Annotated in this window: 110 protein-coding genes, 5 tRNA genes, 3 pseudogenes and 1 other annotated feature (2 of these 119 cut by a window edge); of the genes and pseudogenes, 46 read left to right on the top strand and 72 right to left on the bottom strand. The window is 54.9% G+C overall.

Features of this window, described 5'->3' with window-relative positions:
- The 3 genes in view from pgsA to uvrY are tightly spaced (at most 58 nt apart) and all read right to left on the bottom strand, a layout consistent with a single transcriptional unit that may run on beyond the window.
- A protein-coding gene (gene pgsA, locus FEM41_RS20965) for a CDP-diacylglycerol--glycerol-3-phosphate 3-phosphatidyltransferase (protein WP_138098097.1) crosses the window boundary here: on the bottom strand, positions 1-106 show its 5' end (the start). The gene continues 443 nt to the left of window position 1, outside the view; only the first 106 of its 549 coding nucleotides appear in the window; its start codon is at positions 104-106; the stop codon falls past the left edge of the window.
- A 58-nt stretch (positions 107-164) separates the two neighbouring features.
- Positions 165-1,997 (bottom strand): excinuclease ABC subunit UvrC, encoded by a 1,833-nt coding sequence (gene uvrC / locus FEM41_RS20970; RefSeq protein ID WP_138098098.1) that lies wholly within the window; start codon positions 1,995-1,997, stop codon positions 165-167.
- 1 nt (position 1,998) lies between these two features.
- Positions 1,999-2,652: a UvrY/SirA/GacA family response regulator transcription factor gene (uvrY, locus tag FEM41_RS20975; protein ID WP_138098099.1), complete on the bottom strand. Its 654-nt coding sequence runs from the start codon at positions 2,650-2,652 to the stop codon at positions 1,999-2,001.
- A gap of 453 nt (positions 2,653-3,105) precedes the next feature.
- Here uvrY and FEM41_RS20980 point away from each other — a divergent pair, with 453 nt between their 5' ends.
- Positions 3,106-3,330 carry a DUF2594 family protein gene (locus FEM41_RS20980; protein WP_138098100.1) on the top strand — a complete coding sequence of 75 codons (225 nt, stop codon included), beginning with the start codon at positions 3,106-3,108 and terminating at the stop codon, positions 3,328-3,330.
- Between the two features lie 167 nt (positions 3,331-3,497).
- On the opposite strand, the gene tcyN is transcribed toward FEM41_RS20980, so the two are convergent.
- The 5 genes and pseudogenes from tcyN to yedD form a co-directional block, all read right to left on the bottom strand.
- Complete coding sequence (gene tcyN, locus FEM41_RS20985) at positions 3,498-4,250, bottom strand: L-cystine ABC transporter ATP-binding protein TcyN (protein WP_138098101.1); 753 nt, start codon at positions 4,248-4,250, stop codon at positions 3,498-3,500.
- Positions 4,247-4,915 (bottom strand): cystine ABC transporter permease, encoded by a 669-nt coding sequence (gene tcyL / locus FEM41_RS20990; RefSeq protein WP_138098102.1) that lies wholly within the window; start codon positions 4,913-4,915, stop codon positions 4,247-4,249. The genes tcyN and tcyL overlap by 4 nt, the downstream gene beginning before the upstream one ends.
- A 21-nt stretch (positions 4,916-4,936) precedes the next feature.
- Complete coding sequence (dcyD, locus tag FEM41_RS20995) at positions 4,937-5,923, bottom strand: D-cysteine desulfhydrase (RefSeq protein ID WP_138098103.1); 987 nt, start codon at positions 5,921-5,923, stop codon at positions 4,937-4,939.
- A 184-nt stretch (positions 5,924-6,107) separates the two neighbouring features.
- On the bottom strand, positions 6,108-6,908 hold the full coding sequence (gene tcyJ / locus FEM41_RS21000) for a cystine ABC transporter substrate-binding protein (RefSeq protein ID WP_138098104.1): 801 nt from the start codon (positions 6,906-6,908) through the stop codon (positions 6,108-6,110).
- A 257-nt stretch (positions 6,909-7,165) separates the two neighbouring features.
- Positions 7,166-7,573 (bottom strand): annotated as a pseudogene (yedD, locus tag FEM41_RS21005) (lipoprotein YedD); the annotation flags it as partial.
- A 184-nt stretch (positions 7,574-7,757) separates the two neighbouring features.
- On the opposite strand from yedD, the gene yedE reads away from it, so the two are divergent.
- Positions 7,758-8,969, top strand: coding sequence for a selenium metabolism membrane protein YedE/FdhT (gene yedE / locus FEM41_RS21010; protein ID WP_138098106.1), 1,212 nt, complete (start codon positions 7,758-7,760; stop codon positions 8,967-8,969).
- A gap of 32 nt (positions 8,970-9,001) precedes the next feature.
- Entirely contained in the window at positions 9,002-9,202 is a 201-nt protein-coding gene (yedF, locus tag FEM41_RS21015; protein ID WP_154776040.1) for a sulfurtransferase-like selenium metabolism protein YedF, read from the top strand.
- On the opposite strand, the gene FEM41_RS21020 is transcribed toward yedF, so the two are convergent.
- The 4 genes from FEM41_RS21020 to FEM41_RS21035 all read right to left on the bottom strand — a co-directional run bounded on the left by FEM41_RS21020 (position 9,199) and on the right by FEM41_RS21035 (position 13,159).
- Positions 9,199-10,239 carry a C45 family autoproteolytic acyltransferase/hydrolase gene (locus FEM41_RS21020; protein ID WP_138098112.1) on the bottom strand — a complete coding sequence of 347 codons (1,041 nt, stop codon included), beginning with the start codon at positions 10,237-10,239 and terminating at the stop codon, positions 9,199-9,201. The two genes, yedF and FEM41_RS21020, sit on opposite strands and share 4 nt — an antisense overlap.
- Positions 10,236-10,808 carry a carboxymuconolactone decarboxylase family protein gene (locus FEM41_RS21025; RefSeq protein ID WP_241666540.1) on the bottom strand — a complete coding sequence of 191 codons (573 nt, stop codon included), beginning with the start codon at positions 10,806-10,808 and terminating at the stop codon, positions 10,236-10,238. The genes FEM41_RS21020 and FEM41_RS21025 overlap by 4 nt, the downstream gene beginning before the upstream one ends.
- Entirely contained in the window at positions 10,805-12,145 is a 1,341-nt protein-coding gene (locus FEM41_RS21030; RefSeq protein WP_138098114.1) for an aspartate aminotransferase family protein, read from the bottom strand. Before FEM41_RS21030 ends, FEM41_RS21025 begins: the two co-directional genes overlap by 4 nt.
- A gap of 144 nt (positions 12,146-12,289) precedes the next feature.
- The gene (locus FEM41_RS21035; RefSeq protein WP_138099286.1) at positions 12,290-13,159 is read right to left on the bottom strand and encodes a MurR/RpiR family transcriptional regulator; all 870 of its coding nucleotides are present in this window, start codon (positions 13,157-13,159) and stop codon (positions 12,290-12,292) included.
- Between the two features lie 609 nt (positions 13,160-13,768).
- Here FEM41_RS21035 and rcsA point away from each other — a divergent pair.
- The gene (gene rcsA / locus FEM41_RS21040) at positions 13,769-14,392 is read left to right on the top strand and encodes a transcriptional regulator RcsA (RefSeq protein WP_138098116.1); all 624 of its coding nucleotides are present in this window, start codon (positions 13,769-13,771) and stop codon (positions 14,390-14,392) included.
- Between the two features lie 176 nt (positions 14,393-14,568).
- Here the strand turns inward: rcsA and dsrB are convergent, their stop codons facing one another.
- Positions 14,569-14,757, bottom strand: a complete 189-nt coding sequence (dsrB, locus tag FEM41_RS21045) for a protein DsrB (protein WP_175342250.1) — start codon at positions 14,755-14,757, stop codon at positions 14,569-14,571.
- 186 nt (positions 14,758-14,943) lie between these two features.
- Here dsrB and FEM41_RS21050 point away from each other — a divergent pair, with 186 nt between their 5' ends.
- Positions 14,944-15,156 (top strand): DUF2525 domain-containing protein, encoded by a 213-nt coding sequence (locus FEM41_RS21050; protein WP_138098120.1) that lies wholly within the window; start codon positions 14,944-14,946, stop codon positions 15,154-15,156.
- Between the two features lie 407 nt (positions 15,157-15,563).
- Here the strand turns inward: FEM41_RS21050 and dgcQ are convergent, their stop codons facing one another.
- The 11 genes from dgcQ to FEM41_RS21105 all read right to left on the bottom strand — a co-directional run bounded on the left by dgcQ (position 15,564) and on the right by FEM41_RS21105 (position 24,291).
- On the bottom strand, positions 15,564-17,228 hold the full coding sequence (gene dgcQ / locus FEM41_RS21055) for a cellulose biosynthesis regulator diguanylate cyclase DgcQ (RefSeq protein WP_138098122.1): 1,665 nt from the start codon (positions 17,226-17,228) through the stop codon (positions 15,564-15,566).
- A 233-nt stretch (positions 17,229-17,461) separates the two neighbouring features.
- The gene (locus FEM41_RS21060; protein WP_138098124.1) at positions 17,462-17,647 is read right to left on the bottom strand and encodes a YodC family protein; all 186 of its coding nucleotides are present in this window, start codon (positions 17,645-17,647) and stop codon (positions 17,462-17,464) included.
- A gap of 89 nt (positions 17,648-17,736) precedes the next feature.
- Positions 17,737-18,651 carry a DUF808 family protein gene (locus FEM41_RS21065; protein WP_138098126.1) on the bottom strand — a complete coding sequence of 305 codons (915 nt, stop codon included), beginning with the start codon at positions 18,649-18,651 and terminating at the stop codon, positions 17,737-17,739.
- A 95-nt stretch (positions 18,652-18,746) separates the two neighbouring features.
- A complete protein-coding gene (locus tag FEM41_RS21070) occupies positions 18,747-19,229 on the bottom strand; it encodes a very short patch repair endonuclease (RefSeq protein WP_138098128.1) in 483 nt (160 codons plus the stop codon).
- Positions 19,207-20,646: a DNA cytosine methyltransferase gene (locus FEM41_RS21075; protein ID WP_138099287.1), complete on the bottom strand. Its 1,440-nt coding sequence runs from the start codon at positions 20,644-20,646 to the stop codon at positions 19,207-19,209. The genes FEM41_RS21070 and FEM41_RS21075 overlap by 23 nt, the downstream gene beginning before the upstream one ends.
- A gap of 104 nt (positions 20,647-20,750) precedes the next feature.
- Positions 20,751-21,014: a cell division protein DrpB gene (gene drpB, locus FEM41_RS21080; RefSeq protein WP_138098130.1), complete on the bottom strand. Its 264-nt coding sequence runs from the start codon at positions 21,012-21,014 to the stop codon at positions 20,751-20,753.
- A gap of 143 nt (positions 21,015-21,157) precedes the next feature.
- On the bottom strand, positions 21,158-21,331 hold the full coding sequence (locus FEM41_RS21085) for a GhoT/OrtT family toxin (RefSeq protein ID WP_138098132.1): 174 nt from the start codon (positions 21,329-21,331) through the stop codon (positions 21,158-21,160).
- A 300-nt stretch (positions 21,332-21,631) separates the two neighbouring features.
- On the bottom strand, positions 21,632-21,820 hold the full coding sequence (locus FEM41_RS21090; RefSeq protein WP_138098134.1) for a YdiH family protein: 189 nt from the start codon (positions 21,818-21,820) through the stop codon (positions 21,632-21,634).
- A 526-nt stretch (positions 21,821-22,346) separates the two neighbouring features.
- The gene (locus FEM41_RS21095; RefSeq protein ID WP_138098136.1) at positions 22,347-23,186 is read right to left on the bottom strand and encodes a DUF817 domain-containing protein; all 840 of its coding nucleotides are present in this window, start codon (positions 23,184-23,186) and stop codon (positions 22,347-22,349) included.
- 62 nt (positions 23,187-23,248) lie between these two features.
- Entirely contained in the window at positions 23,249-23,698 is a 450-nt protein-coding gene (gene yiaA / locus FEM41_RS21100) for an inner membrane protein YiaA (RefSeq protein WP_138098138.1), read from the bottom strand.
- 503 nt (positions 23,699-24,201) lie between these two features.
- Positions 24,202-24,291: transfer RNA gene (locus FEM41_RS21105), tRNA-Ser, on the bottom strand.
- 91 nt (positions 24,292-24,382) lie between these two features.
- On the opposite strand from FEM41_RS21105, the gene mtfA reads away from it, so the two are divergent.
- Together mtfA and FEM41_RS21115 are read left to right on the top strand one after the other, a co-directional pair.
- Positions 24,383-25,168 (top strand): DgsA anti-repressor MtfA, encoded by a 786-nt coding sequence (gene mtfA, locus FEM41_RS21110; protein ID WP_138098140.1) that lies wholly within the window; start codon positions 24,383-24,385, stop codon positions 25,166-25,168.
- A 100-nt stretch (positions 25,169-25,268) separates the two neighbouring features.
- Positions 25,269-25,344: transfer RNA gene (locus tag FEM41_RS21115), tRNA-Asn, on the top strand.
- A gap of 54 nt (positions 25,345-25,398) precedes the next feature.
- Here FEM41_RS21115 and FEM41_RS21120 read toward each other — a convergent pair.
- Together FEM41_RS21120 and FEM41_RS21125 are read right to left on the bottom strand one after the other, a co-directional pair.
- Positions 25,399-25,731, bottom strand: coding sequence for a type II toxin-antitoxin system PemK/MazF family toxin (locus tag FEM41_RS21120; protein WP_138098142.1), 333 nt, complete (start codon positions 25,729-25,731; stop codon positions 25,399-25,401).
- The gene (locus FEM41_RS21125) at positions 25,732-25,989 is read right to left on the bottom strand and encodes an AbrB/MazE/SpoVT family DNA-binding domain-containing protein (RefSeq protein WP_138098144.1); all 258 of its coding nucleotides are present in this window, start codon (positions 25,987-25,989) and stop codon (positions 25,732-25,734) included. It abuts the gene before it with no gap.
- A 96-nt stretch (positions 25,990-26,085) separates the two neighbouring features.
- On the opposite strand from FEM41_RS21125, the gene FEM41_RS21130 reads away from it, so the two are divergent.
- Positions 26,086-26,277, top strand: coding sequence for a hypothetical protein (locus FEM41_RS21130; RefSeq protein WP_138098146.1), 192 nt, complete (start codon positions 26,086-26,088; stop codon positions 26,275-26,277).
- A gap of 58 nt (positions 26,278-26,335) precedes the next feature.
- Here FEM41_RS21130 and FEM41_RS21135 read toward each other — a convergent pair whose 3' ends face one another.
- From FEM41_RS21135 to FEM41_RS21145, 3 genes are all read right to left on the bottom strand, one after another.
- Positions 26,336-26,542 carry a helix-turn-helix domain-containing protein gene (locus FEM41_RS21135; RefSeq protein ID WP_138098148.1) on the bottom strand — a complete coding sequence of 69 codons (207 nt, stop codon included), beginning with the start codon at positions 26,540-26,542 and terminating at the stop codon, positions 26,336-26,338.
- Positions 26,543-26,616: 74 nt separating this feature from the next.
- Positions 26,617-28,047 (bottom strand): heavy metal sensor histidine kinase, encoded by a 1,431-nt coding sequence (locus FEM41_RS21140; protein ID WP_138098150.1) that lies wholly within the window; start codon positions 28,045-28,047, stop codon positions 26,617-26,619.
- Entirely contained in the window at positions 28,044-28,715 is a 672-nt protein-coding gene (locus FEM41_RS21145; RefSeq protein ID WP_138098152.1) for a heavy metal response regulator transcription factor, read from the bottom strand. The genes FEM41_RS21140 and FEM41_RS21145 overlap by 4 nt, the downstream gene beginning before the upstream one ends.
- A 138-nt stretch (positions 28,716-28,853) precedes the next feature.
- Here FEM41_RS21145 and FEM41_RS21150 point away from each other — a divergent pair, with 138 nt between their 5' ends.
- The 12 genes from FEM41_RS21150 to FEM41_RS21205 all read left to right on the top strand — a co-directional run bounded on the left by FEM41_RS21150 (position 28,854) and on the right by FEM41_RS21205 (position 40,974).
- Positions 28,854-29,480, top strand: a complete 627-nt coding sequence (locus tag FEM41_RS21150) for a hypothetical protein (protein WP_138098154.1) — start codon at positions 28,854-28,856, stop codon at positions 29,478-29,480.
- A 14-nt stretch (positions 29,481-29,494) separates the two neighbouring features.
- Positions 29,495-30,103, top strand: coding sequence for a cytochrome b/b6 domain-containing protein (locus tag FEM41_RS21155; protein WP_138098156.1), 609 nt, complete (start codon positions 29,495-29,497; stop codon positions 30,101-30,103).
- Positions 30,093-30,860 (top strand): molybdopterin-dependent oxidoreductase, encoded by a 768-nt coding sequence (locus FEM41_RS21160; RefSeq protein ID WP_138098158.1) that lies wholly within the window; start codon positions 30,093-30,095, stop codon positions 30,858-30,860. The genes FEM41_RS21155 and FEM41_RS21160 overlap by 11 nt, the downstream gene beginning before the upstream one ends.
- Before the next feature lie 279 nt (positions 30,861-31,139).
- Positions 31,140-32,714: an arylsulfatase gene (locus FEM41_RS21165; protein WP_138098160.1), complete on the top strand. Its 1,575-nt coding sequence runs from the start codon at positions 31,140-31,142 to the stop codon at positions 32,712-32,714.
- Between the two features lie 55 nt (positions 32,715-32,769).
- Positions 32,770-34,065, top strand: coding sequence for an anaerobic sulfatase maturase (locus FEM41_RS21170; protein ID WP_138098162.1), 1,296 nt, complete (start codon positions 32,770-32,772; stop codon positions 34,063-34,065).
- Positions 34,062-35,045, top strand: coding sequence for an AAA family ATPase (locus FEM41_RS21175; RefSeq protein ID WP_138098164.1), 984 nt, complete (start codon positions 34,062-34,064; stop codon positions 35,043-35,045). The genes FEM41_RS21170 and FEM41_RS21175 overlap by 4 nt, the downstream gene beginning before the upstream one ends.
- The gene (locus FEM41_RS21180; protein ID WP_138098166.1) at positions 35,045-35,959 is read left to right on the top strand and encodes a DUF58 domain-containing protein; all 915 of its coding nucleotides are present in this window, start codon (positions 35,045-35,047) and stop codon (positions 35,957-35,959) included. The genes FEM41_RS21175 and FEM41_RS21180 overlap by 1 nt, the downstream gene beginning before the upstream one ends.
- Positions 35,952-36,392, top strand: a complete 441-nt coding sequence (locus FEM41_RS21185; RefSeq protein ID WP_138098168.1) for a DUF4381 family protein — start codon at positions 35,952-35,954, stop codon at positions 36,390-36,392. Before FEM41_RS21180 ends, FEM41_RS21185 begins: the two co-directional genes overlap by 8 nt.
- Positions 36,385-37,380 (top strand): VWA domain-containing protein, encoded by a 996-nt coding sequence (locus tag FEM41_RS21190; RefSeq protein ID WP_138098170.1) that lies wholly within the window; start codon positions 36,385-36,387, stop codon positions 37,378-37,380. The genes FEM41_RS21185 and FEM41_RS21190 overlap by 8 nt, the downstream gene beginning before the upstream one ends.
- Positions 37,377-38,900, top strand: a complete 1,524-nt coding sequence (locus tag FEM41_RS21195) for a VWA domain-containing protein (RefSeq protein WP_138098172.1) — start codon at positions 37,377-37,379, stop codon at positions 38,898-38,900. Before FEM41_RS21190 ends, FEM41_RS21195 begins: the two co-directional genes overlap by 4 nt.
- Positions 38,897-39,976 (top strand): BatD family protein, encoded by a 1,080-nt coding sequence (locus tag FEM41_RS21200; RefSeq protein WP_138098174.1) that lies wholly within the window; start codon positions 38,897-38,899, stop codon positions 39,974-39,976. Before FEM41_RS21195 ends, FEM41_RS21200 begins: the two co-directional genes overlap by 4 nt.
- 59 nt (positions 39,977-40,035) lie before the next feature.
- Positions 40,036-40,974, top strand: a complete 939-nt coding sequence (locus tag FEM41_RS21205; protein WP_138098176.1) for a LysR family transcriptional regulator — start codon at positions 40,036-40,038, stop codon at positions 40,972-40,974.
- A 48-nt stretch (positions 40,975-41,022) separates the two neighbouring features.
- On the opposite strand, the gene FEM41_RS21210 is transcribed toward FEM41_RS21205, so the two are convergent.
- Positions 41,023-41,379, bottom strand: coding sequence for a hypothetical protein (locus FEM41_RS21210; RefSeq protein WP_138098178.1), 357 nt, complete (start codon positions 41,377-41,379; stop codon positions 41,023-41,025).
- 134 nt (positions 41,380-41,513) lie between these two features.
- Positions 41,514-42,464, bottom strand: a complete 951-nt coding sequence (gene cbl / locus FEM41_RS21215; RefSeq protein WP_138098179.1) for an HTH-type transcriptional regulator Cbl — start codon at positions 42,462-42,464, stop codon at positions 41,514-41,516.
- A gap of 252 nt (positions 42,465-42,716) precedes the next feature.
- On the opposite strand from cbl, the gene inaA reads away from it, so the two are divergent.
- Positions 42,717-43,367: a lipopolysaccharide kinase InaA gene (gene inaA / locus FEM41_RS21220; RefSeq protein ID WP_138098180.1), complete on the top strand. Its 651-nt coding sequence runs from the start codon at positions 42,717-42,719 to the stop codon at positions 43,365-43,367.
- 47 nt (positions 43,368-43,414) lie between these two features.
- Here the strand turns inward: inaA and nac are convergent, their stop codons facing one another.
- A complete protein-coding gene (gene nac, locus FEM41_RS21225) occupies positions 43,415-44,332 on the bottom strand; it encodes a nitrogen assimilation transcriptional regulator NAC (RefSeq protein ID WP_138098182.1) in 918 nt (305 codons plus the stop codon).
- A gap of 302 nt (positions 44,333-44,634) precedes the next feature.
- Here nac and FEM41_RS21230 point away from each other — a divergent pair.
- Positions 44,635-44,710 (top strand) — tRNA-Asn (locus FEM41_RS21230).
- Positions 44,711-44,777: 67 nt separating this feature from the next.
- Here FEM41_RS21230 and FEM41_RS21235 read toward each other — a convergent pair.
- Both FEM41_RS21235 and FEM41_RS21240 read right to left on the bottom strand, forming a co-directional pair.
- Positions 44,778-45,080 (bottom strand): helix-turn-helix domain-containing protein, encoded by a 303-nt coding sequence (locus FEM41_RS21235; protein WP_138098183.1) that lies wholly within the window; start codon positions 45,078-45,080, stop codon positions 44,778-44,780.
- An 11-nt stretch (positions 45,081-45,091) separates the two neighbouring features.
- Positions 45,092-45,439 (bottom strand): annotated as a pseudogene (locus FEM41_RS21240) (type II toxin-antitoxin system RelE/ParE family toxin); the annotation flags it as partial.
- Positions 45,440-45,923: 484 nt separating this feature from the next.
- On the opposite strand from FEM41_RS21240, the gene FEM41_RS21245 reads away from it, so the two are divergent.
- Positions 45,924-48,104, top strand: coding sequence for a TonB-dependent siderophore receptor (locus tag FEM41_RS21245; RefSeq protein ID WP_138098184.1), 2,181 nt, complete (start codon positions 45,924-45,926; stop codon positions 48,102-48,104).
- 35 nt (positions 48,105-48,139) lie between these two features.
- Here the strand turns inward: FEM41_RS21245 and FEM41_RS21250 are convergent, their stop codons facing one another.
- From FEM41_RS21250 to FEM41_RS21265, 4 genes are all read right to left on the bottom strand, one after another.
- Complete coding sequence (locus FEM41_RS21250) at positions 48,140-49,381, bottom strand: esterase family protein (RefSeq protein ID WP_138098185.1); 1,242 nt, start codon at positions 49,379-49,381, stop codon at positions 48,140-48,142.
- Positions 49,382-49,452: 71 nt separating this feature from the next.
- Positions 49,453-53,118, bottom strand: a complete 3,666-nt coding sequence (iroC, locus tag FEM41_RS21255) for a salmochelin/enterobactin export ABC transporter IroC (RefSeq protein ID WP_138098187.1) — start codon at positions 53,116-53,118, stop codon at positions 49,453-49,455.
- A gap of 32 nt (positions 53,119-53,150) precedes the next feature.
- Positions 53,151-54,266 (bottom strand): glycosyltransferase, encoded by a 1,116-nt coding sequence (locus tag FEM41_RS21260; RefSeq protein ID WP_138098189.1) that lies wholly within the window; start codon positions 54,264-54,266, stop codon positions 53,151-53,153.
- 826 nt (positions 54,267-55,092) lie between these two features.
- Positions 55,093-56,061, bottom strand: a complete 969-nt coding sequence (locus FEM41_RS21265) for a hypothetical protein (protein WP_138098191.1) — start codon at positions 56,059-56,061, stop codon at positions 55,093-55,095.
- A 360-nt stretch (positions 56,062-56,421) separates the two neighbouring features.
- On the opposite strand from FEM41_RS21265, the gene shiA reads away from it, so the two are divergent.
- The 4 genes from shiA (at position 56,422) to FEM41_RS21285 (ending at position 60,626) form a co-directional block, all read left to right on the top strand.
- Complete coding sequence (gene shiA, locus FEM41_RS21270; protein ID WP_138098193.1) at positions 56,422-57,741, top strand: shikimate transporter; 1,320 nt, start codon at positions 56,422-56,424, stop codon at positions 57,739-57,741.
- Positions 57,742-57,881: 140 nt separating this feature from the next.
- Positions 57,882-59,339, top strand: coding sequence for an AMP nucleosidase (locus tag FEM41_RS21275; RefSeq protein WP_138098195.1), 1,458 nt, complete (start codon positions 57,882-57,884; stop codon positions 59,337-59,339).
- A 125-nt stretch (positions 59,340-59,464) separates the two neighbouring features.
- Positions 59,465-59,540 (top strand) — tRNA-Asn (locus FEM41_RS21280).
- 150 nt (positions 59,541-59,690) lie between these two features.
- Positions 59,691-60,626 carry a sulfonate ABC transporter substrate-binding protein gene (locus FEM41_RS21285; protein ID WP_138098197.1) on the top strand — a complete coding sequence of 312 codons (936 nt, stop codon included), beginning with the start codon at positions 59,691-59,693 and terminating at the stop codon, positions 60,624-60,626.
- 4 nt (positions 60,627-60,630) lie between these two features.
- Here FEM41_RS21285 and FEM41_RS21290 read toward each other — a convergent pair whose 3' ends face one another.
- Positions 60,631-62,079: an EmmdR/YeeO family multidrug/toxin efflux MATE transporter gene (locus FEM41_RS21290; protein WP_138098199.1), complete on the bottom strand. Its 1,449-nt coding sequence runs from the start codon at positions 62,077-62,079 to the stop codon at positions 60,631-60,633.
- Positions 62,080-62,270: 191 nt separating this feature from the next.
- On the opposite strand from FEM41_RS21290, the gene FEM41_RS21295 reads away from it, so the two are divergent.
- A tRNA-Asn gene (locus FEM41_RS21295) sits at positions 62,271-62,346 on the top strand.
- Positions 62,347-62,413: 67 nt separating this feature from the next.
- Here FEM41_RS21295 and FEM41_RS21300 read toward each other — a convergent pair.
- A pseudogene (locus tag FEM41_RS21300) lies at positions 62,414-62,715 on the bottom strand (transcriptional regulator).
- Positions 62,716-62,845: 130 nt separating this feature from the next.
- Between FEM41_RS21300 and FEM41_RS21305 the strand changes: the two are divergent.
- Both FEM41_RS21305 and FEM41_RS21310 read left to right on the top strand, forming a co-directional pair.
- Entirely contained in the window at positions 62,846-63,304 is a 459-nt protein-coding gene (locus FEM41_RS21305; RefSeq protein WP_138098201.1) for a carboxypeptidase-like regulatory domain-containing protein, read from the top strand.
- Between the two features lie 54 nt (positions 63,305-63,358).
- Complete coding sequence (locus FEM41_RS21310) at positions 63,359-64,078, top strand: 4'-phosphopantetheinyl transferase family protein (protein ID WP_138098203.1); 720 nt, start codon at positions 63,359-63,361, stop codon at positions 64,076-64,078.
- A 41-nt stretch (positions 64,079-64,119) separates the two neighbouring features.
- Here FEM41_RS21310 and FEM41_RS21315 read toward each other — a convergent pair whose 3' ends face one another.
- Positions 64,120-64,455, bottom strand: a complete 336-nt coding sequence (locus FEM41_RS21315) for a DUF496 family protein (RefSeq protein ID WP_138098205.1) — start codon at positions 64,453-64,455, stop codon at positions 64,120-64,122.
- Positions 64,456-64,643: 188 nt separating this feature from the next.
- The gene (locus FEM41_RS21320; protein ID WP_138098207.1) at positions 64,644-65,702 is read right to left on the bottom strand and encodes an FUSC family protein; all 1,059 of its coding nucleotides are present in this window, start codon (positions 65,700-65,702) and stop codon (positions 64,644-64,646) included.
- A gap of 268 nt (positions 65,703-65,970) precedes the next feature.
- Here FEM41_RS21320 and FEM41_RS21325 point away from each other — a divergent pair, with 268 nt between their 5' ends.
- Genes FEM41_RS21325 through FEM41_RS21335 form a run of 3 tightly spaced genes read left to right on the top strand, consistent with a single transcriptional unit; the run spans position 65,971 to position 69,707 of the window.
- Positions 65,971-66,723, top strand: coding sequence for a gluconate 2-dehydrogenase subunit 3 family protein (locus FEM41_RS21325; RefSeq protein ID WP_138098209.1), 753 nt, complete (start codon positions 65,971-65,973; stop codon positions 66,721-66,723).
- 6 nt (positions 66,724-66,729) lie between these two features.
- Entirely contained in the window at positions 66,730-68,490 is a 1,761-nt protein-coding gene (locus tag FEM41_RS21330) for a GMC family oxidoreductase (RefSeq protein ID WP_138098211.1), read from the top strand.
- The gene (locus FEM41_RS21335) at positions 68,487-69,707 is read left to right on the top strand and encodes a cytochrome c (protein ID WP_138098213.1); all 1,221 of its coding nucleotides are present in this window, start codon (positions 68,487-68,489) and stop codon (positions 69,705-69,707) included. The genes FEM41_RS21330 and FEM41_RS21335 overlap by 4 nt, the downstream gene beginning before the upstream one ends.
- A 31-nt stretch (positions 69,708-69,738) precedes the next feature.
- Here FEM41_RS21335 and sbmC read toward each other — a convergent pair whose 3' ends face one another.
- On the bottom strand, positions 69,739-70,212 hold the full coding sequence (gene sbmC / locus FEM41_RS21340) for a DNA gyrase inhibitor SbmC (protein WP_138098215.1): 474 nt from the start codon (positions 70,210-70,212) through the stop codon (positions 69,739-69,741).
- Positions 70,213-70,396: 184 nt separating this feature from the next.
- Positions 70,397-71,569: a serine-type D-Ala-D-Ala carboxypeptidase DacD gene (gene dacD, locus FEM41_RS21345; protein WP_196240470.1), complete on the bottom strand. Its 1,173-nt coding sequence runs from the start codon at positions 71,567-71,569 to the stop codon at positions 70,397-70,399.
- A 377-nt stretch (positions 71,570-71,946) separates the two neighbouring features.
- Between dacD and FEM41_RS21350 the strand changes: the two genes are divergently transcribed.
- Entirely contained in the window at positions 71,947-72,222 is a 276-nt protein-coding gene (locus FEM41_RS21350; protein WP_138098217.1) for a hypothetical protein, read from the top strand.
- 2 nt (positions 72,223-72,224) lie between these two features.
- Here the strand turns inward: FEM41_RS21350 and FEM41_RS21355 are convergent, their stop codons facing one another.
- Positions 72,225-73,229 carry an acyltransferase family protein gene (locus FEM41_RS21355; RefSeq protein ID WP_241666660.1) on the bottom strand — a complete coding sequence of 335 codons (1,005 nt, stop codon included), beginning with the start codon at positions 73,227-73,229 and terminating at the stop codon, positions 72,225-72,227.
- A gap of 214 nt (positions 73,230-73,443) precedes the next feature.
- Between FEM41_RS21355 and sbcB the strand changes: the two genes are divergently transcribed.
- Together sbcB and FEM41_RS21365 are read left to right on the top strand one after the other, a co-directional pair.
- Positions 73,444-74,871, top strand: coding sequence for an exodeoxyribonuclease I (sbcB, locus tag FEM41_RS21360; RefSeq protein ID WP_138098221.1), 1,428 nt, complete (start codon positions 73,444-73,446; stop codon positions 74,869-74,871).
- Positions 74,872-74,925: 54 nt separating this feature from the next.
- Positions 74,926-75,219, top strand: coding sequence for a putative quinol monooxygenase (locus FEM41_RS21365; RefSeq protein WP_138098223.1), 294 nt, complete (start codon positions 74,926-74,928; stop codon positions 75,217-75,219).
- A gap of 43 nt (positions 75,220-75,262) precedes the next feature.
- On the opposite strand, the gene FEM41_RS21370 is transcribed toward FEM41_RS21365, so the two are convergent.
- The 4 genes from FEM41_RS21370 to FEM41_RS21385 all read right to left on the bottom strand — a co-directional run bounded on the left by FEM41_RS21370 (position 75,263) and on the right by FEM41_RS21385 (position 79,026).
- Positions 75,263-76,627: an APC family permease gene (locus FEM41_RS21370; RefSeq protein WP_138098225.1), complete on the bottom strand. Its 1,365-nt coding sequence runs from the start codon at positions 76,625-76,627 to the stop codon at positions 75,263-75,265.
- A 467-nt stretch (positions 76,628-77,094) separates the two neighbouring features.
- Positions 77,095-77,919 (bottom strand): SDR family oxidoreductase, encoded by an 825-nt coding sequence (locus tag FEM41_RS21375; protein WP_138098227.1) that lies wholly within the window; start codon positions 77,917-77,919, stop codon positions 77,095-77,097.
- 121 nt (positions 77,920-78,040) lie between these two features.
- The gene (locus FEM41_RS21380) at positions 78,041-78,364 is read right to left on the bottom strand and encodes an AzlD domain-containing protein (protein WP_138098229.1); all 324 of its coding nucleotides are present in this window, start codon (positions 78,362-78,364) and stop codon (positions 78,041-78,043) included.
- A complete protein-coding gene (locus tag FEM41_RS21385; protein ID WP_138098231.1) occupies positions 78,364-79,026 on the bottom strand; it encodes an AzlC family ABC transporter permease in 663 nt (220 codons plus the stop codon). The genes FEM41_RS21380 and FEM41_RS21385 overlap by 1 nt, the downstream gene beginning before the upstream one ends.
- A 127-nt stretch (positions 79,027-79,153) precedes the next feature.
- Here FEM41_RS21385 and FEM41_RS21390 point away from each other — a divergent pair, with 127 nt between their 5' ends.
- From FEM41_RS21390 to hisIE, 10 genes are all read left to right on the top strand, one after another.
- On the top strand, positions 79,154-79,702 hold the full coding sequence (locus FEM41_RS21390; protein WP_138098233.1) for a helix-turn-helix domain-containing protein: 549 nt from the start codon (positions 79,154-79,156) through the stop codon (positions 79,700-79,702).
- A 100-nt stretch (positions 79,703-79,802) separates the two neighbouring features.
- On the top strand, positions 79,803-79,853 hold the full coding sequence (gene hisL / locus FEM41_RS21395; RefSeq protein ID WP_138099289.1) for a his operon leader peptide: 51 nt from the start codon (positions 79,803-79,805) through the stop codon (positions 79,851-79,853).
- Positions 79,829-79,953, top strand: a sequence feature (His leader region). Its footprint overlaps the gene before it by 25 nt.
- 45 nt (positions 79,954-79,998) lie before the next feature.
- A complete protein-coding gene (gene hisG / locus FEM41_RS21400) occupies positions 79,999-80,898 on the top strand; it encodes an ATP phosphoribosyltransferase (RefSeq protein WP_138098235.1) in 900 nt (299 codons plus the stop codon).
- 5 nt (positions 80,899-80,903) lie between these two features.
- Entirely contained in the window at positions 80,904-82,208 is a 1,305-nt protein-coding gene (gene hisD / locus FEM41_RS21405; protein ID WP_138098237.1) for a histidinol dehydrogenase, read from the top strand.
- Positions 82,205-83,290 (top strand): histidinol-phosphate transaminase, encoded by a 1,086-nt coding sequence (gene hisC, locus FEM41_RS21410; protein WP_138098239.1) that lies wholly within the window; start codon positions 82,205-82,207, stop codon positions 83,288-83,290. The genes hisD and hisC overlap by 4 nt, the downstream gene beginning before the upstream one ends.
- Positions 83,287-84,354 (top strand): bifunctional histidinol-phosphatase/imidazoleglycerol-phosphate dehydratase HisB, encoded by a 1,068-nt coding sequence (gene hisB, locus FEM41_RS21415; RefSeq protein WP_138098241.1) that lies wholly within the window; start codon positions 83,287-83,289, stop codon positions 84,352-84,354. Before hisC ends, hisB begins: the two co-directional genes overlap by 4 nt.
- Complete coding sequence (gene hisH / locus FEM41_RS21420) at positions 84,354-84,944, top strand: imidazole glycerol phosphate synthase subunit HisH (protein ID WP_138098243.1); 591 nt, start codon at positions 84,354-84,356, stop codon at positions 84,942-84,944. Before hisB ends, hisH begins: the two co-directional genes overlap by 1 nt.
- Entirely contained in the window at positions 84,945-85,682 is a 738-nt protein-coding gene (gene hisA / locus FEM41_RS21425) for a 1-(5-phosphoribosyl)-5-[(5-phosphoribosylamino)methylideneamino]imidazole-4-carboxamide isomerase (RefSeq protein WP_138098245.1), read from the top strand.
- Positions 85,664-86,440, top strand: a complete 777-nt coding sequence (gene hisF, locus FEM41_RS21430; protein WP_138098247.1) for an imidazole glycerol phosphate synthase subunit HisF — start codon at positions 85,664-85,666, stop codon at positions 86,438-86,440. Before hisA ends, hisF begins: the two co-directional genes overlap by 19 nt.
- Positions 86,434-87,048 (top strand): bifunctional phosphoribosyl-AMP cyclohydrolase/phosphoribosyl-ATP diphosphatase HisIE, encoded by a 615-nt coding sequence (hisIE, locus tag FEM41_RS21435; RefSeq protein ID WP_138098249.1) that lies wholly within the window; start codon positions 86,434-86,436, stop codon positions 87,046-87,048. Before hisF ends, hisIE begins: the two co-directional genes overlap by 7 nt.
- 69 nt (positions 87,049-87,117) lie before the next feature.
- On the opposite strand, the gene wzzB is transcribed toward hisIE, so the two are convergent.
- From wzzB to wcaI, 23 genes are all read right to left on the bottom strand, one after another.
- The gene (wzzB, locus tag FEM41_RS21440) at positions 87,118-88,107 is read right to left on the bottom strand and encodes an LPS O-antigen chain length determinant protein WzzB (RefSeq protein WP_138098251.1); all 990 of its coding nucleotides are present in this window, start codon (positions 88,105-88,107) and stop codon (positions 87,118-87,120) included.
- Positions 88,108-88,437: 330 nt separating this feature from the next.
- Entirely contained in the window at positions 88,438-89,850 is a 1,413-nt protein-coding gene (gene gndA, locus FEM41_RS21445; RefSeq protein ID WP_138098253.1) for an NADP-dependent phosphogluconate dehydrogenase, read from the bottom strand.
- Positions 89,851-90,006: 156 nt separating this feature from the next.
- The gene (locus tag FEM41_RS21450) at positions 90,007-90,828 is read right to left on the bottom strand and encodes a glycosyltransferase (RefSeq protein ID WP_138098255.1); all 822 of its coding nucleotides are present in this window, start codon (positions 90,826-90,828) and stop codon (positions 90,007-90,009) included.
- A gap of 25 nt (positions 90,829-90,853) precedes the next feature.
- A complete protein-coding gene (locus FEM41_RS21455) occupies positions 90,854-92,026 on the bottom strand; it encodes a CDP-glycerol glycerophosphotransferase family protein (RefSeq protein ID WP_138098257.1) in 1,173 nt (390 codons plus the stop codon).
- Positions 92,023-92,895: a glycosyltransferase gene (locus tag FEM41_RS21460; RefSeq protein WP_138098259.1), complete on the bottom strand. Its 873-nt coding sequence runs from the start codon at positions 92,893-92,895 to the stop codon at positions 92,023-92,025. The genes FEM41_RS21455 and FEM41_RS21460 overlap by 4 nt, the downstream gene beginning before the upstream one ends.
- 12 nt (positions 92,896-92,907) lie before the next feature.
- A complete protein-coding gene (locus FEM41_RS21465) occupies positions 92,908-93,306 on the bottom strand; it encodes an FAD synthase family protein (protein WP_138098261.1) in 399 nt (132 codons plus the stop codon).
- A 13-nt stretch (positions 93,307-93,319) separates the two neighbouring features.
- The gene (locus FEM41_RS21470; protein ID WP_138098263.1) at positions 93,320-94,222 is read right to left on the bottom strand and encodes a glycosyltransferase family 2 protein; all 903 of its coding nucleotides are present in this window, start codon (positions 94,220-94,222) and stop codon (positions 93,320-93,322) included.
- A gap of 21 nt (positions 94,223-94,243) precedes the next feature.
- The gene (locus FEM41_RS21475) at positions 94,244-95,239 is read right to left on the bottom strand and encodes an EpsG family protein (protein WP_138098265.1); all 996 of its coding nucleotides are present in this window, start codon (positions 95,237-95,239) and stop codon (positions 94,244-94,246) included.
- Positions 95,240-95,282: 43 nt separating this feature from the next.
- Complete coding sequence (locus tag FEM41_RS21480) at positions 95,283-96,545, bottom strand: flippase (protein ID WP_138098267.1); 1,263 nt, start codon at positions 96,543-96,545, stop codon at positions 95,283-95,285.
- The gene (rfbC, locus tag FEM41_RS21485; protein ID WP_138098269.1) at positions 96,542-97,099 is read right to left on the bottom strand and encodes a dTDP-4-dehydrorhamnose 3,5-epimerase; all 558 of its coding nucleotides are present in this window, start codon (positions 97,097-97,099) and stop codon (positions 96,542-96,544) included. Before rfbC ends, FEM41_RS21480 begins: the two co-directional genes overlap by 4 nt.
- Positions 97,100-97,101: 2 nt before the next feature.
- Positions 97,102-97,980, bottom strand: a complete 879-nt coding sequence (gene rfbA, locus FEM41_RS21490; RefSeq protein ID WP_138098271.1) for a glucose-1-phosphate thymidylyltransferase RfbA — start codon at positions 97,978-97,980, stop codon at positions 97,102-97,104.
- A 21-nt stretch (positions 97,981-98,001) separates the two neighbouring features.
- Positions 98,002-98,904, bottom strand: coding sequence for a dTDP-4-dehydrorhamnose reductase (gene rfbD / locus FEM41_RS21495; protein WP_138098273.1), 903 nt, complete (start codon positions 98,902-98,904; stop codon positions 98,002-98,004).
- Entirely contained in the window at positions 98,904-99,986 is a 1,083-nt protein-coding gene (gene rfbB, locus FEM41_RS21500; RefSeq protein WP_138098275.1) for a dTDP-glucose 4,6-dehydratase, read from the bottom strand. Before rfbB ends, rfbD begins: the two co-directional genes overlap by 1 nt.
- Positions 99,987-100,415: 429 nt before the next feature.
- The gene (gene galF / locus FEM41_RS21505) at positions 100,416-101,312 is read right to left on the bottom strand and encodes a UTP--glucose-1-phosphate uridylyltransferase GalF (RefSeq protein WP_138098277.1); all 897 of its coding nucleotides are present in this window, start codon (positions 101,310-101,312) and stop codon (positions 100,416-100,418) included.
- A gap of 236 nt (positions 101,313-101,548) precedes the next feature.
- On the bottom strand, positions 101,549-102,544 hold the full coding sequence (locus FEM41_RS21510) for an NAD-dependent epimerase/dehydratase family protein (protein WP_138098279.1): 996 nt from the start codon (positions 102,542-102,544) through the stop codon (positions 101,549-101,551).
- A 205-nt stretch (positions 102,545-102,749) separates the two neighbouring features.
- The gene (gene wcaM / locus FEM41_RS21515) at positions 102,750-104,192 is read right to left on the bottom strand and encodes a colanic acid biosynthesis protein WcaM (RefSeq protein ID WP_138098281.1); all 1,443 of its coding nucleotides are present in this window, start codon (positions 104,190-104,192) and stop codon (positions 102,750-102,752) included.
- Between the two features lie 25 nt (positions 104,193-104,217).
- Complete coding sequence (gene wcaL / locus FEM41_RS21520) at positions 104,218-105,438, bottom strand: colanic acid biosynthesis glycosyltransferase WcaL (RefSeq protein WP_138098283.1); 1,221 nt, start codon at positions 105,436-105,438, stop codon at positions 104,218-104,220.
- Positions 105,435-106,715 carry a colanic acid biosynthesis pyruvyl transferase WcaK gene (gene wcaK, locus FEM41_RS21525; RefSeq protein ID WP_138098285.1) on the bottom strand — a complete coding sequence of 427 codons (1,281 nt, stop codon included), beginning with the start codon at positions 106,713-106,715 and terminating at the stop codon, positions 105,435-105,437. Before wcaK ends, wcaL begins: the two co-directional genes overlap by 4 nt.
- A gap of 103 nt (positions 106,716-106,818) precedes the next feature.
- On the bottom strand, positions 106,819-108,312 hold the full coding sequence (locus FEM41_RS21530; protein WP_138098287.1) for an MOP flippase family protein: 1,494 nt from the start codon (positions 108,310-108,312) through the stop codon (positions 106,819-106,821).
- A gap of 9 nt (positions 108,313-108,321) precedes the next feature.
- Complete coding sequence (wcaJ, locus tag FEM41_RS21535) at positions 108,322-109,716, bottom strand: undecaprenyl-phosphate glucose phosphotransferase (RefSeq protein ID WP_138098289.1); 1,395 nt, start codon at positions 109,714-109,716, stop codon at positions 108,322-108,324.
- Positions 109,717-109,792: 76 nt separating this feature from the next.
- Complete coding sequence (cpsG, locus tag FEM41_RS21540; protein ID WP_138098291.1) at positions 109,793-111,175, bottom strand: colanic acid biosynthesis phosphomannomutase CpsG; 1,383 nt, start codon at positions 111,173-111,175, stop codon at positions 109,793-109,795.
- A 93-nt stretch (positions 111,176-111,268) separates the two neighbouring features.
- On the bottom strand, positions 111,269-112,705 hold the full coding sequence (gene cpsB / locus FEM41_RS21545) for a mannose-1-phosphate guanyltransferase (protein WP_138098293.1): 1,437 nt from the start codon (positions 112,703-112,705) through the stop codon (positions 111,269-111,271).
- Positions 112,706-112,707: 2 nt separating this feature from the next.
- Positions 112,708-113,444: the 3' portion of a colanic acid biosynthesis fucosyltransferase WcaI gene (wcaI, locus tag FEM41_RS21550; protein ID WP_138098295.1), read on the bottom strand. Its footprint extends 487 nt past the window's final position; only the last 737 of its 1,224 coding nucleotides appear in the window; its start codon lies off the right edge, out of view — the gene reads right to left on this strand; the stop codon is at positions 112,708-112,710.

The raw sequence follows: 113,444 nt of genomic DNA on the forward strand, positions 1-113,444 counted from the left end.
CACACAGGAACGGCGCCCAGTGGAATGGCAGATAAAATGCCAGCACAAAGAACGGAATAAGGACAACACGAAACAGCGTAAGCAGGGTTGGTATATTAAATTGCATAATGCCGGGTAACTATCTGTCGTCAGGGAGAAATTGACTCTATGTTGCTACATAGCCCTTAATGTTTCAACGAGTAGTAGATCTTTTCTGCCAGCCCCTGCGAGATCCCCGGCACTTTTGCGATTTCTTCTATGCTGGCGTTCTTAAGGGGTTGCAATCCGCCCATATACTTAAGCAACATCTGACGCCGCTTCGGACCGATTCCTTCGATGGACTCCAGCGAGCTGGTATTCTTTACCTTAGCCCGTTTTTTACGGTGCCCGGAGATAGCGTGATTATGGGATTCGTCGCGAATATGCTGGATGACATGCAGCGCCGGCGAGTCGGGCGGCAACGCGAATCCCTCCCCTTCCGGCTCCAGAAACAGCGTCTCCAACCCCGCTTTACGATCGCTCCCCTTGGCAACGCCCAGCAGCAACGGTCGCTCTTTATCCCACTCGACATCCAGGCTGGCAAAGACCTCTTTGGCCTGCGCCAGTTGCCCTTTACCGCCGTCAATCAAAATCACATCCGGAATTTTGCTCTGCTCGATAGCCTTGCCATAGCGGCGACGAAGCACCTGATTCATGGCAGCGTAGTCATCCCCCGGCGTAATACCGGCAATGTTATAGCGTCGATATTCGGAACGCAGCGGGCCGTTAGGGTCAAACACCACGCAGGAAGCCACGGTCTGCTCGCCCATGGTGTGGCTAATATCGAAGCACTCCATACGGGTGATTTTCGGTAGTTTTAGTACCTGCGCCAGCGCCGTCAGACGCTGGGTAATAGTGGAATGCTGGGCCAGGCGGCTAACCAGCGCAGTGGCGGCATTGGTGCGCGCCAGCTTCAGGTAACGAGCCCGGGCGCCGCGCGGCCGGGTTTGCAGATGGATATGGCGCCCCGCCAGCTCGCTCAGGGAGCTTTCCAGCAGGCTCTTATCCTGGAGCGCGAAGTCAAGCAGGATCTCGCCCGGTAGCGTTCGCATCTGGCTACCCTGCAGGTAGAACTGGCCGACGAAGGTTTCGACCACTTCAGACAGATCGGTACCGCCCGGCACTTTCGGGAAATAGCTACGGCTGCCCAATACCTTGCCCTGGCGAATAAACAGCACGTGCACGCAGGCCATACCGGCATCGAAAGCCACGCCGATCACATCCAGATCGTCGCCGCTGTTAGAGACGAACTGTTTCTCCGTGACCCGGCGTACCGCCTGGATTTGGTCGCGTAGTCGCGCCGCCTCTTCAAATTCCAGCCTCTGACTGGCCTGCTCCATCCGCTCCACCAACCGGTTCAATACCTGGTCGTCTTTACCGGACAGGAACAGTCGCACATATTCCACCTGGCGAGCGTACTCCTCTTCGCTCACCAGCCCTTCGACGCAGGGGCCAAGGCAGCGGCCGATCTGGTACTGAAGGCAGGGGCGGGAGCGATTGCGGTAGACGCTGTTCTCACACTGACGAATCGGGAAGATTTTCTGCAGCAACGCCAGGGTTTCGCGAACCGCATAACCGTTAGGGAAAGGCCCAAAGTACTCCCCTTTGGCATGCTTCGCGCCACGGTGGGTCGCCAGTCGTGGGTGAGTGTCCCCGCTCAGGAAGATAAAAGGATAAGATTTATCGTCACGCAATAGCACGTTATAGCGCGGCTGATAGAGCTTAATATAATTATGCTCCAGCAGTAGCGCTTCGGTTTCGGTATGAGTCACCGTAACGTCTATCTGACGGATCTGCGCCACCAGAGCTTCGGTTTTGCGGCTGGCGAGGTTCGAACGAAAATAGCTCGCCAGCCGTTTCTTCAGATCCTTAGCCTTACCGACATAGATGACCGTGCCCTGGTCATCATACATACGATACACACCAGGCTTACTGGTGACGGTCTTCAGAAAGGCTTTTGCGTCAAATACATCATTCACGTTAACTGGTCAAAGGCTCCGCGCTGCACAACCCGTGGCGTATCGCCAGATGGGTTAATTCGACATCACCGCTAATATTGAGTTTGCTAAACATACGATAGCGATAGCTGTTTACCGTTTTCGGACTCAGGTTCAACTGTTCAGAAATTTCATTGACCTTCTGTCCGCGGGTAATCATCAGCATAATCTGCAACTCGCGCTCAGACAAACTGGCAAACGGGGAACCCGTATTAGCCGGCTCGATCTGGCTGAGTGCCATTTGCTGTGCAATGTCAGACGCAATATAGCGCTGCCCGGCATTTACCGAACGGATAGCGCTCACCACTTCCTGTGGCGCGGCACCTTTACTCAGGTAACCCGCAGCCCCCGCCTGCATCACCTTCGCCGGTAGCGGGTTTTCGGTGTGCACGGTCAACATAATGACCCGGGTATCGCTACAGGCGCGGGCAATCTTACGTGTGGCCTCAAGGCCTCCCATTCCCGGCATGTTCATATCCATCAGAACCACATCCACGGGAGTACTGCGGCACAGTTTCACGGCATCTTCGCCACAACAGGCTTCGCCGATCACTTTAATGCCCTTGATATCTTCCAGAATGCGGCGTATCCCTGCACGCACCAGTTCATGGTCATCAACAAGAAGGACGTTGATCAAAGAATAATTCTCCAGAAAAGGGATAACGCTGCTGATAGTTTATTCACCACATATATTAACGGTTTTTAAGTCACTTTTAAAACGTAAAAATGCTGAGCGCCACACAGTATCGGCTATCCATAAAATAAAAGTAACGCAAACGTTCCCGGGGTAGATCTATCCGATATCAAAAGAAAATAGTTATGCAATAAATACATTACATCAGTCAGAAAAAGACATTTTTACTCACTGAAGACTCTTCCCCTTACCTTTAATTAACCATATAAAAACCAAATTGAAACAATTATTTCTGCCATGAGCAAGGCGTAAAGTGCGGTCGCTGTCTCCCATGGCCGATTCGGCTCGCCACGTACGGCGCGGCTACGCATGGTTTCTTATGAGTTTGTGATATACTCGGATGCTTGCGTCGGCGCCGTTTGAGCGCAGTATCAATCGAAAGAAAGAGGAATAAAGATGAGCACGCCGGATTTTTCTACTGCGGATAACGCCCAGCAACTGGCCCTTGAAGTAAGTTGCCTGAAAGCGCTGTTTACCCAGATGCTGAAAGCCATGGGTCAGGCAGACGCCGGAAAAGTCATTATCAAAATGGAAAAAGAGATTGCGCAGATGGAAGATAAAGCGCACGCCGAAGTGTTCACCAATACGGTTAACCAGATAAAGCAGGCATACCGTCAGTAACCCTGGCGCTGCGCTGAAGGCGGTTTCGCCTTCAGCCTTTTACGGTTAGTTACAAATAAAGAACAATTTATTTCCTAATAAAGTAAAATAAAAAGCCGTTATTTTTTTCGCCAACTTTGTTTCGCCTCCGTGCAAGCGGAGCCACCGGAAGGTGGCTCTATCGTTATTTATTGCATCAGAAATTTTTCCAGGAACTGCTGAGTACGCGGCTGCTGTGGATTGGAAAACAGCTGCTTCGCGGGTCCCTGTTCGATAATACGTCCCTGATCCATGAAAATAGCGCGATCCGCCACATCTCTGGCAAAGCTCATCTCATGCGTCACGATAACCATCGTACGCTTCTCTTCGGCCAGTTGACGCATGGTGCTCAGCACCTCCCCCACCAGCTCGGGATCGAGCGCCGATGTCGGTTCATCAAACAGAATCACCTCCGGGCGCATAGCCAACGCGCGGGCAATGGCGACGCGCTGCTGCTGGCCGCCGGACAGCCGTCGAGGATAACTCTCTTCTTTTCCGCCCAGGCCAACCTTCGCCAGCAGTTCGCGGGCCCGGGTACTGGCCTCCTGCTTTGATTCCCCCTTAACGATGACCGGTCCTTCAATAATGTTCTCCAGCACGGTACGGTGTGGAAATAAATTGAAGTTCTGGAACACGAAACCGACATGCTGTCGCAGCAGGCGTACCTGCTCGCGCTGCTTGCCGAGGGAACGACCAGCATCGATGGCGATATCCCCCACCCGGATGCTGCCACTGTCCGGCTGTTCCAGCAGATTGATGCTGCGCAGCAGCGTAGTTTTACCCGAGCCGCTGGGGCCGATAATCGCCACCACTTCGCCGCTTTCTACCTCCAGATCGATGCCGTGCAGCACCCGCTGGCCGTGGAAGGATTTAACCAGCGCTTTCACCTCTATCGCACTCATTTCGGTTCACGCTCCTGACGGTTAAGCTGATTTTCAAAGTAGTTCTGCAGCGCGGAAAGCGCCGTCGCCATGACCCAGTAGATAAGCGAGGCCGCCAGATACATGGTGAACACCTCCAGAGTACGCGAGGTAATCAGTTGCGCCTGACGGAACAGCTCCGGCACCTGAATGGTGGCCGCCAGCGACGTATCCTTCACCAGACCGATAAAGCTGTTGCTGAGCGGCGGCAGCGCCACCCGCCCGGCCTGTGGCAGAATCGCCCGGCGCATGGTCTGCCAGCGGGTCATCCCCAGACTGGCCGCCGCTTCCCACTGCCCTTTTTCAATAGAGGCGATGGCGGCGCGCAGCGTTTCCGAGGTATAAGCCGCGGTATTCAGCGACAGGCCAATCATCGCCGCCGGCATCGGATCCAGCTCAATGCCGAACTGCGGTAAGCCGTAGTAGATCATAAACAGCTGCGCGATCAGCGGCGTACCGCGGAAGATCGAGACATAGAAGCGTGAAAGCCACGACAGCGGCCAGAAGCTGGACAGCCGCATCAGCGCCAGCAAGAACCCCAGAAGTAGCCCAAAGAACATGCCGCCAAGGCTCAGTTGCAGCGTAAAGACGGCACCCCTGAGCAGGAACGGCAGCGATTCAATGACCAGATGAAAACTTTCTTGCATTGTGATGTGACTTCCTGAGTTTTAAATATGGGGGTGATAGGCGAACAGCGCGGGCGCCCCACCGGTATGAATGAACAGGATCGGCCCGTCATTCGGAAAGCGGCCCTCGGTGATACCATCAATCAGGCCCGCCATCGCCTTGGCGGTATAGACCGGATCCAGCACGATCCCCTCCAGGGCGGCCAGCAGTTTGATCGCCTCCTGACCGGCATCGTTCGGGAATCCGTAACCCGGGGCGAAATAGTCATCCCACAGGTGAATCGGCGCACGCGGTACCAGATCAAGGCTGGCGCCGATATCGTGCTGGAGCCGCACCACTTTTGGCAGTTGTTGTTCAACGCTGCGCGAAACGGTAACGCCAATTAGCCGGGTTTCCGGCATCAGTTGCTCCAGCCCCACCGCCAGCCCCGCCTGAGTTCCGGCGCTTCCCGATGCCACCACCACTGACGAAAGCGCCACCGCCCCTTCGCACTGGTCGGCAATCTCCTGGGCGCAGGCCACATAGCCCAAAGAGCCCAACGCACTGGAGCCCCCCACCGGCACCACGCAAGGGCGGAATCCCTGGGCCTCGATGCGGGTGGCCAGCGCCTCCAGTTGAGCCGCCGGGTCATCCAACGCGTCGCACATCTCCACCTGCACCTGAAACAGCTCCAGCAGCAGGCGGTTACCGTTGGTCAGGTAGTTCTCCTGCCGGGTGGCGATGGGATTTTCCAGCAGCGCCACGCAGTGCAGCCCCAGTTTTGCCGCCACCGCCGCCGTCTGGCGCACGTGGTTGGACTGAATCGCCCCGGCGGTCACCAGAGTATCAGCCCCTTCGCGCAGCGCCTGGGCTGCCAGAAATTCCAGCTTGCGCAGCTTATTGCCACCCATCGCCATCGGGGTGACATCATCACGTTTAATATAGATCTCCCGACCCAGATGGTCGGAAAGACGCGGCAGAAATTCCAGCGGCGTTGGCGCGCCAACCAGTTCCAGACGCGGGAAACGGGCGAGTTGATCGAGGGACATATTTCCTCCGCAGGCAGGCGGCGATAAACGGCTGGCTGCCGGGTTCGTTGGCCTGTATAACTTGCGAAATAAGGTAAAAAACGCGCGCTACTGTAACCCAGTCTCAGCCAGATGAAAAATTAGCGTGCGTCACATGCGACCACAAAAAAGGCGCTGTAGCAGCGCCTTTTGTTCTGAGCGGCGATTATTTGGTAACGTCGGCGCCAAACCACTTCTCGGAGATTTTCGCCAGGCTACCGTCCTGTTTCATCTCTTCGATGGCCTTATTGATGGCGGCCAGCAGTTCCGGATTGCCCTTACGCAGCGCCACACCAGATTCCAGATGCGAGAACGGCTGCCCGGCAACCGCCAGGGTGTTGTTGGTTTTCTTCACCAGATCCAACGCCGCCAGGCGGTCCACCAGAATCACGTTAATACGCCCCACGCGCAGATCCTGATACTTGGTGGGATCGTCATCGTAGGTACGTACATCCACGCCCGGTACATTTTCACGCAGCCAGGCTTCATAGTTGGTACCCAGACCCACACCGACCTTTTTGCCCTTCAGATCTTCGGGTTTGGTGATGCTGCCTTCATTGCCCTTCTTCACCAACGCCTGGATACCGGAAACGGTATAAGGGGTGGAGAAATCATACTTTTTCTGGCGTTCCGGCGAGATCGTCACCTGGTTAATCGCCACGTCGATACGCTTCGAGTCCAGCGAGGCCAGCATGCCGTCCCATTTGGTGGGCTTCAGCGATGCTTTAACGCCCAGGTGTTTCGCCAGATCCTCGGCAAACTCCACTTCGAAACCGGTCAGTTTGCCGTCATTACCCTGGAAGCTGAAAGGAGGATAGGTACCTTCCAGCCCCACGGTCAGGCTACCGCGCTCTTTCACTTTATTAAGTAGATTTTCAGCCGCGAAAGTCTGGGTATTAATACCGGCGACCAGGGCCACCGCCATCACGCTCATCAGCGCCTGGCGGCCAAAGTGTGCAAATTTCATATTCACCCCTGAAAAAGTAGAATGCGTTACATTGTCGAAGGTAACGCGCGGAAATCAAAATCACCGCGGGTTATATCTTATTCCATTACAGACTAAGAGACTCAAGGACCGACGGTTGCCGCATTACTCTCTTCTTCTCCTTCTGACTGGCTGAGTGTAGTGGCGCTATTGCTGCCTCCGCCCAGGCCCAGAGTGCCGCCGGACTGAGTCGCGGCCGGTTTAGTGGCCTCGATAGCCGCTTTGGCATCCTGCTCGTCAATCGGCTGTCCCAGCGGATGTTTTTCCAGGTAGTCAGCGCACTCGTCGGTCAGACGATCGACCCGACGTAGCGTCATACCGGCATATTCCAGGGTATCCCCCTGGCGCTCAACGTCGTAAACCTCGCGTTTAATGGTCACATTATAGAGCGAGTCTGAACGCTGCATCAGCTTGCCTGGTAGCGCAATCAGACGCTGCCACTGGCGGCACTCCAGAGTATCCCCTTCCGGCGTGACTACCAGACTGGCAATCGCTTCGGGGCTCACCATTTCGCTCTGCGGGCCTTGAGACTGCCAGTAACCCGCCAGCCCTGCCGGCGCAGGGTGTTTGATCACCTCGCTATAGTTGTCCACCTGCACACAGCCACTCAGCGCCACCAGCGCCAGCGGTAGAAGTAACTTTTTCATGATTCATCCCGAATGCGGCAAAATTTTATTTTGGCATTAAAGCGTTAGCCCCGCCAGCCCCAACCGCGCCGCAGGAAAAATTGATCGTACGCGTCTTTTTTACATTTTTTGCTATTTCCACCGCGCCACCGGCGTATGATTCCTTGTTTTTACAACATCCTTCTGAGTTCAGAGGTTATTGCCTATGTCATGGAATGAATTCCGACAACATTATCTGATCAAATTCTGGTCCCCCCTCCCCGCCGTGATTGCCGCCGGCGTTCTCTCTACCTGGTATTTCGGTATTACCGGCACCTTCTGGGCCGTCACTGGCGAATTTACCCGCTGGGGCGGTGAACTGCTACAGCTGTTCGGCGTCCATACCGAAAACTGGGGTTACTTTCAGTTAATTGGCCTGGAAGGCTCTCCCCTGACCCGCATTGACGGCGTGATGATTATCGGTATGTTCGGCGGCTGTTTCGCCGCCGCGCTGTGGGCCAATAATATTAAACTGCGCCTGCCCCAGCACCGGGTTCGAATTCTCCAGGCGCTGCTGGGCGGTATTATCGCCGGTTTCGGCGCCCGGCTGGCCATGGGCTGTAACCTGGCGGCCTTCTTTACCGGTATTCCGCAGTTTTCGCTTCACGCCTGGTTTTTTGCGGTGGCGACCGCCATTGGCTCCTGGGCCGGAGCGCGCTTTACGCTGCTGCCGATGTTCCGCGTGCCGGTAAAGCTGAAAAAAGTCAGCGCAGCTTCTCCCCTGACCCAACGGCCGGATCAGGCGCGACGCCGTTTCCGTATTGGAATGCTGGTATTTATCGGTATGCTGGGCTGGGCCGCTCTCACCGCCATGAATCAACCGAAGCTCGGGCTGGCGATGCTGTTTGGCGTCGGGTTCGGCCTGCTGATTGAACGGGCGCAGATCTGCTTTACTTCCGCTTTTCGCGATCTGTGGATCACCGGCCGCACCCAGATGGCAAAGGCTATTATCCTGGGGATGGCCGTCAGCGCCATTGGCATCTACAGCTATGTGCAGCTCGGCGTAGCGCCGAAAATCATGTGGGCCGGCCCTAATGCCGTACTGGGCGGTTTGCTGTTTGGCTTTGGCATCGTACTGGCGGGAGGCTGCGAAACCGGCTGGATGTACCGGGCCGTGGAAGGCCAGGTGCACTTCTGGTGGGTCGGTATCGGCAACGTGCTGGGCTCCACCCTACTGGCGCTGGTCTGGGACGAGATCTCCCCCGCGCTTGCCACTTCGTGGGACAAAGTTAACCTGCTGACCGTTTTCGGTCCCCAGGGCGGCCTGATGATGACCTGGCTGCTGCTGTTTGCCGCCCTGATGTTAATTATCGGCTGGGAAAAACGCTTTTTCCGCCGTCACAACGCCGGTGCCCGTCCGGTTAAGGAGAGCCTGTGAGTCAGTCAATCGTTCCCGACTACCGTCTGGATATGGTGGGCGAACCCTGCCCTTATCCTGCTGTCGCCACCCTTGAGGCAATGCCGCAGTTGAAAAAAGGCGAGGTTCTTGAAGTCATCAGCGACTGTCCGCAATCGATCAATAACATCCCGCAGGATGCCCGGAATCACGGCTACACCGTGCTGGACATCCAGCAGGATGGTCCGACAATCCGCTATCTGATTCAGCGCTAGTTGTGTTCAACAAGCGCCATCCTGCCGCTTAGCGACGGGATGGCGCGATCGCTTTCCCAGATATTCCAGCTCACCCCTTCCTCACTCAGACAGAAAATGGCCGTCGCCAGGGTATTTTCCTCATCGGGATCGTCAGGCGCCTGACGCCAGACAGGCAAGGTCGGATTCGAAGTATCGCTTAACAGCGCCAGCGCCAACTGCTCGCTGAGCGTCTTTTCCGGGCTCTCGGCCAGCCAGTCATTCACCCTACGCTGACGCGCGGCGGAGCTGTCGGTAATACGCTGCGCCACCCGCCCCTGGGCGCCATGCACCAGATGATTGGCATGACCGCCCACATTCACCACCTCTTCCACCGAGCAGCTATCGCCGCAGGCTTCCACGCTGTAGAGCAACGGCGAACCGGCCTGGGCCAGCGTGTGATGGAAAGCGCCAGCTCGCGCTTCGCCGGTCAGGATCACCAGCGCGCCGTTCAGATCCCGGGCATTCAGCGATGCCCGCCCCAGGATCTGACGCGGCAACCCCCTGGGGCGATGGCTGGCGCGAATGTTATTGACGGTATTCACCAGGCCTGCATCATTCACGGCAAAAGTGTGACCGCATAGCGATCCCGGATAAGCAAAGCTGGTAAAGCCTGGCCCTTCGGTCGGTTCCACCCTGACCAGCGCGCAGCCATCGCGCAGCGGCGGCAGACCATCTTCGTTATGCGCGATAATAATCCGCCCTTGTGCATCGCGTCCGAACAGCGTGGTGCAACCGTCGGAAGTCGAAGGCAACAAATCACCGCGGCAGTTCCAGGCAAAAACTGCCAGCGGGTCAGCCTGTAGCCCTTCTGCCATACCTTCCAGCTCCGCCATCACCTCCGGGAAACGAGCACGGGTGGCCGCCGCCAGTTCCATGGCCTGGGGCGAGCCGATAAGGGGAACGATTCGCTGCCACAACCCGGTGACAATGATCTTCTGATGCCAGGCGTCGCGCCCGAATTCGCCAAGCTGGCGTCCGATCTGCCATGCCGTCCCCTGTATCCGTAGCTGCTTCATTCAGCCTCCCTGACCATTAGCGGCTCTGCCGTACTGGCGGGAGCGGGCGTACGGGCGGCGTTCATCACCATCGACAAAAACGCATAGTAGCCACACAGACCCACTAAATCCATCACCCCTTTTTCATCAAACTGCGCCACCGCCTGCTGCCAGGTTTCATCGCTAACCCGCCGCTCGCCGTGCAGCTCCTGACAAAAGCGCCACACCAGCCGTTCGTCCGCTTTCAGCGTCTGTGGTTCATCTCCGGCATTAATCGCCCTGATGTCCCGAAGGTCGATACCCTGCGCTTCGGCAATCGGGGCGTGAATCGCCCATTCCACCGGCTGGGACCAGTGACGGGCGGTGACCAGGATCGCCAGCTCCGACAGGCGCTGACCGATAGCGCTACGGTAGCGCAGATACTCCCCCATCCGCTGAGCGTGAGCCATCAGCTCCGGGCTGCGCAGCAGCGGTTCAAACGGCGGTAGCAGCGCGCCGCGCGGGCCGTTAATCATCTCCTGCGCCAGCGCGCGCTGTTCGTCGCTCCACGCGTCCTCCGCCAGCGGCGGCATGCGGTTGGTCGTCATCATTGCACTCCTGCTGCTTTCTCTGTCTCTTCACGGATCGCCGCCGTCAGGTGCGTAACCACCTGTTCCGTCTGCTGCGGCGAAATAATAAAGGGCGGCGCCAGCAGTACGTGGTCACCCTGTCTGCCATCCAGAGTACCGCCCATCGGATAGACCATCAGCCCGCGGGCCAGACAGTGGCGCTTTATGGCGACATGCAGCTTCAGTGCTGGGTCGAAAGGCGTTTTAGTTTCGCGATCGCGCACCAGTTCCACGCCCATAAAGAGTCCGCGGCCGCGAATATCGCCGACAAAGGGGTTGTCGCCCAGTGCTTCACGCAGCAGTGCAGCCAGTTGAGCGCCGCGCTCCTGCACCTGAACCAGCAGATTATCGCGCTGAATCACCTGCTGAACGGCCAGGGCCGCCGCTGCCGCCGTGGGGTGGCAGATATAAGTATGGCCATGCTGGAACAGGCCGCTGCCGGTACGTAACGGTGCCAGTACTTTGTCGCTGGCGATCACCGCGCCTATAGGCTGATAGCCGCCTCCCAGCCCTTTAGCCATCGCCACGATATCCGGCACCACGCCATCCTGTTCAAAGGCGTATAGCGTGCCGGTACGTCCCATGCCGCACATCACCTCATCGGCGATATAGAGAATGCCGTATTTATCGCACAGCCGACGAACGCCAGCCAGATAGCCCGGCGTTGGCGGTATCGCGCCGCTGGTGGCCCCCACGACCGTTTCGGCCACAAAGCCAATAATGGTCTGCGGCCCGGCATCGAGAATCGCCTGCTCCAGTTCATTCAGCAGACGCGCAGTATATTGCTCCTGGCTTTCGTCCGCAGCCCGGTCCCGATACTCATTACAGGCGGAAACCCGTACCACGTCCATCAGCAGCGGGGCAAACTGGCGGCGACGCCACTCATTGCCGCCCACCGCCAGCGCGCCCAGAGTATTGCCGTGATAGCTCTGTCGCCGGGCGATAAAGGTGGTACGTTCAGGCTCGCCGAGCTCCACAAAATACTGACGCGCCAGCTTAAGCGCCGTTTCAATGGCCTCTGAACCGCCGGAAACAAAATAGCAGTGCGTCAGGTCGCCCGGCGCATGGGCCGCCAGGTGTTTCGCCAGCCCTTCTGCGGCATCGCTGGTAAAAAAGCCGGTATGGGCGTACGCCAGCTTGTCTATCTGCGCGTGCAACGCCGCCAGTACATCGGGATGCCCGTGGCCCAGGCAGGAGACGGCGGCACCGCCGCAAGCGTCCAGATAGCGTTTACCGTTAGCGTCGGTGATCCAGATACCCTGAGCGGCCGCCGCTACCGGAGGTGTACCCGCAAGACTGCGATGGATGATGTGAGACATAGTGATATCCGTTGAGACAGATGATGGGTTCACTTTCTATCCTGGAAGATCCATATGACTCTCGTCAATTTATTTTTGATCCATATGAATCAAATCGATAAACAAAAAAAGCCGCTATCTGACGACAGCGGCCTCTCCCCCGAATCACCCCCGCTCATCAGTTTTTTTCCCCGCCGTGACGTAGGCGCCCGACTCAAATAGCCAGCGCTCGGTCTCTTCGATGCGCTCTACCGCCTCACTGCCATGGCGCGCTACCAGCATCGCCAGCAGGCATTCGGCAATACTGATGCCGGAGACCACCGATGGAAAAAAAGACGGGCTCTCGGTTGAGAAGTAGAGCCGGGAATCTGCCTGCTGCGCCAGCGGAGACAGAGGCGAGTCGCTCAGAGCCACCACTTTCGCGCCAGCACGCTTTGCCGCATCCAGCACCTGCAGCGTTTCTCGCGAATAGGGGGCAAAACCGATAATCACCAGGGTATCTTCAGGGCCAAAATCCCGGGTGAACATCTCATCATTATTGGCGAAGCCATCAATCAATGAGACCCGGCGATGAAACAGGCGCCAGACATAATACAGTGACCAGGCAATAGGAAAGCTGGCGCGAAAGCCACAAACATAGACCTGTTGGGCCGATTCCATCAGTGATACCGCCTGCTCCATGGCGTCACGATTCTGTTCGCGCCCCAGCGCCAGGTTTTGCGCCTGAGCACCGAACATCTGTTCACGCAGGCTGTGGGTACCGTCGCGCACCAGTTTCTGGGCCCTGGCGCCGTAGGTTTCTCCCCCCAGCCCCAGATCGGCGATAAAGCTGTGCTTCAACTCCACCCAGCCGTCAAATCCCAGACGCTGGGCCAGCCGCAGCAGCGTGGCCGGCCTCACCCCCGCCTGGGCGGCAAAGGCGCGCATCGAAAGCACCACCAGCTCATTGACGTGCTCCAGAGTAAAAGCAGCAGCGCGCTGCAGTTCGGGCGTCAGTTGCGGATAGTTTTCGATAATGGTCTGCCGGGGATCCATGCGCGCTCTCAGTGACTGTCGCCGGGAACCCACTTCCCGACTCATCTCCCCAATCTAACGGATTTCACGCCGGGAATTAAGCCTAAATTCCCGCTATGCTGATGATTCTGCCGCGAAATGCGGCTGAATGTCGGCCAACAAAGAGAATCCTCCGACAATGGCTGGCTGTAATAAAAAGAAGAGTCATCAGCTTAGCTTATTTTTCAGATATCGATAGCAATTAAATCACAACACTAACCCACCGGTTTTGTATGGTCTTAATCATCTAAAGTAAGGAAAATCCTAAAGTTGATTTTTAATAATACTCCCCAGGATATATCTGACGGGGATTAAATGATTTAAGACTCTTCACATAACGCAACATTTACTTTACTTTGAGAACTTTCCTGGCAAATTATACGTAACTTTACGGGATAGTGTTGGCGCCTGAAATGCTTCAGCACCGTGCGCTACGGCTCTCTGTGCTGGTGTTTGGATCCATATTTAGCGGCCCCGTTCATCATTCCTGGTTTTTGCCGGTGTCTGAGGATCTCAGGTATGCGGATTAGATGAAACATTATCCCGGTATCGTTGTGCTTTAACGGATAACGCGTTTAGTGAGGGTTTGCTATGTCAACGATTATTATGGACTTATGCAGCTACACCCGACTGGGGCTCACCGGTTACCTGGTCAGTCGCGGGGTGAGAAAACGGCAGATAGTCGACGTGGAAACGGCGAGCGAGTTGGAAGAAACCTGTGCATCACGACATCCTCACGTGGTGTTTATTAATGAGGACTGTTTCATCCACGATTCAGAAAGTAGCCAGCACATTAAGCAGATCATTAATCAGCATCCGGAGACCCTTTTCATTGTCTTCATGGCGATTGCCAATATTCATTTTGATGAATATCTGCTGGTGCGCAAAAATCTACTAATTAGCTCTAAATCGATTAAACCTGAATCACTTGATGAAATTCTTGGCAATTATTTAACAAAAGATGAGCAGTGTATCCGGAATATCAATTTGCCTACCCTGTCTTTAAGCCGAACCGAATCCAGCATGTTACGTATGTGGATGTCGGGTCAGGATACTATTCAGATATCAGATCAGATGAATATTAAAGCAAAGACAGTCTCGTCACATAAAGGCAATATCAAACGGAAAATCAAGACCCATAATAAACAGGTTATCTATCACGTCGTGCGCCTTGCGGACAACGTAACCAATGGGATCTTCGTTAATATGCGCTAAAGACAACCACTGCCCTGGCTCGAACCTCAGCCCGGATCCTATTGCGATGCCCGTGGACTGATACCGAACCCTGGCTTATTGCTTATGGCCGTGAGAGATTAAGCCAGTATCAGCAGCGGCCTGGTACGATTTCCGAACGGCAAACTGGCTGGCTCGTTTCGGAACTTCAGGCGGAGTTACTCCGCCTTTTCAACAAAAATACCGTCCGGGTGTCCTTTATCATTAAAGAACCAGATGCCCATCGGGTAATCCTCCAGCGACACCAGAAACATGGTGCCTTCACTAAACTCTTCAATGGCCAGAACCCGCCCTGGTCGGCGCGGACCGCCATCGGTTTTAACCGTTACCCGATCGTTAACCTGCATAGACTTCATCCTCCTGAGTTGCCAATACGTTACTCACCTGTCCAGATACGATTTTAACCCGCATGCCCCAGTTTGCACAGGTGCCCGCCACGCCGATCGACGTCAAAGTTCAGGCTATCAAACGCGCGGCCATATCCCTGTCAGCTATACTGTTAATTGGGTAAACCGGCAAATCAGGAGCAAGGTATGAAGAGCGCGAAAACCGATTCTGACGTCGATGTTGATGCACTGCTGGCGGCGATCAACGAAATCAGCGAAAGCGAGGTGCGCTTTGCCGGTAGCGCCGACGATCCGCAACGCGTTAGCGTGGATGGCAGAATGTCACATACCTGGGGTGAACTGGCGGAAGCCTTTGAGCTGGATATTAAGGATTTCAGCGTCACAGAGATTAACAGCTGAAGAAAAACATCCCGGCCGGGGCCGGGATGAAACTTGCAGTTATGCAAGAAAGCACTTGAAAATTCGTCACACCAGGAAATCTGATGTGCGTCAAACATATCTGCAAATTTTTTGTAAGACAAGGATAAGTTTCCACAAAAAAACGGCTTACCTTTTCACATTATCGGGCAAATACGTCTAATCCCCAAGTTTCATGCAGGCTTACACCGTTTTAACCAGTTTTTTATCCTAATAAGATTTACCCTGGTTTAAGAATATTCTCAGGTTTAATGTTGTGCACATCTGCCTGTGGCGCCAGCATCAGACATGAAAGGATTCAGCTAATACCCGGTAAGGGGCAATAAGGCGCAGAAATCGCACCTAAAGCTCATTTGCCCGCTGAAACCGATGCCTGTTAGCCTGCTCCGTTAATCGCTATCGCAAACGCGGTTGCGACCGCCCTCTTTAGCCTTGTACAGGCGCCCGTCCGCAATAGACTGCAGATGTTCAAAATCATAGTCGCCGTGCTCCTGTGAGCAGCTCACGCCGAATGAAGCGCTAATGTGCAGCGTCTGCCCGCTACGCACCAGAATCTCCTTGCCGTTAATACGCTCACGTATCCGTTCGGCGACCGCGCTGGCCTGGCTCAGGGAAGAGCCCGGTAAGACAACGCAGAACTCCTCACCGCCAATACGACCGGCAATATCATCACCGCGCAGTGAGGCGCTAAGAATAGCGCCAGCACTGGCCAGAACCCGATCCCCGGAATCATGGCCAAAGCGGTCATTAATGCTCTTAAAGTGGTCAAGATCGAGCTGAATCACCGCAAAGGATTGTCCACTCTGGCGACAGTAGTCCGCCAGGTACTGCGCCTGATCGAAGAAAGCGCCGCGATTATAGAGCCGGGTCAGGGTATCGTAGTTGGCGCGCCAGCTCAGGGTACTTTGCAGATTCATCATATTTTTAACCAACCGATGAATCAGCAGCCAGGAGCCGCCCAACATCGCGCTGAACAGCACCCACAACAGGCCCAGTACGACGCTGATACGCCCGAATTCGCCGCGTATCCCTTCGTCCAGTGAGTGAATCTTCACCAGCACGCCGTCGAAATTGTTGAGTTTATCCCAGGTGACGACACTGTGGGCCATGCGTATCTCCCCTTCGTTCTTGCTCTCCATCGCTCTGGCCAACTGGGCCAACTGGGTAGGGGTAAACATTTTGCCTTCCGGCATCGCATCGGCACTGGTGGCAATCGCATTAAATTTGCGATCGTAAAGCAGTACCACACCCTCATTCCCGTCCTGTAGCGCACGCTGCAGAAACTGGTGCATAGAGTCAATGGTAAAGTCCATCGCCAGCACGCCGTACCAGCGATGTTCATAATCGAGCGGCACGCTGGCGGTGATCACCTGATCGCCGCCACGGGTCGGATCCCAGGTGTGATCCCAGATAAGCCCCCTACCCTTGTTGTAGCGCTCTGAATGCTGCGCGAAATACGGCCGCGCCACCTGGCGATAGTAGCGGGATACCAACTGTTCATCATTGCGTGGCGGACGGCTGGAGATATAAAACCCGGCCCGGGAGACATAATAGGTACGATGCTGAAGATCGCGGCTGTTGTCGGACAGTTGCAGGATATAGCTAAACTCCAGCGCCCCGCTCAATTCTCCGTGAAGGTAGTCGGCATCGCGCAATAGCAGCCCACTGGTGCCGACAAATTCATCGGAAACGCCGTTAAGGGGCATACTGCGGTTCACATCCAGCTTAATCTGCCAGTGTTCGTGGGTACGCTGGCGCTCAAAATCGGCCATAGCCTGACGACTTTTATCGGTAGAGATGGGATAGCGTAGCGCATAACTCATAATATTTCGATAAAACAACAAGTTGTCTACGCTGTGCTGAAGCTGCCTGTCGAGTGCGGTGGCGACATTATCAAGGCTATTACGCTGGTTTGAGATCCAGGCATCTTCCAGTACCGCCATTTCACGCCATGTGAGAAGCGTCGAGCAGATAAACACGAAAGTGAAGCAAATGTTAACAACCCGGCGCGGATTTTTGAAAAACGATTTTCGCTGACTGCGATCCGCTAACACGACAGCACTCCCTGATTTGAGTGGGCTCCCAAACGCGCTGTATCAAGCATTGTTAAACGCATCGAAAACGTGGGGAGTCTATTATGTCAGAAACTTAGCGCACTAACGGCAAGAAACTTCTTATGAAAAAGCGCTAAAAATGCAAAGTTTTGTAGAGCCCGGTATAACGCACAGGCTTCAGCGCGCTGCCCCAAATCCCACAGCGCGCTGACAACATGATAATGGGGTAAAACTCAGGCGCGCACTTCCACCCGCGCATCCAGGTGTTCTGGCTGCAGTTCATTCTCATGGAAGGCTTCACGCCTGACGCTGCGGCCATCATACCAGCGGCATTCCACCATTCCGCTGGAGATGCCGGTGACAATCATCCTCTGGCCGCCGCTTTTATGTCTGACCTCATCTCCGATCATAAACAGCATTGCCGTCTCCTGTCTGAAAAAAGTTATTCAGGTATAGCCAGGAAAAGCGGCTTTTGCTTAGGGAAAATTCCCTATTTTTTTCTGATTGCTCAGTGGTCGGACTTGCCGCGCATCCGGTTGAACAACGAAATCAGTAACAGCAGTACCGCGCCCAGAATAAAACCGATAACCAGATTCATCAGTTGTGGCAGCACAGCGGCCACCACGGCACCGCCCATCGCGCTCCACTGCTCGATCAGGTGGTGCAGCACGGGAATGCCGTGAACCACGATACCGCCTCCCACCAGGAACATCGCCAGAGTACCCACAATGGTCAGCACCTTCATCAGCAGAGGTGCCAGGGCCAGTAACCCTTTCCCCAGCAGACGCGCCGGTGCCGATTGTCGCTCCACCAGCCAGTACCCCATATCGTCCAGCTTCACGATAAGCCCCACCAGACCATACACCCCAACGGTGACCAGAATGGCGACACCCGCCAGTATCAGGACCTGATTCAGCAGCGGCGCTTCGGCCACAATGCCCAGGGTGATGGCGACAATTTCCGCCGACAGAATAAAATCGGTGCGAATGGCGCCCTTAACTTTGTCACGTTCAAAAGCGCGCGGATCGCCAGCAGCAACCGTCTCCAGCCGCTGCTGACGCGCTTCGGCCGACTTGCTGTCTCCACGGTGGGCAAAGCTATGAATGACTTTCTCAGCCCCCTCAAAACAGAGAAACGCCCCACCCAGCATCAATAATGGCGTAATAGCCCAGGGGGCAAAGGCGCTAATAATAAGCGCCAGCGGCACCAGAATTAACTTGTTCAGAAACGAGCCTTTAGCGACGCCCCACACCACCGGTAGTTCGCGATTGGCGCGTACTCCTGTGACCTGCTGGGCGTTCAGCGACAGATCGTCGCCCAGCACCCCAGCGGTTTTCTTCGCGGCGACTTTCCCCATAACGGAGATATCATCCAACAGCGTGGCGATATCATCCAGTAACGTTAACAGACTACCCCCGGCCAAAATTACCTACCTTTCTGATGTTGTTAAATTGCTAATAATTATGGAGCAAAACGTCCATAGCGGAAATGAAAACGGTGAGATTCAGCGTAAAAGGGTCAGGCTACGGGCGGCTGTGGGGCGTGAATACCGCGGGTGTCTATCTCTGCATAGTTTCCCCCTTCGCACAGCCACTCTTCCAGCCGGGTCTCCAGGGCAGGATCGTCCAGCCGATGTCGGCCACGCAAGGCACACTCCCAGACCACCATAACACGCCACCCTTCGCCCAACAGGCGCGAGATATCGCGCCTGTCCCGGGCAACGTTACTGCCTATCTTGGTCATCCAGAACTCGGTACGGGTGGCCGGTACCTTAAACAGATGGCAGTCATGGTGGTGCCAGAAGCAACCATGCGTGAAGAGAATGCAGCGGTAGTGATCGACGACAAAGTCAGGACGCCCGGCAAGCGCGGCGTCCTGAGTACGGAATTCAACGCCCAGCGAGGTCAGTAACCGCGCCAGACGCTGTTCAATGGCGGTATCGCGCGTGGCGATAGCCCGCATGTTTTTACTGCGCGTTTTACTGTCGTGTACGTCCGCCATCCATTTCCTCCTGGCGCATGCGCGACGCCTGCAGGATGCGGCTTTCCAGCAGCCGGGCCACCGCGGCGAACGCCGGGACCACCACCGAATTGCCGAACTGTCGGTAAGCCTGGGTATCGGAAACCGGGATCGCGAACTGTGATGCGCCTGGCGCCTCAAAACCCATCAGACGAGCGCATTCACGGGGCGTCAGACGGCGCGGGCGCCGTTGCTGATTCTGCTTATCGCCAAAATCCTTCTCGCCCAGCGGGCGATCCCAGCCGCGGTCCACCAGGATTTCGGCGCCGTCTTTATAGTACCGAGCGGAAAGCGTGCGCGCCACGCTGTGGGGATTAAGCGGATCTACCAGACCGTACCCAAAGCCATTGCCCTTTTCCTTATGCTTGCGGGCATACTGATAAAGGTAGCGCCACAGGGTTGGCGTCAGGATATATTTTTCCGCTACCTGCGGCTCCAGCAGCTCACCAAAGGTGGGACGCCGCTGCGGATAATATTGCTCCAGGGAGCGCAGACTAAAACCCTGGTGTAACCCGGTATCGCGCCGGAAGCCTACCAGCACAATGCGTTCGCGGTGCTGGGGCAGAAAATGTTTGCCATCAATAATTTTAGGATCGTCAGGGCTGCTGGCATTCGCATCCGCCACCTCATAGCCCAGCTCGTCCAGGGTCTGCATAATAATGCGGAAGGTTTTACCTTTATCGTGGCTCTTCAGATTTTTCACGTTCTCGAGCACAAAAATGGCCGGACGCCGGGCAGCGATAATGCGTGCGACATCGAAAAACAGCGTCCCCTGGGTTTCACAGGCAAAGCCGTGAGCGCGCCCCAGGGCATTCTTTTTCGAGACTCCCGCCAGAGAGAAAGGCTGGCAGGGAAAGCCCGCCAATAACACGTCATGCTGCGGCACCAGGTCACGAATATGTTCGCTGGCCTGTTTATCGCTGACTTCAGGGCGATGACTCAGAGTGACGTCGCGGATATCTTCATTGAAGTGATGCTCCTGCGGATCGCAGTACCAGTTGGCCTTATAGGTGCGCACCGCATGCTTATTCCATTCGCTGGTAAAAACGCAGGCGCCGCCAATGGCTTCAAAGCCGCTACGGATGCCGCCGATACCGGCAAAGAGATCGATAAAGCGAAAGGCGGGACGCGCATAATGGGCGGGTGGCGACGGCAATAAGCCGCGCAGACACTGGACTTCCTGCTCCGTTAGCATGCGCCGCACGCTGGTATCGCGCAGCCAGCGCACCAGAGATTCAGGACGCCAGTTACCGCCCAGTTCGTTCAGCTTAGCGACAAGCGTTTTTTTATCGTAGATATCCAGCAGTCGGGCCGCCAGCGCCCGCTCTTCCTGCTGCCGTTCGCCATGCGATTGGGGCTGCTCCGCGGCCCTGCTCGCCATTAAATCGGGTTGGTCCATCATAAGAGGGAAAAAAGTCCACGCATATAGAGATGCCGTGACTTTATCACCCTTCCGGCTGCGATAGAACGCCACAACCGCGCTGGCGCAACGAAAAGGCGATATTACCGGACTCGCGGGCGGGTATACCAGGCAATAGCGCCCAGTAGCGAGCCAACGGCCCCCAACACCATAAAACCCAGCAAGGCGCCGAGTAATTTACCACCCAGAGTCCCCATATCCCCCGCCACACCATCTCCCGGTGGAGACTCCACGCCGCTGACGATCCAAAAATAGCGCAACATGGCCCAGACAAAATAAAAGCAAAATGCATAAAATGCCCACAGGGCAATCCGGCCTCCCAGACCACGAACAGGTTTTTCTTCCATTGCTCTGACGTTACCTACAATTATTTTCTTCACTGTTTTAACGCGCACGGGCACCCCCCGAGCGATGTGATTTTTATCACATTTTTCAGGTTGTGTCTCTATCAAAGAACCACACATTATGGTAGCGCGCGCGAAACTAATACTCAGAACAAAGAAAACAACAGGGCCACCGGAAAGCTCATGGGCCAGGTAGCGCCAACCAGCAAGGCACTCAATAATTTCATACTCATGCGATCCTTCGCCAGAAAAAACGTAATGATGGCTGACAGCAGCGCCATCGCCCCATAAAAAACCAGCATATGTTGGTAAACAGTCATAATAGATGTGAGGAAAGGTTACAAAGCGTGCGTACTATGCTCCTTTTTATGACGCAGATCAAATTACTCGCATGGAGTAGTGTCCCGTTTATTTTCCGGCGCGTTCCGTTTCGCAGACACGGTTAATAAAAATGGATTATTAAGTTAATTAAAAGTAAAAAAAATAGAAGCAAGAGAACGCAGGGTGAATACCGTCGGGGCAAACACAGGAAGATTTCGGGCGGCACCTTATTAATGGCCGACAGCCTGCAATGCCGCCGCATCAGAAATCAGAAAATATCAGGGGGGAGCGACCAGCGCTTAGTGGATACCCAGACGGGTAGCGAAAGAGATCTCTTCGAGCAGTTCAGTAGACGTCAGTTCCATCAGATCGGCGAATTCCAGTTGCAGCTTTCTGACGCGGGTCAGGTACTGGGCCGGGGTTAAGGTTTCCGCCTCGCGACGTAAATATTCAAAAGCCAGGGTGGCGGGTGTAAGGGCGTTATCCATAAAATCCTCTGTCAGGTTGGTTGGGAGACACTAGTTTACCATAGCACAGACGGACAAAAAACGACCAAAACGGAATAAAAAGCCAGTGAAGACGCATTGCGTCATTAAAGAAACCAACAAAAAGACAACAAGGCAGTAACATAAACCAAAATTAAGATAATACACATTGATTTTGTGCTACTGAAATAGCTGAACAGGACAGTGTGGCTGCGGTCATGGCGTTACAATCCTCATCGGACCAGGCCTTGATTTAATCCCTCTAATCCCGCGATATGGTGTGCCACACACCGTTTACGGATCCACGTCGCCATACTTAAACAGCGCCAGGCAGCACTTGAGCAAACTGGCGCGGATCGCTGCCGCTTTTCAGATGCTTGCGATCATTCGTCAGGCTCTGGCAGATACCAGAATATAATAAAAAACCATAGTTAAACCGATAGTTTTTATTATTGTCATAATTTTCACTCCCTTAAAAAATTCATGCCGTTAGCCAACAGGTTACACGACTGAAAACGACACCCCGAACTCACTGCGCAATATGAATGCGCTTCTTAATATCTTTCAGAAATAGCGTAATAGTAAAGGTCATCATTACCAGTAGCGACCAGGCGCCCCATTTACCAACGTGCACTGTTGCCCAGGCGCCCAGTTGATTCGGATACCGCCAGACCCCGAAAAAAGTCCCTAAATTCTCAGCCAACCAGATAAAGAACCCAATCAGAATAAATGCCACCAGCAGCGGCATCCGATAACTGCGATCGTAAGGCGTGAATATCACCGTACAACGGGCATACATACCAAGCGCAACGGCGGCAATATACCAGCGATAGTCATTGATATAGTGATGAGTGAAGAAATTGGCATACAATGCCAGCGCAAGAAGCGCAGCCAGAGGCAGCGGTGGATGATGGCGAATTTTCAAATCAAACAGCCGCCAGCACTGAATAATATAGCTGCCTACTGCCGCATACATAAATCCGCTAAATAGCGGCACGCCGCCTATTTTACTCCAGCCGTTTTCCGGGTAGTGCCATGAACCAATTGCCGACGAGGTTTTAAACAACTCCAGCCCGAATCCCAGAAGGTGGAACAGCGTAATGGCTTTAATTTCATCCCAGGTTTCCAGCTTTGCTGCTACCATCGCGAACTGGATCGTCAGAGCAATAAACAGCAGCAGGTCGTAACGCGAGATGCCAAACATTCCTCCATGGGGGACGCAAAAAATAGTGATAAAAAACAGACCAGCGAACAGACAGGCACGAAGCTCCTTAATACCAAACCAGAAAAACTCCACGCCAAAACGGGCAATGCCGGTTATGTTCAACACCGGAGGATCAATTAACAATCGATCGAGGCGATTAAGCACAATAACTCCATAGCCATCGGGTCAATACACACGGCGTGCAGCAACAGCTGCACGCCCTAATATTACTCTTCATCAACAATGGGGTGTTCGGTAACGCTTTTCTGAATAATATTTTCCGAAGCCGCCTGATTGTCCCTTACATTCTTCTGAACCGAAATCGCACCAAACAGGCACAGGAAAAAAGCGATGGCATAGAACCCTTTTTCGCTGGGTAACAGCTCAGCATTCCACAGCCCAATCGCCAGCAGAATAACAGAGATGGCAAAGGCGGCCACACAGGAAATGTAATACATATGGCTGGTCGGAATATCTTCCATACGATCCCGTACGGTTTTCTGTAACGACACCGATGCAAACAACCCAAGCAGCATCACCGCAAAATAATAACCTTTTTCGTTCAGTTCCATATCTGAGCGCCACAGGCCAATCAGATAGACCACAACACCGCCGACCAGAGCCAGCCATGACATCATATTAAATGCCGGGGAAATCGTTGTTGAAACTGCTTTCATGTATAACCTCAATCCTTGTTAATTCAAAGTCGGTGGATCCCGAACTTAGCTAATCGTTGGTGCAAGTACACCAACACATCCTTCCTGAAAGACAATAATGAAGCAGAGTGATGTCGATGACAATATGCCCCCCCCCCCCCCGATAATTACGTAACAGCGATATTGTAATCCTTGTTTCTTTTTACCTACGCTAATCGGATACTTCAGTATGGGGCCGGATATATTCACAATACTTCCTGCCTGAACCATTGGTTGCTTAACACTCGAAGTGGAAATCGCGCATTTAGCCTGCGTAAAGAAACTGACCTGGTGGCTGATTAAAGGGCAGGATCGGGCTCACAAAATCAGTGAGATAGTCGCAAAATGCTACCCCGGGGGCCTGGCACAGTGATATTTTACGTTTTGCTTTACCCGTGAAAGCCTGAGCGGTCATACCTGATGGCATACCAGAATCGAGAGGAGCCAGAAACGCATTGATGATTCAGAAGGGTATTAAAAGAAAGTGGCGGAGAGAGGGGGATTTGAACCCCCGGTGGAGTTACCCCCACTCCGGTTTTCGAGACCGGTCCGTTCAGCCGCTCCGGCATCTCTCCGTTGGGTTGCAATAATGCCAGGTAATTTGGCATTTTAACAGCCCTGCCCCCATCCTTTTTGTTTAAGTGACGACTTTGCGAGCAGGTTACGATGATAAAGTGGCCCTGGAAGATAAATCATGACGCATCTCTCCCGGAATTGCCCTGGGAAGAGGCGCTCTCAGTTCCTCTGTTAGCCTCTCTCTCTGCCCAGGAGTGTCAAACGCTGGTTGAGCTGGGCGAACGTTTTCTGCAACAAAAGCGGCTGGTGCCGCTTCAGGGTTTTGAGCTGGATCCCCTGAAACGCGCCCGTATCGCCCTGCTGTTCTGCCTGCCGGTGATGTCGCTGGGGCTGGAATGGCTGGACGGCTTCCACGAAGTCCTGATCTACCCCGCACCCTTTGTGGTGGACGACGAATGGGAAGACGATATGGGGCTGGTTCATAATCAGCGCATGGTGCAATCCGGGCAGAGCTGGCAGCAGGGGCCTGTCGTGCTGAACTGGCTGGATATTCAGGACTCTTTCGACGCCTCCGGCTTTAACCTGATCGTGCACGAAGTGGCCCATAAGCTCGATATGCGCAACGGCGACCGACCCAGCGGCATTCCCTCCATTCCACTACGCGAGGTGGCTGGCTGGGAACACGACCTGCATGCGGCCATGGATAATATTCAGGACGAGATCGATCTGGTGGGCGAAGCCGCAGCCAGTATCGACGCCTATGCCGCCAGCGACCCGGCCGAATGCTTCGCCGTGCTCTCGGAATATTTCTTCAGCGCGCCAGAATTGTTCGCCCCGCGCTTTCCTTCGCTGTGGCAGCGTTTCTGCCGCTTTTACGGCCAGGAGCCCCTCACCCGCCTGCATGAACAGGAATCCAACGATGGCTATGTCCATTAAACCGGCAAACTGATTCTTAATTCAACAATTAAATCATATACCTGGATTTAATGTTGACAGCCAGCGGCGGCCCCATTACTCTACGCCCCGTTCACACGATTCCTCTGTAGTTCAGTCGGTAGAACGGCGGACTGTTAATCCGTATGTCACTGGTTCGAGTCCAGTCAGAGGAGCCATATTTAAAGAAGCCCGCTTGTTAGCGGGCTTTTTGCTTTTGTGCATCTCACACATCAATTCAGAATAGCCTCCAGCCTGGCCAGCACTTCATTCACGACAGCATCAGGTATACGTTCCAGCCGCTTACCACTCCGGGCTCCCATATCAATCGTTCTGGGCTGGTCGCAGCGAATAACGCCCGTTGTTTTTGTTCCCGCACCATCCAGTGAGACGGTAAAACCGGCTGCGCGGGCAAAGTTTCCACCGCTGGTGACGGGAACAACAACGGGTAGCCGCGTCAGCTTGTTAAACGATGCCTTCGATACGATAAGCACCAGACGTTTTCCGCTTTGCTCGTGACCGGCAATCGGATCCAGTGAAACAAGCCAGATTTCCCCTCTGTCCATTTACAGGATCTCCTTGCCCACCGCAGGCGCATCAATCCATTCCCGATCCTCTTCGCTCATTTCGGCATGCGGATCGCACTGCGCCAGCAGCTCCTCAAGCGAATAACGGGGCCGCTTCTGGGGTTCAATAATCAGGCAGCCATTATCAATGGTCATGCCCACTTCGCTGTCCGTCGACAGCCCCAGCGTTTTCAGCACGGCGGGAGGAACCGCCAGCATGATGGATCCGCCGACCTTTTTCAGGCGAGTTGTATACATGAGCACCTCCAAATATTATATTTTAATATAACATCCACGGCAGGCGATGCACAATTATTCATCAGATTCATTGTGATTTCCTTAGCGTAATAAAGCGTGAAGAAAGCCTTAATCCATCGAAAGACAGATCCGGCAGTTTTCAAAGGCGGCATTGCCGGTAAAACGGCGACCATGCGGATACATCAGGTGCTTCTTTCAGGTCATGAAGCATTTTATGCAGGCGGGAGCTTAGGTCGTGGTAAGAAGGTCGATAATAGAAAACTGTTTTTGCGGTTCAAAGGATTATGACAATTCAGATAAACAAAATGCGGTGCAGCTTCCGTATCCGGGCTGCGCCGGAAGGACATCAACGATAACGCGAAGGCCTGATTTTTTCTGGCGCGACGCTCAACGCTTCCGCTATCAGCCTTTCGCCTTTGGGCCAGCGGCGGTTAAGAGCGTTGGTCAGCGTGGTGGACGCCAGTCCGGCGTTACGGGAAACCGCCGCCAGCGACGTTCCCCGTTTTTTCAGCGCCGCGATGATGTCAGCGGGGTGCCAGGCCTGTTGCGTCATGCCGCCACCCTGTCAGAGGCGCCAGATTTAAAGAAGCCCGCTTAAGTTTCCTTAAGCGGGCTTTTTGCTTTCCGTCACGCGGCGTTTTTTTCCTCTCTCGCCGGAAAGATCAGACTAAAAACAATTTGAGCGGCAGGCGACTGCGGGTGGCATCGGGCGTGCACTTCACCACCATGCAGGGTCATAATGGCGCGTACGATCGCCAGTCCCAGGCCGCTGGCATGGCTGCTGCGCGCGGCATCGACGCGATAAAAGCGCTCGAACAGTTTTTTCAGATGTACTTCGGCAATCGCGGGTCCCTGGTTTATCACCTCTACCACCTGTCGGCCTTGCTCTGTGCCGACCCGCAGGATAATGCGGCTCTCTTCATCGGCATAGCGCACCGCGTTGGCAACCAGATTGCTTAGAGCCCGCTGAAACAGCATGGGGTCGGCCCATAACTGCCCTTCCCCTTCGCAGATCAGGCGAATACCCCGCTCTTCCGCCAGCCCTTCGAAATAGTCGGCGACGCGCTGCAACTCCAGCGCCATATCCAGACTGCGGTAGTTCAGCGCCGACTGCGCATTGCTGGCCCGCGCCAGGAACAAAATATTTTCCACCATCCGCGAGATGCGCTCCAGCTCCTCCATATTACTGGAGAGCAGAGTTTCGTACTCTTCAACGCTGCGCGACTGATACAGGGCCACCTGGCACTGGCCCATTAATGCCCCTACCGGCGTGCGTATCTCATGGGCCAGATCGGCGGAAAACTGCGTCAGACGCTGATAGCCTTCGTTGAGTCGGCTAAGCATGGCATTGAACGAAACTATCAGCTGTTGCAGCTCCTGCGGCGCATCCTGCTCGCTTAACCGGGTTGCCAGGGTACTGGGGGTGATGGCCGCCGCCTCTGCGGCCATGCGCCTTAACGGTCGCAGTTCGCGACGCATCACCCAGTAGCCCAACAGGGCAATCACCAGGAAAGCCGCCGCCACCGCCGCCACCACACGCCACAGGTAACGCGCCAGCATTTTCTGTTCGTTGACCATGACATGCGCGACGGATATTTGCAGTACCCTGCCGTCTTCCAGCTTCACCAGACCCGACGCCACCCGCAACGGCACCCCTTGCCGGGTTTCTCCGGTACGCACCGCGCTCAGCAGCTGCGGGTGGTCGCTCGGCGTCGGCGTCACCGACGGCAGTTGAACCCTGCCAGGATTCACACTAATTAACGGCTCCTGCCCCTGGATCCGAAAAATTAAAACGTCCTGTTCGTTGCCCAGCATATTTTCAAACATCCCGGTATTGGCCACCAACCGATCCAGCGGAAAGCGTTTGCTCAGCACATTCCGGTAGTATTCGATTCGCCCTGTCACCTGCAGATCGCTACGGTAAATCATCTCCTGGCGCATGGCGTTATACAGGTAACCGCCTGCCGCGCTCACTACCAGCGCGGCCACCAGAGCAAAGAGGATGGCGCTACGCAGCGTCAGCGATGTCGCCTGCCAGCGCCGGGCCAGTAAACTCATGGACGCACCTCACAGACGTAACCGATCCCACGCACGGTATGAATAAGTTTGATATCAAACGGCCGGTCAATTTTGGCGCGCAGCCGCTTGATCGCCACATCCACCACGTTGGTATCGCTGTCGAAATTCATATCCCATACCTGGGAGGCGATCATGGTGCGCGACAGCACCTCTCCTTCACGCCTTACCAGCAGATGCAGCAACATAAACTCTTTATTGGTCAGCGGAATAACGCAGTCCTGGCGGGTTACTTTACGCCGCAGCACATCAATATGCAGATCGGCCAGGGTGTAGCGATCGGATTCCCGTACCGTTCCGCGGCGCAGCAGAGTGCGCAGCCGCAGCACCAGCTCGGTAAACGAAAAGGGTTTCACCAGGTAATCGTCGGCCCCTAGTTCAAGGCCGTGGATGCGATCCTGCACCTCGTCGCGGGCGGTAAGAAACAGAATTGGCACATCGCTTTTCTTGCGCAGAACGTCAATGATCTGCCAGCCATCAAGCCCCGGCAACATCACGTCCAGTACAATGGCATCGTAACTGTACTCCAGGGCCCGGAACAGACCATCGGTACCGTCACACGCCAGATCAACGCCGTATCCCGCCTCCGTCAGCCCCTTCTTCAGGTAATTACCGGTCCCGGTATCATCTTCCACTACTAATATGCGCATGCTCACCACCTCATTACGTTCGCAAACAGATTAACAGTTTCCGCGTCACTGCTTGATGACATTAATGTCATCAAACGGACATGGTGCTGTCCCGATCGCCAGGCCATGCTTAACCCACAAACGACTACAGGAGGATTTATGCATACACGACAACGTCTCGCCGGTTTACTGCTGTCCACCCTGATGCTGTGCAGCGGTATCGCCACCGCCGCGCAGGCACCAGGCAAAGCCATCGCGCCGCTGCGCGGCACCATCGACAAGGTCTCTGATGCCCAACTGCAACTGACCGACCGCAAAGGTGAAAAGGTCGAGGTCAAACTTAACGACAAAACCCAGGTATATAGCGTTTCTAAAGGATCGACCGACGATATCAAGCCGGACAGCTTTATCGGCACCGCAGCGGTCCCCCAGGCCGACGGCAGCCTGAAAGCGCTTGAAGTGCACGTCTTTGCCGCCAGCCTGCGTGGAACGGGTGAAGGTCACTCCCCCTGGGAATCCGCCGACGGCAAAACCAATACCATGACCAACGGCACCATCGGCAAGCTGGTGAATGCCAATGGCCGCACGCTGACCGTTAAGTACGGCGATCAGCAAAAGAATGTCAGCGTTCCGGACGATACGCCAGTTGTGACCATCGATCCCGGCGATCGCAGCCTGCTTAAACCCGGTACCCATATTGTACTGTTCTCCGCCACTGACGATAAAGGCGAGCGCGTCGCTACCCGTATTTCCGCTGGCAAAGACGGTACCGTACCGCCGATGTAATCCGGGAGGCCTGCATGAAAACCAACGCGTCGCGGCCAGTACATCGCTGGCCAGTCAGGCTTACCCACTGGGTGAATCTGTTCGCCATGGTCTGCATGTTCATGAGCGGTTGGGAAATCTACAACGCTTCGCCGCTGTTCGACTTCCGCTTTCCCCCGGCGGTGACGCTGGGGGGCTGGCTGGGTGGCGCGATTGGCTGGCATCTGGCGGTGATGTGGCTGCTGGTATTCAACGCCCTGTGCTATCTGCTGTGGAGCCTGTTTAGCGGCCACCTGCGCCGCGACCTGCTGCCGCTGCGCCTGGCCGCACTGCGGCATGATATCTGGCTGACGTTAACGCTGCGGCTGCGCCACCGCCACGGCCATTACAACGCGATTCAAAAGCTGATGTATCTCGGTGTACTGGTGCTCGGTCTGCTGCTGGTACTTTCCGGGCTGGCTATCTGGAAGCCGGTACAATTGTACTGGCTGGTGGCGATATTCGGCGGTTTTGATATCGCACGTTATGTCCACTTTTTGGCCATGGCGGGTATCGGGTTGTTTGTCATCATCCACGTGCTGATGGTGATCGTTGTTCCGTCCACGCTGTGGGCCATGCTGTCAGGAGGCAAACGTGAAGGATAAAAACCCATCCCGCCGCGCACCCGCGCTGGAGCCGGATCAGAAAAAGCAGCTGGTGAATCTACAGCGCCGGTTACTGCTGCGTTCCGGCCTGACGCTGGGGGGCGTGGCGATGCTGACTGGATGCGATATGCAGGATGGCGATCGGGTCGACAAAGTGCTGTGGGCCATGTCACGCTGGAACGACAGGGTTCAGTCCTGGCTGTTCAGCGGCCAGCGCCTGGCTCAGACTTATCGCCCGGACCAGATAACCGATCCCTTTCCGTTCAATGCCTTTTATCCGGAATACAACACCCCGATAGTAGATCTGGCCGACTACCGGCTGGAAGTCTCCGGCAAGGTCGAGAAAAAAGCGCCCTGGACGCTGGAACAGTTACAGCGTCTGCCGCAGCAAAGCCAGATCACCCGGCTTATCTGCATTGAAGGCTGGAGCGCCATCGGCCAGTGGGGAGGCGTGCCGCTGAAGCTCTTCCTCCAGCATATCGGCGCCGATCTCAACGCCCGCTACGTTGGCTTTAAATGTGCGGATCGCTACTACTCCAGCATCGATATGGCTACCGCGCTGCATCCGCAAACCATTCTGGCGCTGGATTTTGCCGGTAAAGCATTACCGGAAGAGTACGGTTATCCCTTGCGACTGCGGGTGCCGACCAAACTGGGCTTCAAAAACGCCAAGCATATCGCCGCCATTTTCGTCAGCGATACCAATCCCGGCGGTTACTGGGAAGATCAGGGCTACAACTGGTTTAGCGGTATTTAACCGCTTCCAGGCCCTTTTAATATTAACCAACCGTTAAATAACCGGCCTTTTACCCTCTCTATATTTAGCGGCGCTTAACCCCCTATTAAGTTGCCGCCTTTTCTTCCCCCTCGTATGCTTAGCCCCGACCCACCGCCAGCGCTGCTGAGCCCGGTCATACAATATTCCAACACTCTCCGATGACGTATACAGACCCCCGAACCGCCAGGCCGCGTTTTACGCAGCCCAGGGCGCGGCCGGGTGCGTCCTGAGCCACACCAATAAATGGAGCTAATGCTCATGTTGAAAAAATCTGCTTTTGGCAAAACGATGATCGCCACCCTGCTGTCAGTGGCATGCGGCTCGTTTTCCGCTCACGCGGCGGCCCCTAAAACCGCACCGGAACAGAACGCGGCTAAACCGAATATCGTGGTGATTTTCGGTGATGATATCGGCTACTGGAACCTCAGCACCTATAACCAGGGAATGATGGGCTACAAAACGCCGAATATCGACAGCATCGCCAGCGCCGGGGCAAAATTCACCTCTTACTACGCCGAGCAGAGCTCCACCGCCGGTCGTTCCGCCTTTATTACCGGCCAGATGCCGTTTCGCACCGGGCTGAGTAAAGTCGGCATGCCCGGCGCGCCCCAGGGGCTGCAGAAAGAAGATCCCACCATCGCCAGCATTCTTAAGCAGCTGGGCTACGCCACCGGCCAGTTTGGTAAAAACCACCTGGGCGATCGCGATGAATTCCTGCCTACCGCTCACGGTTTCGATGAGTTTCTGGGCAACCTGTATCACCTGAATGCCGAAGAAGAGCCGGAAAATCCGGACTACCCGAAAGATCCCGCCTTCCGTAAGCAGTTCGGTCCGCGCGGCGTGATTAAGAGCACGGCCGACGGCAAAATCGAAGATACCGGGCCGCTGACCGTGAAGCGTATGGGTACCGTGGACGAAGAGACCCTGGCGGCCAATAACGACTTTATGGAGCGTCAGGTTAAAGCCGGTAAGCCGTTCTTCACCTGGTTCAACACCACCCGTATGCATAACAAAACCCACCTGAAGGATGACAGCCAGGGCGTGACCGGCCTGGGCGACTATGCCGACGGCATGGTGGAGCATGACAAAATGGTGGGCGAGGTGCTGAAGAAAATTAAAGATCTCGGTATTGAAGATAACACCATCGTTATCTACACCACCGATAACGGCCCGATGACCGCCACCTGGCCGGATGCCGGTATCACGCCGTTCCGCGGCGAGAAGAACACCGGCTGGGAAGGCGGCTTCCGGGTTCCGGCCATGGTCAAATGGCCAGGCCATATCCAGGCCGGTACGGTGATCAACGATATGTTCGCCAGCTATGACTGGTTCCCGACCCTGGTGGCGGCAGCCGGCGAGCCGGATATCAAAGGCAAGCTGCTGAAAGGCTATAAAACTCCGGCCATCACCTACAAGGTACACCTGGACGGCTACAACCAGCTCGGCTTCCTGCAGGGCAAGGCTAAAGACCAGCGTAACGAATTCTTCTACTGGAGCGATGACGGCGATCTGCTGGCCATGCGCTACGGCCGCTGGAAAGCCCACTTTATGATTCAGCAGCATACCGGTCTGGATCTGTGGAAGTATCCGTTCGTTAAGCTGCGCGTGCCGCTGATCTTCGATCTGGAAGTGGATCCGCTGGAAAAAGGCGACCAGGGCATGGGTTACAACACCTGGTTCTATGACCGTCTGTTCCTGCTGGGCGGCGCTCAGAAAGAGGTCGGCGATATGCTGAAGAGCTTTAAAGCCTTCCCGCCGCGCCAGAAGCCGGGCTCCTTTACCGTCTCTGATGTCCGCAGCATGCTGGCTCAGGGCAGTGCGGTAAGCAAGTAAGTCTCACCCCCTCGGGCGCTGCCGCGCCCGATTCATCCCCCTCCCGAGGTTGATTATGAAGCAAAGCACCACGCTACCCGTACGGGCTCTCCCCGAAGCCGAAGCCTACAGCGGCAAAGGGACTGGATGGAAAAGACGCTTTCACGTGATGGCCAAACCCACAGGCTCCCGCTGCAATATCGACTGTAGCTACTGCTTTTATCTGCACAAATCGCAGCTACTGAAGCAGGAACGGAACCGGGGTATGAGCGACGAAACGCTGGAGCGCTTTATTCGCCAGTACATCGAAGGTCAGGATGGCGAACAGGTGGTCTTCTCGTGGCAGGGCGGCGAGCCTACGCTGATGGGACTGGACTTCTTTCACAAGGTCGTACGCTACCAGAATAAGTATCAGAAACCGGGACAGCGGATCGAAAACGATCTCCAGACCAACGGCATTCTGATTAACGATCGGTGGGCGGCCTTTTTAAAGCAGCACCGCTTCCTGGTGGGGCTGTCTATCGACGGCCCGCGTGAACTGCACGATCGCTATCGCCTGACCCGTAGCGGCGGTCCCACGTTTGACCGCGTGATGGCAGGGGTGGATGCCCTGAAAAAACACCAGGTCCCCTTTAACGCGCTGGTGACCGTCAACCGGACCAACGCCCGCTTTCCCCTTGAGGTATATCGCTTTTTAACCCAGGAGCTGGGCGCTACCTATATTCAGTTCAATCCGTGCGTGGAGCCGGTCACTTTTGACCATACCGCCCCGCAGTTCTGGCGTGATGACAGCATCCCGGTCACCGGCAGTCGCCGTGCCAGACCGGGCGACCTGGATTCCATCGTGACCGACTGGTCTGTGGATCCCGAGGACTGGGGCAAATTCCTGATCGCCACCTTCGAAGAGTGGGTGAACCACGATCTGGGCCGGGTTCAGGTCAACCTGTTCGAAACCGCCGTCGCCCAGACCCTGGGGATGCCTTCCCAGATCTGCACCAGCGCCGAATTTTGCGGCAAAGGGCTGGCGATTGAGCAGAACGGCGATATTTTTTCCTGCGACCACTACGTCTACCCCGAATATCAGCTGGGCAATATTCACGATAACAGCCTGGCCCGTATGGCTATCTCCGAACGCCAGCAGGCCTTCGGCTTTGGTAAGCGCGATACGCTGCCGCAGTACTGTCGGCAGTGCCCGCATCTGAAACTGTGCTGGGGCGAATGCCCGAAAAACCGCCTGGTGCGCAGCCCGCAGGGCGAAACCGGCCTTAACTATCTGTGCCCCGGCATTCGCGCCTTTTTCGACTACGCCTCCCCTATCCTGGCGGGCATTGCCACGCTACTCAAACGTCAAACCACAGGTGAAATGCAATGAAGCTTCAACATACTCTTCTACAGCTGGAGCAACAGATAAACCAGCAGGTACTCGGTCAGCCGTCGCTGGTTCGTATGCTGATTATCGCCCTGCTGTGCGACGGCCATATTCTGCTGGAAGGGCTGCCCGGTCTTGCGAAAACCCGCGCCGTTCGCGAACTGGCGCGCCATCTCGACGGCGAATTCCGCCGCATTCAGTTTACGCCGGACCTGCTGCCCGCCGACATCACCGGCAGCGAAATCTATCAGCAGCACGCCATGTCGGCCGACGAGCAGTTCAGCTTCCGCCCCGGCCCGGTCTTCGGCAACCTGGTGCTGGCCGATGAGATCAACCGCGCCTCGGCCCGGGTACAGTCCGCCCTGCTGGAAGCCATGGAAGAGCGCCATGTCACCGTAGCTGGCAACAGTTGGCCGCTGCCTTCGCCATTTATGGTGCTGGCGACCCAGAACCCCGTTGACCAGGAGGGCACCTGGCCGCTGCCGGAAGCCCAACTGGACCGCTTTCTGATGAAGGTGCTGGTGGATTATCCCTCAGCGGAGCACGAACGCCAGGTGATGGCGCTGGTGCGTGCAGAGCAACAAAAGGCGAATGAAAGCGTGGAATCCAGCGCTCCTGAACTGCAACTGACGGCAGAAAGACTGCACCAGTGTCGGCAGGCCATCGCCGATGTCTACGTCGCTCCGGCCATGGAAGAGTACATTATTAACCTGGTCTGCGTGACCCGCGATCCGCGCAGCGTCAGCGATATCCTGGCCAGCTATATCGCCCTGGGCGTCAGCCCCCGCGGCACCCTGGCATTGGATCGCGCCGCCCGGGCCCACGCCTGGCTGAACGACAAAGACGCCGTACAGCCAGAGGATATTCAGGCCGTGGCCCCCGCCGTGCTGCGCCACCGTATTCTGCTGAGCTACCAGGCCAGCGCCGATAACTACAGCGCCGACGATGTTATCGCCACGCTTCTGAGCGTCGTGGTGCCCTGATGAATAACGCACTGACCGTCACCCTGCGGGATCTGATGTCGCTGGAAGCCGAAGCCCATCGCCTGCCATCGCCGCCGGACTGGCTGGCGCCCGGCACCCCAGGCGGCGAAAAAACCAGCCGCCGTCAGGGGCGCGGCCTGAACTTTGAAAGCCTGCGCCGCTACCAGCCCGGCGATGACGTTCGCCTTATCGACTGGGGCGCCACCGCGCGTCTGCGTCAGCCCTGGATACGCAGCTACGCCGAAGAGTGCGAACGCCCGGTATTTCTGATTCTCGATCAGCGCAGCGATATGTTTTTTTCCACCCGTCGCCAGACTAAATCGGTCGCCGCCGCCATAACCGCGGGGCTCTATGCCTGGCGCGCCTGGCATGATAAGGATCGCCTGGGCTGCATCACCTTTAACGATTCGCAGATAGCGGTGCACGCCAGTCAGGCGCCGACCCGCAACCTCGGCCCGGTATTTAACGATATCTGTAGCTACAACCAGCGCCTGGCTCAGCAGGCCCCGCAGGATCCCGATGAAGATATCAGCCTGAACCGGGTGCTGGAGCGGGCGCTGGGCCTGGTGCCGCGCGGAGCATGGCTGGCGCTGATCAGCGACTTTCACGATCTGGATGCCCAGGGGCGTTCGCTGCTCGCCCGACTGAAAAGACGCTGCGCCATCAGCGCCTTTATTATGACCGACGATGTTCACCTGCGCCTGCCGGACCGGGGACTGTTTCCGGTTCACTACCAGGGGCGCCGCACCCGAATCGCGCTGAATCCTCACCTGCGCCAGCAAATTCGCCAGGCGCTGATCGATCATCATGCCGGACTGCGTCAGGGGCTGGAGCGTCTCGGCATCCGCGTTCGTCCGCTGGTTACCCGCCGGGATCTGCTTGATCAGCTACAGCAGGGAGGGGGCGATGCTTGAGAAAGGCTTTCAGGTGCCGGTGTTGCTGGAACCTGCCCTGCCCCCCAGGGTGGGATGGACTCCGCAAACGCCAGGCTGGCTCTTGCTGGCGCTGTTACTGCTGGGGCTGGGGCTGATCATCGTGCTTCGCCAGTTGGCTCACCGGCGCCGGGATCGCTGGCGCCGTGAAGCGTGCGCGCTGCTGGTAAAGCAGCAAACCGCCGACGGCTGGATTGCGTTGATTAAACGTATCCTGCTGGTCCACACGCCGCGCGACGCCCAACGGCTGCGACTGGAGCCGGAAGTGCTGCTGGCCCCGCTGCCCGTCGACGATGAGCTTCGTGCGCTGCTATGCCACAAATACTGCCAGCGCGATAACCGGCTAACGGCCAGCCATAATCAGCGGCTACAGGTTCAGATCGGTCGCTGGCTGCGGGAGTTGCCTTATGTTTAGCGACTGGCTGACGCATCTGACTTTTGCCTGGCCGCTGGCCTGGGGATTACTGGCGCTGCCGCTGGTATGGCGCTTCCTGCCTTCCCGCAGGCCGCAAAACGACCAGAGCGTAAGGATGCCGCACCTGCCGATGCTTCAGGACCGGCTGGCGCTCGACGCCCATAGCGAAACGCCGGATCGCACCTCGCAATTGCTGTTCTGGGTGGTCTGGACGCTGCTGGTCTGCGCTCTGGCCCGACCGGAATATATTGAACCGCCGGAATACATCACCCAGCCGATGCGCGATGTGGTGCTGATTCTGGATGTTTCCGGATCCATGGCCCAGCGGGACGTCACCGATGCCCGGCACCAGCTTATCTCGCGCCTTCAGGCAGTACAGAGCAGCAGCGCGGCCTTTATTAACCAACGCCGCCACGATCGGCTGGGGCTGGTCATCTTCTCCGCCCGCGCCTGGCCGTGGGCCCCCCTGAGCGAAGATCGCCAGGCGCTACTGGCGCGGCTGAACACCCTGAAACCGGGGATGGCTGGTCAGCAGACCGCCATCGGCGATGCTATCGGCGTGACCACCCGACTGTTGTCCCAGGCCGATAACGCCAGCCATCAGAAAATGGCCATTCTACTCACCGACGGCCGGGATAGCGCATCGCAGATCCCGCCCGATATGGCCGTCACGCTGGCGGCCCGTCACGGCATCCAGATTCATACCATCGCCTTCGGCGATCTGAATCAGAGTGGCGACGATCGCCCGGATAGCGCGCTACTCAAGCGTATTGCCCAGGCCACCGGCGGTCAGTTTCATGCGGCTGCGGCATCTGGCCCGGCGTTGGAAGCGGTATGGCGCGATATCGATCGCGCCACGCCAACGCTGGTACGTAAACAGGGATGGTCCTGGCACCGGCCGCTGTTTCACTGGCCGATGGCCGCCGGACTGCTGGTACTGCTGTGCACCCGACTTTCCCGTACGCTGTTACAGAGGATACCGCAATGAGCGATTTCCATTTCCTCTACCCCTGGCGCCTGCTCGGCCTGCTGCTGTGCGTGGTGCTCTGGTTTCTGCCAAACCCGCGCCTGAGCGGCTGGCACCGCCTGATGGATAAACCGCTGGCCGCCGGTCTGCTCACCGGTAAAGCGCATCATTTACTGCGGGTAGCCCCGATTATCTGCGCCTGCGCCGTCATCGGCCAGGCCGGGCCCAGCTGGCAGCGCGATGTCCCGCCCGCTCTGGCGTTACACAGTGACGTGATGATCGTGCTGGATCAGCGCCCCGCCATGTATGCCCGGGATCTGGCGCCGGATCGCAACCAGCGGATGCAGCAGAAGATCATGGCGTTGATGCGCTCGCAGCCCGCCAGCCGCTTTGGTCTGGTCACCTGGAGCGGGAGCGCCCATCTGACGGTGCCGCTGACCCGGGATCCTGACTTCTTTGCGCTCTATTTACAGGCCCAGTCGCCCGCCATTATGCCGAATCACAGCGGTTCGGCTCTCAGGCAGGCGGTTACCCTGGCGGAACATAGCTTTCCACCCCAGGGAGCGGCGCGCAATATCATTGTGATTACCGATGATCTGAGCCAGCAGGAGGCCGACTGGCTCAGCCAGCGTCACACGCCGCTCCAGGTCTGGGCCGTGGGGAGCGAGCGCGGCGGCGACCTTCCCGCTCCCTGGAACAGTCGCGGGATCGATACCCGCCTGAAGGTAGCGCCCTTTCTGGCGCTGCGCGACGCGTCCATCAGCGTTACCCTGGCCGATAGCGGTAACGACGATATTCACGCTATTGGCGACCAAATTCACAGCTCGGCGGTTACTCAGCAACATTCCCGCCAGGGGCTGCGCTGGAAGGATAGCGGCTATCTGCTGATTATTCCGCTGCTGGCCATGGTGCTGATTTTCCGCCATCAGCTGTTGGTGGTGGCCCTTGTCGCCCTGCCTCTGACCCTGCATAGCGCCCCCGCCAGCGCCAGATGGATGGACTGGTGGCTAACGGCGGATCAACAGGGCGAGATGGCCTTTAACAACGGCAGTTATCGCCAGGCCGCCCGCCGGTACCAGGATCCGCTGTGGCAGGGTATCGCCAGTTACTATGCGGGCGACTATCCCCGGGCCGCGGCCTCCTTCGCCCGGGCCCCCGCCAGCCCGCAGTCGCTGACCTGGCTTGCCAACAGCTACGCGAAGCAGAAGGCGTGGCAAAAGGCGCTAACGGAATATGATCGGGCGCTAAGCCTGGATCCGGAATATCGCCCGGCCTGGAGTAATCGGGAACGGGTGGCATGGATCCTGATAGCGCTGCGCCAGAAAGAGCGCGAGCGCCAACAGGCTCAGGGGAAAACCATGGATTATGATCCTGATGGCATTCGGAAGGATTTGCACCACCAGCAGGGCGTGCGGCAGAAAGTGTGGCGCCAGAGCGCCAGCAGCACGCCCCAGTTGGAACAGTGGTACGACAGCCTGGCGCTCTCCCCCGCTGACCTGTTATCAACGCTTTATCGTAACGACACCCCGGAGACGCCATGAGAATGTTAATTGCCCTGTTGCTGCTGTTGACGCTTCCCGCCCGGGCCGATATGCAACTGACCCGCGAACTGGTGGCGCCCGATACCCTGGTACCGGGACAGCCGGTACGGGTGGCCTACACATTCTGGACCGACAGCTGGTTTAATCCGGCGCCCACCTGGCCGGAGCTACCCGTCTCTGGCGGCGAAGTGCTTAGTCTGCCCATCGCCACCCAACTGGTCAGTCGCCGCGAGGGCGGAAAAAGCTGGAGCGGGATTCGCATGGAGCGCCTGATCGCCACATGGGACAGCGGCCAGTTGCATCTGCCTGCTGCCGAAGTCACATTAACCTCTGCAGGCCAGGCACCACATACCGTCGCACTGGCGCCGCTAAATCGTCCAGTTCACTGGCCGAAGGGAACCCGACAGCCGGATCGCTTCCTGCCTGCCGCTGACCTGAAGCTGACTCAGCAGATCATCCCGCACGCGACCCGCCCGGGCGATAACACCCTGCGGGTCGGCGATGCTATCGATCGTCGGGTGACGCTGGAAGGTGCGGGGGTGCTGCCCGCCGCCATTCCCCAACTGCTGTACGCCATTCCGGGCAACGAAACGCAGTTACTGCCCCGGAATAATCAGCGACTGCAAACGCCGCGCGGTGATTTCACTGGCGCCCGACGCGTTGAGACCCTGCGCTACCTGCCTTCACGGCCCGGCAGCGTCGTGATTCCGCCGTTAACCCTACGCTGGTGGGACAGCGCCCATCAGCGCTGGCGGGTTGACACGCTACCGGGAAAAACGCTGACTATCGCCCCTGCCCCGGCGACCGGAAAGGAACGGGTGCTACAGGCAGGAAATCACACATTCTGGCCTGCCCTGAGCGGCTGGCTTGTTGGCGCGCTGGCGCTGCTGTTGGGACTGTACCTGCTGCGTCATCGTCTGAGCACCAGGCTCACCGGAATAAGGCGTCGCTGGCAAGGTTTCTGGCAAATCCTCCCCCTTCCCGGGCTGGCGCCAACCGGCACCGCCAGTGAGCATGCTGCTCGCCCTCCACAGAGGCTCTTCTCGCCCCCGCCTGCACGACAGCGCGCCGGCTGAGATAAATAACCGCTACTATAGACTTAACAGATTCTGCTACCCGACGAGAAAACGAAACTATGTCCGCTCCCGTTTCCGAATTTAAGTTCGACTTTAATCATCTTAAGGCGCTGCACGCCATTATCAGCACCGGCACCGTGGCCGGCGCGGCGAAGCTGCTCGGTGTTTCATCCAGCGCCGTTAGCCAGAATATGACCCGCCTGAAAACCGTGCTGGAAGATCCGCTGTTTTATCGCAGCGGCCAGCGCCTGAAACCAACGGCGCTGGCGCTACAGCTGGACGAGCAGTTCCGACCGCTGATGACCGAACTGGGCAATATCCTGATCGGCCACCCCGGTAGCCCGGCACCGGAAACCGCCTATACCTACAAGATTATCAGCAGCGAACTTCTGGAATATCTGATGGTGCTGCCTTTCGCCACACAGTTACCCGCATCCGGGTCACGGCTGATGATGCAGCCGGAACTGACCGATAGCGAAGCGAACCTGCTTAACCTGCGCAACCGGGCGGCCGATGTACTACTGACACTGGAGCCTGCCACCGAAAGCTCCTTTGTGACCGAACGTATATTTAGTACGCCACTGGTGGTCGTCAGCCGTAAAAATCATCCCGGAATAGAACACTTCACCTCACTGGATCAGATTCAGGAAATGTCATTTGTCGAGCGGGCCGGTATGAGTTCACCGCTTAAATATGCCCACTATCTGGCGACCCCCTGGGGACATGAAAAGATCACTATCGACTTTACCCTTCAGTCCATTACCAATCGCCTGACTCTGGTGTCGCAGACCGATCTGGTGATGCTGAGCCCGGAGGTGATTGCCCGTCAGTTCTCAAACCATATTCCGATTCAGATTCACCCCTTTAGCGACCAGGATATTCGCCCGGTGCATGCCTACTGCGTTTATCTCAAATCACGACGCAACGATACGGTGATTAAAAAGCTGCGCGAAAGCTTTATGTCAACGGCCAACACGCTTTCCCTGACGCCGGTATAAACAAAAAAGGCGCCGTAATGGCGCCGCTTTTCACGAGATAATACTCAATTAGCAATGGGTATTCTGGAAGTTTTCCGCCAGTTGAAGACCCACATCACTCATTTCAAAAATGCCCATAAAACCGGCATTTTTATCGCCATCTTTAATATAGATGTTCTGATAGCTCAGACCGCGATCGCGCAACATCAGGCGGTCATTTTGCTGTAGCGGATAATTAATGGAGCGCAGCACAGAATAGTGGTGTCCTACGCTCACAACATAAAGGGGACAGCTCTCGACCGCCTTCACCACCGAAACGGTGTCAGTGGTCGCCCGGGCATACACCGCGGGCAATAACAGAATGACGGAAATAAAAGAAAACGTAACCAAAGCCCGTACGGACACATAGCGTGAGGAGGCTTTCATAACTCACCTGCCGATATTTATTGGGAAAGAAACAGACCAGAGATATTGAAAAACGGACAACAAGGATATCGCAGAGAATTATGATGGCGGCACGCTGGCCGCTCAACTGAATAGCAACTTTAGTCTGGCTAAAGTTAAATCTGATAATCCGGCGCGTAGTCGTCTACATTCAACGCCCGCGCTTTAATATCATCCAGCGACAGCGTGGGATTACACAGACCAATAAAGCGCCAGATATAGTTACGCTGTAGCTGACCGCGGCGTACCCCCAGCCATACCGTATTGGCGCCGAACAGATGGCGGATATCCCTCCGTACCAGCTGCTCCCCGACATCGTCGCTGTCAGCCAGTTCCGCCACCAGACCAACGCCAAGCCCCAGCGCGACATAGGTGTGAATAACATCAGAATCCTGAGCGCTCAGCACCACGTCCGGAGTCAGCCCCTGGCGAGCAAAAGCTTCGTCAATCCGCGAACGACCGGTCACCCCCTGACGGTAGGTAATCAGCGGCCAGCGAGCGATGGACTCCAGGGTAAGCGGCATCTCATGGCTCAGCGGATGTTCCCGTGGCAGCAGCAGGCTATGGTGCCAGCGCAGCCAGGGAAATGCCGTCAGATCCGGGTCGCGATTGAGACGCTCGCTGGCAATGCCGATATCCGCCGCGCCGCTGTGCAGCAGCCCTTCTATCTCCTCTGGCGCTCCCTGGATCAGCGCCAGCCGCACACCGGGATAAAACTCGCGAAACTGTTTGATGACCGCAGGCAGACTATAACGCGCCTGAGTGTGGGTGGTGGCGATGGTCAGCACCCCGCTGTCGTCATTGCTGAACAGTTCGGCCAGCCGCCTTACGTTGCTGGCCTCATTAAGGATGCGTTCAGCGCTCGCCAGTAGCGCCCGCCCCGGCTCGGTCATCCCTAACAGCCGCTTGCCGCGGCGGACAAACAGCTCCACTCCCAGCTCTTCTTCCAGCTCGCGTATATGGCGGCTGACCCCGGATTGTGAGGTATAGAGGTTACCGGCAACCTCGGTCAGATTGTAGTCCCGCCGCGCCGCTTCCCGAATAATCTTTAACTGCTGAAAATTCACGCTCTTTCCCCCATAACCGCGTTTTCAGCTATTGTTTAGCGCCGTTAACCAAACAACAAATAATAAAAAAACAATATTTATACCATAAAGAAATAACAAATAAGGTAATTCTTATAATCATCAATAATTTAGCAAATAATTATAATTAAGGACTTAAATCACGACATTTTTCGCCAAAAAATTACAACCCCATGGTGGGATAAACTGGAAGAATAAGTAAATCCTAATAAATTGGTTAAATTTGAGTTGATTATGTTATCACAGCAAGAAATCCAGGAATTCGATGCCTGGTGGGCCACCGAAGGAGAGTGGGTGGAAGAACCAAATCAGCGCCGTAACGGCATGAGCGGCGTGCAGCGCATCGAGCGCGACGGTAAGGCACTGTACGTTAAGCGTATGACGCGGCATCTGTTCCACTCACTGCGCTACCCGTTTGGCCGCCCCACTATCGTGCGCGAGATTCAGGTACTTAACGAACTGGCGTGCGCTGGTGTTAACGTCCCCAAAATCATTTATGGCAAAGCGCTAAAGCGCAACGGTGAGTGGCGGGCGCTACTGGTCACGGAAGAGATGGCAGGCTTTTGCAGCATCGATCGGTGGTACAGCCAGCATGCCAGTCTGCCTTTCGAAGACGAAACCCGCCAGGAGATGCTGCGCCAGATTGCGCTGGCGTTCCGCGGTATGCACAGCATCAACCGTCAGCACGGCTGCTGCTATGTGCGGCACATATTTGTGAAAACCAGCGGACAGATAGAGGCAGGATTTCTGGATCTGGAAAAAAGCCGCCGCCGCTGGGTGCGCAGTAAGGCCGTGAATCACGACTTCCGGCAGTTGGAAAAATACCTGTCTCCCATTCCAGTGCAAGACTGGCAGCAGGTTAAAGCATTTTATTACGCGCTGTAACGGGCTGGCGCGACCGTCGGTCCTGCGCGACGGTCGCACACTTTCCCTTAGCCCACCAGCATCAGCTCGCGACTTTCCAGCGGCGGCCGGGTGACTCGCGACATCAGGATCTCCTTCACCGCCTGGGCCTGAGGCGACAGCGGCAACCGCGCTGAAAGATTCAGCGATAGCGGCAGCGTCAGCGTCGGTGAAGTAATACGCGACATCCAGCCACCGGCGGCGCCCATCAGCAGACGCGCCGCCGATTCCGGCAATACCGTCACGCCCATACCGCTGGCAATGGCGGCCGTCAGGGTCGAAATGGACTCGATCTCGCCCGCAATCTTCGCCGTCAGACGGCGCAGAGAGAAGGCTTCATCCACCCGGCGCCTGACCGCACTGTAGTCGCGCGGCAGCAGCAGATTCATCTGCGCCACCTGGGTCAGATCCACGCTCGGGCCAGGGTTGCCCTGGGTGCCCACCACAAACAGCGACTCCTTGCGCAGCGGCTGGCTGATAATACCGGCCGTGGGCGCTCTGTCGTACAACACGGCCATATCAAGCTGGCCGTTCAGCAGTTTGTCATTCAGCTGTCCGCCGCTGTTTTCGTGCAGATAGATTTGCACGTCTGGCAGCTCCGCCCGCACCGTCTGCAACAGCGGCATGGTCACAGAGGAGGAGGCAGTGCCTGGCGCCAGACCAATAGATACCGGGCCGCTCAGCGACTGCCCCACATTATTGACGGCCAGCTGCGCCTGGTCGCACATCCGCAGAATGGTGCGGGCATGGGCATAGAGCAGCTTTCCCGCCTCGGTAGGGGTTACGCCGCGCCGGGTACGGATCAGGAGTTGCTGATCCATTTCGCCTTCAAGCGTAGCGACCTGCTGGCTCAGCGCTGGCTGGGCAATGTGCAGCACCTCGGCGGCCTGGGTCAGGCTACCGATATCGACGATTTTTACGAAGTACTTCAGTCGTCTGAGATTCATTTTGCCTCCTGAACGGGATACCAGTGCGAAAGGGTCTGGCTCTGTACAAGGCATTGCAAGAAGGTTGCCAGATTACAGCCATCGCCAGAAATTCAGGCTAACCTTATGGATAATAAGCAAATCTGATTATCCGGCCCTCTTAAAATCGCCGCAGTATGTCAATCCCCCCTGCCCCATAACGGGGTGATGTGCACTACGCTGGCGCAACGGCTGGCGATTTTAGCGCCAAACGAACCTTTTGCCGCGATTCCACCTTTGACAAGCCGTCGGCACGCCGTTACTATGCGCCCCGTTCACACGATTCCTCTGTAGTTCAGTCGGTAGAACGGCGGACTGTTAATCCGTATGTCACTGGTTCGAGTCCAGTCAGAGGAGCCAAATTTAAGGAAGCCCGCTTAAGGAAACTTAAGCGGGCTTCTTGTTTTTTACGCTCTGACACCAGCACCTACAGTACAAACCCGTAATGAGAACCATCCGGCAGTTCAACATCAAGGTGCAGTTTGCCGCCTGCTGCCTCGACGTAGCGTTTAAGCGTGGAAAGTTTCAGATCGCGGCCTGGCTTTTCCATTCCTGCAACGGTAGGTTGCCTGACTCCCAGCGCCTGGGCCATTTCGACCTGCGTTTTCTGTACTTTTTCGCGCAGTTCAGCAAGGTGAATGTTGAGCAGGATGTCCGTCGCCATCGCCTGAGCTTCAGCCACAACTTCCGGCTTTTCATCCGCAATAAGCTGTTCCAGCGTTCTGCCCATCGCGTTACTCCTTCTCTTTTTAATGTGTTCAACCAGTTCGTGAATTCCCGGTCAGCAACCGGAAGCATCTCATCGTAAAAACGTTTTTCATTGCCGACCTTGTTTCCGGCACAAAGCACGATGCCGGTACGGAGCGGGTCAAAAGCGAAAAACGCCCGTATCGGATCGCCCCGGCTCTGAACACGCAACTCTTTCATGTTGCTGTAGCGGGAGCCTCTGATCGTATCGGCATAAGGTCTGGACAACCCCGGCCCCTTTTCCCGCAGGACCAACAGCGCTGCCAGCACGCTGGCCCGATCGGTATCATTGAGCGAGGTAAACCAGTTATCAAACGTATCCGTTGTTTTAATTGTCCACACGGGACCTCCCAATCAATATAGGTTAAGCGCTATATAGATGTAAAGCTATAAAGTAGATTATGAAGTGATGGGATGAGGGATTCATGCGTCATTACTGCAAAGATGAAGACGCATTCGGGTATTTCAGTGAATAACATGCAAGACATTCACCGTTTTACGACCTGTACCGGAAAACCCGTTCAGGGTGTTGACGCTGTGTGAAAAGTGACCTTAATTGACCGATTCACCAGGTCCTGGCCTCCCCCCATAAATAAAAAACCAAGCAATAACAACAAATTAAATCACACATGCTCATAATAAATGGATATTTCTGGAAATTTTCAGAATAAACATTGCCTTACATTTATGAGAATGATATTAATAACCATTATCGTTTACATAAAAATAATAACGATCTGTGCGTCTCTTTCAGAAATACCTGGCGGGAGTGTGGGCTTAACAACAAATCACTTTTTAGTTAAGCAGACATTTTTTAGGGATAGCTATGAGGAATCACATTACGCTGTGGCCAGTCACTCTTCTGATAACTGGCCTCCACTGCCATGGGTCAGCGGCTACAGAACCCACCACCAGTAACGGCGATACCATGGTGGTGGAAGCCACCGCCGAACAGGTATTAAAACAGCAGCCCGGCGTGTCGATTATTACCCGGGAAGATATTCAGAAGAACCCTCCGGTCAATGATCTTTCGGAAATTATACGCAAAATGCCCGGGGTTAATCTGACCGGCAACAGCGCCTCCGGCACCCGGGGAAATAACCGACAAATTGATATTCGCGGAATGGGGCCGGAAAACACCTTAATACTTATCGATGGCGTTCCGGTGACCTCCAGAAATTCGGTGCGCTATAGCTGGCGGGGGGAGCGTGATACCCGAGGCGACAGCAACTGGGTTCCGCCAGAGCAGGTGGAGCGAATCGAAGTGATCCGCGGGCCAGCCGCGGCGCGCTACGGTTCAGGCGCCGCCGGTGGCGTGGTGAATATTATTACCAAACGTCCTACCAACGACTGGCATGGCTCACTCTCTTTATTCACCAATCAGCCAGAAAACAGTAAAGAGGGCGACACCAAACGCGCCAATTTCAGCCTGAGCGGGCCACTGGCCGGAGACGCTCTGACGATGCGCCTTTACGGCAATCTTAATAAGACCGATGCCGATAGCTGGAATATTAACTCCTCCGCGGGCGGCGCGAAAAATGCCGCCGGACGCGAAGGGGTTCGCAATAAGGATATTAACGGCGTGCTCTCCTGGAAAATCACCCCGACGCAGATTGTCGATTTTGAGGCAGGCTACAGCCGCCAGGGGAATATCTATACCGGCGATACGCAGAACAGCTCTTCCAGCGCCATAACAGAGGCGCTGGCGAAATCAGGCGCCGAAACCAACCGCATGTACCGCCAGAATTACGGTATCACCCATAATGGCATCTGGGACTGGGGGCAGAGTCGGCTCGGTTTTTACTATGAGAAAACCCATAATACCCGAATGGATGAAGGGCTTTCCGGCGGCGGTGAGGGTCGCATCACCCAGGATGAGCGGTATACCACCAACAGACTTACCTCTTACCGCACCAGCGGCGAGGTGAATATTCCAGTAAATTATCTGTTCGATCAAACGCTGACCCTGGGGGCCGAGTGGAGCCGGGATGAACTGGAAGACCCCTCCTCCACCGGGCTCAGCGCGCCGGACGATAATGTCGCCGGTATTCCGGGTAATCCGGCCAGCCGCAGCGACAAAAACCATTCTGTGATTAGCGCCCTCTATATTGAAGATAATATTGAACCTGTTCCCGGTACCCAGATTGTTCCGGGCCTGCGCTTCGATTATCTGAACGAAAGTGGCGGTAATCTGAGCCCCAGCCTGAATATCTCTCAGGAGTTGGGCGACTACGTTAAGCTGAAAGCCGGGATCGCCCGCACTTTTAAGGCTCCTAATCTGTATCAATCCAGCGAAGGCTACCTGCTTTACTCCAAAGGCAATGGCTGCCCTTCCGATATCACATCAGGCTCCTGCTACCTGCTGGGGAATAAGGATCTGGATCCGGAAATCAGCGTGAATAAAGAGATCGGATTAGAATTTGCCTGGGAAGATTATCACGCCAGCATCACTTATTTCCGCAACGACTATAAAAACAAGATAGTGGCCGGTGATGAAATTCTCGGCCGCACTTCATCCGGCTCTTATATTCTGCAGTGGGAAAATGGCGGCAAGGCGCTTATCGACGGTATCGAAGCCAGTATGGCGATTCCATTAGTGAAAGAGACTCTGGACTGGAATACCAATGCCACCTGGATGCTCACCTCTGAACAGAAAGAGACCGGTAATCCCCTGTCGATTATCCCCAAATATACCGTGAACACCGCGCTGGACTGGACGATTACCGATGCGCTATCGGCCAATATCAACTGGACGCTGTATGGCAGGCAGAAGCCCAGAACGCATGCAGAAACCAATAGCGAGGCCACTAACGGGCTGTCAGGAAAAGAGCTGGGCGCCTACTCGCTGGTCGGCACCAGTGTGAATTATGACATTAATACAAATCTGCGGCTCAATGTCGGTATCAGTAACCTGCTCGATAAGCGGATTTATCGCTCTTCGGAAGGGGCAAATACCTATAACGAGCCGGGGCGGGCTTATTATGCCGGGGTAACTGCCTCGTTCTGACCTCAGATGCCCGCGGAACTCCGCGGGCTTTTTTCTTATAGCCAGGCAATGCCATCAATCAGCGCGCCGCGCCACCAGGCATAATCGTGACCGCCGGTATAAACCACGCAATGACTCTCTACGCCAGCGGCACAGAGCCGCTGATGCAGTTGCCGTACATGGGGAACCGTGGAGCCTTCCAGTGAGCCCACGCACAGCCGAATCCGCACGCTGTCCGGCGGTGAAGAGAGAAGATGCTCGCTTACCCAGCAGTCGTCACGTTCGCTGAACAGCGAGGGTCGGCTGCTGCCGTCCGGCGTCCACCACATTGAAGGCGAATGACAAAGCACGGCACCAAAGGTTTCTGGCGCATGGCGGGCGGCCATCAGCGCCGTTACGCCCCCCAGACTCTGCCCGGCCAGCACGGTATGGGCGCGCCCCGCCCAGACCCTGTCCGGATATTTTGCCCGAACACCAGGGATAAGGCGTTCGGCAATATCCTGCACCAGTTCGCTGCGGCCACCCAGAATAGCGCTACGTTCGGTCTCATCAACATTATCAATGCCAAGCACCGCCAGCGGCGCGATACGCCCGCTGTCGATGGCGGCATCAATGGCGCCGCTAACGCCGAGATAATCAAACCAGGTTTCGGCATCGGGCAGCACCAGTAGCCCCAAAGGCACAGAGTCAGGAACGTCGGGAAGATAGAGACGCACGCGGCGCGTCTGACCGGCAATAACCGGGTGCCAGGTGACGAGTTCACCGCGCCCACACTGCGTATCACCGCGCCATTCTTCCTGAGCAGGCGCCAGATCCAGCGCCAGCACCGACTCCCGCCCGTCTCCCCGCACCCTGATCCCCGGCTGGCGATTTAGCGAGTCGGGCTGACCAGTAAAGGGGGTAAACCGGGTGCCCAACTGCGATAACGCTTCAGGCGCGGTATCGGGAGGGATTTCGGTCATGGTGTAGGATCCGCAGTAGCTTGCCGGCAAACGAAGAGTCAGCCACCAGATATCGCTGGATGGCAGGCGGTTCATCAGCCCCTGTCCGACCCGCTCTTTATCCGTGATGCGATTTAAGCGCAGGTATACGCCCTGAAGCGACGCCGCCGAACGCCACACAAAGGTGACGTCGCGCTGGTCGGGCTGACCGGCAACACCGATCACCAGGGGAAGAGTGACGGATTCAACGTCGTGCCAGAACTGTGCGCTGTCCGATACGCCGCCCGCCGCCAGCTGTTCAAGAATTCGGGCGGCAGCGGTAATGGTGTCGGGAACGGCGGGAGTGGACTGTCTCATTATTGGCCTTCCATAAAAGCTGATAAACCGGCGCGACGATTCCCCGAAACGCCGCGCCAATAGCGGTATCGTTATCCCGCGATCTCTTCCGGCGATGACACAGGTTGAGCGGCGTGGTCGCCCACGCTGTCGCGCCATAAATGCGCGTAGAGGCCATCCGCCGCCAGCAGCGCTTTATGGGAGCCATACTCAACGAGGCGCCCGCCATCCATCACGGCAATGGCATCACAGCGGCAGGCGGTGGTCAACCGATGGGCGACCACCAGCGCCATCCGTCCCTGGCTGCGGGCAACGTTCGCCAGCGAGGTCATGAGCGCCTCTTCCGAATAGCGATCCAGCCGCGAGGTGGCTTCGTCCAGCAGCAGTATATCGGCCCCGGCAAGCAGCGCTCGCGCCAGCGCGATCAACTGGCGCTGACCAGCGGAGAAATCCGCCCCGCCGTTGTTCACCGGCGTGTGGAATCCGCGCGGCAGTGCACGAATGGTCTCCAGCAGCCCCGCCTGACGCGCCGCCTCTTCCACTTCGGCACGGCTGCTCCAGGGGCGTGCATAGCGGATATTTTCTGCGATATCACCGCTGAACAGCGCCACATCCTGATCCACCAGCCCTACCCGGGTGCGATAATCGGCCAGCGACATGGCGGTAATGTCCTTCTTGCCGATACGGATCCGGCCACCGTCAGGCGAGTAGAGTCCGGCAATCAGCTTAACCAGCGTTGATTTCCCGGCCCCGCTGCGCCCGACCACGGCCACCACCGATCCCTGCGGTATTGTCAGGTTAAGCCGCTCCAGCGCGGCTTTGCTGCTACCAGGATACCGGAAGGTAACCTCATCCAGCGCCAGCGCTCCCGTTACCGGTGTCACCGCAGAGCGCTCCGACGCCGTGACCTCCTCCGCGCCTTCGGTGGCTAACAGTTCATCAATATGCTTACCGCTGGCCGATGCCTGTTGCCAGGAATCGACAATGCCGGAAAGCTGCTGCACCGGACCGTAGAACTGCCCCAGTAACAGGAAAAAGGCCGCCAGAATCCCCGGCGTCATCTCCCCGCCAGCCACCCGGGATGCCCCCACCAGCAGCACTGCGGCGTAAGAGGCTTCGGTGCAAAAGGTCAGGAACGGGAAGTAAACGGCCAGATATTTTTGCGCCCGCACGCGGGTGGCCCGGAACCGGTCCGACAGCGCACGCAGCTTTGACGCTTCCTGGTCCTGCTGGCCGTGGGACTGCACCACCCGAAGCCCCGAGACTTTCTCCTGCAACCTACTGTTCACTTTGCCAATCTCAATACGCGCCTGGGCATAAGCCGGGGAGCTCAGATGGCGGTAGAGCCACGTAGCCAAAATCACTACCGGAACCGCGCCCAGCGCCACCATGGCAAGCACCGGATCGAGCCAGAACATGGTTAGCGCAATAGCCAGCATCGCGATCAGGCTGGTCGCCGCCCCGGCCAGACCGTTTTGCAGAAAGCGCGCCAGCGCATCCACATCCACAGTCATGCGGGTCAGTCGGCTATCCATGTTCTGTTCATGATAGGGCAGCCCCAGACGCAGCAGATGGCCAAAGCTACGCAGCCGCACCCTGTGCTGCACAGTTTCTGCTGCCCGCGCTGCAACCACGGTCTGCAGTGCATAGCAGCACCAACTGACCATCACCAGCCCCAGCGCCAGTAGCGCGCAGATGCCGATGGTTTGCAGACTTCCCTGGGCCACGCCTGCATCAATACCGCGCTGTAGCAGCACCAGTACGCCAACGCCTGACGCCGAATCCAGCGCAATCAGCAACGCCGCCAGCGCAAACATCCACGCCACCGGCGCCAGTAGCGAGCTCAGCCGCCGCTCCTTGCCTGCCTGAACCCGCTGCATCGCGCTTTCCGGCACGCGGCACATGCGTTCAGCGAAACCGTGGCCGCTCTCCTCATCCACAATGGCTTGCGGCGCGGCGTCTGGCTCCGGCCATAGATCTGCGTCTGCGGCCCGTATTTTTTCCAGCCGATCGCCCGTGCCCGACATCAGCGCGCGAAACGCCGGGCAGCGCGCTTCCAGTTCAGCCTGAGTGCCAATATCCACAATCTGCCCTTCATCCAGTACTACAATCCGGCTGGCCAGCGCCAGGGTTGAACGGCGACGGGCGATCGCCAGCAGCATATGATCCTGGTCGGCATAGCGTGCCAGTGCATCATTGATCCCGGCTTCAGTACCGGCATCCACCGCCGAGGTGGTGTCGTCAAGCACCAGCAGGCCGGGCGCGGTAATCAGCGCCCGGGCCAGCGCAATGCGCTGTCGCTGCCCGCCGGAAAGATTGGTGCCCCGCTCACTCAGCCGGGTGTCGAACCCCTGGGGTAACGCCTGGATAAAGTCCATCGCCCCGGCCGCCGCGGCCGCGCGCCGGATATCCTGTTCCGAGGCTTGCGGGTGACCGTAGGCAATATTTTCCGCCACGCTTCCGGCAAACAGCAGCGCGTCTTCAAATACCACGCCCACCGTGCGCCGCAGTTCATCCAGCCTGAGATCGCGAATATTCTGTCTGCCCCGCTCCGTTTCAAGCCACAGAGCGCCGGAAGAAGGATCGTAAAACCGCGCCAGCAGCATCAACAGCGTGGACTTCCCCGATCCCGACGCGCCGACCACCGCCATGGTCTCACCAGCTTCCAGAGAAAAGGAGATATCACGCAATACCCGGGTGCCGCTGCTGTAGGTAAATCCCACCTGTTCAAGCCGGAGCCCAACCACCTTACCGGCAACCGACTGCGTGCCATCCTGCATTTGCGGGCGGGTATCGATCAGTGAAAACACCCGTTCCACCGGAGCCCGGGTCCGCTGGCCAATCACCAGAAAGGTCGCCAGCACCCGGGTCGGCCCCGTTAGCATCGCCAGGAAACTGGCGAAAGCCACGAAGGTACCCAGATCGATGCGCCCGGTCATCACCGACCAGCCGCCATAACACAACAGGACTATCTGCCCCAGTACCGGTAGCGCCAGCATGGTGGCCCCCGGCATCGCCTGAGCTATCGCCGCGCTAATACGCGCCCGCACCATCTGCCGCGACTGGCTATCCAGCCAGTTCAGTTCGCGCAGCTCCGCGACACACGATTTAACGATGGCAATTTGCGTCAGCACCTCACGCATATGCTCCGTCATATGCGCCAGTTTGTCCGATGCCTGTCCGGTCTGGGCAAACACCCGACGCCGGGCGCGCAGCGCCGTGACGGCTAAACTGGACAGTACCGCCACCACAATCAGCGTCATCGATGGCGACATCCATAGCATCACGGCCAGACCCGCCACGTAGTAGGTCAGCACCGCCAGCGGCACCGGGCACATCTGTAACAGGGTATGCATCTGCTGCAGGTCGCTGTTGGTGCGTGAAATCACCTGTCCGGTGCGCAGGGCATCCTGTCCTGCGCCATCCAGTTTCTGAATGCTGTCGAACGCCCTGCTCCGCAGGGTATGCTGAACCCACAGCGAAAGCTCACCGGCATAGCCGCGACGCACGTAGTTACCGATGAAATCGAACAGCGCAATGAAAATCAGACCGCTGGCGAGCCACGGCAACTGCGAGGCGTCGCCCGCCAGCGCGTCGTTAACCGCCTGTCGGGTCAATAACGGCGCCAGAGCGGCCAGAACAATGGTCGAGACCGACGCCACGATGACAATCATGCTTAACGTCTTACGTTCCCAACACACGCCAGCAAGGCGGACAATCCACGACAGCGCTGGCGTGGAAGATTGAGCGGCAGGCATTAAGCCTCCTTTATGTATAAAAAATGAGTGGGTCAGCCGTGTTTCAGCATCGCGATAAGGTTTTCAGCCACCGCCGACGGGCTGGCCTGGGCCGCCATTTCGGCGGCCACCTGCAAAGAGGCGTGACGGAAGGCGGGATTCGCCAGGAAGGTATTGATCATCTCGCTGGTTAATCCACCATCGTCGGGCACAATCCCGCACCCCCGCTCCACCACCGCCCGGGCATTAACGGGACGATCTGCCCCCTGGCCAAAGACGATTTGTGGTATTCCGGCGTGCAGCGCCGTCAGGGTATTGCCTGCTCCCCCGTGGTGAATAAAGCCGTCGGCACCATTCAGGAACAGGCCCATTGGGATCCAGTCGACGAGCCGTACGTTGGGTGGAAGTTTTCGCAAATCGGAGCGGGCATTGGTGGATAGCTGCAGGATGATTTCGGCGTCCACATCGTCGGCCGAATCCATGACCCATGAGATAAGATCCAGACCGTCGACCATCGGCTTTACGGTGCCAAGGCTGACCAGTAAACGTTTCCGGCCAGGTTCCCTCTGCCACCAGCTTTCCCAGACATCCCCGCCGTTGTAGGGCACATACTGCATGGCGATCACCGGCTCGCCGTTATTTTCCAGAATGCTCATGCTCGGCGGCGTGACGTCTATCCACGCCATGTCGCGCGGCGGCGCATCAACACCATGTCGGCGGTAGGCTTCTTCCAGCGCGCGCGTCACGCCCTGAATGTGCCAGGGAGTATGCCCAAAACCCACGGATTGCATCACGGCGGGAATACCGTATTTCGCCGCAATTAAGGGCCCCACCACGCCCAGGGGCGGATAGATAATCAGGTCAGGTTGCCAGTGCCCGGCAAATTCAATCAGCGAATCGGCCATCTCCTCACTAAAGAAAGAGAAACGGCCCATTCGGGTGCCTAAATGGCTGCTCTTTCGTATTGCTTCCTGGCGGCGATAACCGGCTTCTGAATCGAATCCGGGTAGCGCATCAAATACCACCAGGCCAGCCTCTGCGGCCTTATACGCAAATTTCCCTGCGCTGGCGACCACCACTTCATGCCCGTTAACGCGAAACGCCTGGGCAAGCGATAATACCGGATACAGCAAGCCATACAGGGGTGGCCCCACAAACAGAATACGCATAACAAAATCCCTCTCTGCTCTTTGAACTTAAAACTGAAAATAAACGCAACCACGCCACGCGCTTTGAGCCGACTTTCGATATCGTTCGACTCATTACGCTGCGCCAATGTGGAATTCCGCCGGGGCTCGCAAATAAGAAGTTGCAGGCAAGACAAATCATGTTTTACCCACGCAGCAATGCCCTGATCGGAGAGGGAAATCCCTTTCCCGACTGCCAATAACGCATGAGGCGTTATTTCCTGAATAAACGGCCAGAGACATTGCCATGTTGCCAGGCTCCGTCCTGGTATTGCGGGCGTTGGTGGGTCAGCAATTGCACGATAAACGGAATTTTGTTCTATCGATTCTTCCTTAAAGAAAGGGCGCATAAGGCCCTTTGCTACGGCATCCATTAACCTGTGGAGGGAGCGTTTTTCAGAGAAAACCTTGCCATCTCTCCCCCCCGAGTCTCCGTATTTATCGTTACAGAACACCCCACAAAACGCTAATGATAATAATTACCAATATCATTAGCGTTTGCAAGTTGGTTGTTAATCATCAATATTGCTGATGATTAACAGGCTAATCAGATCGTGGAGAGAAATTTTGCTTAGATCGGAGCGAATAAGGACTGTTAGCGACAGCATTCAGGAAAATAAGGCTGTAATATGCATATGCACGCATATCCACCAAATCATTGAGGTTATCGTGAGAGCTTTACCAGGAATCACATAAATATCAGTTAATTATCAACAAATTAAATAATTATTCTCTTTTATCTCCCTTGTGTACGGATTCAGAGAATCCTCATTAAAAGAGCTAATCGATTATATCACTGTCTGGACGGTTAAAATTCCGCACTCAGCCCAACGCTCCAGCCTTCTACCCCATCCCCGACAATGCCGGAACCGCGCAGGCTGACACCCTCGATCCCCGGAATTACCCCGTTATCCACCAGTTCAATACCTCCGCCGATCTCCACGAAGTAGTCAAAACCAATATCTCCCCGGGTGTCAGGCATATAAGTACCGGTAATAAAACCAATCCAGCGCAACGGTAGGCCAAACGGCGCGAGATCGGTCGGGCCATTCAGCTCGGTAGCCCCCGTTAATACATTAAATTCGTTGCGCTCTTCCAGCGACGAATCGCTGGCGCTGTAGATATCATCCACCAGGTAGTCATAGCGCAGGTTAGCGGTGAGCTTCACATCATTTTCCCAGCGATGGCGCTGCTCCAGCTCCAGCGCACCGCCGTATAGCATGCTACGCATTTTAAAATCGGCTATAACGCCGCGCCCCGCACTATAAAGGGTATCTCCCAGAAATCCGGCGGAAGAGGCGTCGTTCGAAGTGTGCGAATAACCAACCAGCACCATCGGGCGTAAAATGGTATTGCTGGCGATATCAAACTCGGCCCCCACGCCGCCCAAAGCAGAGAGCGTTTTGGTATCCAGCCTCAGATAATCACTGTCGCCTAAATCCAGGTTCTGATCGCTTCTTACATAACCGAAGGTGCCTTCAATATAGGGCCGGAAACCATCAACGCCGATATCGAACGCGTAACTCGGTGCTAATTTCCATGAATCAATATCCAGAGGATCGCTGGCGTTATGATCGGCGCGAAAATTTGCCGCGCTGATGCCCGGCGTAATGCTAATAATGGATAACTCCTGGTAGAGTCTGGCCAGATCGCCTGCGTTATCGCGCATCGAGTTGCGTATCGGCTCCAGCTCTATCGGCAGCGGCTCCGCCACAGCTATCCCATTCCCTGCCCATAACAGCATACCCGATAATATCAGAGAACGATTACCCATCATCTTTATCCGCCATTATTTTATCGTCGCCTTCAGGGCTGAAGATCAATTACCCAGTGAAACCTAATCATAATTCATTATTCCGTTTCTGCCTGTTTTATAACCACTAAAAAATAAGGTGCATCGCACCAGGATTTTCTGCCAGTAATGAACGCTTCCACACATTAATGATGGGCTTAAGGCGGATTATCCCTCGCATTGCTCTTATTTTTACCTTTCCCCCAAATGAGGTTGATAAAATCGTTTTCTCGCGCCGTCCATCGCGGTAGTCTCACTGCTGCCATCATCAACGGTGGCGGCTGTAATGTGAGTGCCTCGCACCCGATACTAATAAAAAAAACCAAATCAACAGACAGGACAATTATGGACTCCACGCTCATCTCCGCTTCCTCTGATAAGGAGACGCCTTCTATTCACCGCGCCCGTCGCGCCGCCTGGGGTAGCTTCGCTGGCGCCGTCGTAGACTGGTATGACTTTCTGCTCTATGGCATTACCGCCGCACTGGTCTTTAACAGCGAATTTTTCCCGCAGATTGATCCCGCCATGGGCACCCTGGCGGCCTTCGCCACCTTTGGGGTCGGCTTTCTGTTTCGTCCGCTGGGCGGCGTTATCTTCGGCCACTTCGGTGACCGGCTGGGCCGTAAACGAATGCTGATGATGACCGTCTGGATGATGGGCGCCGCCACTGCGCTTATCGGCATTCTGCCCTCTTTCGCCACCATCGGCTGGTGGGCGCCGGTGCTGCTGGTGACCCTGCGGGCTATCCAGGGCTTCGCGGTCGGTGGAGAATGGGGCGGCGCGGCGCTGCTGTCGGTAGAGAGCGCCCCCAGTAAAAAGAAAGCCTTCTACAGCAGCGGCGTGCAGGTGGGCTACGGCGTCGGCCTGCTGCTATCCACCGGTCTGGTCTCGCTTATCAGCCACCTGACTACCGACGCGCAGTTCCTGAGCTGGGGCTGGCGTATTCCGTTCCTGTTCAGCATTGTGCTGGTGCTGGCAGCGCTGTGGGTGCGTAACGGTATGGAAGAGTCCGCCGAATTTGAACAGCAGCGCCAGAACCAGATTCCCCGCGTTAAGCCGCGTCTGCCGGTTGTCGAAGCGCTGATTCGCCACCCCGGCGCCTTCCTGAAGATTATCGCGCTGCGGCTGTGCGAACTGCTGACCATGTATATCGTCACCGCCTTCGCATTGAACTATTCGACTCAGAATCTTGGGCTGCCGCGCGAACTGTTTCTGAATATCGGCCTGCTGGTGGGCGGCCTGAGCTGCCTGACCATCCCCTGCTTCGCCTGGCTGGCAGACCGCTTTGGTCGCCGCCGGGTCTATATCTCTGGCGCGCTGGTGGGCACTGTCTGCGCTTTTCCGTTCTTTATGGCGCTGGAGGCGCAGTCGCTATTCTGGATTGTCTTCTTCTCGATCATGCTGGCGAATGTCGCCCACGATATGGTGGTCTGCGTTCAGCAGCCAATGTTTACGGAGATGTTCGGCGCCAGCTACCGCTATAGCGGCGCCGGGGTTGGCTATCAGGTGGCGAGCGTGGTCGGCGGCGGCTTTACGCCCTTTATCGCCGCGGCGCTGGTCACTTTTTCCGGCGGCGACTGGCACAGCGTGGCGATTTATCTGCTGGCAGGCTGCCTGCTTTCCGGCGCAACGGCGCTGCTGATGAAAGCGCCGGAGCAGCACTAACAATAAGCGGCGGAGACGGCTGGATCTCCGCCTGCGCCTTCCCTTTTCGCGCACCGAATTCATTCCGACGCCCCCTTCTGTTCTGGCGATGCTGTGACATACTATCGGCAATGCTTCCTGTACTACCGCAAGGAGAGACCATGACCCAGGACAACGCAGCCAGCCTGACTCCCATCCAGGCGCTGGATAAACTGGAACAGCTGTACCAGAACGCCGTAGCGGCCTTGCGCGATGCCATCGCCCGCTACACCGATACCGGCGAGCTGCCGTCCGAACAGGCGCGTCGCGCCGGACTTTTTGTCTATCCCGAACTGCGGGTAAGCTGGGACGGCGAGCCACGCAGCGCCCCGCGCAGCCGGGCCTGGGGGCGCTTCACCCACCCCGGCAGCTATGCCACCACCATCACCCAACCTCAGCTTTTTCGCGGCTATCTGGAAGAGCAGCTTACCCTGCTGCATAACGACTACGGCGCGCAGATTAGCATTGCCCCTTCGCAGCATGAGATTCCCTGGCCTTATGTGATCGACGGTGCCGAACTGGGGCTGGATCGTTCGATGAGCGCAGGCCTGGCGCGCCACTTCCCTAATACCGAACTGGCGCTGATTGGCGATGAGACGGCGGACGGTCTCTGGCACCCCACCGAACATTACCCGCTGTCGCACTTTGACGCCCGACGGGTCGACTTTTCGCTGGCGCGCCTGCGCCACTACACCGGCACGCCGCCGGAGCACTTCCAGCCGTTTGTGCTGTTTACCAACTACACCCGCTACGTGGATGAATTTATCAGCTGGGGCTGCGCGCAGATCCTCGATCCAAACAGCCCTTATGTCGCCCTCTCCTGCGCGGGCGGCAACTGGATCACCGCCGATACCGAAACGCCGGAGCAGGAGATCTCCGATCTGGCCTGGAAGAAGCATCAGATGCCCGCCTGGCACCTGGTCACCGCCGACGGTCAGGGAATTACATTGATCAATATCGGCGTCGGTCCTTCCAATGCTAAAACCATCTGCGATCACCTGGCAGTGCTGCGCCCGGACGCCTGGCTGATGATCGGCCACTGCGGCGGCCTGCGTGAAAGCCAGGCCATTGGCGACTACGTGCTGGCCCACGCCTATCTGCGCGACGACCACGTGCTGGACGCGGTGCTGCCGCCGGATATCCCCATTCCCAGCATCGCCGAGGTACAGCGCGCCCTGTATGACGCCACCAAACAGGTTAGCGGCATGCCGGGCGAAGAGGTGAAACAGCGGCTACGCACCGGCACCGTGGTGACCACCGACGATCGCAACTGGGAGCTGCGCTATTCAGCCTCGGCGCTACGCTTTAACCAGAGCCGCGCCGTGGCTATCGATATGGAAAGCGCCACTATCGCGGCCCAGGGTTATCGCTTCCGGGTGCCTTACGGTACGCTGCTGTGCGTTTCCGACAAGCCGTTGCACGGCGAAATTAAGCTACCGGGTCAGGCGAACCGCTTTTATGAGGGGGCTATCTCGGAACATTTGCAGATCGGAATTCGCGCCATCGACCTGCTGCGGGCCGAAGGCGAACGCCTGCATTCCCGCAAGTTACGCACCTTTAACGAGCCGCCGTTCCGTTAGAAATACCGCGAAAAAAGGCCTTATTTCGCGCGTTTGCAGAAATTATCGGCAAACGCGCGCTTTTCATGAAAACAGGCTTTGACAAGCACATGACCCGCCGCTAATATGCGCCCCGTTACCCCAATTCCTCCGTAGTTCAGTCGGTAGAACGGCGGACTGTTAATCCGTATGTCACTGGTTCGAGTCCAGTCGGAGGAGCCAGATTTAGAAAACCGCCCGCTTGCCGGGCGGTTTTTGTTTCTCTTTCCTGCCTTATCCCAATTTTCGCAATACCTTCGTCAATCTTGTTATTTCAACCCGCTGTTGCGCGTTTGCTATCCTGGCGCCACCTGCACAATCCGGAATAATAAGATGAAAGGAATAACCGCACTTCTGCTAACGCTTGCGCTAAGCATACTGTCCCCCCCCGACAGCCAGGCGCAAACGGTCACCATCGGCTATCAGAAGGCCAATATTTTCGCACTGATGAAGTCACGCGGTAGCCTTGAACAGGCGCTGGAGAAACCCGGGGTTCAGGTTCGCTGGGTGGAGTTTCCGGCCGGGCCGCAGATGTTGGAAGGATTAAACGTTGGCAGTATCGATCTTGCCGCTACCGGCGATGCACCGCCGGTGTTCGCCCAGGCTGCCAGAGCCGATCTGGTCTATCTGGGCCACTCGCCAGCCAGCCCGCAGACCGAAGCGATCGTCGTGCCGCCAGATTCAGCGATTCAGGGCGTGGCGGATCTGAAAGGCAAGCGGGTGGCGCTCAATAAAGGCTCCGACGTCAACTGGCTGCTATTGCGCGCGCTGGAGAAAGCGGGGCTCACCATTCGCGATATTACGCCGGTATGGCTCCCCCCGGCCGATGCCCGGGCCGCCTTCCAGCGCGGTGCAGTAGATGCCTGGGCCATCTGGGATCCTTACCTGGCCGAAGTAGAGACGCGCCTCCAGGCCCGCCAGATAACCAGTGCCGAAGGGCTGGTTCCCCACTACACCTTCTATCTGGCCAGCCGTCGCTTTGCCGAAGGCTCGCCGCAGATTGCCAGACGGGTGCTGACCGAATTACAGGCGTTAAGTCAGTGGGCCAATACCCATCAGACCGAGGCGGCACATATTCTGGGGGCATCCACCGGACTGCCGCCAGCCATCTGGCAAAAAGCGCTGGCGCGCATGCCCTTCGGCGCGGCCCCCATGACAGAGGAGATTTTTGACCAGCAGCAGACGCTGGCGGACAGCTTTACCCGCAGCGGCCTGTTGCCGGTAAGCGTAAAAGTGCGCGACGCAGCCTGGTCGGCCGCGTCGCCATAATCATTCACCCGCCTTCCCTGCGCGCCTCCTGCGTCCGTTCGGGGTGGCGCGGATACTTCCACAGCCAGCGGCCGCTTATCATACGCCAGTAGAAGAAGGCGGCGCGCACCGCCCAGTCCAGGAACATCCCCAGCCAGACCCCGACCACGCCCATACCAAGCTCAATGCCCAGGATGTAACCAGCAATCACCCGGCAGCCCCACATACCCAGCATCGTCACCCACATGGTAAAACGGGCGTCGCGAGCCCCCTTAATGCCCGCAGGCAGCACCCAGGAGGCGGACCAGATCGGCATAAACAGCGCGTTAAGCCAGATCAAATGTTTCACCACCTCTTTCACTTCGGGATCGCGGGTATAGAATGCGGCCATCACCCCGGCAAAAGGCGCGCTCAGCCAGGCGATGGCGGTAAGCCCAAGGGTGGCAAGCCAGAACACGTGACGTAGCTGACGTTCGGCCTGGGCGCGCTGTCCTTTACCCAGCCGCCGCCCCACGATGATGGTCGAAGCCGACCCCAGGGCGTTACCGGGCAGGTTAATCAGCCCGGCAATGGAGAAGGCGATAAAATTACCGGCAATCACGCTGGTGCCCATTCCGGCCACAAACATCTGAGTCAACAGCTTACCGCCGTTGAACAACACTGACTCCACGCTGGCGGGCAGGCCAATCGCCAGGACTTCCCATAAAATCCCCACGTTGAGTGGCCGGAAGTAACTGCGTAGCGACACCCGCAGCGATTTATAGCCCTTCATCAACACCCAGAGAATCCCCAGCGCACCGATGTAGCGCGAGATGGTCAATCCTAGTCCGGCACCGATAAAGCCCAGCCCCGGCCAGGAAAAAAGACCGTAAATCAGCACACTACTGATAATGATATTGAGGATATTCATGCCGCCGTTCACCAACAGCGGAATACGGGTATTGCCCGCCCCACGCAGCGCGCCGCTGCCGATAAGCGCAATAGCCGCCGCCGGATAGCTCCAGGCGGTCAGCTCCAGATAGGTCAGTGCCAGGGCTTTTACTTCCGCGCTGGCGGCACCGGCGATAATGTCGATAATCTGCTGGCCCACCACGTGAATCAGCAGCGCCAGCCCGATGGCGATGAGCGTCATCAATACCAACGACTGGCGAGTCGCCGCCCGGGCCCGTTTCCCCTGGCGCTTACCCAGACTAAAGGCCACCACCACCGTGGTACCCAGATCCACGGCGGCGAAGAAGGCCATAATCACCATATTAAAGCTGTCGGCAAGCCCGACGCCTGCCATCGCCTCTTTGCCGATCCAACTGACCAGGAAGGTGCTGAGCACCCCCATCAGCAGAACGCAGGTGTTTTCCAGAAAAATAGGCACCGCCAGCGGAGTAATCTCGCGCCAGAACAGCGTCTTGTAGCTTTTACGACGGGAATACCAGGGAGTGCGCTCCACCGCCTGGCGCAATGCAGCATAGAGTCTCAAGGTGGACCTGCATCTGAAAGTTGAAACAACATTTCAATCATGAGCCACAATCCCCTGCCCTGCAAAGGTTTTTTGATGAAAAATCGTTACGCTTTATGCCGGGATGTCGAACTTTTCAGCAAACGATGCAGCGGTAGCTTGCGGAGGTTTGACAAATTTTTTTTCGCCGCTATGATAAGCCTCCACACGATTCCTCTGTAGTTCAGTCGGTAGAACGGCGGACTGTTAATCCGTATGTCACTGGTTCGAGTCCAGTCAGAGGAGCCAGATTTAAAGAAGCCCGCTTAAGGAAACTTAAGCGGGCTTCTTGCTTTTTACGCTCTGGCTACAGCCTCTACAGTACAAATTCGTAGTGAGAACCATCCGCCCGTTCAACATCCAGGCGCAGTTTGCCCCCTGCCGCCTCGACGTAACGTTTGAGGGGGGAAGTTTCAGATCGCGGCCCGATTTTTCCACTCCTGCTACACCAGGCTGCCGGATGCCCAGCGCCCGGGCCATTTTGACCTGCGTTTACTGTACTTTCTCACGCAGCCCGCCAGGGTGGATGTTAAGCAGAATATCAGTGGCCATTACCTGAGCTTCGTCCACGACTTCCGGTTTTTCATCCGCTATAAGCTGTTCGAGCGTTCTGCCCATCGCATCGCGAAAGCTGAAGACGCATTCAGGGATTTTTGCTGGTAACGACCAGAGGACAACATCCTCTCCCGCAGCATGGCGTGATAGTGTTAACATAAATGCCACCCGCACTCTGTCGAGCGATCTGACCATGCATCACACCGCCCTGCGTAACGGGGCGCTATCAACCATAGCAGCCCTGCTTCTGACGGTTTCATTATCCGGATGCGTCTTTCATGACTATAACAGCCCGCATATCGAAGGCGTTATCCTCAACCAGGGGCAGCCTGTCGCCGACGTACCAGTGATATTAACCAATGTGGATAAACAGGTTCGCACCACCACTACCGATAGCCTGGGGCGCTTTACGCTGACGCCACCGGGAGAGTGGCATCTGTTGATTCCCATCGGCCCGCAGGACAGGCTGTCCCGGTGGGCCGTTATAATAGAGCAAGGTCAGAAAACGCTTACCGGATATACAGAGTCCCGCTTCGGCGGTGTATTCTCCGGATATTCAGGACGCGACCGTATTCGCTTAATTTGCGAGCTGTCACCGAAAAGCGATAACGCCTCTCCGACTGAGAAGGTTCCCCTATGCCAGCCGCACTGACGGGAGCAGCGAGCGCAACAGGAGTGACTGCCTCTTTTTTCTGGAAACCACGCCGTGCTGATTATTGATAAAGAGCGCTTTCACTCCCCCTTTCTGCCCCAAACCCGTTGCGGCCGGTTGGCCAGCCAACCTGAGGCGCTTTTCTGTGAGGCGACCTTCGATCGTGAACAGTATCAGGAGACGCTGTGGCAGCAACTGGCTGTCCCCTTTCCTGATTCGCTGGCCGGCGCCGTCACGAAACGGCGGGCCGAATACCTGGCCGGGCGCTGGTGCAGCCAGCAGCTACTGGACGCGGCAGATATTCACGGCCATGTATTACGGGCAGAGAATCGCGCGCCGCACTGGCCTGCGGGTGCCATGGGGGCCATCAGCCATTCCGGCGATCGGGCGCTGGCGCTGATGGTGGCCGACGCCATACCCTGGCGGGTGGGGGTCGATCTGGAACGCTTTGATGCCGAAGTGATGCGCAACTGCGGGTCGGAGATTATCAACGATACCGAGGTGATGCGGCTGGGCGCAGCCGGTTACGGCGATGAATGGGGCATACTGCTGGCCTTTTCCGCCAAAGAGAGCCTGTATAAGGCGCTATGGCCGGAAGTACGGCGCTATTTTGGCTTTCATGCCGCGGCCCTGGTCGCGGCCGACGAGGGAAGCTTTGTGCTGGAGCTCAGAGAGAGCCTGACGGCGGATTTAAAGGCGGGTCAGCGTTTTTACGGCGAATGGCGCTATGAAGCACCCTGGATCACCACGCTGGTTTGTCAGCCCGCGAAGTGACCGGCATCTCCCCGCCAGAGCGGGGAGAAAAAAGCTCAGAATCAGGCTTTGTGGTCACCGTTCACTTTCGGCTCACCCATGGTCTTCAACTTGTCGGAGATATCTCGGCGCTCTTTAGAAAGATCGGCATTCTTGATGATGTAGTCATCCACACGGTCTTCATAATCGCTCTTCATGCTGGCGATAATACCCTGAATGGCTTCCACGCTCATGCCCGGCTTGATGTACTCGCTCAGGTTGTCCAGCAGCAGTACACGCTTCTGGTTGTCACGGATTTTTTTCTCAACGTCCTGAATTTCACGCTTCAGTTTGTTCTTACGACGGAACAGACGGACGAACTCCAGTACATCCTGAAAAGAAGGCTTGCTATTTTCCATTTTTATACCCCTGCTAATTGTAAGACTCGGATTCGTTCAGACAACCGCTTCAGACCCAACACTAATGATAGCGGTCATTGATAACAATGGTTTTCGCCATTCATTCTGGCCGAAAATAGTGTGGCTATCATACCCTTAAAACCAGCTGAATCGAAACAACCCGTGCCATTCGGCGCCCTGGTCGCGGATTATTTGCGCAATGCCCGGGCGATAAGCTGCGACAGCATCTCCAGCTGGCGCGCCAGCTCCAGACTGAGCCAGACGTAGCCATAGATGTGCGCCTCGTAGCGATTACCCGGTTCGCGATCTTTCAGAAGCCCGCTCAGCTCATCGACAATCTCCGCCAGCGCTTCGCTATTGCGCTTAACCGGTACCGGACTGCCTTCATACAGCGCCCGGCTCAGCGCCTGAAGCGTGTTATGCGTCATCTGCTGGGTTTCCCGCAGCGTATGCGCGTTAAGCATGACAAAATGGCTCTCGCGCGACGCCCACCAGGCATTAATCTGCAGCTCCAGAGTGCAGACGATATTGCGGCTGACGGTCTGAATCGCCTCCAGGATCCCCTTGTTGATATGGGTTTCCTTGCTGGAAGGGCCAATCAGTGCCCGCAGTTTCACCACGTCGTTCAGCAGTTTCTGCAGCGGCTTGTCGAGCCGCGGGCGCTCCACCAGATTGGGGGAAAGCCCCGCCTGCTGCAACCGATCGAAGCCGGTGAAAAAGTCCGCCATATGAATGCGCCACAGCAGAAACGCACGCTGGGGCAGGATAATGGTAAACAGCATAGCCAGCAGAGAGCCGAAGATAACATCCCCTGCCCGCCACAGCGCCGTGCCCATCTCGCCGGTCGGCGCGCCAACCACCACCGACAGGGTAATGCCAATCAGCAGCGCCTGATAGGGCTTCTTGCCCAGCGTCAGCCAGCCGCACAGGAACATCGAGACAGCGCACCACAGCAGCATCAGCGGTAGTGACCAGAGTTCGAGCTGAAGGGCTACCAGCCCCAACGCCGCCCCCAGAATGGTGCCGCCGATACGGTCCACCGCGCGCGGCAGGACGTTGCCCAGAAACGAGAGCGGCCCCATGACCACCACCATGGTGATCAGCGGCCAGCTCCCTTCTGGCACATCGAGCAGACGCACCACCAGGAAGGTCAGTACAAACGCCAGCGCAATTCGCACTCCGTGAACGATTCGGTAGTGGCGGTAAAGGCGAATATCAAAGGAGGTTAATGATTTGTCAGGACGCACGCCTGCACTCCGCGTAACGTAATAAAAGATTATTTTAACATGGCGCCGAAGTTGTCCCAAAAAACCAGTAAAAACGCCGCTTGCTCGATGATTTGTAACATTTCTTGATTAAAAATAGATCACATTCATTAATATTTTCTAACATTTGCATTTCAAAATCGCACTAAATACCCTTATCTTTACAAAAGAAAGGCAACTACCCTTAGCACACACTATTCGCTGCGTAATCCATTCAGCGCAGCATTTTCTGCATTTTTAAGGAAGCAACATGCGCAAACCACAAAAAACACTGCCCGGGGTCACCCGTCGGCAGGTTCTTGCATGGTCTGGCGCGGCACTCGCCCTGGGTACTGGTTCCGCGAAAGCGGCAACGTTAACCGGTGCTCCGGGCTGGGAGCCATTCGCCGATAACCCCCCTGAAACATTTGACGGCAAAGGCTGGCTGTTTTTCAACGACGCCGAAGTCGCCACCCTCGAAGCCATTGTGGATCGTCTGATTCCCGAAGATGAACTCAGCGTGGGCGGGAAAGCCGCAGGCTGCGCTGTCTTTATCGACCGACAGCTCCACGGCTTTTACGGCAATTTTGAACGCCTGTACATGGAAGGCCCTTTCCATGAGGGGACGCCCGAGCAGGGCGATCAGTCTCCGCTGACTCCACGTCAGCGCTACCGCATCGGGCTGGCAGCGCTGGATAAATGGTGCCGGAAGCAGCACAACAAAGGTTTTCACGAACTGAGCGGCGACGATCAGGATAATGTCCTGACCGCGCTGGAAAAGGATGAGATCGCCCTGGAAGGCATCAAGAGCGCGGACTTCTTTGCGCAGGTGCTGAGCAACACCACCGAAGGCTTTTTTGCCGATCCCGTCTACGGCGGTAACCGCGATATGGTCTCCTGGAAGATGATCGGGTTCCCCGGCGCGCGCTATGACTACCGCGATTTCATCGAGCGTCATAACGAAGAGCTGAAATTTACCCCCGTCAGCATCACCGGCAGCGCGGACTGGATGAAGAAAGGATAATCAATCATGGCAAAAAAACTTCCTGAAACCGACGTGGTGGTGATCGGCCTGGGCTGGGCTGGCTCCATCATCGCCAAAGAGCTGGCCGACGAAGGCCTGCGGGTGGTCGGTATTGAACGCGGTCCGTGGCGCGATACCGCCCGCGATTTCAACGTAGCCACGGTACCGGACGAACTGCGCTATGTGCAGCGCCAGGAGCTGATGCTGCGCACCCGACAGAACACCTGCACCATGCGTAACAACCCATCCGAGACCGCGCTTCCCATGCGTAGCTGGGGCTCCTTCCACCCGGGTAACGGCACCGGCGGTGCCGGTAACCACTGGGCAGGCATCACCTTCCGTTTTCAGCCGGAAGAGTTCCGTCTGAAAAGCCACCTGCTGGAACGCTATGGCAGCATTCCCGATGAACTGGTATTGCAGGACTGGGGCACCACCTGGGAAGAGATGGAACCCCACTATATGGCCTTCGAACGGGTCGCGGGCACATCCGGAAAAGCAGGCGTCGTCAATGGCGAAAAACAAGAAGGCGGCAACCCCTTCGAGGGCACCCGCTCCGGCGAATACCCCACCCCGCCGCTGAAGCAGCCTTATGGCCCGACGCTGTTTGCACAAGCCGCGAAGAATCAGGGCTACTCCCCTTTCCCGGTTCCGTCATCGCTGGTTTCCGAAGGCTATACCAACCCCTACGGCGTGGTCATGGGCCCCTGTACTTTCTGCGGCTTCTGCACCAACTACGGCTGTGCTAACTATTCCAAGGCCAGCGCCATCACCACCGTACTGCCAGCCCTGATGCGCCAGCCCAACTTCGAAGCCCGCACCTTCTGCGAAGTGCTGAAGGTGAATACCGACAGCAGCGGCAAGCGCGCCACCGGGGTCACCTATATCGACTCCTCCGGCGACGAGTGGGAACAGCCTGCGTCACTGGTAATCGTCGCCGCCTTTACCTTTGAGAACGTGCGCCTGATGCTGCTTTCCGGCATTGGCAAAGCCTATGATCCTGTTACCAACAGCGGCACCACAGGGCGTAACTATGCCTACCAGACCGCCAATGGCGTGACCCTGTTCTTCGACGACAAGAAATTCAACCCGTTCATCGGGGCTGGCGCTGTCGGTATGGGCATCGACGACTTTAACAACGATAACTTCGACCACAGCGGCCTGGGCTTCTTTGGCGGCGGCAGTATTCGCGTCACCCCCATCGGCGGTGCGCCTATCGGCTACCACCCCACCCCGCCGGGCTCCCCGAAATGGGGCAAGGGCTGGAAGAAAGCGATGGTGGATAACTACCAGAGCACCATGTCCATTGGCTGTGAGGCAAGTAGCTACACCACTCGTACCAACTACCTCTCGCTCGATCCCAACTATAAGGATCGCCTGGGTCGACCATTGCTGCGCATTACCTTCGACTTCCCGGAAAACGATCTGAAGATGGCGCAGTACTGCACCAACAAAGTGGCGGAGATCGCCAAAGCGATGAACCCGCGCGAGATAGTCTCTAAACCGATGACCGGCCACTGGAACAGCATGCCGTATCAGTCTTCCCACGTTGTGGGCGGATTCATTATGGGTGCCGATCCTTCCACCAGTTCCGTTAACAAGCATCTCCAGGTCTGGGACGTGCCGAACCTGTTCGTGGTGGGGGCATCCGCCTTCCCGCAGAACCCGGGCTATAACCCAACCGGCACCGTAGGGGCGCTGGCCTATAAGGCCGCGTTCTCCATCCGTAATTTCTACCTGAAGAATCCGGGGGAGATGATTAACGTATGAAACGTTTAGCACTGTCGTTGCTCGCCGTCTCCTGCCTGGCGGCCTCCGCCCAGGCGCTGGCTCAGCCGGAATTCGACCAGGTAGAAAAAGGGCGCTACCTGGCGACCCTGGGTGACTGCGCCGCCTGCCACACGGCCGAACCCAGCAAACCGTTCGCTGGCGGCGTAGAGCTTAAAACGCCATTCGGTAGCCTGGTCGGCGCCAATATTACGCCGGATAAAGAGACCGGCCTCGGTAACTGGACCTATGACGACTTCCGCCGCACCATGTCGGAAGGCATCGGCCACGGCGGCAAGCGACTGTATGGCGCCATGCCCTTTACCGCCTACACCAAAGTTTCGGATGAGGACAACCGCGCCATCTGGGCATATCTGCAGACCCTGGCACCGGTGAAGCAGCACGTTGAAACCAACCAGTTGCCCTTCCCGTTCAGCGTACGTACCAGTCTGATTGGCTGGAACTGGCTGAACTTCGACAAAGGGCAATATCAGCCCGATATGTCGAAGTCCGCGGAATGGAATCGCGGTGCTTACATCGTGCAGGGTCTTGGCCACTGTGGCACCTGCCATACCCCCAAAAATATTCTGGGCGGTGACAAGAACGACCAGTTCCTACAGGGCGCCGAAGTTGAAAACTGGTGGGCGCCTAATATCACGGCCGCTAACCATGACGGCATTGGCCGCTGGAGCGTTCAGGATATTAAAGACTACCTGCGTACCGGGATGAACCGCTACGACATCGCCTCCGGGCCGATGGCCGAAGAGGTGAAGAATTCCTCGCAGCACTGGAACGATGGCGATCTGCAGGCCGTGGCGGTCTATCTGAAATCCCTGAAACAGGATAACGAACAGCCGCCAGCCCCGCTGAAGCCTGAAGAGGCGCAAATGGTCACCGGTAAAGCGATCTATTTTGATCGCTGCTCCGCCTGCCACACCTCTTCCGGTAAAGGCGTGCAGCATATCTTCCCGCAACTGGCGGACAGCCCGCTTCTCAACGCCAAAGAGCCGGTCTCTTTGATGCGCGTTGTGCTGGCCGGCAGCCGCGGCGTGGATACGCCAGAGCGCCCGACCGCACCGGCTATGCCCGCTTTTGCAGCCACCATGACCGACAGCCAAATTGCCGACGTACTGACTTACGTTCGCAACAGCTGGGGCAATGCAGCGCCTGCCGTCAGCGCCAGCGACGTTCAGAAGATGCGCGAAAAGCTCAAAGAGTAATTGTGACCCGGGGAGCTTCGGCTCCCCATTTTTATTCAGCCTGCTTTAGCGCCACCGGAATATACATTTCGATATCCCACACGCCATTGCTCCCGTCGCTAAGATAGATTTCAAATACCGGCCCTTCCCTGAGCTGATGCGCCCCATCGCCAGAAACCGCCGTGAAGAAGCTAAGCCAGGGCGCGGTGAAATCGCCATCCGCCACCTGTACCCGGGCCACGGCAAACAGACCCGCCGCCAACCGGGTTTTGGTCACCCCTTCACTGTTGGGCGGTATCTCAAACGCCGGATCGACCGATATCATGGTATCGCAGCGTAGCGCCTCCGGCGGCGTCAGTTCCGGGTTACCAAAGTAGACGGCGATCCACTCTCTGGGGACCAGCTGTCTGGTGGTGACCCAGGCCTGAAGCTGCTCAAACCCTTTCGGCACCGTTTTTTCCCAGGGCCCCACAAGGTGAAACCCCGCCAGCGTACGTTCTGCAACCCGTTGAATCTGATAGTGCATATTCTCCTCCGGAGACAATGGCTGTATATTTATACAGCTTAATATCAAAGTCAGAAATAGCCTGCAAGATACCCTAACGCCATCCTGTGATACGGATTCCATAATGGTGGTGAAAAAAAGAGCAGAAAGAAAGACGAAGACAAAAAAGGCGGGAAAGAATCCCGCCCGGCGTAGTCGATCAAGCTCAGGGTTTGCTGAACCAGTCGCTAATCCGTGAGAACAAACCACCTTTGTTGACGGCTTCCAGCGTCACCAGCGGCATTCTGGCCACCTCTTTATCACCGTTATACAGCTCGATATCACCAATCTGCTGGTGAGCCTTGATCGGCGCTTCCAGGTTGGGCGTATCCAGCACGTACTTCGCCTTAATGCCAGAAACCTGGCTCTTCGGCAGCGCCATCCAGAAGTCGCGTTCCGGGCCTACGCTAATCTTCTCTTTATCGCCGTACCAGACTCGTTCCTGGCCCACCTGTTTACCGTTCTGCATAACCCGAACCGTATCGAAATTATCCTGGCCCCAGTGCAGCAGTTTGCGGGCCTGCTCTTCACGCCCTTTCGAACTGTCTGCCCCCATCACAACGGCAATCAGGCGGCGATGGCCGTCCACGCTGGAAGCGATAATATTAAAGCCCGCCCCCGAGGTATGGCCGGTTTTCAGCCCATCGACATTCAGCGTTTTATCCCACAGTAAACCATTACGGTTGTACTGCGTGATGCCGTTCCAGGTCAGGCTCTTCTCGCTGTACATATGATAAAACTCGGGCTCGCCGTGGATAATAGCCCGCGACAGCAGCGCCAGATCCCACGCCGAACTGTGCTGACCCGGCGCATCCAGGCCGTGTACGGTTTCAAAGTGGGTATCGTTCAGCCCCAACTTCTGCACATAGTCATTCATCATCCGCACAAACTGCGGCTCACCGCCCGCCACATGGTCAGCCAGCGCCACGCAGGCATCGTTGCCGGAATCGACAATCAGGCCACGACTCAGGTCGCGTACCGTCACTTTGTCGCCGGGCTTGAGGAACATCAGAGAGGAGCCATTAAACACCGGATTCCCCTGAGCCCAGGCATCTTTACCGACGGTCACTACGTCGTCGGGAGAGATACGCTGGCTATCGATAGCGCGATCCACCACATAGCCGGTCATCAGCTTGGTCAGGCTGGCGGGATTACGCTGTTGATGGGGATGACCAGAAGTCAGCACCTGGCCGGTGGTGTAATCCATCAATACCCAGGAACCGACCTGGATTTGCGGTGGCTGCGGCAACGGCTGTGCCGGCGCCTCCGCTGCCGTGGCGGACTGAACGCAGCAGGAAAGAAAAGAAACAGCAAGAATAAAGCGGAATTTCAACGGCATGTCCTCAGTGACTACAAAAAACGTCGCCTGTTTTACGGAACTTCGTATTACGGTGCTGCGGCAAATTGCAAGAAAGTATGACAGCCGCACAGAAATTCGCCGATTGTCATTCACCGCCGGGGCTGCCAGAGGCATGACGCATAAAACCACGTTGATCCGTCCGGGCCCGCCATTACGGCTTATTGCCCTATCTGCCGCCGCCTAAACCTACAATGACAATTATTTTAAGAATGTTTACTGCCATAAAATAACAAGCGGGGTGTTACATAAAATGGCATAATAGCGACCACAATGCTGCACAAACGGCCACAAAACAACCGATCGTTTGCTGTACATTAATGTTCGTTTTAGAAGTAGCGATAAAGACAGGAATACCAATGATTAAAAAAATTGCCATTACGGCCTGCGCTTTGGTGCTTTGTGCATGTTCCTCTGCCGGTAAAATTTCTGACATTGATACCGGAATGTCAAAACAGCAAATTATATCGAAGCTCGGGAATCCCGATAAATCTTATTCCAAAAATGAGCTGGAAGTGCTGACTTATTTAAATCGTAAGCCGAAAACCTTTAGCTTCGATCGCGAAGATTATCAGGTCGTTCTGATTAACGATACCGCTGCCGAAATTACGCCCACCAGCAAACTGAGCAAATAACCCTACCCTTTCGCTTGCTCCTGGCTGCGCCGGTTTTCCCGCGGAGCCAGAACCAGGCCCACCAGCGCTATCCAGCCATCCATTAGCCGCTTTACGCCATCGCGTGACAGTAGCCAGGTCAGCCCCGTTGCTGCCGCCAGCGCCGCAACAGCAACCTGCCATGGCGCATTAAGTTTCTGCAACGCATCCCACAGCAGATATTTCACCACCAGCCCGTGCAGGGCATAGATAAACAGCGTGCGGGTACCGATTTTCGCCAGGCCACGCCACCACCACGTCAGGGCGCAGAAGGCGTAGATGCAGATCCCTGCCAGCAAGTAATGACCCAGACGCATTACAACCGCTTCACGAAGCCCTTCATCCAGCGCCGGGAAGGTGCTACTGCCGTACAGCAGCGCCGTGCCAAACTGGTCGCCGAACAGGTAGCTCAGCAGCAATATCACCGCCCCCACGCAGGCGGCTTTGGGGTTAAAGACGTTCTCCAGTCGCAGGCGATTCGAAGAGGCGGCCTGAACCCCGGCGATGTAGAACGGGAAGAAGACCAAAGTACGCATAATGCCGAAGGCGTAACCGTCAAAGTCGACAAAAGAGACTGCCACCGACACGGCAATGGAGATGCCCAGCGCGAACCGCAGCCGCATAAACAGAGGCGTTAACAGCTTCCAGAAAATAAGGCTATACAGATACCATAATATCCAGTTAGGGGCCCCGTTCTTAATATAGCTGGACAGGTCACGGTAAATAATCAATTCGGCCAGTTCATACAGCAGACTGAGGGCCACAAACGGAATTATCAGCTTATAGAAAATCGTCTGATAATTAACCGTAAAGCGCTCTTTAACCACATAGCCATTCAGGAAAATAAAGGCGGGCATATGGAACAGATACAGAAAATCATAAATGCGGGACAGCATCGGTGATCCCGGAACTGCGGCTTCGATAATATGACCAAAAACCACTAAAAAAATAAGGGATGCTTTAATGCTATCCAGTCGGTAATCCCGCATAACGCTCCCCGCGCTGGCCCGATTTAACACAGCCCCTATCCTGGCACAGCCATTTCACAATTTCACGGTAACAGGGGCATTATCCGTCGATTCCTGGTCTGCCCTGCGGTTCTGACACAGATAAGCGCCGTGGCAGTTTCAGCCGGGGGGAGTTCTGGTTTACCATAGCCTGTCTGATTTCAGCCGCGCACAACCCCAGGAGCACAGCGATACCGTGGATAAAAAAGCCGAGCAGCCAACCTTCCTCTTTCATGACTATGAAACCTTCGGCACCCATCCGGCGCTGGATCGCCCGGCGCAGTTCGCCGCCATCCGTACCGATGCACAGTTCAATATTATCGGCGAGCCGGAGGTTTTTTACTGCAAACCGGCAGACGACTATCTGCCGACCCCGGAAGCGGTGCTGATCACCGGTATTACTCCCCAACAGGCGCGCTCACGTGGCGATAACGAAGCGCGCTTTGCTGAGCGCATCCACGATCTGTTTACCGTGCCCAATACCTGCGTGCTGGGCTATAACAACGTGCGCTTCGACGATGAGGTCACGCGCAATATCTTCTATCGCAACTTTTTCGATCCCTACGCCTGGAGCTGGCAGCACAATAATTCGCGCTGGGATTTGCTGGATGTGATGCGCGCCTGCTATGCCCTGCGTCCGGATGGTATCGTCTGGCCGGAAAATGATGACGGGCTGCCGAGCTTCCGGCTTGAGCATCTGACCGCCGCCAACGGCGTGGAACATGCCAACGCCCACGATGCGATGGCGGATGTCTATGCCACCATCGCCATGGCGCAACTGGTGAAAAGTCGTCAGCCGCGGCTGTTCGATTACCTGTACAGCCACCGCAATAAGCGCAAGCTGGCGACCCTTATCGATATTCCCCAAATGAAGCCGCTGGTTCACGTCTCCGGGATGTTCGGCGCCTGGCGCGGTAATACCAGTTGGATAGCCCCGCTGGCCTGGCACCCCGACAATCGCAATGCGGTGATTATGGTGGATCTGGCGGGTGATATCGCACCACTGCTGGAATTAGACGCTGATACCCTGCGCGAACGCCTCTATACCCCGAAGGCCGAACTGGGCGATGACTCACCGGTGCCGGTGAAGCTGGTACATCTGAATAAGTGCCCGGTGCTGGCGCCGGGGAGCACCCTGCGTCCGGAAGATGCGGAGCGTCTGGGCATTAACCGTCAGCAGTGTCTGGATAACCTGAAGACCCTGCGCGCCTCGCCGCAGGTACGTGAAAAGCTGGTGGCCCTGTTTGCCGAAGCGCCGCCCTTTCCGCCCCACAGCAATGTGGATGCCCAACTGTACGATGGCTTTTTCAGCGATGCCGACCGCACTGCCATGACCATTGTGCGCGAAACCGCGCCGCAAAATCTGCCCGCGCTGGATATTACCTTTGCCGATCCGCGCATTGAAAAGCTGCTGTTTAACTATCGCGCCCGCAACTTCCCGGGCACCCTGATTGAGCCAGAACAGCAGCGCTGGCTGGAGCACCGCCGGGGGGTCTTCACCCCCGAAGCGCTGCAAAGCTACGCCACGCATCTTCAGGAGCTGTGGCAGCAGCACGACGGCGATACCGATAAACAGAACCTGCTGAAGGCGCTGTGGCAGTACGTCGAGGAGCTGGCCGGATAAAAAATGGCTACGCTTATGACTGAGTCTTTCTTAACACCTGACAGGAGTATAAGAATGGGCGAAGTCAAAGTCGCGGCTCCGATCGTGGCAAAACCGGAACACCACGAGGCGTCAGGTAAAGCAACCCGGGCGATGCTGAAATCCAGCCGCAGCGAGCCGGGCTGTATTCAGTACGATCTTCATGAAGAGCAGGGCAACCCCGGTCACTTTGTCTTTCTTGAGCGCTGGAAGTCGGCCCAGGCGCTGGAGGAACATATGGCCATGACCTGGCATAACAATTTTCTGGCAGAGTCAGGCGGCAAGCTGGAAAAGCTGGAAGTGAAAAAGCTGATTGATATTAAAGAGTAAAAAAGGGCGCCACTTCGGCGCCCTTCTCGAATCGGCTCAGTAATTACTGGGCGATATCTTCATACTGCGGAACCGGGTTGCGGAAGCTACGGGTCACGCAGGCCAGATAGATAAGACCGATAGCCGCCCAGATCAGTCCCAGCACCATGGAGCTCTCCTCCAGGTTTACCCACAGGGCCCCAACCGTCAGCGCACCGCAGGTCGGCAGTACCAGGTAGTTGATGTGATCCTTCAGCGTCTTGTTACGCTTCTCGCGGATCCAGAACTGGGAGATCACCGACAGGTTCACGAAGGTGAAGGCCACCAGCGCGCCAAAGTTAATCAGCGCCGTCGCGGTGACCAGGTCGAAGTTAATCGCCAGCAGCGCGATGGCGCCGACCAGCAGCACGTTGAGCGCCGGAGTACGCCAGGTCGGATGAACATAGCCGAAGAAACGGGTCGGGAAGACGCCGTCGCGGCCCATCACGTACATCAGGCGCGATACGCCAGCATGAGCCGCCATACCGGAAGCCAGCACGGTAATGCTGGAGAAAATCAGCACGCCAAACTGGAAGGCGTGGCCCGCCACATACAGCATAATCTCAGGCTGAGACGCATCCGGATCCTTAAAGCGCGAGATATCCGGGAAGTAGAGCTGCAGAAAGTAAGAGGCGCCGATAAACACCAGGCCGCCAATCAGCGCGGTCAGGAAGATCGCCTTAGGAATCACGCGCTCGGCGTCTTTGGTCTCTTCCGACAGCGAGCTGATGCCGTCGAAGCCCAGGAACGAGAAGCACAGAATGGTCGCACCGGTGATCATCGGCACCACCTGAGCGTTCTCGCCCCAGAACGGACGTGAGCTCACCAAAGTGCCGGCGCCTTCACCGTGGGCCACGCCCCACACCACCAGACCGACAATCACCGCCACAATGGCCAGCTGCAGAATCACGATCAGCGTGTTGAAGTTCGCCACGGTCTTGATGCTGCGCAGGTTAGAGACGGTCATAAAGCCCACCAGCGCCACCACGAAGATCCACGACGGAACCGACGGTACCAGGGCTTCGAAATAGATTTTTGCCAGCAGAATGTTGATCATCGGCATGAACAGATAGTCCAGCAGCGACGACCAGCCCACCATGAAGCCAACCGTGGGGCTGATGGACTTCTGGGCATAGGTATAGGCCGAACCGGCAGACGGGAAGCGGCGAACCAGCTTACCGTAGCTCAGGGCGGTAAAGAGGATGGCAATCAGTGCGAAGGCGTAGGCGGTGGCGACATGACCGTGGGTCAGGCCGGACACAATACCAAACGTATCGAACAGTGTCATAGGCTGCATATAGGCAAGGCCCATCATCACAACCGGAATCAGCGTAAGCGTCTTACGCAGTTCCACGCGGGAAGAAGAAGTAGCGGTGGCGTTATGCGACATGGTTGTAACCCCCTGACGCAAAAACAAAAAATTGCACCATCTTAGTTTTCCTCGGCGACACATCTGTCGTGCTTTTTAAAGTAAGTATCTATCCGGTACTGAGCCCGGCCTCTTTTATTTAATTAACTTTGCCATACCCTAAATAATTCAGGCTGCAGGAAGGCGGCAAGCTCGTGAATCCCCGGGAGCATAGCCGTACTATGTGACCGGGGTGAGCGAGCGCAGCCAACGCATCTGCTGCCTGAAGAATGACGGGTATGCATGCAAAAAAATAACCGACGCCTTTTCAACGTCGGTTAATCTCTCGTTTTGCAGGGCGCGTATTTTGCACCAGGAAATGACCGGATGACAAGATGAAAAAGCCACGATCGGCCAATTCTTTTTTGACGAAAAATGCCCCCCTGCCAAAAGGCCGCGCCGTCAGGCGCCACGCGGGATTGCTCTACGCTCAGACCTGAAGAATTTTTCTACTCCAGCGGCATCCTTTCCGGGTCAGGATGGCGGTAATGAAACCCCAGTTCCCGGCAGATTAAACTACCGTCTATCTGCTTGCCGGTTCCGCCGTTAGCGTCATCGCTAAATAACGGGGCTTCCAGACCAAGCTGGCGACTCATTTGCGAGTAGAAACGGCCGCGGGTGGGATGTTGCGGCGCGCTCAGGTTATACAGGCGACCGCCGCCCTCCGTTTCCAGTAACAGTTCAATGGCCGCCACGGCGTCTTCCAGATGCACCAGGTTGACCACATGATTACCGTGGGGCGCGCGCTTACCGGCGAAAAAGCGCCCGGGGTGACGCTCCGGCCCCACCAGGCCGGACAGGCGCAAAATATCCACCGACGTGCCCGGCAAATCGTGCAGCCAGTGCTCCAGCTCCCGAAGCCAACGACCGCTGTCGGTTACCGGGTTCAGCGGAGAATCTTCCGTCATCACCCCTTCGGCATCGCCATAAACCGAGGTGGAACTGATAAAGACAATATGCGGGATAGCGTGTGCCAGAGCGCTGTCGACAATCTCCTGCACCGCCAGCAGGTAAAAGTCTTCCCCCTCGCCGCTGCGGCGGACCGGGAGCGTAATCACCAGCGCGTCGACCTCGAGCAGCGCTTCAAGATCGTCACTGTCACACTCAAGTTCCGGAGTAAGCCGCAGCAGATAACTTTCCAGCCCGCACATCCGCGCCGCTTCTACGCCATCCTCTGTGGTTTTACTGCCGGTAACCTGCCAGCCCTTACCGATCAGGGAGAGCGCCAGGGGCATCCCCAGCCACCCTAACCCGACAATCGCGACCTTTTTCATGCCTTGATACTCCTTTTTAAAAGGAAGCCTGCTTACCTATTGCGTTAAGGCTACGCCAGCAGCGGCAAACTGACAATTCACGGCATCAATCCTGGCTCAATAACCGTGCAAAATGACGTTTTTAATGCACCCCAAGGTAACGCAGCCCGGCGGTTACCACGGCCGCCGCCACAATCACTACAATCAGCGGCGCCTTGCGCCAGGCCAGAAACACCGCCACCAGCACGCCCGCCACCCGGGCCATACCCGCAAAGTGGTCGTTCTCATAAATGGTGGCCGCCAGCGCGACAGAGAACAGCAGCGTGGTGGCGGCATCGGTTAGCAGCGCCTGAGCGCGTTCCGAAAACGCCAGCCGGTTGCCCAGCACCGCACCGGAATAGCGCATCAGCCAGGTGCCCGCCGCCAGAATGGCGATGCCGATAATAATCATCAGGGTCTCCGACACTATTTCCTCCTTGCCAGTAAGCCCAGCATCGATAACAGCACCGGCAGACCGGTGGGGGTAAAGGGTACGGCGGCCAGTGAAATCACGGCGCCGGTGCTGGCGCGAATCAGGGTCGTGCGTTTCTTTAAGGCCGGAACCACCAGCGCCAGCAGAATGGCCGGAAAGACGGCATCAAGGCCAATAGTTTCCGGGGCAGGCAGAAAATTGCCGACACCGCCGCCGAGCAAAACCCCCAGCGGCCAGGCGATCGCCACGCCGATTCCACACAGCCAGTAGGCGGCCTTACGTTTTTCCAGGGTCGGCTGGGACATGCCGAACACCACGCTCTCGTCATTCATAATATGGCAGCCCAGAAGCTGACTCAGCCTCCCGCCGACCAGTTCACGCACCGCAACGCCGAACGGAATATGGCGGGCATTCACCAGTAGCCCCGCCAGCGCCGCGGTAATCGGGCTGCCGCCGCTGGCGATAATCGCCACGAACATAAATTCCGATGCCCCGGCCAACACCAGCATGGAAGAAACCACCGGCACCCAGAGCGGGAAACCATAAGCCAGCGCCAGTGAGCCATAGGAAACCCCAACGACCCCCACGGCCAGGCAAACCAGTAAGACAGCTTTTTTAGTCTCGCCCGGCAGACAGGCGAAACGCTGAGTGAACATAAATAACCTCAATAGATTCTTCATCGAACGGAAGTATCCATTATAATGAACATCGTGTGACCGTTTATCAAGATGAACGTTATGTTCATTTAAAAAAACATTCAGTATCAGGAATAACGGAGTTTTCATGACCCAACCGATCCGCGTCATCGCCCAGAGTCTGGTCCGGGAGCGGGAACGCGCTGGCCTGTCGCTAAGCGAAGTCGCCCGACGCGCCGGCATCGCTAAATCCACGCTATCGCAGCTGGAAGGCGGCCACGGTAATCCCAGTATCGAGACCCTCTGGTCGCTGTGCGTGGCCCTGAACATCCCCTTCGCCCAGCTTCTGGAACACCAGGAAACCACCACCCGGGTGCTGCGCTACGGCGAAGGGAGCCGGGTCACGGCGGAACACTCTAACTATCAGGCAATTTTACTGGCCAACTGCCCCCCAGGCGCCCGGCGCGACATATACCAGGTGGTGGTTCAACCCGGCGCCGATCGCCTGTCGCCCCCTCACCCGCCGGGTTCGGTAGAGCATATGATCATTACCCGCGGCCGGGCGTTGCTGGGGCTGACCGAAGCCCTTGAGGAACTGGGCCCCGGCGACTATATCTGTTACCCCGCGGATCGCGAACATCTGTTCCGCGCCCTGGAGCCGGACACCGTGGCAATCATGATCTCGGAGCAGAATTAATGACCGGAATATTTTCACTAAAAAAGCCCTTGCGTTCCGCGTTCAAACTGGTTTAGGGTAAGCGTCACAGGTTATGAATAATCATTCAGACGAGATTGCTATGAATTGCGTTCAATTTAAACACCACCATCATCACCATCATCCTGACTAGTCTTTCAGGCGATGTGTGCTGGAAGACATTCAGATCTTCCAGTGGTGCAGAACGCAAGACAGAGAGCCCCCGGAAGATCGCCTTCCGGGGGCTTTTTTATTGCGCGGTTTCAGCAGAATTTTTACCAAATCAGAGGTAGAGCACAATGTCAGACAACACCCGTTTACGCATAGCTATTCAGAAATCCGGCCGTTTAAGCGATGATTCACGCGAATTACTGGCCCGCTGCGGCATTAAGGTTAACCTGCACACCCAGCGTCTGATCGCCCTGGCGGAGAATATGCCCATCGATATTCTGCGGGTGCGCGATGACGATATTCCGGGCCTGGTAATGGACGGCGTAGTAGATCTTGGCATTATCGGCGAGAACGTGCTGGAAGAGGAGCTGCTCAGCCGCCGCGCCCAGGGCGAAGATCCGCGCTACTTCACCCTGCGGCGTCTGGACTTCGGCGGTTGCCGCCTGTCGCTGGCCGCCCCGGTGGACGAGCCCTGGGACGGCATCGCCTCTCTCTCTGATAAACGTATCGCTACCTCTTACCCGCACCTGCTGAAACGCTACCTCGACCAGAAACAAGTCCCGTTTAAATCCTGCCTGCTGAATGGTTCTGTGGAAGTGGCCCCCCGTGCCGGGCTGGCCGACGCCATCTGCGATCTGGTTTCTACCGGCGCAACGCTTGAAGCCAACGGCCTGCGTGAAGTCGAGGTTATCTACCGCTCCAAAGCCTGTCTGATTCAGCGCGACGGCGAGATGCCGGACAACAAACAGCAGTTGATCGATAAACTGCAGACCCGCATTCAGGGGGTTATCCAGGCACGGGAATCCAAATATATTATGCTGCACGCCCCCAGCGAGCGTCTGGAAGAAGTGGTGGCGCTGCTGCCCGGCGCCGAGCGCCCCACTATTCTGCCGCTGGCTGGCGATAAGCAGCGGGTAGCCATGCACATGGTCAGCAGCGAAACCCTGTTCTGGGAAACCATGGAAAAGCTAAAAGCGCTGGGCGCCAGCTCGATCCTGGTCCTGCCGATTGAGAAGATGATGGAGTAACCACCATGGCCTTTAATACCGTCATTAACTGGAACGATTGCGACGCCCAACGCCAGCGCGAACTGCTGATGCGCCCGGCCATTGCCGCTTCCGACAGCATCAGCCGTACCGTCAGCGAGATTCTGGATAACGTTAAAGCGCGTGGCGATGCCGCCCTGCGCGAATATAGCGCCCGCTTCGATAACACCGAAGTGCAGGACCTGAAGGTGAGTCAGGCGGAAATCGACGCCGCCGCTGAACGCCTGAGCGACGAACTGAAGCAGGCGATGGCCGTTGCCGTCGCCAATATCGAAACCTTTCACCGCGCCCAGCAACTGCCTGCGGTAGACGTGGAAACCCGCCCCGGCGTGCGCTGCCAGCAGGTAACCCGCCCTATCGACGCGGTGGGGCTTTATATTCCCGGCGGTTCGGCGCCGCTGTTTTCCACGGTGCTGATGCTGGCGACCCCGGCGCGCATCGCCGGTTGCCGCCGGGTGGTACTGTGCTCGCCGCCACCCATCAGTGATGAGATCCTCTATGCGGCCAAACTGTGCGGCGTGCAGGAGGTGTTCCAGGTCGGTGGCGCCCAGGCGATCGCCGCCCTCGCCTTCGGCACCGATAGCGTGCCGCAGGCGGATAAAATCTTCGGCCCGGGTAACGCCTTTGTCACCGAAGCCAAACGCCAGATTAGTCAGCGACTGGACGGCGCCGCCATCGATATGCCCGCCGGGCCATCGGAAGTGCTGGTGATTGCCGATGCGCGCGCTAACCCTGACTTTGTCGCCTCTGACCTGCTTTCCCAGGCGGAGCACGGCCCGGATTCTCAGGTGATTCTGCTGACGCCGGATAGCGCCATGGCGCAACGGGTGGCCACCGCGGTAGAGCGCCAGCTTGCCGCCCTGCCGCGCGCGGAAACCGCCCGCCAGGCTCTGGCCGCCAGCCGCCTGATTGTGGCTCGCTCTCTTGCTCAGTGCGTGGAGATCTCCAACCAGTACGGCCCCGAGCACCTGATTATTCAGACCGCCGACGCCCGATCGCTGGTCGAGGGCATTACCAGCGCCGGTTCGGTGTTCCTTGGCGACTGGTCGCCGGAATCCGCCGGAGATTATGCTTCCGGCACCAACCACGTGCTGCCGACCTATGGCTACACCGCCACCTGCTCCAGCCTGGGACTGGCGGACTTCCAGAAGCGGATGACAGTGCAGGAGCTGAGCCAGCAGGGCTTTGCCGGGCTCGCCGCCACCATTGAGATCCTTGCCGCTGCGGAACAGCTAACGGCTCACAAGAATGCGGTTTCACTGCGTCTGGCGGCGCTGGAGGAGCAGAAATGAACGAGATCGAGGCCCTTGCCCGCGCCAACGTGCGCGAGCTCACCCCTTACCAGTCCGCTCGCCGTCTGGGCGGTAATGGCGATGTCTGGCTGAATGCCAATGAATTCCCGACGGCGGTGCCGTTTCAGCTGACCATGCAGACCCTGAACCGCTACCCGGAGTGCCAGCCTGCGGAGGTGATTCGCCGCTATGCCGACTACGCCGGGGTTAAACCGGAGCAGGTGCTGGTCAGCCGCGGCGCCGATGAAGGCATCGAACTACTGATTCGCGCCTTCTGCGAGCCGGGCCAGGACGCCGTGCTCTACTGCCCGCCCACTTACGGCATGTACAGCGTCAGCGCTGAAACCATTGGCGTAGACTGCCGCACCGTACCGGCCATCAACGGCTGGCAGCTCGATCTGCCCGCTATTGAAGCCCAATTAGATGGCGTAAAAGTGGTATTCGTTTGCAGCCCCAACAACCCTACCGGTCAGTTAATCAACCCGGATGACCTGCGCGCGCTGCTGGAGATGACCCGCGGTCGCGCCATCGTAGTGGCGGACGAAGCCTATATTGAATTCTGCCCCACCGCCTCCCTGGCGGGCTGGCTCAACGACTATCCGCACCTGGCTATTCTGCGCACGCTCTCTAAAGCCTTTGCGCTGGCAGGGCTACGCTGCGGCTTTACCCTGGCTAACGCACCGCTGATTCAGATGCTGCTTAAGGTTATCGCCCCCTACCCGCTCTCAACCCCGGTGGCCGATATCGCCGCCCAGGCCCTGAGCGCCGAAGGGATCGCCGCCATGCGCCAGCGGGTGGCGGAAACTCTGGACAACCGCCAGTACCTGCTCGAACAGTTGGGTACGTTACCCGGCGTCGACCAGGTCTTTGAATCGCAAACCAACTATCTGCTGGTGCGCTTCGACCGCTCCCAGCCCCTGTTCCAGCGGCTTTGGGATCGCGGCATTATCCTTCGTAATCAGCATAAACAACCCGGTCTGGAAGAGTGCCTGCGCATCAGCATCGGCACCCGTACCGAATGCCAGCGTCTGCTCGACGCCCTTAACCAGCTCGCCGTACGGGCAAATCAGGAGACCCTATGAGTCAGAAGTTTCTCTTTATCGATCGCGACGGTACGCTGATTAGCGAGCCGCCGGTCGATTACCAGGTTGACCGTTTCGATAAACTGGCCTTTGAGCCTCAGGTGATCCCGACCTTACTTAAGCTACAGCAGGCGGGCTTTAAGCTGATTATGATCACCAACCAGGATGGATTGGGAACTGACAGTTTCCCCCAGGGCGACTTCGATGGCCCGCATAACCTGATGATGCAGGTGTTCGATTCCCAGGGCGTACGCTTCGACGAAGTGCTGATCTGCCCGCACCTGCCTGCGGATAACTGCGACTGCCGCAAACCGAAGACCGCGCTGGTACAACCCTGGCTGGCAGATGGCGTAATGGATAAAGCCAGCAGCTATGTGATTGGCGATCGCGCCACCGATCTAACGCTTGCCGAAAACATGGGTATTCAGGGCCTGCGCTACGGCACTGACGGCCTGGACTGGCCGACCATCGGCGAACGTCTGACTCAGCGCGATCGCTACGCCCACGTTGAACGCAATACCAAAGAGACCCAGATCGACGTACAGGTGTGGCTGGATCGTGAAGGCGGTAGCCAGTTCAACACCGGCGTTGGCTTCTTCGACCATATGCTGGATCAGATAGCCACCCACGGCGGGTTTCGTATGGCCGTCGAAGTCAAAGGCGATCTCTATATCGACGATCACCACACCGTGGAAGATACCGGTCTGGCGCTGGGCGAGGCGCTGAAACTGGCGCTGGGCGACAAACGCGGTATTGGCCGCTTTGGCTTCGTGCTGCCGATGGACGAATGCCTGGCGCGCTGCGCACTGGATATCTCCGGCCGTCCGCACCTGGAATACAAAGCCGAGTTTAACTTCCAGCGGGTGGGCGACCTGAGCACCGAAATGGTAGAGCACTTCTTCCGTTCCCTCTCTTATGCCATGGGCGTCACCCTGCATCTGAAAACCAAGGGCAAGAATGACCATCATCGGGTGGAAAGCCTGTTTAAGGCCTTTGGCCGCACCCTGCGCCAGGCGATCCGCGTGGAAGGCGACGCCCTCCCCTCATCAAAAGGAGTGCTGTGATGAATGTGGTGATTCTGGATACCGGCTGCGCCAATCTTTCGTCGGTAAAATGGGCGGTACAGCGACTGGGAGCTAACCCCACCGTTAGCCTCGACCCGGAAGTGGTGCTGCGCGCCGACAAGCTGTTTCTGCCGGGAGTCGGCACCGCCCGGGCCGCCATGAATCAACTGCGCGAGCGCGATTTGATCGGGCTTATCAGCCGCTGTACCCAGCCAGTGCTGGGTATCTGCCTGGGGATGCAGCTACTGGCACGCTGTAGCGAAGAGAGTAACGGCATCGACACCTTAGGCGTTATCGACCAGCCGGTGGTGAAAATGGTCGACCGCGGCCTGCCGCTGCCCCATATGGGCTGGAACCAGGTCTTTCCTGAACAGGGTAATCCGCTGTTTCGCAACGTTGACGACGGGGCTTACTTCTACTTCGTGCACGGCTACGCCATGCCGGTGAGCGAGGCCACCATCGCCCGCTGCGATTACGGCGATGCCTTTAGCGCCGCGGCACAGCAAGAGAACTTTTACGGCGTGCAGTTCCACCCGGAACGCTCCGGCAAAGCGGGCGCGCAGCTTCTGAAAAATTTCCTGGAGATGTAAATGATTATCCCGGCTTTAGATTTAATTGACGGCAAGGTGGTGCGTCTCCATCAGGGCGATTACGGCAAGCAGCGCGACTACGGCAGCTCCCCGCTGCCGCGGCTACAGGATTACCAGGCGCAAGGCGCGCAGGTGCTGCACCTGGTGGATCTGACCGGCGCCAAAGATCCGAACCAGCGCCAGCTCCCACTGCTGAAAAGCCTGCTGGCGGGCGTAAGCGTGCCGGTTCAGGTCGGCGGCGGCGTTCGCAGCGCGGAAGATGTGGAAGCTCTGCTGGCGGCAGGCGCCAGCCGCGTAGTGGTCGGCTCCACGGCGGTGAAATCCCCGGATGTGGTCGGCCAATGGTTTGAACGCTTTGGCGCCGAAGCCATTGTACTGGCGCTGGACGTCCGTATCGACGAGGCCGGTAATAAGCAGGTGGCGGTGAGCGGCTGGCAGGAAACCTCAGGCGTGACTCTGGAGCAACTGGTGGAACACTTTCTGCCTCTGGGGCTGCGCCACGTGCTGTGCACCGATATCTCCCGCGATGGAACTCTGAGCGGCTCCAATGTCGGGCTGTATCGCGAAATCTGCACCCTCTATCCCCAGGTGGGCTTTCAGGCCTCTGGCGGCATCGGGGCACTTTCCGATATTAGAGCGTTGCGCGGCAGCGGCGTGAGCGGCGTAATTGTTGGCCGTGCCCTGCTGGAAGGAAAATTTGATGTGAAGGAGGCAATCCAATGCTGGCAAAACGGATAATCCCCTGCCTGGACGTGCGCGACGGTCAGGTGGTTAAGGGCGTGCAGTTCCGCAACCACGAGATCATCGGCGACATCGTCCCGCTGGCCAGACGCTATGCCGAAGAAGGCGCCGACGAACTGGTGTTTTACGATATCACCGCCTCCAGCGATGGCCGGGTAGTGGATAAGAGCTGGGTTTCACGGGTGGCGGAGGTTATCGATATTCCGTTCTGCGTGGCGGGCGGGATTAAATCAGAGGCCGATGCGCTTCAGATCCTCTCCTTCGGGGCCGATAAAATCTCCATCAATTCCCCGGCGCTGGCGGACCCAACGCTGATTACCCGGCTGGCGGAGCGCTTTGGCGTGCAGTGCATCGTGGTGGGTATCGACACCTGGTTCGACCAACAAAGCGGTAAATATCAGGTTAACCAGTATACCGGCGACGAGAGCCGCACCCGGATCACCCAGTGGCAGACCCTGGACTGGGTACAGGAAGTACAGCAACGCGGCGCCGGTGAAATCGTACTGAATATGATGAACCAGGACGGCGTGCGCAACGGCTACGATCTGGAGCAGCTCGCCAAAGTGCGCGAGGTTTGCCGCGTCCCCCTTATCGCCTCTGGCGGCGCCGGAACCATGGAGCACTTTCTGGAAGCCTTCCGCGATGCGGCAGTGGACGGCGCGCTGGCGGCATCCGTATTTCATAAACAGATTATCAATATCGGTGAGCTAAAAGCTTACCTGGCGCAACAGGGCGTGGAGATTCGACAGTGTTAACAGAGAAACAGACAGAGGCGCTGGACTGGGCCAAAACCGACAATATGATCCCCGCCATCGTCCAGCATGCGGCATCCGGCGAGGTGCTGATGCTCGGCTATATGACGCCGGAAGCGCTGAAGCAAACCCAGGAGAGCGGTAACGTCACTTTCTATTCACGCAGCAAACAGCGGCTGTGGACCAAGGGTGAAAGTTCCGGCCACTTCCTGAAGCTGGTCAGTATTGCGGCGGACTGCGATAACGACACTCTGCTGATTCAGGCTAACCCCATCGGCCCCACCTGCCATAAAGGCACCACCAGCTGCTTTGGCGATGCGCCACAGCACCAGTGGCTGTTCCTGTATCAGCTCGAACAGCTGCTGGCGGAGCGTAAACAGGCCGCCCCTGAAAGCTCTTATACCGCGAAGCTCTACGCCAGCGGCACCAAGCGTATTGCCCAGAAGGTGGGCGAAGAAGGGGTGGAAACCGCGCTGGCCGCCACGGTGCACGACCGTGAAGAGCTGGTTAATGAAGCTTCCGACCTGGTCTACCATCTGCTGGTGCTTCTTCAGGATCAGCAGCTCGATTTAGGGGCGGTGATTGAGAATTTGCGGGGCAGGCATCAGTAGTTACGTCTCCCCGGATCAAAAAAGCCCGCCGTTTTTTAACGGCGGGCTTTTTTATTCGATGGCTATAGATTACGCGGCAGGCTTATAGTTACGCAGCGCGTTGCGAACCAACACCACGCCGGAACCAATCATCCCACCCAGTAACGCCGCCAGTACCAGCGTCAGGCCACGCTTCGGGCTATCACGCCGTACCGGCAGATTAGGCTTCATCACATAGTGGAATGAGCTACTGATATCCGGCTTCTGGGCCAGTGCCTTCACCGCCAGATAGGACTGCAGGGTATTATAGTACTGATCTTTCAATGGCAGCGGGCGGGTAGATTCATTCTTAAGGGTTGCCGACAACGCATCGGTTCCCAGCACAAACAGCGTATCCTCAGAAAGGGTCTCCGCCTGTCTAACCATAGTATCCTTGATATTGCTCTGCTCGGCCACCTTTAGCGCCTGACGCAGAATCTCCAGCCGCTGCTCGCGCTGGGCCTTTGCCGAGGCTTCCTGAGCATCCAGCGAGCTCTTAAGATCCTTCATGGTGGCGTTGATATTGGTCACCAAATCAGCGTTCAGTTCATCAATAACCCGCTGGTTAATCTTATCAATATAGGCAGTGAGGGTTTTACGCGCTTCTTCAGCGCTGGAGCCGACGTAGCTGATTTTAAGCGGTACCGACTGTCCTTTTACCGCTGGTTCAATGGCTAATGACTCTGGTTTTTCCTGATTATCCAGCTCTTCGGAAAGTGCCGAAATCAGAGAGTTAAAGCGGGTAAAGAAACGATTCTGGATATCGCTAACTGACGGTGCCGATCCCCGATTCTGGCTATAGATAATTCCCATCGAGTTACTGTAGTTAGCAATCTGTCCGGAATCCGGCAGCGTCACAATCGCTGAAGAGCTCCACTTTTCCTTAGCCACAAACAGATAAGCCACGGTCAGCAGAATAAAGATAATCACAAAGGCGATAATGGTTTTTTTACCGCGCCACAGCTGCATCAGCAGATCCAGCAGATCGACCGTTTCCGGCGAGCGGCTTACACCTTGTGCCGCCTGAGAATTCTGGTTCATAGTAACCTTTAAAAATTAACCCCAAAAACCATCAAAGAAACTGCCCACAAAAGATATGCGGCAAGAAGTATCGCATACTCCCCCGAAAATCGCCGGGGCCACTTTACTAAGAAAAGGTTGAAAATGCGATTTATCTAATGCCGGATAGCGAAATAATCGGCACTCGACAACAGTTCAGCAATCTTTGATCTCGTATACTAACCGACTACTTTAGCGCTATTACCTCCGCCGTTGACGGAGATAGTCTCTCTACTTCCAGTAGTCCCTTTGATAATAAAAAAAACCAGCTGATAAATCAGCTGGTTTTCAGGTGACTAATTAAGAATTAGCTTAATCTTCCAGCCACTCGGTATGGAACACGCCCTCTTTATCGGTACGCTTATAGGTATGGGCACCGAAATAGTCGCGCTGAGCCTGAATCAGGTTGGCCGGCAGCACGGCAGAGCGATAGCTATCGTAGTAGGAGATAGCCGCAGAGAAGGTCGGGGTCGGGATACCATTCTGTACCGCATAAGCCACTACATCACGCAGCGCCTGCTGATACTCATCGGCAATCTGCTTAAAGTACGGCGCCAGCAGCAGGTTGGCAATGGCCGGGTTCTGCTCATAGGCATCGGTGATCTTCTGCAGGAATTGAGCACGGATAATGCAACCAGCGCGGAAGATTTTGGCGATTTCGCCGTAGTTGAGATCCCAGTTGTATTCGTCAGACGCAGCGCGCAGCTGTGAGAAGCCCTGCGCATAGGAGACGATTTTACCCAGGTACAGGGCACGACGTACTTTTTCGCTAAATTCGGCTTTATCACCCGCGAAAGGCTGAGACTGCGGACCGGTCAGCACTTTAGAAGCCGCCACACGCTGCTCTTTCAGGGAAGAGATATAGCGTGCGAATACTGACTCAGTGATTAATGACAGCGGTTCACCGAGATCCAGCGAGCTCTGGCTGGTCCATTTACCGGTGCCTTTGTTCGCCGCTTCGTCCAGAATTACGTCGACCAGATAGTTACCAGCATCGTCTTTTTTGGTGAAGATATCCTTGGTAATATCGATCAGGTAGCTGCTTAGTTCACCTTTGTTCCACTCAGAGAAGGTAGTCGCCAGCTCTTCATTGGACAGGTTCAGACCGTGCTTGAGCAGGGAATAGGCTTCAGCAATCAGCTGCATATCGCCGTATTCGATACCGTTATGCACCATCTTCACATAGTGACCGGCACCGTCTGCGCCAATATAGGCCACACAGGGCTCACCGTCTTCGGCAACGGCAGCAATCTGCTTCAGGATCGGTGCCACCAGCTCATAAGCTTCTTTCTGACCGCCAGGCATAATGGAAGGCCCTTTCAGCGCCCCCTCTTCACCACCAGAAACCCCGGTACCGATAAAATTGAAGCCTTCGGCAGAGAGTTCACGGTTGCGACGGATAGTGTCCTGGAAGAAGGTATTACCACCGTCGATCAGGATATCCCCTTTTTCCAGGTACGGCTTCAGCGACTCGATAGTCTTATCAGTGCCCTCACCGGCCTTCACCATCAACAGGATACGACGCGGCTTTTCAAGGGATTCAACAAACTCCTGTACCGTAAAGTGCGGCACCAACTTCTTGCTGGGATTTTCGGCAATCACTTCGTCGGTCTTTTCACGGGAGCGGTTGAAAACGGAAACGGTATAGCCACGGCTTTCGATGTTGAGCGCCAGATTGCGCCCCATCACTGCCATACCGACAACGCCGATTTGTTGTTTGGACATTACATACTCCTGTCAGGGTGTGGTTGCTGTAATATTGTACGCTGAAACTAATTTCGCGACTAGCTAGGATAATAATCTATCTTGTTCTCTGATTTATGACAAATACTGAAAAATAATTTCAGTTAATTTTGAACAAAAAAGAGTCCTCACTAACTATCACCTTTTAGTTCTAAGTGTATTGTATACCGCTGTCAAAATATTCACTGGTAATAACCTGGGCAAAGAGCGGATAAATAAAACACCAATAGCTCCTCCTATTCCCTGATAGCCCAGTGCATATTTTAGTTTTGCCAACTTAAATTCACTTAAAATATATGGGATACCTTTGCGACGTTTGAGCATAGACGTTCCTGTCCTAACTTTTACCAAGCTCTCTTTAAAATTATATGTTTTTTTTCCCGTAGACAACACTCTAAGCCAAAGATTATAGTCCTCCATATAAAGATGATGCCTATAACCACCAACAGAAAGAATGAAGCTTTTACGGAATACAACTGTCATATGGTTAAAAGGATTTCTTTTTTTTGCGTAACCCACAATATCTTCATGTTCACAAACTGTTATGCGTCGTCCCAGTCGAATAGAAAAATCTTCGTTGTATTCATCGATCATAGAACCGACTATTGCTATATCAGGATTTTCGTTAATATATGATATCTGTTTTATAAAACGGTCCGAGCAGCAAATATCGTCAGTATCCATTCTGGCAACAATTTCATTCCTACAATATTTCATCCCTATGTTCAGGGCGTTACCGAGCCCAACATTTTTTTCCAGCGGAACAGTAGATATAGGTAATATTTCACTATATTTAGACACTACAGCACGCAAACCTTCATCAATATACCCGTCAAAAACTATAACAACCTGCTCTGGCTTGAGCGATTGTTCATAAAGGCTTTTCAAGCAGGTATCAAGGTTATTTTCCTTTTCTTTATTATATAATGATAACAACACTGAAAATGATATGTAATCCATAATTCTACCTAAACAATGCCTGATTCTATAAAGACACAAGCTTCAACAATTTCTCATAATGCTCGATACAATTCCTTTCTGATTTTAGATTCAGTTTCCCGGAAATATTCGTGTAGTCATAGACATGACAATCAGTTAAAGCATTCAATAAATCATAGAAAGTATGCACATGAGTTCCAAGTGCAATTTCATTATAATTTTTAGAAAAACCGACCTTCTCTATATATAATTCAATGTCATATGGTATAAATACTACTGATCTTTTCATTAAAAAATAGTCAATAAATACACTTGAATAATCAGTTATTAACTTATCAAACAACGGTAAAAAAGGAGTAATATCAGAAATAACTGTAGAGTCAAATTTGATGACCCGCTTTAATTCATATATACCGACAGGAAGATCAAATTTATAATATGGATGTTCACGAAGAAATATAAATATATTATTACGTTCTAAATGTTCTTCTAGTTTTCTTAAGTCAAAGTCACCGAAAGGGAAAAATTTCGTTGTTGCATAGCCTCTCCATGTTGGACAGTATAATATCTTTATAGAGCTATCAATTTCATTTTCACATATGCTACCTATAAAGCCAGATAATGAAGAGTTATCTTCATTCGAAAAAACACTATCATTTCTTGGCTGTCCAAGAGGCATATACTCAATTTTATTGTTTTTATTAAATGCGTTAAAAAGAACCTCTTCAAAATACTCAGAATAACAAGTCACATGGGTAAAATTCCTGATGCGTAACAGTCTATTTACTTTTCTTAAAAAAGAGATATTATTCTCGGCCATGCCAATTTTTTTTAATGGGATACCATGCCCTAAATGGTAAACCACTCTTCCTGGCCGTTTAAAGAGAGTATCGGAGGGAGCTTCAAGAGTTGAACACACCCATATCTTTGAAGTTAAAATAACAAATTGTCCATAAAAAGTTCTAGAAGAAATCACATTTACGTTATCATTACTGCGGAGCTCTTCCGCTTTATCCCTGTCATTCATAACAAAAAAACATTCAAAGGGACTATCTTTTTTATTACGGATAAATTCATAAAGATACTTTGAATTAAAATTATAATTAACATTCCTCGTTGAGTTAAATATAATCCTATATCTATTCATTGGAATAAAACATGAAACAAGAGATAGAAATGTATCTCTAAGGACAAAAAAAGCATAAGATAGAAAATTCATTTAATTACCTTTGTCCTTATGATATATAACAAAGCTGAAGGTATATGATACCACCGACCAGAGAGGAACGTTTTAATATACGCTTTGATTATTGGTTTATTTTTTGACTTAAACGCATATAATATAAAAATAAATTGCCATTTTTTCTCAGCGCTTATGCCATATATAACATCATAATTTTCTTTATAACATCTAGACATGACGTCAAGTGCATTAAGATAAAACCCCTCTGACCTATTTCGACTAATGCTATCGATACCATCCTGATTATATAGATAGCCTATACTATCTTTGATAAATACTTTAGGCCTCAGTAAAAAAAAACGACGCCAAAATATTAAAGCATCTCCCCATTTTGATGCTTCATCAAAACCACCGGCATTTATGAAAAAACTCTTTTTAAAAACATACGGCGGTTTTCCTGCATAGTTAAGTGGTGATTCGAACAAATGTTTTTTTATATCACCTGATTTTATTTTTTCTCTTTGGATAAATCTATTGTTATCTTTTTCTATCATAATATTACTATAGCAAAGAAAATCAACATCTTTTGTATAAATAATATCTGATATGTCAGAAATAACATTCTGATCGAAGAGAGCATCGTCACTATCCAGAAACAGTATATACTCACCACGAGCAATTTCTGCTCCTTTATTTTTAGCAGCCGCAGCTCCACGATTTTCCTGATGAAGATAAAAAATCTTCTTATTATCTATATAAGAGGAGATAACATCTACAGATTTATCTGTAGAGCCGTCATCGACCAAAATAATCTCATAATCATTACTATTTTGTTCCAGGCAGCTCAATAGGGCTGCTTTAATTGTTTTCTCACGATTGTAAATCGTAATAATAATACTAATCATCAGAGATTCCTATCATATTTTCCTCACAATTTCTATTACTTCTGTAGTAGAAATAGCCGGAGTACGTTCCAAATAGATAACCTCACATCCAGTTTTTTCCTTGACCCAATCAAATCTTCCCACCCAGTCATTACCCATAACAAGGGTGTCGGCATTATATTCTCGAATATATAAATCCTTAAGATCCAGAGACTCTTCCAAAAAAACTTCATCGACGAATCTTAAGGATGATACAATACGAATTCGATCATCTTGTGAGTAAATAGGATATCTATTTTTTTTACTATAATTAAGCTTATCAGATGACACCCCAACAATTAACTTATTACCCAGGTTGCGGGCTCTTTCTAATATGTTAACGTGACCAACATGAAATACATCAAAAGTACCAAAAGTAATGATAGTTTTCATCTATAATACCTTATTAAAATTTTCTTTTGCTGAACATGAATAAGAGCAAAAATAACACTGGATATTTAATTGTTTCACACCTTGGTATAGATTTAATTATGGTTTTCAAAAAAAACATTTTCTTTGTAAAACTATCAACATTATTCATAGACCTAACAGCATCAACTCGCTTTGTCATTTGTCTATAACGATTCACATCCAACATTCGTTTAAATATATTTTTGTTACCACCAAGCCCACCAGATACATTCTCAGAATGTTGTCTATAGTAGACTAATGGCTTATCAAGATAAAATATCCTTCCAGATTCGAGAGTTTTAAAGGCTAGCCAGTGATCATGCATAACAAGGGGGTAACGAAAAGGTAATACCAAATTGAGGGCTGCACGATTCATTAATATGGTACATCCCATAACAGACCCCATCCAACTTAAATTTTCAATATGTAGATTTCGCTCGGGATTTAGCCCAGAATATTGATAAAAACTAGTAGAGATGACATCTAACCTTTCGTTTACCAGACATAGATCACTATAGATAAGCAAAGGTCCGTTTTCCTTGCCGCATTCCTCTTTTACGGCCTTCTCCAGACAAATTTTTATTTTATCCGTATGCCAGATATCATCTTGATCGCTGAGCATAATATAATCAGAACTACTGGCACTTAATCCTCTTTCAAAGTTCTGAATGACACCTCCAGCTCTTTCCTTACTTATGACAATCACTCGATTATCTGTTTGTTGGTATAATTCAATTATATTACTGGTTTTATCACTCGAACCATCATCAGTTATAATTAAGGAAATATTTTTATGCGATTGGTTTAATATTGAATCAATCTGTTCCGCTATGAACTTTTCACCATTATAACAAGCTAATACGACATCTACTTTTATCTTATGGAGGTCAGCATCCATTACATCCACCTCTTATACCAATTACGTTGTCAATATAGTTATTGTCAGACGAATACCTTGAATGAGAACAAAAATCAGTAAAACACCTGCACTTAACCATTGAGGTCTTAACAAGGAAATAACCATAGGGATAAATATGATCATGGCAATCCCAAAAAACTCTGATATCCTTCCAGCAAAAATAGGAACAGGTGCAAGGATATAATAACTAACAATGGCAACGGCGATGACTTTAGTGCATATTATCATTAGTGCTGAGGTTGTATCATTATTCCTTTCTTTTATCTTAAACAGCAAAATAAAAAAAAGAACAGCCTGTCCCAAATGATAAAAATTATACTGATTAAATGTTTCAAATAATCCTGTAGAATTCAAGCCAATGATGTAAGAAGTCAATTTTAATGATAAAAAATCGGGTAAATGATTTATTATTGACAATAAAAAATCTTGCGTCAAAAATTTCGAGATCGCAATAGAAAGGATAACAACACTACCAAAAAAAAACTTATTTATTTTTTTCGCAGAAAACAACAAAGTACAAAACCCTAATATCGCACTATAGTGAAACAAAGCAGCCATGCACTGTAATAAAAATGCCTTCTTTCTTGATACAGGTATGTATGTTAATGACAGTAAAAAAAATCCAGATGCAACGCCTACCCTTATCTGGGTCAGATCATGCAATGCAAAATAAAGTGCCACATATACAATAAATGCTATAAATTGATAAGCAGGCAATCGTCTGATGGCAATTATTTTAATCCCAATCCCGATAAGAGCATATGCCAGGAAAAAAGTTTCATAATCACCATCAAAAAGAAACCTATTAATCAATACAATAGCAATGAAAGTTGGTTCCTGAAGCCATAATTGATCAATAGAACGATTCATCATCTCAATATAAATTATTGAATCACGATCGAATCCAGGCGTTCTGAACCCAGCCGTAACAGATAACAATAACCAACAAGAGAAAAAGAAAAAAAACGTTAACTGCCTTTGGTTGTTTTTTATCATATAAACTACCAACTATAAATAAAAAAAGAAATTTCCATATCCATTAATGCCTAGTATCTTTTTTCATAATTCTTCTGGAAATTATCTGAAGCAGAGTCATATCACAGAACATTCTTGCAGTCCAAGCATAGGCAGCACCTAAAATACCAAACTGTGCAATGAGGATATACAATAGTAATAGATAAGGAGTGACTTCAGCAAGATGGAGGCATGCTGTAACTTTTGCTTTCCCAAGAGCTTGTATAGTTGCAAATGGAATCTGGGCAACAGAATTAAATAGAAATCCGATTAACAAAACTTGAAAAATATCTGAAGATATTCCCGCATATTCTTTTCCAAGCCATATGGTTAAAATCTGTTGAGAAAAAACAATCCCTACGATGACTATAGGAATACATACGCCCAACAATAACTTATAGCCTAAATTTATTTGTCTTTGCCTATCGGAATAATTTTTAGCATAACTTAGCTTGGGGAAAATAGCTCTTGACAATGCGCCCGGTATAATAGATAGTCTGGTAACCCCTTCTGAGGGTGCGCTATAAAACGCAACCAAATGTGCACCTTGTAAGTTAGACACAATAAAACGATCAAAATAACTCATTAGCGGACTGATGATATTACTAACTGTAATCCAGCCACCGAATTTAACCAACCTAATGAAATTTTCTTTATAGAATCTTAAACCTATTTTCCGCAGTAACGATAAGCTAAATAGCACATTTACAAAAAGAGCCAAAACTCTTCCTAAAAGAAGGCCACTAATTGCATAACTCAATGAGTGATTGAATATGAAAACTAATAATGCAGGTAATCCGGCCAAGAAAGAACTACTAATCAACTTTTGAATGTTTATATTGAGAAATTTTTCCTCCCCCTCTAAAAAAGCAAGTAATACCTGATTTACAAGAAATATTGGTATAGCTAGTGATAATATCTTTAGAGATGAAACAACCGAAGATTTTAAATCAACGCTTATCTTTAAAAATTCGGAAATAAAAGATGCACTACACGACATTACCAATGAACCAATACATCCCAAAATCATTACAACTATAAGGGCTGTACTTATTATTTTATTTTTTTCCTGCTCATTATCTCTGTAAATTGATATTTCCCGTATCACAGAGCGAGTCATACCCACATCAAATATGCTGGCATAACCAACAATCGCCATCGCTAACGTAAAGATACCAAATTGCTCACTACCTAAACTTCTGGATAAAAAACCCAATGCGGGAATCGCTATAAGAGTAGGTATTATATACCCTCCAATATTCAGCCCACTATTCTTAATCAGACTCATTTATTAAGAAAACCTTTAATATTCGAGAATGGTGATGCAGTTTTATCTTTTTCTGAAACCATATAGCTCTCTTTACAATTTGGCCATTGTATAGCAAGCTCAGGATCCTTCCAAAAAATACTCTGCTCATGATCAGGTGAGTAATAACTATTCGTTTTATACAAAAATTCAGCGGATTGACTTAACGTCAAAAAACCATGAGCAAACCCTTCAGGAATCCATAGCTGCCGTTTATTTTCAGCTGAAAGATATACTCCCACCCATTTACCAAACGTTGGTGAAGATTTGCGAATATCGACAGCAACATCAAAAACCTCCCCCACCACGCATCGTACCAGCTTTCCCTGGGCATAAGGCTCGAGCTGATAATGTAATCCCCGGAGCACACCTTTCGTCGACTTAGAATGATTATCCTGTACAAACTCGACTTTACGGCCTACCGCCTCTTCAAATATCTTCTGATTGAAGCTCTCCATGAAAAAGCCACGCTCATCGCCAAAAACTTTCGGCTCGAAGATAAATACGTCAGGAATTTCTGTTTTAATCACATTCATTATTAAAAGCCTTTAACCATTTTTAACAGATACTGACCATAAACATTCTTTTTCAATGGCTCGGCCAAGATTTTAACCTGATCAGCATCAATAAATCCTTTACGGTATGCAATTTCTTCCGGGCAGGAAACTTTTAATCCTTGTCGCTCTTCAATAGTCTGAATAAAATTACTGGCTTCAATCAAACTCTGATGCGTACCAGTATCTAGCCAAGCATAACCACGCCCCATCATGGCAACGGAAAGATTACCTTGTTCCAGATAAAGGCGGTTAATATCGGTAATTTCCAGCTCACCACGTGCTGATAGTTTCAGGCTTTTAGCCATTTCTACTACACTATTATCGTAGAAATAGAGCCCGGTAACCGCATAGTTACTCTTTGGTTGTAACGGTTTCTCTTCCAGAGAAATCGCTTTACCGTCGGCATCAAACTCAACTACGCCATAACGTTCAGGATCGTTAACATGGTAGGCAAATACCGTTGCGCCAGATTCTTGATTTACTGCCTGCTCAAGCTGCTTCGGCAAATCGTGGCCATAGAAGATGTTGTCACCCAGCACCAGCGCACAGCTATCCTGCCCGATAAAATCCTCACCGATAATAAATGCCTGCGCCAAGCCATCAGGACTTTCCTGTACTTTGTACTGCAGGTTAATACCCCACTGGCTGCCATTACCAAGTAGTTGTTCGAATCGTGGCGTATCCTGCGGAGTACTGATGATCAAAATGTCGCGAATCCCAGCCAGCATTAGCGTACTGAGCGGATAGTAAATCATTGGTTTATCATAGATAGGCAGCAACTGCTTACTTACTGCCATAGTAACAGGATAAAGACGAGTACCGGATCCTCCGGCAAGAATAATACCTTTACGTGTAGCCATTCTGGTTAATATCCTTAACTTTTAAACAATCGGCGTGACGCTAAAAATCTCTGCCAGCATGCGTTTAACGCCCAACTGCCAGTCCGGTAACACAAGCTCAAAAGTTTCCTGGAAACTTTGCGTATTCAGCCGAGAATTATGCGGACGACGGGCTGGCGTCGGGTAGGCGCTGGTGGGAACAGGATTTAACTTTTCAATCGCCAGTTCGATCCCAGCTGTTCTGGCTTCAGCGAACACCAGAGCCGCATAGTCATACCAGGTTGTAGTTCCTGAGGCCACCAGATGGTATAACCCGGTGACTTCTGGTTTTACTAACGCGGTGCGGATCGCATGTGCCGTACAGTCAGCCAGCAGTTCCGCACCAGTAGGAGCGCCAAACTGATCGTTAATCACAGCGAGTTCCTTGCGCTCTTTCGCCAGTCGCAGCATCGTTTTAGCGAAATTATTCCCTTTGCCGGCATATACCCAGCTGGTGCGGAATATCAGATGATTAGAACAATACTTCTGTATAGCCGCCTCACCAGCCAGCTTCGTCTCGCCATAGACATTTAGCGGTGAAGTTGCGTCACTCTCCAGCCATGGCTGCTCGCCATCTCCCGGGAATACATAGTCAGTGGAGTAATGAACCAGCCAGGCATTAATAGCCGCTGCTTCTTTGGCAATCGCCTCCACGCTGGTAGCATTAAGTAACTCAGCCAATCCCCGCTCGCTTTCAGCTTTATCCACCGCAGTATGGGCTGCGGCATTGACAATCACATCAGGCTTTATTTTGCGAACCGTTTCCGCCACGCCCTCCGGTTGACTAAAATCACCACAGTAATCTTTAGAGTGAAGATCCAGCGCAATAACGTTTCCGAGGGGAGCCAGGGCACGCTGCAACTCCCAACCCACCTGCCCGGTTTTACCAAACAGTAAGATATTCATTAGCGTCCCTCGTAGTTCTGGGCAATCCAGTTCTGGTAGGCGCCGCTTTTAATATTTTCGACCCACGGCTGATTCGTCAGGTACCACTGCACAGTCTTACGGATGCCGCTTTCAAAGGTTTCCTGCGGCTTCCAGCCCAGCGCCTTACCAATCTTATCGGCGTCAATCGCATAACGGCGATCATGACCTGGCCTGTCAGTGACATAGGTTATCTGTGCACGATAAGAGGCTTCTTTCGGTACAATCTCATCAAGTAGGTCACAAATAGTCTGGACTACCTCGATATTTTTCTTCTCGTTATGGCCGCCGATATTATAGGTCTCGCCGATCTGCCCTTTGGTAACCACGGTGTACAATGCGCAGGCATGGTCTTCTACATACAACCAGTCGCGAATCTGATCGCCTTTGCCGTAGATCGGTAACGGTTTGCCATCCAGCGCATTAAGAATCACCAGCGGAATCAGCTTCTCCGGAAAGTGGTATGGGCCATAGTTGTTCGAGCAGTTAGTGACAATAGTCGGCAGCCCGTAGGTGCGCAGCCACGCCCGAACCAGATGATCGCTGGATGCTTTAGATGCTGAATAGGGGCTGCTGGGCGCATAAGCGGTCGTTTCGGTAAACAGCGGCAGCGCATCCTCCCCTTGCCACTCATCCGGATGCGGAAGGTCGCCATACACTTCATCGGTGGAAATATGATGGAAACGGAAGACAGCTTTGCGCTCCTCGTCCAGCGATGACCAGTAAGCCCGGGCGGCCTCCAGAAGGGTGTAGGTCCCAACGATATTGGTTTCAATAAAATCAGCCGGACCAGAGATCGATCGATCGACATGACTCTCGGCGGCCAGATGCATTACGGCATCTGGCTGATGCAGTATGAAGATACGGTCCATTGCGGCTTTATCGCAGATGTCAGCATGTTCAAACACATAGCGGTCGCTATCGCTCACATCAACCAAAGATTCCAGGTTACCTGCGTAGGTCAGTTTATCAACGTTAATCACTTCATCCTGGGTGTCTTTGATAATATGCCGGACGACAGCAGATCCAATAAAGCCTGCACCACCGGTGACAAGAATCTTCACAATTATTCTCTCTTGACTCAGAACGTATTAAATAATGGGAATATATAAAACAGTGAGGTAATTATCCGTAGAATAACAGTCACTGCGAAATATCATTTAATGTGTTATTTTTACAAAAATAACACGCTACCGCCCCTGGCTCCACAGCTACCAGTACACTGACGGCACATACCTGCCGTGGCATTGTGCAAAACGGCAGCAATGCTCTCTGATTTTCAGCAGTTCACCAGTAGCACATAACCCACCAGGCAAACTGCGATAAAACTCTCTGATCAACACATCCTGTCAGCGAAAACGGCTCAGGTCCAGAATGTTTTGATCAGAAAATTTTCTTATTTTACAAAGTAAAAACGGCAGTCCGGGCCGGTGGTTAACCAGCGCCTGAGACTGCCGTTATTGGGCCATCACTGCCACCGCACGCGGTAACGATTATTCGGCCAGTAACTTCTCAATGCCTTCACGGAACTTCCGGCCTTCTTTATTGTTGCGCAGCCCATACTGCACAAACGCCTGCATGTAGCCCATCTTCTTACCGCAGTCGTAGCTGTCGCCCGTCATCAGCATCGCCTCTACCGGCTGCTTTTTATTCAGCGCGGCGATGGCGTCGGTCAATTGGATACGGCCCCAGGCGCCCGCTTCGGTGCGCTCCAGTTCGGCCCAGATATCGGCGGAAAGCACGTAACGGCCAACGGCCATCAGGTCAGAGTTCAGGGTCTGGGGCTCGTCGGGTTTTTCGATAAACTCGACGATGCGGCTGAGATCGGCTTCATTTTCCAGCGGCTGAACGGTTGTGATCACCGAATATTGCGCCAAATCGCCATTCGACATCCGTTTAGCCAGGACCTGGCTACGGCCATACTCCTGAAAGCGGGCCACCATGGCGGCCAGGTTGTAGCGCAGCGGATCGGCGCTGGCGTCGTCCAGCACGATATCCGGCAGCACCACCACAAAGGGGTTATCGCCCACGGCCGGGCGGGCGCAAAGAATGGAGTGGCCCAGCCCCAGCGGCTCTGCCTGGCGTACGTTCATAATGGTGACGCCCGGCGGACAGATGTTCTGCACCTCAGCCAACAGCTGGCGCTTAACACGCTGTTCCAGCAGCGACTCCAGCTCATAGGAGGTATCGAAGTGATTTTCGACCGCGTTCTTGGAAGAGTGGGTAACCAGAACGATATCTTTGATACCGGCAGCGACAATCTCATCGACAATGTACTGAATCATGGGCTTATCCACGATAGGCAGCATCTCTTTTGGAATCGCCTTGGTCGCGGGTAGCATATGCATCCCCAGTCCAGCTACCGGAATGACCGCTTTCAAATTACTCATGTTTCAGTCCCACCTCTATAATGGTTGGTGAATTATAACCTCTTATCGCGGCTAAGCCAGCACTAGTTCTTCGTAACCAGCAGCACACAAAGGATTCCTTGATCATCTCACCACCTTAAAACGACGCGGATCACAATTTGCTAAGATATTTCGGAAAAAACTATCAATCGCCGATAAAAAAACGCCGCCTGGCTGAATATGATTCAATTTATCCAGCCAGGATGATTCTCACGTAATTATTCCGAGACGAAAGTAATATCGTCCTTCTTCGCATCAACGAATTCGTACTGCAGTGTACGATCCAGGCCTTCAGACAGACTGTAAGGCGCCTTAAAGCCTGAGCTGTGGGCCCTGGTAGCATCATACTGCGTCGTTGCACAGAACTTCTTCACGCGCACCGAGCTAATTGCATACTTTTTACCCGTAATTTTACTTAGCACATCAAAACAGTACCCACCCAGCATTCCAAGTGCATAAGGCAGATGTACCGAGGGTATTTTCTTATCCAGGCTTTTCTCTACCTCAGAGACCAGCTGGTTCATATTCAAATCAGGTTTATCAATATAGTTGTATACCTGATAGCCCTTTTCTGGATTAACCAACCGGAACTTTATAAATTCAATAATATTGCCAACATAGGCCATCGACTTATAGTTGTTCCCTGCGCCTACCATGGCAAACTTGCCACCAGCTATCTGCTTAAGCAGGTTATACACATTGCCGCGATTACGCTCACCAAAGATAACCGTTGGGCGAATAATGGTCAGCGAACGTTCTTCCGGTCCCTGCTGATGCCACTCACGCAGCACCTCTTCGGCCTGCCATTTACTCTTGCCATAGTGGTTAAAGGGGTCGATTGGGTGATTTTCATCGGGATTTTTCTTGTTCAGCCCGTACACGGCAACAGAGCTGGTAAAGACAATGTTTTTCACGCCGTTTTTGTCCATTGCCTGTAAAACGTTCCTTGTCCCCTGTACGTTAACGTCATAGTAAAGCGACGTGGGGCTGACATCATCCCGGTGCTCAGCGGCCAGCAACACGACCATGGTTTTACCCGCCAGTGCCGCATCCAGAGCAGCCTGATCGCGTACATCACCGATCGTTGTCAGTTCGGGATAAAAATGACTCTGCTGTTTGTCAAAGTTACAGATACTGAAATCCGATTTCGCTGTTTCGATCAGACGCGTACCCACGAAACCAGACGCCCCAATAAAAATCACCTGCTCATTCATAACGTACTCGCCCGTCGTATCTATCCTGAAAAAGTATAAAAAACAATAAAGTATCAGCCACCCACTCAGTTTCAGGTAACCTTTTCACCTTATCATACTCATGGCGCCGATTATAAACGTTTACTCACAGAGGGCCAGTGTAAACCTGTACCCTCAGTGATTTTGATAATTTCGATCTGTAGAAAGCGTGGTAATTTTCGTCAAATTACTTCTTCGCCACCTGCGGTACCACGAAATTCAGTTTACCGGTGTTAACCTTTTGATGGTCGATATGGTCAATGTCTACCGAGCTCTGGCCATCTTCGTTTACCGCGTCTATATTAGCCATCGACAGTAGCGTATCTTTTTTAGCCATAAACTGGCCGCGCACGTCTTTACGCAGGTCGAAATTCAGCTCCAGCGCCGGTCCATCCTCTTTGGGTTGGACGATACTAATATTGCGCATAAACAGGTGCTGGGGCTTGTTATGCACCCGTAGCGATGCGTGTTTCAGGTTGATATTGGTCAGGGAGACAAAAGAGACCGGGTTACCGCAGGAGATATCCATACCGCGCAGCTTCCACGGCAGGTCGCGTTTGCTGTTATCCATGGTGATATCGTTAATACGGAAGTTCTGCGGGATGGCGACATACTTACCGCGTTTGGTGCCGTAGCCAATCAGCACCCCGGCGCTGTTGACCATATCCACGTTATCAACGGTGAAGTTATCGCAGGCGTAGAGCGCCACGGTGGCGTTGTCGAGCCCCGCCTTGCGGCTGAAGGCCGGTGTGATGTTTTCGGCCTTGATATTACGGATGGTGAAATGCTTGCCGCATTCCACATGCACCAGCTGGCGGCAGTTGCGACCGCGAATATTGGCCACCACAAAGTTCTTTACGCTGGTCTCTTCCGGGTAGCGGTTGTCGTAGGTTTTACCCGCCAGACCGATACCGATGCCCCAGTGAATTTTGCCGTTAGTACAGTTGATATCTTCGATCACATGGTCAGAGATGCGGATATTGCTGTCGTGGGGCGCCACGTTCCACTCTATGGCATCCCCCTGCAGCCGCTTGAACAGGCAGTTGGTGATACGCACGCCGTGCAGCTGGTTACGCGCCCCCTGGCGCAGGATGGCATAGTTGGCGTTATGGACGTGAAGTTTATCGATCGTCAGATTTTCTATCATCGGCGCCTGCTTATGCTTGCCGCCAATGTAGATCTGCGCCACCGGCCCGTGGCCGCTCATATCCAGATTGCGAATTTCGCAGTTCGAGCCGCGCACATCCAGGCAGAGATTGTGCATCCGCCCCTTCCCTTCGCCAACAATCTTACAGTCGTCCCGCAATATAAAGCGCCCGCGGCCATTGCCTTTTATGGCACCGGCAATCTTCAGGGTTTTGCCTTCCGGCATAAAGATGCGCGCATTCACCTTTTTGCAGTTGACGTTTGCCGGAACCACCACCACATCACTTTCCCGGAAGGCTTGTTTAAAGGCGGCTGGCCAGTCGCCCTGATAGTAATCATTGACGTTGACTTCGGCGTTACGCCCCACGGCTCGCGCTACCGGGGAGTTGAACAGCGGCGCTGCCGCCAGTACCGAACCGGTCAGCAGCAGCTTACGGCGGGTAAGGGAAAAACGGGGATTTTCCTGATCGGGTTTAGGGTGCATAGAACCTCATAACATCGGCGTGGGTTTACAGCGTCTGCAGCAGACTGGCCAGCTCGCGATAAATGCGCTGCTGGTTAAATTCGTTTTCGACCTTTTCCCGGGCGCGCTTAAGCATGGCGCCCAGTTCCTGCTGTTCCACATCGGCGAACTGCGCTAACCGGTCGGCCAGGGCGCTGGCGTCATACTCCGGTACCAGCCAGCCGGAACGATTGGCGTCAATCAGCTCCGGAATACCGCTGTGCAGCGTGGAAACCACCGGAATCCCTACCGCCATGGCCTCCATCAGCGCCACGGGAATACCTTCCATATCGCCATCGGCGCCGGTCACCGAAGGCAGCAGGAACAGATCGGCTTCGTCGAGCATCGCCTTCACTTCGTGATTGGGCTTAAAGCCCGGCATCACCACATACTCTTCCAACTGGAACTGTTCAATCATGGTGCGCAACCGGCGCTCCCAGGGGCCGATGCCCAGGATATGGTAACGGAAATCAACGCCGCGCTCGCGTAACAGGCGGCAGGCCTCAATGGCCACATGCAGCCCTTTTTTCTCGGTCAGGCGCGCCACCGAAATCATCTTCAGCGGCTGACCCGGAGCCTTCAGGGGGCGCAGGCTGAATTTCTCCATATTCACCCCCATGCGCGATACCGCGATCTTCTCCGCCGGGCAGCCCATCTGCTGCAGGCGGCTGGCCCACAACCGGCTTATAGGCAGCATCAGGTCGCCGCGGTTAAACAGTTGCTGATACTCCGGGGTGTAGTGATTCAACACATCGCGGTGCGACACATCAACCCCATGGAATACGGTGGCGATTTTGCCGCGCAGCAGCCCGAGCTCTCGCAGCTTGGCAGCGGTGACCCCCGCCGGTCCGAAGTGGGCGATAAAGACATCGGCGCTCAGGGGCGACGGCTGGCGGCCACAGATGGCGGAAAGAATCATATTGCGCGACTCGTCGCCATAGCGACCGAAGTTCAGCGCCCGCCAGGTTTGCAGGCGCCCGATAGCGCGCAGGGTGTTCATCGCCCGGCTCTTCAGTTTAGCCAGCTTGCCGTTGGGTTCATCCAGCAGCCAGGTGGTTTTTTCGCCCAGCTGATAGTGGTCGAATACCGCGTGAGTATTGGTCATATCGCCCTTGTGAATGGCGACAATTTCCACCTCGTAACCCATATCGATAAACGCGGCTATCTGGTTCAGTACGAAGGTTTCCGACGCTACCGGGAATCTCAGCAGGAAGAAACTAACCTTCATTTCGCCCCCCGGATACGTTCCAGTACCGAGGCCACCATCTTCATACCGTCCTCGCGCTCGCGCTCCACGGCACGGGTCAGCTTGTCGTTAATGGCGGGCAACTGACCGAGGGTGTCGGACACCATGCCCTGCAGGGAGCCATCCAGCAGGTGACGGATATCCACCGCCATCTCAGGCATCCCCAACTGCTGCATAATCCCGGCGGACTTGTGCTCGTAGTTAAGCGCGATGGCTGGCGTATTAAAGTTCATCGAGATAATGGCAGAGTGCAGACGGGTGCCCACGGTCAGGTCGCAGGCGCCCAGAATTTTACCCATTTCCAGGTCGTTGAGTTCATCCATCACCACGTGGAAGCGTTCCGGGCGGTCGACCAGTTGCGCCAGCTTCAGGGCCACCATCCGGTCATCCTTGTTATAGCTGTCGATGCCGGTACAGGTGGAAAGCGCCAGCACCTGGTAGCCCTGGTCGATGATTCGATTCACCACACCGGCGAACGCCTGCTCATAGGCCTGCTGAGTGGTGCCCAGCCGCTTGTCGAAGGGCGACAGTTCGCGCAGAGTAATCGCAACGGTCTTGTCGCCCCGGGCTTTGTCCAGCCAGTGCTGTACTGCGTAGCTGGCCACAAAATCTTCGTCGTGATGGGCCACCAGCCAGGCGGTATCCACCCCCTGCTCCACTTTACGGGTGTCGATCTGGCTTTTTTCCATCAGATCCAGACTGACCCGCTCGCGCAGAATCAGGGCTTCGCAGCGGCCGAACACGTAGTTCGCCAGTTGGTTAAACTGCGGGTCCTGGAACGGGCCGACGCTGTGACCCACCATAAACACTGGCTTGTTGGCCATAAAGCTGCACAGCGCGTGTTCAAACTGCGGCGCGCCGTAGAGATCGACAAAGAACGAACCGCCCACCTGAATAATGGCGTCATACTGTGTGAGTTGCGCCGTGAAGTTGGTAAAACCTTCCGGCAGAGAGATATTGCGCAGGCGCCCGCTTTCGGTCACTTTCGCCAGTAGCACCTGGTGCTGATAGCGGCGGCGCAGCACCTTTTTTACCCGGCCCACTAAGCCTGCGGCGTTATTAAGGCGGCGGCGCTGTTCAAACAGCGGATCGCCCAGTACTTTCTGGCCCAGCAGCCAGGTTGAGCTGGTTGGGAAGCGGCTCATCACATCAATCTCCGCTTCGGGAGCAAGCTGGTTCATCGCGTCAATCAGGCCACGCAAAATGGCGCCATCACCGCGGTTGCCGCAGGTGTGGTTGCCCAGAATCAATATTTTCATTCTCTGACCTCTAAACAGGTTCTTCAACTGATGCCCTCACCCCAACCCTTTCCCAAAGGGAGAGGGAGTTGGTCGGCGTAAACTTGTAACAACAATCGTCCCCTCAGGGCTTTTCTCCCTCTCCCCCCTGGGGAGAGGGTCGGGGTGAGGGGAAAAAGGGCAGATGCCGCTTAAGCTCCACCACCAGCGGATGGCGCGACAAAATCAGCGCAGCGCCAAAGGCCAGCCCGCCCGCGATAATCTGCAGCGCCAGCAGCGCGCCCAGCGCCATCTGCCCCTTCAGCGCCAGACCCAGCCCGTAGCTGACGACCAGGGTCGGAATCGACAGCCGGAACGGCAGCCAGATGCTGAGGATGTAATCGCGATAGCTGGAGCCCAGCACCGGCTTAATCATCACGAAGTAGCTCAGGATGGTGTTGATCACCTGCACCGTCAGGAAGCCCAGGGTGACGCCGAGCGCCCCGCCAAATTTGCCGCCCAGGATAATCGCCGGAATAAACAGGAAGATTTTGAACACGTTGAACTTAAAGCTGATATCCACCCGCGCCTTGGCCATTAGCAGCGAGCCGATAGGATTACCGATAGCGCGCAGCAGCCCCACCACGCACAGCAGCTGCAGGATCGGGATAATAAAATTCCACTTTTCGCCAAACACCAGCGGTACGAAGTTATTCGAGACCACCATCAGCCCCAGCAGCGCCGGGAAGTTAATAATCCCCACCAGCGACAGCAGCTTAAAAAAGTTGACCCGCAGCTTATCGATATCGTCCTGAATCTTGGCGAAGGCCGGAAACAGCACCCGGGTAATGATGGGGTTCAGCTTCATTGGCGGTACCACTGCCACGTTCCACGCCAGTTGATAGCCACCGGCGACTGCGGCGCCCAGAATACGCGCCAGTACCAGGGTCGACAGGTTGGTATTGATGTAGTTGATGATACTGTCGGCGGTCAGCCAGGCGCCGAAGCGCAGGTTGGAAGAGACCGACGAAATCGCGAAGCGAAAGCCCGGGCGGTAGATCTTACGACCAAACCAGCCGAACAGCGCGGTACGCACTGCGGTGTTGACCAGATAACCGAGGATGGCGGTCAGCGCCAGCGGCCAGAAGTGGGCGCTGATAACCGTAAAGCAGAAGCCAAACAGCACCGACAGGGTTTCGATAGCGCCTATCTTGTTAAACTCCAGCTCTTTCTGCATCAGGGCCCGGAACTGCTGGCCGTGGGGGATCAGCACAAAGGCGAAGGAGAGCGTCTTAACCAGCAATGCCAGATCCGGGTTATGCAGCATGGCGGCAATAAAGTCGCTCAGCAGAAAGACGCTGATAAACACCACAATACCCAGCCCAACGTTCAGCCAGTAGAGCGTGGTCAGCTCGAGATTGCCAATCTCCTTACGCTGAATAATCGAGTTGGCAATCCCGAAGTCGGAAAGGGTATCCGCCAGGGCGATGATCACCAGCGACACCGTCAACAGACCGAACTGATGGTTGTCGATAATCCGCGCCAGTATCGTCATTTGCACCAGCCCCAGACCGATGATAATCACCGTGGAGATGGCGGACCACTTGGCGCCGCTGATGGTTTTTTCTCTGAGACTCACAGGCACCCCTTAATAGGCCGCTTTATTCACAAAGCCTTTAAAAATGGTCAGGAACACAATCTTGATATCGAACCAGAGGCTCCATTCACGGATGTACTCCAGGTCATACTCAACCCGCTTTTCCATTTTCTCCAGGGTGTCGGTTTCGCCGCGCCAGCCGTTGATCTGCGCCCAGCCGGTAATGCCCGGTTTCACCTTATGGCGCAGCATGTAGCCTTCGATCAGGGAACGATACTGCTCATTGTGGGCCACCGCGTGGGGCCGCGGCCCGACGATGGACATACCGCCCATAAAGACATTGATAAACTGCGGCAGCTCATCGAGCGAGGTACGGCGCAGGAAGTTGCCCACCCGGGTCACGCGCGGATCGCCTTTCGTGGCCTGCGTCACAACGGCGTCGTTTTCCATCACCCGCATCGAGCGGAACTTCCACACCTTAATGGCTCTGCCATCCATCCCGTAGCGGGTCTGGCGGAAGATAATCGGGCCGGGAGAGCTCAGCTTGACCGCCAGCGCAATGGCGCACAGCACCGGCGAGATCAGTAGCAGAATCAGCGACGACAGCACGATATCTTCGATCCGCTTGATGATGCGGTTGACTCCATTGAGCGGAGTATCAAACAGCGGCACCACCGGCACCCCGTTCACCTCGTCGGTACGGGAATGCAGGATATTGAAGGTAAAGACGTCGGGGATCAGCATCACCGAGCAGGTGGTATCGCTCAGGGAGCGCACCAGCTTACGGATGTGAACCTCATCTTTCATCGCCATGGCGATATAGACGTTGTGGATCTTGCCAGCCCGGGCGTCTTCTACCAGTTGGTCGAAGTTGCCTGCCCAGGAGGGCGGTACGCCGCCGGGATGCGGATCGTGATACACCCCCATCACCTCGAAGCCAAGCCACGGCTCGTTGCGGAAGCTTTCCATCAGTTCGGCGCCCACCGGCAGCGTGCCGGCAATCGCCACCCGACGGGTGTTGTAACCGTGGTTGCGCATCCATCCCGCCCCATAGCGAATGCAGGAGCGGCACACCACCAGACCGGTGCTGGACAGCAGATACCAGCTAAGCCAGATACCGAAGCTGGCTTTAAAGTCATCGTTAAAGGCCAGCAGTCCGGCGCTGAATACCAGACTCAGGGTCCAGTTCTGTAGCAGCATCAGCAGTTCTGTCGAGATCCGCACTCCGCGCCACGAGCGGTAAAAGTCGGTGATCCCGCCAATCATCTGGAACACCACCAGAGTCATCAGGGCCATCAGCAGGTAGACATAAAAGAAGGGTAGCGCGTTGATCCGGCAGACCAGCCACAAGCCGACAAACATAATGCTGATGTCGGAAAACCGCTGCACCATAGAAATTAACGATGCATTGGTCTTAGATCGCTCACGCTTTTTTAGAGTCGTCATCGTTGTTCCTGTATTTTGCCTTACGCGGCAGTTAACGACCTCTTCCCGGCCCTCCCCCTGGAGGGCCGGGGGGAAACTATCGCAGCTCCGGGCCATTCAGTAACGCCACGATCTCTTCAGTACGGGCCGCCATCAGTGCACGATCGGCACGGGACTCCACGTTCAGACGCACCACCGGTTCGGTGTTGGAGCTACGCAGGTTAAAGCGCCAGTCGCCGAAGGCCATGCTCAGCCCGTCGGTGTAGTCCACTTCTTGAGCTTCATCGATAAAGCGCTGCTTTACCCGCTCGATGGAAGCCGCAGGATCCGCCAGTTTGCTGTTGATTTCGCCGCTGGCCGGGAAGGCCGCAATGCGCTCTTCAACCAGTGAACCCAGGGTCTTACCCTTCAGGCACAGCAGTTCCGTCACCAGCAGCCACGGGATCATGCCGCTGTCGCAGTAAGCGAAGTCGCGAAAGTAGTGATGGGCGCTCATCTCGCCGCCGTAAATGGCGTCTTCGGCGCGCATCCGCTCCTTAATAAAGGCGTGGCCGGTTTTCGACATCACGGGTACGCCGCCTGCGCCGGTCACCACATCTTCGGTGTTCCAGCAAAGACGCGGATCGTGAATGATCTTCGCCCCCTGCTCTTTTTCCAGGAAGGCTTCCGCCAGCAGGCCGACAATGTAGTAGCCTTCAATAAACTGCCCTTTTTCATCGAACAGGAAGCAGCGGTCGAAGTCGCCGTCAAAGGCGATCCCCATATCGGCGCCGTGTTCAATCACCGCATTGCTGGTATCTGCCCGGCATTCCGGCAACAGCGGGTTGGGGATACCGTTCGGGAAGTTACCGTCCGGCGTGTTGTGCACCTTAATAAAGGAGACCGGCAAATTCAGCGCCTTAAAGCGTGCTTCGATAGCATCCACCACCGGGCCCGCCGCGCCGTTACCGGAGTTAATCACCAGTTTCAGCGGCTTCAGGTTAGCGGTATTGATGTAAGAGAACAGATGATCGATATAAGCGTCGCGCAGGTCGAGCTGCTTATAGCTGCCGCGGCGTGACTCGTCGACCGGCGGGAAGTCGTTAGCTTCCGCCAGGCGCTGGACATCGCGCAGGCCGGTGTCACCGCTTATAGGACGAGCACCCTTGCGCACCAGTTTCATGCCGTTGTAATCCATCGGGTTATGGCTGGCGGTCACTTCAATGCCGCCGTCCACGCCCAGATGGAAAGTGGCGAAGTAGATCTCTTCGGTGCCGGAAAGACCGATATCCAGCACATCCACCCCGGCGTCCTGCAGCCCTTTCGCCAGCGCCAGCTTCAACGCCTCGCTTGTCAGGCGCACGTCGCCCCCCAGCACAATGGTCTGCGGTTTCAGGTACTCGCCATAGGCGCGGCCAATGCGCCAGGCGATATCCTCGTTCAGTTCATCCCCAAGTCGGCCACGAATGTCGTAGGCTTTAAAGCAGGTTAGTTTGGTCATCGTTATTTTCCCTTATTCTGGCAACACCCACCCGCTCTCCCGGGCCAGGGAGAGCATGCAGGCGATTTTTATTGGGGTCCCCGGCCTGGGGCGTCAGACGCGTCCGTAGCGATCCTGGAATCGCACGATGTCATCCTCTTCCAGGTAAGAGCCGGAGCGTACTTCAATCAGTTCCAGTGGAATCTTGCCGGGGTTTTCCAGGCAGTGGGTCGCCCCCAGCGGGATATAGATGGACTCGTTTTCGCCCAGCAGGCTGACTTTATCGTCGATGGTGACCTGCGCGGTCCCCGCCACCACAATCCAGTGTTCGGCGCGATGATGGTGCATCTGTAGCGACAGACCTTCTCCCGGCTTCACGGTGATTCTTTTCACCTGATAACGCTGACCGGCGTCGATGGAGTCATATTTGCCCCAGGGGCGATAGACTTCGCGGTGAATATGATGCTCATGACGGCCGTCGGCCTTAATGCGCTCCACCACTTTTTTCACGTCCTGCACCTGATGGCGGTCGGCAATCAGCACCGCGTCCCGGGTCTGTACCACGACCAGATCCTTCACGCCCACGGTGGTGACCAGGCCGGATTCGGCGTAAACGTAGCTGTTTTCCGAACCATGGCTTATCACATCGCCGTGGTGAACGTTGCCCTCTTCGCTGCGCTGGCTGATTTCCCACAGTGACGACCAGGAGCCAACATCGCTCCAGCCTGCGTCCATCGGCACCACTACCGCATCGGCGGTCTTTTCCATCACCGCATAGTCGATGGACTCATCCGGGCAGGCGAGGAACGCTTTTTCATCCACCCGCACGAAGTCGAGATCGGGATCGCAACCGGCCATCGCCTGTTCGCAGGCTTGCATAATATCGGGACGATACTTCGCCAGCTCTTCCAGATAACGACCGGCGCGGAACAGGAACATGCCGCTGTTCCAGTAGTATTCGCCGCAGGAGACATAGCCTTCGGCGGTAGCCAGGTCCGGTTTTTCCACGAACTGCGCCACGTCAAAGGCCAGGGCGTCAGCCTCCCGATCGCACACTTCACCGCGGCGAATGTAGCCGTAGCCGGTTTCCGGTTGATTCGGCACAATGCCGAAGGTCACCAGCTTGCCGCTTTCGGCAAACGGCATCGCTTCCACCACCGCATTGCGGAAGGCCGCTTCGTTGTCAATCATGTGGTCGGCGGCCAGCACCAGCATCAGCGGGTCCTGATCCGGGCTGCTGCGGCGCGCCGCCAGCGCCGCCAGGGCGATGGCCGGAGCGGTATTGCGCCCGGCGGGCTCCAGAATAATGTTTTCGGTCAGCTTATTTAGCTGACGCAGCTGTTCGGCGACGATAAAACGATGTTGCTCGTTGCAGATAACCACCGGGCTTTCACAGGCCACGCCGTTCAGGCGGTTGATGGTGGCCTGCAGCATGGTGAGTTCGCCTTTCAGGCACAGGAACTGTTTGGGATAGAGCACCCGGGAAAGGGGCCAGAGGCGGCTACCGGAGCCCCCCGCCATGATCACCGGATAGAGTTGTGACTGACTCATCGTTATCCCCGTATATCAGCAATAAATTGACTTAACACGCTCTCTTTATCGAGCATGCGTTCGGCATATTCACGTGCCACCGTGTTCTGTTTTGGCATTAACAGGCAGGCTTCGATACCTGCGCTCAGAGCATCCACCGATTCCGGCTCTACACAGGCCGCGATACCGGGATGCTCCAGGCACAGCTGCCCCAGTTCGGTGGGCGCTTCGGCTGTAATCACCGCATTGCCTCCCACCGCCAGAATATTGGTCAGCTTCGACGGCAGTACCGCATCGGCTGCGCCGCGGCGCTGAATCACCAGATGGCAGTCGGCCATCTTGAGTAGCGCAGGCAAATCTTCATAAGGCTGAAGCGGCAGGAAACTCACGTTATCCAGACCGTAATCGGCCACCATCTGCGCCAGCCGGGCCTTACCGCCCCCCTGGCCGACAATCACAAACTGCCAGGGCCGGTCGCTGTGGCGTTTAGCCACTTCAATCACATTCTCCAGCCCCTGCTTTTCACCGATGTTGCCGGAATAGAGGATGATTTTTTTCTGTTCATCCAGCCCCAGTCGGTCGCGCAATGCATCGGCCTGCTCAGCAGTGACATCGTGAAAGCGCGCCACTTCCGACCAGTTGGGGAAGAAGATCACACGCTCAGGCGCCACCCCTTTTTCGATGGCTTTATTCATCATCGAACGGGAGATGGTGGAGACATGGTCTACGTTGTGCAGCCCGCTGCGCTCAAAAGCGCTGG

The organism is Jejubacter calystegiae (genome assembly GCF_005671395.1).
GTDB lineage: Bacteria > Pseudomonadota > Gammaproteobacteria > Enterobacterales > Enterobacteriaceae > Jejubacter > Jejubacter calystegiae.

Excerpts from the sequence above, each read along its gene's own strand:
- FEM41_RS20980 (WP_138098100.1), top strand. The coding sequence starts at position 3,106 with ATGAGCACGCCGGATTTTTCTACTGCGGATAACGCCCAGCAACTGGCC.
- tcyN (WP_138098101.1), bottom strand. The coding sequence starts at position 4,250 with ATGAGTGCGATAGAGGTGAAAGCGCTGGTTAAATCCTTCCACGGCCAG.
- tcyL (WP_138098102.1), bottom strand. The coding sequence starts at position 4,915 with ATGCAAGAAAGTTTTCATCTGGTCATTGAATCGCTGCCGTTCCTGCTC.
- dcyD (WP_138098103.1), bottom strand. The coding sequence starts at position 5,923 with ATGTCCCTCGATCAACTCGCCCGTTTCCCGCGTCTGGAACTGGTTGGC.
- tcyJ (WP_138098104.1), bottom strand. The coding sequence starts at position 6,908 with ATGAAATTTGCACACTTTGGCCGCCAGGCGCTGATGAGCGTGATGGCG.
- yedE (WP_138098106.1), top strand. The coding sequence starts at position 7,758 with ATGTCATGGAATGAATTCCGACAACATTATCTGATCAAATTCTGGTCC.
- yedF (WP_154776040.1), top strand. The coding sequence starts at position 9,002 with ATGGTGGGCGAACCCTGCCCTTATCCTGCTGTCGCCACCCTTGAGGCA.
- FEM41_RS21020 (WP_138098112.1), bottom strand. The coding sequence starts at position 10,239 with ATGAAGCAGCTACGGATACAGGGGACGGCATGGCAGATCGGACGCCAG.
- FEM41_RS21025 (WP_241666540.1), bottom strand. The coding sequence starts at position 10,808 with ATGATGACGACCAACCGCATGCCGCCGCTGGCGGAGGACGCGTGGAGC.
- FEM41_RS21030 (WP_138098114.1), bottom strand. The coding sequence starts at position 12,145 with ATGTCTCACATCATCCATCGCAGTCTTGCGGGTACACCTCCGGTAGCG.
- FEM41_RS21035 (WP_138099286.1), bottom strand. The coding sequence starts at position 13,159 with ATGGATCCCCGGCAGACCATTATCGAAAACTATCCGCAACTGACGCCC.
- rcsA (WP_138098116.1), top strand. The coding sequence starts at position 13,769 with ATGTCAACGATTATTATGGACTTATGCAGCTACACCCGACTGGGGCTC.
- dsrB (WP_175342250.1), bottom strand. The coding sequence starts at position 14,757 with ATGCAGGTTAACGATCGGGTAACGGTTAAAACCGATGGCGGTCCGCGC.
- FEM41_RS21050 (WP_138098120.1), top strand. The coding sequence starts at position 14,944 with ATGAAGAGCGCGAAAACCGATTCTGACGTCGATGTTGATGCACTGCTG.
- FEM41_RS21060 (WP_138098124.1), bottom strand. The coding sequence starts at position 17,647 with ATGCTGTTTATGATCGGAGATGAGGTCAGACATAAAAGCGGCGGCCAG.
- FEM41_RS21070 (WP_138098128.1), bottom strand. The coding sequence starts at position 19,229 with ATGGCGGACGTACACGACAGTAAAACGCGCAGTAAAAACATGCGGGCT.
- FEM41_RS21075 (WP_138099287.1), bottom strand. The coding sequence starts at position 20,646 with ATGGACCAACCCGATTTAATGGCGAGCAGGGCCGCGGAGCAGCCCCAA.
- drpB (WP_138098130.1), bottom strand. The coding sequence starts at position 21,014 with ATGGAAGAAAAACCTGTTCGTGGTCTGGGAGGCCGGATTGCCCTGTGG.
- FEM41_RS21085 (WP_138098132.1), bottom strand. The coding sequence starts at position 21,331 with ATGACTGTTTACCAACATATGCTGGTTTTTTATGGGGCGATGGCGCTG.
- FEM41_RS21090 (WP_138098134.1), bottom strand. The coding sequence starts at position 21,820 with ATGGATAACGCCCTTACACCCGCCACCCTGGCTTTTGAATATTTACGT.
- yiaA (WP_138098138.1), bottom strand. The coding sequence starts at position 23,698 with ATGAAAGCAGTTTCAACAACGATTTCCCCGGCATTTAATATGATGTCA.
- mtfA (WP_138098140.1), top strand. The coding sequence starts at position 24,383 with ATGATAAAGTGGCCCTGGAAGATAAATCATGACGCATCTCTCCCGGAA.
- FEM41_RS21120 (WP_138098142.1), bottom strand. The coding sequence starts at position 25,731 with ATGGACAGAGGGGAAATCTGGCTTGTTTCACTGGATCCGATTGCCGGT.
- FEM41_RS21125 (WP_138098144.1), bottom strand. The coding sequence starts at position 25,989 with ATGTATACAACTCGCCTGAAAAAGGTCGGCGGATCCATCATGCTGGCG.
- FEM41_RS21135 (WP_138098148.1), bottom strand. The coding sequence starts at position 26,542 with ATGACGCAACAGGCCTGGCACCCCGCTGACATCATCGCGGCGCTGAAA.
- FEM41_RS21140 (WP_138098150.1), bottom strand. The coding sequence starts at position 28,047 with ATGAGTTTACTGGCCCGGCGCTGGCAGGCGACATCGCTGACGCTGCGT.
- FEM41_RS21145 (WP_138098152.1), bottom strand. The coding sequence starts at position 28,715 with ATGCGCATATTAGTAGTGGAAGATGATACCGGGACCGGTAATTACCTG.
- FEM41_RS21150 (WP_138098154.1), top strand. The coding sequence starts at position 28,854 with ATGCATACACGACAACGTCTCGCCGGTTTACTGCTGTCCACCCTGATG.
- FEM41_RS21155 (WP_138098156.1), top strand. The coding sequence starts at position 29,495 with ATGAAAACCAACGCGTCGCGGCCAGTACATCGCTGGCCAGTCAGGCTT.
- FEM41_RS21165 (WP_138098160.1), top strand. The coding sequence starts at position 31,140 with ATGTTGAAAAAATCTGCTTTTGGCAAAACGATGATCGCCACCCTGCTG.
- FEM41_RS21170 (WP_138098162.1), top strand. The coding sequence starts at position 32,770 with ATGAAGCAAAGCACCACGCTACCCGTACGGGCTCTCCCCGAAGCCGAA.
- FEM41_RS21175 (WP_138098164.1), top strand. The coding sequence starts at position 34,062 with ATGAAGCTTCAACATACTCTTCTACAGCTGGAGCAACAGATAAACCAG.
- FEM41_RS21180 (WP_138098166.1), top strand. The coding sequence starts at position 35,045 with ATGAATAACGCACTGACCGTCACCCTGCGGGATCTGATGTCGCTGGAA.
- FEM41_RS21185 (WP_138098168.1), top strand. The coding sequence starts at position 35,952 with ATGCTTGAGAAAGGCTTTCAGGTGCCGGTGTTGCTGGAACCTGCCCTG.
- FEM41_RS21190 (WP_138098170.1), top strand. The coding sequence starts at position 36,385 with ATGTTTAGCGACTGGCTGACGCATCTGACTTTTGCCTGGCCGCTGGCC.
- FEM41_RS21195 (WP_138098172.1), top strand. The coding sequence starts at position 37,377 with ATGAGCGATTTCCATTTCCTCTACCCCTGGCGCCTGCTCGGCCTGCTG.
- FEM41_RS21200 (WP_138098174.1), top strand. The coding sequence starts at position 38,897 with ATGAGAATGTTAATTGCCCTGTTGCTGCTGTTGACGCTTCCCGCCCGG.
- FEM41_RS21205 (WP_138098176.1), top strand. The coding sequence starts at position 40,036 with ATGTCCGCTCCCGTTTCCGAATTTAAGTTCGACTTTAATCATCTTAAG.
- FEM41_RS21210 (WP_138098178.1), bottom strand. The coding sequence starts at position 41,379 with ATGAAAGCCTCCTCACGCTATGTGTCCGTACGGGCTTTGGTTACGTTT.
- inaA (WP_138098180.1), top strand. The coding sequence starts at position 42,717 with ATGTTATCACAGCAAGAAATCCAGGAATTCGATGCCTGGTGGGCCACC.
- nac (WP_138098182.1), bottom strand. The coding sequence starts at position 44,332 with ATGAATCTCAGACGACTGAAGTACTTCGTAAAAATCGTCGATATCGGT.
- FEM41_RS21235 (WP_138098183.1), bottom strand. The coding sequence starts at position 45,080 with ATGGGCAGAACGCTGGAACAGCTTATTGCGGATGAAAAGCCGGAAGTT.
- FEM41_RS21245 (WP_138098184.1), top strand. The coding sequence starts at position 45,924 with ATGAGGAATCACATTACGCTGTGGCCAGTCACTCTTCTGATAACTGGC.
- FEM41_RS21250 (WP_138098185.1), bottom strand. The coding sequence starts at position 49,381 with ATGAGACAGTCCACTCCCGCCGTTCCCGACACCATTACCGCTGCCGCC.
- iroC (WP_138098187.1), bottom strand. The coding sequence starts at position 53,118 with ATGCCTGCCGCTCAATCTTCCACGCCAGCGCTGTCGTGGATTGTCCGC.
- FEM41_RS21260 (WP_138098189.1), bottom strand. The coding sequence starts at position 54,266 with ATGCGTATTCTGTTTGTGGGGCCACCCCTGTATGGCTTGCTGTATCCG.
- FEM41_RS21265 (WP_138098191.1), bottom strand. The coding sequence starts at position 56,061 with ATGATGGGTAATCGTTCTCTGATATTATCGGGTATGCTGTTATGGGCA.
- shiA (WP_138098193.1), top strand. The coding sequence starts at position 56,422 with ATGGACTCCACGCTCATCTCCGCTTCCTCTGATAAGGAGACGCCTTCT.
- FEM41_RS21275 (WP_138098195.1), top strand. The coding sequence starts at position 57,882 with ATGACCCAGGACAACGCAGCCAGCCTGACTCCCATCCAGGCGCTGGAT.
- FEM41_RS21285 (WP_138098197.1), top strand. The coding sequence starts at position 59,691 with ATGAAAGGAATAACCGCACTTCTGCTAACGCTTGCGCTAAGCATACTG.
- FEM41_RS21305 (WP_138098201.1), top strand. The coding sequence starts at position 62,846 with ATGCATCACACCGCCCTGCGTAACGGGGCGCTATCAACCATAGCAGCC.
- FEM41_RS21315 (WP_138098205.1), bottom strand. The coding sequence starts at position 64,455 with ATGGAAAATAGCAAGCCTTCTTTTCAGGATGTACTGGAGTTCGTCCGT.
- FEM41_RS21325 (WP_138098209.1), top strand. The coding sequence starts at position 65,971 with ATGCGCAAACCACAAAAAACACTGCCCGGGGTCACCCGTCGGCAGGTT.
- FEM41_RS21330 (WP_138098211.1), top strand. The coding sequence starts at position 66,730 with ATGGCAAAAAAACTTCCTGAAACCGACGTGGTGGTGATCGGCCTGGGC.
- FEM41_RS21335 (WP_138098213.1), top strand. The coding sequence starts at position 68,487 with ATGAAACGTTTAGCACTGTCGTTGCTCGCCGTCTCCTGCCTGGCGGCC.
- sbmC (WP_138098215.1), bottom strand. The coding sequence starts at position 70,212 with ATGCACTATCAGATTCAACGGGTTGCAGAACGTACGCTGGCGGGGTTT.
- dacD (WP_196240470.1), bottom strand. The coding sequence starts at position 71,569 with ATGCCGTTGAAATTCCGCTTTATTCTTGCTGTTTCTTTTCTTTCCTGC.
- FEM41_RS21350 (WP_138098217.1), top strand. The coding sequence starts at position 71,947 with ATGATTAAAAAAATTGCCATTACGGCCTGCGCTTTGGTGCTTTGTGCA.
- FEM41_RS21355 (WP_241666660.1), bottom strand. The coding sequence starts at position 73,229 with ATGCGGGATTACCGACTGGATAGCATTAAAGCATCCCTTATTTTTTTA.
- FEM41_RS21365 (WP_138098223.1), top strand. The coding sequence starts at position 74,926 with ATGGGCGAAGTCAAAGTCGCGGCTCCGATCGTGGCAAAACCGGAACAC.
- FEM41_RS21370 (WP_138098225.1), bottom strand. The coding sequence starts at position 76,627 with ATGTCGCATAACGCCACCGCTACTTCTTCTTCCCGCGTGGAACTGCGT.
- FEM41_RS21375 (WP_138098227.1), bottom strand. The coding sequence starts at position 77,919 with ATGAAAAAGGTCGCGATTGTCGGGTTAGGGTGGCTGGGGATGCCCCTG.
- FEM41_RS21385 (WP_138098231.1), bottom strand. The coding sequence starts at position 79,026 with ATGTTCACTCAGCGTTTCGCCTGTCTGCCGGGCGAGACTAAAAAAGCT.
- FEM41_RS21390 (WP_138098233.1), top strand. The coding sequence starts at position 79,154 with ATGACCCAACCGATCCGCGTCATCGCCCAGAGTCTGGTCCGGGAGCGG.
- hisG (WP_138098235.1), top strand. The coding sequence starts at position 79,999 with ATGTCAGACAACACCCGTTTACGCATAGCTATTCAGAAATCCGGCCGT.
- hisD (WP_138098237.1), top strand. The coding sequence starts at position 80,904 with ATGGCCTTTAATACCGTCATTAACTGGAACGATTGCGACGCCCAACGC.
- hisC (WP_138098239.1), top strand. The coding sequence starts at position 82,205 with ATGAACGAGATCGAGGCCCTTGCCCGCGCCAACGTGCGCGAGCTCACC.
- hisB (WP_138098241.1), top strand. The coding sequence starts at position 83,287 with ATGAGTCAGAAGTTTCTCTTTATCGATCGCGACGGTACGCTGATTAGC.
- hisH (WP_138098243.1), top strand. The coding sequence starts at position 84,354 with ATGAATGTGGTGATTCTGGATACCGGCTGCGCCAATCTTTCGTCGGTA.
- hisA (WP_138098245.1), top strand. The coding sequence starts at position 84,945 with ATGATTATCCCGGCTTTAGATTTAATTGACGGCAAGGTGGTGCGTCTC.
- hisF (WP_138098247.1), top strand. The coding sequence starts at position 85,664 with ATGCTGGCAAAACGGATAATCCCCTGCCTGGACGTGCGCGACGGTCAG.
- wzzB (WP_138098251.1), bottom strand. The coding sequence starts at position 88,107 with ATGAACCAGAATTCTCAGGCGGCACAAGGTGTAAGCCGCTCGCCGGAA.
- gndA (WP_138098253.1), bottom strand. The coding sequence starts at position 89,850 with ATGTCCAAACAACAAATCGGCGTTGTCGGTATGGCAGTGATGGGGCGC.
- FEM41_RS21450 (WP_138098255.1), bottom strand. The coding sequence starts at position 90,828 with ATGGATTACATATCATTTTCAGTGTTGTTATCATTATATAATAAAGAA.
- FEM41_RS21455 (WP_138098257.1), bottom strand. The coding sequence starts at position 92,026 with ATGAATTTTCTATCTTATGCTTTTTTTGTCCTTAGAGATACATTTCTA.
- FEM41_RS21460 (WP_138098259.1), bottom strand. The coding sequence starts at position 92,895 with ATGATTAGTATTATTATTACGATTTACAATCGTGAGAAAACAATTAAA.
- FEM41_RS21465 (WP_138098261.1), bottom strand. The coding sequence starts at position 93,306 with ATGAAAACTATCATTACTTTTGGTACTTTTGATGTATTTCATGTTGGT.
- FEM41_RS21470 (WP_138098263.1), bottom strand. The coding sequence starts at position 94,222 with ATGGATGCTGACCTCCATAAGATAAAAGTAGATGTCGTATTAGCTTGT.
- FEM41_RS21475 (WP_138098265.1), bottom strand. The coding sequence starts at position 95,239 with ATGATAAAAAACAACCAAAGGCAGTTAACGTTTTTTTTCTTTTTCTCT.
- FEM41_RS21480 (WP_138098267.1), bottom strand. The coding sequence starts at position 96,545 with ATGAGTCTGATTAAGAATAGTGGGCTGAATATTGGAGGGTATATAATA.
- rfbC (WP_138098269.1), bottom strand. The coding sequence starts at position 97,099 with ATGAATGTGATTAAAACAGAAATTCCTGACGTATTTATCTTCGAGCCG.
- rfbA (WP_138098271.1), bottom strand. The coding sequence starts at position 97,980 with ATGGCTACACGTAAAGGTATTATTCTTGCCGGAGGATCCGGTACTCGT.
- rfbD (WP_138098273.1), bottom strand. The coding sequence starts at position 98,904 with ATGAATATCTTACTGTTTGGTAAAACCGGGCAGGTGGGTTGGGAGTTG.
- galF (WP_138098277.1), bottom strand. The coding sequence starts at position 101,312 with ATGAGTAATTTGAAAGCGGTCATTCCGGTAGCTGGACTGGGGATGCAT.
- FEM41_RS21510 (WP_138098279.1), bottom strand. The coding sequence starts at position 102,544 with ATGAATGAGCAGGTGATTTTTATTGGGGCGTCTGGTTTCGTGGGTACG.
- wcaM (WP_138098281.1), bottom strand. The coding sequence starts at position 104,192 with ATGCACCCTAAACCCGATCAGGAAAATCCCCGTTTTTCCCTTACCCGC.
- wcaL (WP_138098283.1), bottom strand. The coding sequence starts at position 105,438 with ATGAAGGTTAGTTTCTTCCTGCTGAGATTCCCGGTAGCGTCGGAAACC.
- wcaK (WP_138098285.1), bottom strand. The coding sequence starts at position 106,715 with ATGAAAATATTGATTCTGGGCAACCACACCTGCGGCAACCGCGGTGAT.
- wcaJ (WP_138098289.1), bottom strand. The coding sequence starts at position 109,716 with ATGACGACTCTAAAAAAGCGTGAGCGATCTAAGACCAATGCATCGTTA.
- cpsG (WP_138098291.1), bottom strand. The coding sequence starts at position 111,175 with ATGACCAAACTAACCTGCTTTAAAGCCTACGACATTCGTGGCCGACTT.
- cpsB (WP_138098293.1), bottom strand. The coding sequence starts at position 112,705 with ATGAGTCAGTCACAACTCTATCCGGTGATCATGGCGGGGGGCTCCGGT.